A 115343-nucleotide genomic window follows, 5' to 3' on the forward strand; every position below is an offset into this window, starting at 1 on the left:
ATGGACCTTTCAGCAATCAACCCAGTCCTTCTGGTGGCATCATTAATGGTCGCTGCAACCCCCTTGCTACTGGCCGCGATCGGAGAGCTGGTCGTCGAGAAAGCCGGTGTTCTTAACCTTGGCGTCGAAGGCATGATGATCGTTGGCGCAATCAGCGGATTTGCGATCTCGGTCGAGACAGGCTCACCCTGGCTGGGCTTTATTGCGGCTGCCATTGGTGGCGCGGTGCTGTCGCTGCTGTTTGTCCTCCTGACACAGGTCGCGCTTGCCAATCAGGTCGCCAGTGGCCTTGCCCTGACGCTGTTCGGCCTCGGTTTCAGCGCTCTGCTTGGGCAAAGTTATGTGGGTATCAAGCCGCCCAGCATGGGGGACATTCACATCCCTCTGATCAGCGACATACCGGTGATCGGCCCAATCCTGTTCCAGCATGACCCGATCCTGTATGTCGGTATTGCTCTGACCGCAGCCGTCTGGGCCACGTTGAAATACACTCGTGTCGGTCTGATCCTGCGCGCAGTGGGTGAAAACCACGACGCCGCACACGCCCTGGGCTACAAGGTTATCAAGATCCGCATCCTGGCGATCTTGTTCGGTGGCGCCTGCGCTGGCCTCGGTGGAGCCTATATCAGCCTGATCCGCGTTCCGCAGTGGACCGAGGGCATGACCGCCGGTGTTGGATGGATCGCTCTTGCGCTGGTGGTCTTTGCCAGCTGGAAACCATGGCGTGCATTGCTGGGTGCTTATTTGTTTGGCGGAATCACGGTGTTGCAGCTTAATCTGCAGGCAGCGGGCGTTGCCATCCCAGTCGAGTATCTGGCAATGTCGCCCTACATCATCACGATCCTTGTGCTTGTGATCCTTTCGGCCGACAAGAGCAGCGCACCTGCCTCACTGGGCCGGACCTTCCACGCCTCGCACTAGACGGGGCCAATTGAACCAACTTGGGGAGTAACCACATGAAATTCACTTCACTTCTTGCCAGCGCCGCGATGGTGCTGGGTCTGGCGACCGGCGCGGTCGCACAGGACAAAACAAAAGTAGGCTTTGTCTATGTCGGCCCGGTGGGCGACGGCGGCTGGACCTATGAACACGACAAAGGCCGTCTGGCGGTTGAGAAAGAATTCGGCGACAAAGTCGAGACCGTGTTTGTTGAATCCGTTCCCGAAGGCCCGGACGCGGAACGTGTGATGACCCAGATGGCACTGGAGGGTGCTAACCTGATCTTTACCACCTCGTTCGGGTATATGGACCCGACCATCAACGTGGCCAAGAAATTCCCGAATGTGAAGTTCGAGCACGCGACCGGCTACAAAACCGCCCCAAACGTGTCCGTCTATTCGGCCCGCTTCTACGAAGGCCGCGCCGTTCAGGGCCACATCGCGGGTAAAATGACCGAGTCGAACATCATCGGCTACATCGGGTCCTACCCGATCCCCGAAGTGATCCGCGGCATCAACTCGGCCTACATCCACGCCAAAAAGGTGAACCCGGATGTCGAGTTCAAGATCATCTGGGCCTACACTTGGTTCGACCCGGCGAAAGAGGCTGACGCTGCTTCCGTTCTGATCGAACAGGGCGCGGACGTGATCCTTCAACACACCGACTCGACGGCGCCGCAGGCAGCTGCGCAAGAGGCAGGCAACGTGATCACCTTCGGTCAGGCCTCGGACATGAGCGAATATGCCCCCAAGCCGCGCGTATCGTCGATCATCGACAACTGGGCGCCCTACTACATCGCACGCACCCAAGCGGTCATGGATGGGTCGTGGGAAACCGTGAACACATGGGACGGCATCAAGGAAGGCATGGTTGAGATCGGTGAGATCTCGGACGCCGTTCCAGCCGACATCAAAGAAGAAGCACTGGCGATGAAAGCCGCCATGGCCGCGGGTGAATACCACCCCTTCACCGGTCCGCTGAAAAAGCAGGACGGTAGCGACTGGCTGGCTGAAGGCGAAACCGCCGATGACGGTACACTGGCAGGTATGAACTTCTATGTTGAAGGTTTGGAAGGCGAAATTCCGCAGTAAACCTTTACACGAACACGTTGAGGGGCTGGCCATTTGGCTGGCCCTTTTTCGTGTCTATGGGAGCACCTCGCCTAGCCTTAACTAAATACTGTCTTGACGATTGCAGACACGACGGACCTGATGGGGTTAATGCTTTACCTGTCTCAACACGAAACGTAAAAATCCCATGGAGATCAAAGCGCAAGACCACAGCCGCTGGTGGATACTCGGCGCGATGGGTGCCATCTTGGGTGTTATTCTGCTGGACGAAACGGTCGTCAGCGTCGCGCTTCCAACCATCCGCAATGAGCTTGGCCTGTCTCTGCTTGAAGCGCATTGGGTGGTGAATATCTATCTGCTGGTGCTGGCTTGTTTTGCGGGCGCAGCAGGACGATTGGGCGATGTACTGGGCATTCGGCTTTTGCTCAGTGCGGGTTTATTGATATTCGGCTTGTCCTCTGCACTGGGAGGGTTTGCCGAAAGCGGATTTGAACTTCTGACAGCGCGCGCCGCACAGGGCATCGGTGCAGCACTGATTTTCCCGCTGTCGCTAGTGGTTCTGATCCAGTCTTTTGACGAAAAGGAACGCGGGCTGGCACTGGGTTTATACGGCGGGATCGGGACAGTATTCCTGTCAATGGGTCCGCTGGTTGGAGGCGTTCTGACCGAATATCTGTCTTGGCGCTGGATCTTCTGGGTCAACCCCCCAATCGTGCTTGTGGTCGCTCTGGTCGCATGGGTTTTCTGGCGGGACCCGCCGCACCAACGGGAGCGCGAGTTCGACCTGAAAGGGCTAATTCTACTGGTGACGGGGTTGGCGGCTATTGTGTTCGGTGTCATGGAGGGCCCGGACAGAGGCTGGGTACAGCCCGAAGTTCTTATGGCCCTGTCAGCGGGTCTTATTTTTTTGGTGTTATTTGTCCGCGTCGAACAGAGGGCAACATCGCCTCTGATTGCCATCTCCCTTTTTGCCGGCCCCGGGTTTGCTGCTTCAAACATGATCCTGTTCACCGCACAATTCGGCAAGATTACTCTGTTCGTGTTCGGCGCATCCTACTTTCAATCAAAGCTCGGGTTTTCACCGCTGACTGCTGGTGTCGCCCTGTTGCCGATTGCTTTTCCGCAGATTTTCATTGCCCCGATGGCGGGGAAAATTGCTGATAAATTTGGCTCTCGCGGCCCTTCTCTGACAGGTACAGCGCTGGGTGCGATTGCCATACTTATTGTCGCACTGGGAATGCATTTAGACGTCGCCGCGCTGATCTATGCTGGCTACTTCCTTTGGGGTTGTTGCGTGCCGTTTCTGTTTGTCCCCCCAAGGCGGGCCATCATGTCAACGGTACCACAAGCTCTGCACGGACAGGCAAGTGGCATCTCGATGACATTTCAGCTGCTGGGCGGTACGGTCGGGATGGCCCTGGGCAGTTCGGTTTTTGCCATAACCGGCTCGTTCACTCTGGTTTTCTGTTTTGTTGCGGCGTTCGCTGTCTGCGTTCTCGCGTTTGCTTACGCGTCCCTCGCCTTAGATAACAAACCCGGCCGCCCAGCGGTTTAAACCTCACACAGGCCGGATCTGAAATCAAAACGCGTGAATGGCTCAATGCCCGGTCAGCACCAACGTATTCACCGGCATCAGGATCAGACGCAGGCGCAAGCCCGCCGCGTGGACAACACCGATCGTGTCTATCACATGCAAGGCGGCGGTGTGCCAGAATCCCAGGTCTTCATGTTCCAGCCGTTCGTGGTTGTCGGTGTAGACATTCGCCAGACAATTGCTACCGGGCGGTATGTCATCGGCCATGTTTTTGTACAACGGCTCCATATAAACCAGAATCGAACCGGGTACCTTGTTGGCCTGCACATCGCGCAACTCATCCGAAGGGCGTATCTGACCTGACGGGATGACATCCTGCACCTCAACCACAACCATCGGGATCACGGTGAAGGGCTTGGTCATGCAGCCTAGCTCTCCGATCATGCCCGGCTTGATGACCTGAGCGGCCATCTGGTTGAATGCAGCCTGAAACCGGTTATGGCCCGAGCTTGACGGAACCAGAATGCCCGCAGGCCGCAGCAAGGGGCTGACATAGTCGCCCACCTGAAGGCCGAATTGTTCAACCCGACCGGTCACACCTGCGCTTACGACTGTTTTGTCCAGCTCGGTCAGCGCGGCGTCCAACTGGGCGTTGGCGCTGGCCAGTTGGGCCGGGATCAGTTCTTCGATCTGCTGCACCACGGCGGCACGGCGGGATCGCGATGCGGTAAGCTGCGCTTCACGCTCGGCAACAAGGTTTTCCAACCGGTCGATTTCGGCCAATCGTACGGCGCTGGAGCCTTCGTCCCGCAGGGTGGTGTTACGCTCCAAATCCTCAAGCGATTGATCCAATGCAGCGCGCGCGCCTGCGATGCCTGCGTCGGCCTCGGCCAGATCAGTCTCTGCCACTTTCAGTGAGGCCTGAACTTGCGCGATCTGCGCATGCGCGGCCTCAACCTGTGCGGTTTGGGTGAAATCCTCGATCCGGAAAATCGGCTGGCCCGCAGTGACCTGCTGGTTATTGGTGACATAAACCTCGGACACGCGACCGCCGAGCTGTGGAAGGATCGTGACCGTGCGGAAATATGACGCCGCCGTTTTGCTTGCAGGATGGAAGTAGAACAGCGTGGTGATCACCGTCAGCGCAAGAATGGCACAGGTGGTCAGGCCCCAGCGCAGTTCATACCACATGGTGAACAGTGTGATTTCATGGCCTATACGTTTGCCCTGTACGTAACGGCGGAACAGGTAATCCGGCAACACGGTGACCAGCGCGCACATCAGTGTCTCAAGCATCTCTTACTGCCCCTGCTGCGCGGTCGGTTGCGATGGGGCCGCGGGGGCAGGAACATCGTTGCCTTGATCGCCCAAGGATCGGATCGCGTCAGCAATGGCGCGCAAGGGGGCGGCGACATCCGGGAATTGGAACCCGGCCACCAGAATGGCCGCCACCCAGAACAGACCATTGTGGGTAAACAGAGCCAACAGCGCCAATATCCCCACAAGCTGAAACTGAGGGTGGTTGGATTCATGCGCGATTTTTTCCGGGATGGAGTGCAGGGTGAAATAGCCAACGCCAATCAGCACGATCACCAGAACGGTAAAAATAAACATGAAGGTTAGCAAAAAGTCACTGCCATCCGCCTGCGTGACGTAAGAGGGGATATGCCCCGTGGCCATTGGGTGTAGCTCTGCCGGTGTCACGTTTTTCTCCGATTCCGATGTTGGCCGCACTAAAGACAGGCCAATCTCTATGGTTCAAGTTTACATTGCGGAAATTACGCCTCTTTTCCAATAGTGTTACGCATGCGAAGCTTTGCGCATGAATAAAAGCAGATCTCAAATCCACCCGTTTTGGGGTGATCCCAGGGCGGAGTTTCTAACATGATCGATTTCTTGGTCATCGGTGGCGGCATCGCCGGATTAAGCGCGGGCGCGCGTTTGTCCGAACATGGTCATGTCGTCGTGCTCGAAGGCGAAGACGCGCTGGGATATCACACCTCTGGCCGGTCAGCGGCGTTGTTTGAAAAGGGGTATGGACCACCTTCCGTCAAGACCCTGAATGCAGCGAGCGAAGCTTACCTCAGATCGAACGGCTATCTGTCGCCACGCGGGTTGATGCTGATTGCCGGGCATGATCAACGAGATGAGTTTTTTCAGGATCAGGCTGACCTTCGTCTGTCAGAAATCTCGGTTGACGAGGCCATTTCGCGGGTTCCGATACTGAATCCACAGACTGTTGGGTTTGCCGCCGCCAGCAACGTTGCTTTTGACATTGATACCGACCGGATGATGCAAGATTTCGCACGTGTGATCCGGGCCAACGGTGGCTTGGTTCTGACCCGTCAGAAGGTCAACGGCATCATCAAAGCCCGACACTGGCTTGTCGAAGCGGCAGAAACCTTCGAGGCCCGAGCCCTTGTGAATGCCGCAGGCGCGTGGGTGGATGAGATCGCCATGATGGCTGGCGTTACACCGATCGGCATAGAACCGCGCCGGCGATCTGTGGCCCGTATTCCCGCCCCTGCCGGTCATGACGTGACCGGTTGGCCTTTGATGTTGGGCGCTGGCGAAGGCTGGTATGCGAAACCGGATGCCGGAAAGCTGATCGTTTCCCCTTGCGAGGCTGATCCGACCTTTCCCCATGATGCCTATGCGGACGACATGGTGTTGGCCGAGGGTCTGGCGCGGTACGAAGCGATGGTGACCGAGTCGGTCACAAGGGTCGAGGCGAACTGGGCCGGGCTTCGCAGCTTTGCGCCGGATGGTACGCTGGTCTTAGGACCCGACCCTGCCGAACCCACGTTTATCTGGTCGGCAGCGCAAGGTGGTTATGGATTTCAAACGGCACCGGCGGCCTCACAGCTGGTGGCAGATTTGACGACTGGTGCTCGTTCAGAATTGGAGGCGGCGAGCGTTTCCGCCCTAAGGCCAGAAAGGTTACGTGGATGACGAAACGCAAACTTCCCGCAAATGCCAGCGTGGCGACGGTATCCGATGGGCAAAAATTGGTCGCTCCGGCGGCCAGCAGGAATGCCGACGCGCTGTGTGATTTGCTGGCTCAGTTCGCCCCTGTGTCCGGTCGCGCGCTGGAACTGGCCAGTGGTACAGGGCAGCACGTCGTGGCTTTTGCAATTCGACTGCCCGGTCTGGATTGGCAACCCAGTGAGGTTGAACCTGAACGACGCGCTTCAATCGACGCGTATGCCGAAGGCGTAGAAAACATAGCCCCGGCGATAGAGCTCGATGCGGTCCAACCCGGTTGGCATTCTGTTCACGGGGCAAATGACCTGATCCTCTTGATCAACTTGCTGCATCTGATCAGCTGGTCGGAGGTGGAAGCCTTGGTGACCGAGGCCGCGCTGGCTCTGAACCCGGGCGGTCGGCTAATCCTCTACGGGCCATTCATGCGCTCCGGCCAGTTGACCAGTAACGGAGACCAGAACTTTCATGCTGCGTTGAGCCAACAAGACCCGGACATCGGATACAAGGATGACGCCGACATTCTGGGCCTGCTGCGTCGAGTTCAACTGAGTTTAATTGGTGCTGTTGAAATGCCGGCAAACAACCTGGCATTTGTCGCTGAAAGACCTGCAGTCTGATCAAGATCAAAGTCAGGCAGCTTCCATAAACATATTCACAAGGTGATATGTTTAAAGGAAGCCCACAAATGAACTGGCAAGACAAGCTCTCGGATACGCGCAACAATCTGCGCAACCTCAACGCTGCAATCCCTGATACCGCCCGTGCCTTCGGTGCGCTGGGAAAAACCGTCAAAGAAGGCGGTTCGCTGGATTACAAAACCAAAGAGCTGATCGCTTTGGGTATGTCCATCGCTGCCCGCTGCGAACCTTGCATAACGCTACACACCGAAGCTCTGATCAATGCCGGAGCAAGCCGCGAAGAAGTGTCAGACGTTCTGGCCATGGCCATTCAAATGGGCGGAGGACCGTCGATGATGTACGCGGCCAAGGCGTTGGAATGCTTTGACGAGCTATCAGTATGAAGAAAGGCCCCGGAGATCTCCGGGGCCTTTGCTTAGTCAGCCGTCCTTGCGGATGGTTTCGTTTTTCGGATCATAGGGGCTGTCGCATGTTACGACCGCATCCCACAATTTGTCCTGAAGCTTGACCTTCAGCTTGGTGCCTTCGACCGCCAGATCGGGCTTCACATAGCCCATGCCGATGGATTTCTCGAAGGCCACCGAATAACCGCCCGAGGTCAGACGACCGACGCGTTCACCTTCCGGCGTATACAGCACTTCACGGCCCCACGGATCGGCATCCTCCGGTCCGTCGATCAGCAGGGTGCAGCATTTCACGCGTACGCCAGTCTCTTCCAGCTTGGCCTTGCCATAGAAGTCCTTGGACAGGTCGACAAAGCGCGGCAGGTCGGCTTCCAGCGGGGTCGCGTCGCGGCCCAGCTCGGTGCCGAAGGCGCGATAGGATTTCTCCTGACGCAGCCAGTTCTGGGCGCGGGCACCGACCAGCTTCATACCGTGTTTCTCACCAGCTTTTTCCAGCAGGTCGAACAGGTAGTTCTGCATCTCGATCGGGTGGTGAAGTTCCCAACCCAGCTCACCGGTATAGGCGACGCGGATCGCGTTGACCGGGCACATGCCCAGTTCGATCTGACGGGCCGACAGCCATGGGAAGCGCTTGTTGGACAGTGCGGTTTCCGGATCGGCGTCTTTGATGACCTCTTTCAGAACGTCCCGCGATTTGGGTCCGGCGATGGCAAAAACGCCCCACTGAGTGGTCACGTCCTGGATCTCGATGTAACCGAACTCCTCCATCTTGTCCTCGGCCGCCTTGCGCAGGTAATCGGCGTCGTACTCAGTCCAGGCCCCGGCAGAGACAATGTAGTAGTTGTTCTCGCCGTTACGGACGATGGTGTATTCGGTGCGGGTGGTACCGTGCGAGGTCAGTGCGTAAGTCAGGTTGATACGACCGACCTTGGGCAGCTTGTTGCAGGTGAACCAATCCAGGAACTGGGTCGCACCGGGGCCTTTGACGACATGCTTTGTGAAGGCCGATGCGTCGATCAGGCCAACGCCTTCGCGGATCGCCTTGGCTTCGTCAACGGCATGCTGCCACCAGCCGCCGCGGCGGAACGAGCGGGCATCATGGTCGAAGTTTTCGGGTGCATCCAGCGGACCGAAATAGTTCGGACGCTCCCAGCCGTTAACCCAGCCAAACTGTGCGCCACGCGCTTTCTGACGGTCATAGGCCGGAACAGTCCGCAGCGGGCGGCAGGCAGCGCGTTCTTCATCGGGGTGGTGCAGGATATAGACGTGCTCATAGCACTCTTCATTCTTGCGTGCCGCAAACTCGGTGGTCATCCAGTTCGACGAGTAACGTTTGGGGTCCAGCGAAGCCATGTCGATCTCGGCTTCGCCGTCGACCATCATCTGCGCCAGATAATAGCCGGTGCCGCCTGCGGCGGTGATACCGAACGAAAATCCCTCGGCCAGCCACATGTTGCGCAAGCCAGGCGCGGGACCAACCAGCGGGTTGCCGTCGGGCGTGTAGCAGATCGGGCCGTTAAAATCGTCTTTCAGGCCGGATTCGGCACAGGACGGCACGCGCTCGGCCATTGCCATATACTGGTCTGCAATTCGGTCGAGATCGAGCGGGAACAGATCAGCACGGAAGCTGTCCGGTACACCATGTTCGAACTGCGCCGGCGCGCCATGTTCATAGATGCCAAGTATCCATCCGCCGCGTTCCTCGCGTGCATAAGATTCGTTGTCGGCATCACGGACAACTGGGTGTTCGGGGTTGCCCGCTTCACGCCATTTGACCAGCTCAGGGTCTTTGTCCATGACGATAAAGGTATGCTCGACTGGGATCGCGGGCATCTTGATGCCCAGCATCTTGGCCGTGCGCTGCGCGTGGTTGCCCGATGCGGTCACGACATGCTCGGCGGTAATCACAACTTGCTCGTCAGACGGGATGAGGTTACCGCCCTTCTCGACCATTTTGGTGCAGGTGACTTCCCAGTGAGTGCCGTTCCAATGGAAGGCATCGGCCTGCATTTTGCGCACGATGTCGACACCGCGCTGACGGGCGCCCTTGGCCATCGCCTGCGTTACGTCAGCGGGGTTAATATAACCGTCTTCGGTGTGATAGATCGCACCCTTCAGATCTGAAGTCTCGATCAGTGGCCAGCGTTCCTTGATTTGATCAGGGGTCAGCCATTCATATGCGACATCACAAGTCTCAGCCGTCGACGCATAGAGCATGTATTCATCCATGCGCTCTTGCGTCTGTGCCATGCGCAGATTGCCAACTACGGCAAAGCCCGCGTTCAAACCGGTTTCTTCCTCAAGCTGCTTGTAGAAGTCGACCGAGTACTTGTGGATGTGTGTCGTCGCATAGGACATGTTGAACAGCGGCAACAGCCCCGCAGCGTGCCATGTGGACCCTGAGGTCAGCTCATCCCGTTCGACCAGCATCACATCGTCCCAGCCTGCCTTGGCCAGGTGATATGCAATCGAAGTGCCGACGGCACCGCCGCCAACAACCAGTGCTTTGACTTGGGTTTTCATTACCGGGCGTCTCCCCTTGAATTCAGTTGACACCATATGGCGCATTTGAATGCCCCGGCGCGACATTCATCCGACCAGTGATATAAAGAAAACGACCCGTGCACGGCGCAGAGCGTCGATTTTTCAGGTGAACGGTTTCAGTTGCCCCCGACAGAGCACCGTTTGCTACTGCCCAACGTTGCACAGGATGATTTGCCCAAACCACCCTTCCTGACTTTGACCTCACCCGATGGAGCAACCTGAGGCTGGGGTTCATCCGCTTTTGCGTCGGCGTGGGCCACTTTGCCCATCAATCCCTTAATGAACCCGCCGATACCACCTGTGCTGGCCACTTCGGTTTCCACCTCGCTCAGCGCAGATTCAAGCAGCAAGTTCTGGGTGCGAATGTAAGATAATTGCGACAGCTCCTGATTTTCGAAGACTTCGCCGTTGGTGATGTCCATGACGCCTTCAGAGTTGAAGCCCGAACTGCTTAGCGTGTTCGCCACCAAAGCGGCCGCATCCAGATTTTCCAGCTTTTCCTGACCCAACCTTAGCTGCGCTATTTGCATCGTTTCATAAAGATCGTGCATTTCATCCGCGATCTCGGGCTGCCGGGTCAGAGGGACCTCGATTCCCTTTCCAACAACCAGCGCTGGATGCGGCAACATTGCGTTCAGGCCTGCGTAATCTACCAAGCCAAGAAACTCTCGGATCGTCGCATCGCTGGCATCTGCATGAAGGCGGATTACAACTTCTTGATCAAAGCCGATACGGCCTGTGAACGCGCGATGGTTGGTCTTTTTGGTATCATCCAGTAGATTTCCGGTTGTTTCGATGAAGGCGACGCCGTCGATCACCGCATAGCCTTGTTCGGCCTTCATCCCATCCAGAAACGCGTCCTGCGCGCTCAGCGCCAATCCGGCCAAAGTGTTTCGCGCCGCTTGTGGTTTGAGGGTGATATCAAGCCAGATCAGTTCACCTTCTTTTGCGTAAACAGTGCCTGTCTCATCCAGCTTTCGAAGCGCGCCATCTTTGCCGGCAGCGTTGAGCTGTAGCAATTCGGCTGGCCCGCTGATCGAACTGATAAGGGGCACCGGCCCAAACTCTGAAAGAACTCTGGAAACTGCCTTGATGTCAGACTCGGTCAGGGCAAATTGTGCCCAACCCTCTGGGGGGTTCGGAAGAAAGGACTTTGCACCGGCATCCCATAGCTTTTGACGTTCTCGCGCCGCTTGTTTCACTTCCCGCTCTTTTTGGCTTTGATCGAACCGAGCCGAGATAGTTTCAACATATCCGCTAAGCGAAAGCGTACCGTCAGATTTTTTGTCCTGTTGAAAATAATCTAAGCCCGCAACGACCAGACCTACTATCAACGCAAACCCAATGAACCTTAGCGCGCCCATTATGACCTCAAATTCAATTGCTGCTCATTTTCGCAATTGATAGCCGCAGAATTGGGCGCCCTTGTGGCTTTGAGGCGGAATTCCCAAGGTTGCGCCGTTTCTATGTGTTCGACAGGATCTTTCCGGGGTTCATGATGTTATTGGGGTCCAGAGCCTTTTTGATGGCAGTCATATACGTGACGGCTGGCCCAAGCTCTTTGACCAGATAGGGTTGTTTGCCCTGTCCGATCCCATGTTCGCCCGTGCATGTGCCCTCCATTGAAATGGCCAGATCATTCAGCCACCCGACGAAATCGTCGGCTTTGTTGACCTCGTCCGCGTTTTCCATGTCGATTAGTAGTAAGGAATGAAAGTTTCCATCCCCGACATGCCCAACCACGGGGGCCATAAGCCCTAGCTCACGCGCTTTGTCCTGAGTCGCTGTGACGCACTCTGCCAAACGCGAGATCGGGACGCAGACATCGGTGGAGATTCCCCGGGCGCCCGGACGCAGTTGCAAGGAAGCCCAGTACATATCATGCCGGGCCTGCCAGAGTTTATTGCGTTCCTCAGTCGTTGAGGTCGCCGCGAAATCGGTGCCACCGAACTCTTCCGCGATCTGGTTGAAGGTTTCGGACTGCTCGACCGCACCGTTTTCCGAGCCGTGGAACTCGAGCAAGAGCAATGGCGTTTCCGGCAGGCTCAGCCCGGAATAGGCATTGGCAGCCTTGACCGACATTTCATCCAGCAGCTCAATCCGCGCCACCGGAACACCGTACTGGATCGTCATCATGACAGCCTGACAGGCCGCATCCACCGATGGGAATGAACAACGGGCAGAGGTGATCGCCTCGGGGATGCCCTGCAGGCGCAAGGTAAGCTCGGTGATGATGCCCAACGTCCCTTCGGCCCCGATCAGCAGTCGGGTCAGGTCATAACCGGCCGAGGATTTCTTGGCCCGGTGCCCGGTTCGGATGATCTGCCCATCCGGCATGACCGCCTCAAGACTGAGGACATTGTCCTTCATCGTGCCATAGCGAACCGCGTTGGTCCCGGACGCCCGCGTCGCCGCCATTCCACCCAACGAGGCATTCGCGCCGGGGTCGATCGGAAAGAACAGGCCCTGATCCCGCAAATGGGTATTCAGGTCTTCGCGCGTCACACCCGGCTGTACGACGCAATCCAGATCACCCGGGTTCACAGCCAGCACCTTGTTCATCTGGGTCAGGTCAACCGAGATACCACCAGCAGGGGCGTTCACGTGACCCTCCAACGATGTACCCGTACCAAATGCAATCACCGGTACCTTGTGCGTGGCGCAGGTTTTGACGATCTCGGAGACCTCTTCCGTGGAATGCGGAAAAACCACAGCATCCGGGGATTGGTTTTCGATCCAGGTGGTCGTGTGACCATGTTGTTCCCGGATTGCCTGACCGGTTTGCAACCGGTCACCAAACTTTTGTTTCAGGATGCCGACAGCTGCCTCGATCCCCACTTCGTTTCGCGGCAAAGCAACTGCCTGCACCATGGTCTTCCCCTTTGAAACGCCGGGTTATTCGCCCAGCGCAATTCCTTCACGACGTGGATCGGCACCGCCGATCAGAACGTCCCCGATCTCAATCGCATGCAGGCCCGATGTCAGATCGCGCGGGTTCACTTCAAAACCCAGCTCAATCAACGCGTCCGAGAACCCTTCGGCCGCGGTTCCTTCTTCCACGTCATAGGTGCCAAAACGGTTGACGAGGTGCGGCAGTGACAAGGCCTGCTGCACATCCATGTCCCAATCCGCCCAGGCGATGATCGACTTGGCAACATAGCCGATGATACGGCTGCCGCCCGGTGATCCGATGGCCAGAACAGGTGCGCCGTCCTGCATAACAATTGTCGGGCTCATCGACGAGCGTGGGCGTTTGCCCGGCTCCAACCGGTTGGCAATCGGCACACCGTCACTGTGGGTCTTGAACGAGAAATCCGTCAGTTCGTTGTTTAGAAGAAACCCGTTTGTCATCAGTCGTGAACCGAACCCGTTCTCAATCGTCGTCGTCATCGACAGGACGTTTCCGTACTGATCAACAATCGAGATATGCGAGGTCGAGGGTAATTCGATCGAGACATCGTCGGCCCAATTCGACGCATGATCGAACTCGGGATTTCCCGGCGCGACCTCTGTCAAGGCGGCTTCGCCGCTTAGCAGTGCACCGCGATCCGACAGATAGGCAGGATCCACCAGTCCCTGCGTTGGCATAGGAACAAAATCATGATCGGCCATGTAGCGACCGCGGTCGGCAAAAGCCAGACGCGAGGCATCACCGATCAGGCGCCATGCATTGGTGTCTTCGGGGCCCATTTCAGCCAGATCATAGCCGTCCAGCATGCCCAGAATCTGACCGACAGTCAGCGCGCCTGACGATGGCGGGCCCATGCCGCAGACCTCATAGGCGCGATAGGTTGCGCACACTGGTTCACGCTCGATCACCTGATACAGCGCCAGATCAATTCCCGACAGAACGCCCGGGTTACCTTCGGCGTTGCGTACGGTGCTGACGATGCCAGCGGCAATCTCACCGCCGTAGAAACCGGCTGAGCCTTCCTCGGCCAAAATACTCAGAGTTTCGGCATAGGCCGGGTTGGTCAGGCGTTGCCCCTGCTCAAGCGGCTTACCATCGGGCAGGAAATATTCTGCGGTTGCAGGAAAGCGCGACAGGCGTTCGGCATCCTTTTCGACCAGGCCAGCAAGGCGCGGAGATACCAGAAAACCGTCGTCCGCCAGAGCGATGCCATCGGTAAACAGGCTTGGCCACGGACTGCGCCCCCATCGCCGGTGCGCCTCTTCCAGCAAGGCCGGTGTCCCAGGTGTACCCACTGACAATCCGCCGACAACTGCATCAAAGAACTTCAGCGGTTCGCCGTTTTCGTCGTGGAACAGCCTGTGGTTCGCCTCAAGCGGGGCCGTTTCACGCCCGTCCAGTGTGGTCAGCTTGCCCGATGCAGCGTCATACCAAACCAGAAATGCGCCGCCACCAAGGCCCGAGGATTGTGGTTCGACAAGCCCCAGCACAACCTGAACGGCGACCATTGCATCAGCCGCCGACCCGCCAGCGCGCAAAACCTTTGCGCCAGCTTCAACCGCCAATGGATTCGCGGCAATGACCATCCAGTTTTCAGATGTGACCGGCTGCCCTGCCATCTTGGCCTCAAGCGCAGCGATCACCTCTTCGGTCAGGCCTTGCACCTGCCCCTCGGACGCGCCTTCGGGCGCAACGGCGTCCGCCGTTTCCTGAGCAGTCAATGGTCCTGCCAGCACCACCGCCGACAGCAACACTCCCGAAATCAGACTTCGTTTCATCGTATCCTCCTGAAAATATGCGTGTTAAAATTTGGCACCGCCCGCATCAAAACACGGGAAACACCTGATCAAAGCATTGCGGGGACCACCTGATCCGGTGGGCGGTGACCGTCTTCGAAAGTCTTGATATTTATAATAACTTTCTCGCCCATTTCGATCCGACCCTCTAACGTGGCCGACCCCATGTGAGGCAGCAGGACAACGTTTGGTAACTGTCGCAATCTTGGGTTCACATCCGTCCCATGCTCATAGACATCCAGGCCCGCGCCGGCGATTTCGCCCGAGCGTATCCGACGTGTCAGAGCGTTTTCGTCGATCACCTCACCCCTTGATGTATTCACGATAACGGCTGTCGGCTTCATCAATTTCAGCCGCCGCGCATTCATCAAATGGAAGGTAGACGGTGTCGACGGGCAATGGACCGAAATCACATCCATCCGCGCCACCATCTGATCGAGGCTTTCCCAATAGGTCGCCTCCATCTCTTGCTCGGTTTCGGGGCGAAGTCTGCGGCGGTTATGGTAGTGCACCTGCATCCCAAAAGCACAGGCACGGCGGGCCACGGCCTGACCGATACGTCCCATGCCCAAAATGCCCAAACGCCGCCCTCCGATACGCCCGCCCAACAAGGCATTCGGCGCCCACCCGGTCCAATCGCCTTTTTGCATGACAGACAGACCCTCGGGAATTCGACGGGTCACAGCGAGAATCAGTGCCATGGTCATATCAGCGGTATCGTCGGTCAGCACGCCCGGGGTGTTCGACACCAGAATGCCCCTCTGACGCGCGGTCGAGACATCGATATTGTCGACCCCCGCCCCGTAATTCGCGATCAAGCGCAGGTTTTCACCCGCCTGCCCCAAAAGGCCACCGTCGATCGTATCGGTTACGGTTGGCACCAGAACATCGGCGGTTTTCACGGCCTCCACCAGTTCTTCACGGGTCATCGGGTTGTCATCGTCGCGCAATTGCACATCGAACAATTCGCTCAACCGGGTTTCAACCGCCTCGGGCAACCGTCGCGTAACGACAACACTCAGACGTTCTCTTGACACCTCTGCACTCCCACTGCTTTGCAAACCTTTGCGCGCCATGTCATCGTGGCGCAGGATAAGGCGGGGCACAAGAACCCCATAGGCATTGAGTCGACCTTTTTTCGAAGCAAGATCAACAGGCACAAGAGCAGACAGTAAGTGAGTGGTTTTCTACCCGTAAAACGCCTTGTTTCGGCGGCATTCGCTGTTTTCCTGACGGTGTTTGGTGGCTTGGCTGCCAGCGCGCAGGACAAGCGTGGCCAAGTCACCAACCTGCCCCTTCCACGGTTTGTCTCGATGAAAGCTGCTGAGGGCAATGTGCGCCGCGGCCCATCCCTGACTCACCGAATCGATTGGGTTTTCAAACGGCGCGGCATGCCACTGCAGATAACGGCAGAATACGGAAACTGGCGCAGAGTTCAGGACCGCGACGGAGCAGGAGGATGGGTCCACTATGCCCTGTTGTCCGGTGTTCGAACTGTGTTGGTCGACGCCGAATTGCTGACCGTTTACACAAGCCCCGATGCAAACGCGCCGATCAGCGCACAGTTTGAAACGGGCGTTGTGGCGCGCCTGGGAAGTTGTTCGCTGGACTGGTGCCAGATTTCTGCGGGCGGGTATCGCGGCTGGGCACAGAAAACGAACCTCTGGGGCGTCGACCCAGCCGAAATCCGAGAATAACCTAGTCGGATCGGGGTGTGCGCGCGATGAAATCGCAGGTCAACTTGACCAGTTCCGGACCAACGTCTTCTTGCAAAAAATGTCCCGCATTCGGCAAGATGACATGAGGCTGCCCCACAGCCCCCGGGCACATTTTCTGGAACACAGAATCAATCCCCGCCATGACCTGATCATCGGCCCCGAAAGCTGTGAGGACAGGCGTCTTTAGCCCTCGGATCACCTCCCACGCCTGCCGGTTCGGACCCGAGGACGGATCATCAGGCGTCGCTGGCACCAGCATGGGAAACTGCCGCGCCCCGGCTTTGTAGCTTTCATCTGGAAAAGGTGCATCATAGGCCGCGATAACGTCTTCTGACAGGGGCGATACAGTTCCACCTTTTAGAATTCCACCGGCCGGAAATACCGGGACCTCCTGGCTAAACCTGCGCCAGTTCTCGAACGCCTCGCCCATTGGCTGATCGCCGGTCGGCAGCGCCGTGTTGGCAATGACGATACGCGCGAACCTGTCGGGCATCTCTGCCCATAACCGCAGCCCGATCAACCCGCCCCAGTCCTGGCAAACCAGAGTGATGTTGCGCAGGTCCACCTTGCGCAGCCACTCACCCATCCAAGCCACGTGGCGTTCATAAGTGTAGTCACTTCGTTCAGTTGGTTTGTCGGATCGTCCGAATCCGATCAGGTCTGGCGCAACCGCGCGATGTCCCTGCGCGACGAATCCCGCAATCATGTGGCGGTAAAGGTAGGACCAGCTTGGCTCGCCATGCATCATCAGTACGGGATCAGCCTCGGCTGGCCCTTCATCCACATAATGCATCCGCAACTGGCCGCCTTCGGTGTCATCCACCTGCGTGTAACTCGGTGCAAACGGGTAATCTGAGAGCTCGTCAAACCGAGTATCTGGCGTACGTAGAAACTTCATTCTCTTCCCTTTCAGAGTTTCCAATCTGAGCGCCCTGCCATCAATGCGCGCATCCAGCTCTTCGCGAAACACTGGATTTCAAATCCCCGCCGTAAGATCAGGCCAATGGGCTACTCATTCCGCATACATTCTGCAGTGCTTTCAGACGACCCGATCTCAGCAAGATCGAACACCTTACCTATGAAAACAAGCCACTCTCAGATCTTCGATTAGCGCCTTCAGATTTTTTTTAATCCGCACTCATTTTTTTACCCGAAAGGTCTTGAACCCACCGATCAACAATCGTAGACAGCGCCTCACCGTTGGGGTGTAGCCAAGTGGTAAGGCAACTGTTTTTGGTACAGTGTACCGTAGGTTCGAATCCTACCACCCCAGCCACTTTCCATGAAAAATTCAATAAAATCAGTGGATCGGTTTAAAATAGATGCTGGCACGATTGCCCGGCTGTCGCGTGATTGCCAAACAGCTAACGTGAACCAAAGCCCCTTTGGGCAAACGAAAAAACAATCAAACCGGTTCTCAATCTCGTTTCTGTCTGGGCGAAGCAAGACTCACGTCCCTCCCACACCTGCATTGGGGATCCCTGCTCCAGTGCCCGGGGAAAAAGAAAAGAAAAGAAAAGAAAATTATCATCGAACCTACAACGCCAGCAACGCTGGGCGCCATCCACGCCATTTCACGAGAGATTGTTCGAAGCCAATTCGAATTGTTACTCAGCAACTTCTCTTATCCAGCCTTCGATGCTGAAGCACAAATCTCGCACCTGCGCGCCGAGCTCGAACACCTTCAAATCGAGATACGGGGCAGAGACTTATCGCGCCCTGTTCGGATCGCAAGGGAAGTTGCAGCAAAGATTGGAGGGCAGGCTGTGCATCCTATGGATGCCGAAGCAGCAAGGCAATTTGCGACAACCCTTAGCCGGCGAAAAAAGAAAGATGTGTCCGCAATTGAATAACCTGAGTGACACTAATTTAGTGTGGCATTGAGCCGTTAGAGACATATTCAGTTAAAACTGCTCGACTGCCACTCTGCCAGATCCCGGTTAGCCACCAGGCAAAGGCTTCAGAAAACTTTGTGCCGCGGCCAAATTCACCGCCATATTGGCTTTGTTCGAGCCAAAGCTGTGGGTCGGCTTTGGACGCCTGTGCGGTTTTATGTAGTTTCTCCCATTGGGGGTCATTCGGGGCGATTTCGGAGCCATCTTCACGAACACCTACGCACATCCGGCACCAGAATGCTTCGGCCAACGCGAGCCCATTTACCGAAGAGCCAGACGCAGTTGCTGCGCGCAGCGACGGTAGTAGGAACCCGGGATGTCGCGCCGACCCGTCAAATGCGACCCGACGTGTTGTATCGTGAATGGCAGTGTTGGCAAATCGCCTCTTAACCAACCCGAGGTACTCTTTTGCTGTCGTCCCGGGAACAGCTTCGACATGAGGCAAAATCTCTTCTGTCTGAACTTTTCCGAAAAACGCCACGATGTCCGGGTCCCGCATGCAGTCTGAAATCGTGGGCACATTCAGAATCTCGCCGACATTTGCGAGCAGCTGGTGACCTCCATTTAATATGCGCAGTTTCATCGCTTCGTAGCTGTGGACGTCCTGCGTCAGTGTTACTCCGACCTCTTCGAGGGGCGGTCGCCCGGCGCAGAAATCGTCCTCAATCACCCATTGGCGAAAGTTCTCATGCGTGACTGGTACGCGGTCGTCGACGCCCAGTGTGCGGCATTGCAATACGACCTGCTCGGTCGTTGCGGGCACGATGCAGTCAACCATCGAGTTTGGGAACGCGCCATTCTGATCGATCCAATCGGCCAGATCCGGGTCGGATAGACGCGCCAAACCAACAACGCAGGTTCGCAGAATTCCACCGTTGCCCTGAAGATTATCGCAGCTGAGCGCAGTAAAGGGTTTCAAGCCATTTGTACGCCGTTGCCTGAGCGCCGCGACAATAGCGCCGAAAGCTGTGCGCGGCTGGTCCGGGTTCTCGGCATCGTGACGAATGTCTGCGTGATCCGTATCGAACGCATCAGTGTTGGCGTCCGGAAAATATCCACCTTCAGTTACAGTCAGCGACACAATTCGTATGGCAGGGTCCGCCATCGTCCGGATAAGCGCGGCATTGTTGTCTTCGATTGGAAGGTAGTCGATCATCGGACCAATCACTTCGGCGGACATTCCTTTTGGGTCCAGTTCGATCAGCGTTGTCAGGCAGTCCTGGGCCAACAGTCGCTCTCGCATGTTTGTGTCATAGCTTCGGACACCTGCCCCGATGATTGCCCAGTCATGGGCCTGGCCCCGCTGCATCAACTGGTGAATATACCAGGCCTGATGTGCGCGATGAAAGTTGCCAAGTCCGATATGGACAATGCCCGGTGTCAGGTCAGAGCGCGCATAGACCGGAGTCCTGACGATCTCCGGCAGGTCTGAAAGACTGTCACGCCGTAGCCGTACCGAAGGTTTTGCATTCGCCACAGGGTCCATCAGCTCATCCAGTTTCCGCCATCGACATTGTAGGTTTGTGCGACGATGTACTTGGCATCATCAGAAGCCAGAAATACGGCCATCCCGGTCAGATCTTCGGCCCGACCCATTCGGCCATAAGGAACGGCTGCAGCCACTTCGCGTTTCTTCTGGCCCAGTGGTTTGCCTTCGTGTTTTGCAAAAAACGCATCAACGCCATCCCAGTGCTCGCCATCAACAACACCAGGGGCAATGGCATTTACGTTGATTCCGTGAGAGATCAGGCTCAGCCCAGCAGATTGGGTCAAGGATATGATCGCGGCTTTGCTGGCACAGTATACGGCGACCAAGGGCTCGCCCCTACGCCCTGCCTGCGATGCCATGTTGATGATCCGACCTTTGGTTCCGTGATCAATCATGTGGCGCGCAACGGCCTGCATCGTAAACAGCGCGCCAGCAACGTTGATATCAAAAACGCGATTGTAGTCAGCGCGCTCAATTTCAACGATTGGAGCGGCGGAGAAGATCGCTGCGTTGTTGATCACAATGTCGATTGGGCCAAAATGTGCCGCCGTTCGTGCAACGGCGTCTTCTATGCTTTGTTGGCTGGTCACATCCATCTCGACGGCCAACGCCGCCGCGCCGATCTCAGTTGCTGCGTCCTGCGCACGCTGCCCGTCTATGTCCGCGATGGCGACCCGCGCGCCCTCGGCCACATAAGCCTTGGCAAACGCCAGTCCGATGCCTCGCGCGGCCCCGGTGATCAGGGCAGTTTTGCCGGTCAGACGCGTCATTCGAACCGCAGACCTTTCGCGTCAAACCGGTGGATGGCATCCGAGCGTGGCGTCAGATGGATACGGTCGCCGTGGCGAAAGCTGACCTCGCCATCTGCACGGACGGTGATTGTCTCGGCCAACCCTGTTTCGTGGACGTGGAAGAAAGTGTCCGAGCCGAGGTGCTCAGAAACGCTTACGACGCCGGACCAGTCTCCCTCAGATTCAGACACCGCAATGTGTTCAGGGCGAATTCCGATGGTCTGGGCACCGAGCTTTTCTGCCTCGGGGCCTTCGATGAAGTTCATCTTGGGTGAACCGATGAAGCCTGCAACAAACAGGTTGCGCGGCGTACGGTACAGCTCCAACGGGCTGCCAACCTGTTCGATCACACCTGCCTGAAGCACAACGATCTTGTCGGCCATAGTCATGGCCTCGACCTGATCGTGGGTGACGTAGATCATCGTGGTCGCCAGACGTTCGTGCAGTTCGCTGATTTCCAGCCGCATGCCAACGCGCAAGGCGGCGTCTAGGTTCGACAGCGGCTCATCAAACAGGAACGCAGCCGGTTCGCGTACAATGGCCCGACCGATGGCCACCCTTTGACGTTGCCCGCCAGACAGTTGGCCGGGACGGCGATCCAGGTAGTCAGTCAGGTTCAGAACGCTCGCCGCACCTTCGACCCGTTTGTCGATCTCGGCCTGGTCCAGTTTCGCCATGCGCAGCGGAAATGCGATGTTTTTGCGAACGGTCATGTGCGGGTACAAGGCGTAGGATTGGAACACCATCGCCAGCCCGCGTTTGGCAGGCGGCACGTCTGTTGCGTCGGCGCCGTCAATGTCGATGGAGCCAGAGGTCATGTCTTCCAGTCCCGCAATCAGTCGCAGCAGAGTGGACTTGCCGCAACCCGAGGGGCCGACAAATACGGTGAACTCGCCATCTTCGATGGTCAGATCCAGCGGGGGAATGACCTCTACGTCGCCGAAGCTTTTGGTCACGGACTTGAGTTGAATACGTCCCATACGAAGTCTTCCTTATTTCACAGCGCCGAAAGTCAGGCCGCGGACAAGTTGTTTCTGGCTGAACCAGCCAAGGATCAGGATGGGTGCAATCGCCATGGTCGAGGCCGCGCTGAGCTTGGCAAAGAACAAGCCTTCGGGGCTGGAATAGCTGGCGATAAATGCAGTAAGTGGGGCCGCATCGACGGCCGTCAGGTTTAGGGTCCAGAACGCCTCGTTCCAGGCCAGGATGAAGTTCAGTAGAACGGTCGATGCGATGCCGGGGATGGCCATGGGTGTCAGGATATAAAGGATTTCCTCTTTCAGCGTCGCACCATCCATCCGTGCCGCTTCGAGGATTTCCCCCGGAATTTCGCGGAAATAGGTGTAGAGCATCCAGACGATGATCGGCAGATTGATCAGCATCAGCACCACGACCAGCCCACCGCGACTGTCCAGCAAACCCAACTGAATGAACAGCAAGTAAATTGGGTACAGAACACCAACTGCGGGCAACATCTTTGTGGACAGCATCCACAACAGAATGTCCTTGGTGCGTTTGGACGGAACAAACGCCATCGCCCAGGCTGCGGGTATCGCGACGATCACACCCAGAACGGTCGATCCGCCTGCGATGATGACCGAATTCCACAGGAACCGCATATAGTCAGAGCGTTCCTGCACGATGGCGTAGTTTTCGAGCGTCCAGTCGAAGTTGAGGAAGATCGGTGGGCTTGCAATCGCCTGTGCCTCGGTCTTGAAGCTGGTCAGGATCGTCCAGAGGATTGGGAAAAAGATCAGCAGACCTACGGCCCAGGCAAGGGCAGTGTTTAGTGTTTTGCGTTGTGTCGTGACGGTGCGGGCCATGGTTTTGTCTCCTCACGCGTCCAGGTTTTTGCCGACGATGCGCATCAGGAAGATGGCAACGATATTGGCAAGGATGATTGCATAGACACCACCGGCTGATCCGAGGCCAACGTTCTGGCTTTCCAACACGCGCTGGAAGATCATGTAGGTCAGTGTACGGGTGCCGAAGGCGCCGCCGGTGGTCACGAAAATCTCGGCGAAAATCGACAGTAGAAAAATCGTCTGAATCAGGATCACAATCGTAATGGCGCGACCAAGATGCGGCAGAATGATGTGATAGAAGCGTTTTAGCACCGGCGCGCCGTCCATCTCGGCCGCTTCCAGCTGTTCACTGTCCAGAGACTGGATAGCCGTCAGCAGGATCAGCGTCGCAAAGGGAAGCCACTGCCAGGAAACGATCATAACGATCGAGGTCATCGAAGCCTCGGACAGCCACGAAATCGGCTCGGCCCCGAAAAAGCGCCATAGATGGGCCAGCAAACCGTTCACCGGGTCCATGAACATGTTCTTCCAGACCAGCGCTGATACGGTCGGCATGACAAAGAATGGCGCGATCACAAGGATGCGGACAACGCCCTGCCCCCACATGGGCTGATCCAGCAGCATGGCCAGCAGAATGCCCAGAATGACCGTAATCACCAGCACGCCGCCAACGATTACTAATGTTGCTTGGACCGCGGGCCAGAAGGAACTGGAGGATACGAAACGAACGTAGTTGTCGAACCCGACCCAACCCAGATCGCCTCCACGCAGCGGAAGGTACTTCTTGAAAGAAAAATACAGCGTCATCGTCAGAGGCACGAGCATCCAGCCAAGCAGCAGGACCACTGCGGGTGCCATCATCAGGCGGGCAACTGATCGAGAATGTTGAGTAGCCATAACGCAAACCCTCTCTGTTCAGGCGTAACTCAGCCTGCGAGAAAAACGCGAATTGTGGAAGGGTTGAACGGGGGGGCAGACCTCTGCCCACCCGTTGGGAGGATGCCTCAGTAACCGGCGGCTTCCATTTCTTCAGCTGTGAAAGCCTGCGCTTTGGCAAGTGCCTCCTCAACCGTTTGCTGTCCGGCATATACCGCCGAGAACTCCTGGCTCACCTGTGTGGCGATGCCTGCGAATTCCGGGATTGCGGCGAACTGGATGCCAACGTACGGGACGGGTTTCACCGTCGGGCTGTTCGGATCAGCTGACAGGATTGAGTCCAGTGTCATCTTGGCGAACGGAACCTTTTGGTATTCCGGATTCTCGTACAGAGACGTACGTGCACCCGGGGGAACGTTTGCCCATCCTTCGCTTTCGGCCACTAGCTCAATGTAGTCCTTTGAGGTCGCCCATTCGATGAATTGCTTGGCAGCATCTTCTTGCTGTGTGCCAGCAGGAATAGCCAGTGCCCACGCCCAAAGCCAGTTGGACCGCTTGCCCAATCCTGTGTCAGGTGCCAGCGCAAATCCTACGTGATCCGCGACCGTAGAGTCGTCAGGGTTGGTTACGAAAGACGCCGCAACTGTCGCGTCGATCCACATGCCGCATTTGCCCTGCTGGAACAGCGACAGGTTTTCGTTAAACCCATTGGTGGCATAGCCGGCAGGACCGGATTCGTTCATCATTTCAACGTAGAAATTCAGTGTATCTGCCCACTCGGGCTGATCGAACTGAGGCTTCCATTCTTCGTCGAACCAGCGGGCACCGAATGAATTGGACATCGCAGTGATAAAGGCTCCACCTTCACCCCAACCGGCTTTGCCGCGAAGGCAGATGCCGTTGATCTCGGCGTCGCGGTCGGTCATCGCGGCGGCGGCCTCTTTGATGAACTGCCAGGACGGCGCCTCAGGCATTTCCATGCCCGCCTTTTCCATGAGGTCAGTGCGGTACATGATCATCGAGCTTTCACCATAGAACGGCGCCGCGAAAAGCGTTCCGTCATGGCTCAAGCCACCTGCCATCGCGGGCAGAATGTCACCAACGTCATATTCTTCGGACAGGCCATCCAGCGGTACCAGCCAGCCATTCGCGCCCCAGATCGGCGTCTCATACATGCCGATTGTCATGATGTCGAACGTACCGCCCTTGGTCGTGATGTCGGTAGTTACGCGCTGACGCAGCACGTTTTCTTCCAACGTCACCCATTCGACGTCAATGCCGGTCGCCTCGGTGAATTTATCGGTATAGCCCTGCATCCGGATCATGTCGCCGTTGTTCACGGTCGCTATTGTTAAGGTGTCCGCATGAGCTGCTGCCGTCGCGACGAGTGTCATTGCAGTCGCCGCACGAAGTGCGTTTCTCAAATACATCCCTGTCCTCCCTGAGCTTGGATGTCGTACAGAGAACGTAATGCAAAAATTGTCGCGGCGTCAATGAAAACTTTACGCGCGTTAAATTTTAGGATTACGCGGAATCCCTCAAAACCAGCCTTGCAGGGAACAATGTTTCTGACCGCGTTTCAAATTTCCCTCCACTTTCAATGAGTTCGAACAGAGTTTCAACGCTACGCCCGGCCACGTTGTCATAGTCATGCGCAGCCGTGGTCAGAGAGGGGCACGTAAATTTTGCGAAGGGATGATCGTCATTTGAAGCCAGACGCAGCGCGCAATCGTCCCGTCGACCGACCCGAATCCCTTGTTCGTAACAGGCCGCCAGAAAGCCGATTGCCAGCCGGTCATTGCTGCACAGGACCGAGTTTGTTCGCAGCTCATTTTCCGCCAGAACTTTCAGCGCACCCTTGTGACCGATCTCTTCAAACGCCCAGCCCTTACCGTCGACTTTGATGATATGCGGCTCGAACCCGAGACGCTCCATGACTTCAATATAGGCTTTTCGGCGTTTATTGGCGTTCGGGTTTGCAGGTGTTCGCATTTCGAAGAATGACGGGGGCTCGCCCGTCCGGATCATGTATTCCACGGTTTGCGACACAAAGCTGAAATTGTCCGACCCGATAAACGCGGCACCCAGACCTTCTAGGTTACTGTCGAACAATACAGTCGGCACATTCGCGCAGAACCTTTCGATCACTGATTGATCTGAGGTCCGTCCCAATGGCGCCAACAAAACCCCGGCAGGCTTCATGGATTGCAGCCCGTCCAGAATGTCGTTTTCCAGTTTTTGCTCACCATGAGAGCTGAAAAGGGACGGACGATACCCCGCCGCGATACAGCTTTGTTCCAAATAGCGCGCGATTTCGGCAAAGAACGGATCAGCCAGATAGGGCACGACGATGCCGATATTCTTGGTCAGCTTCCGGTTCTGGTTCACCGCATAAATATTGGGGCGATAGTCGAACCGCTCCAACGCCTCTTCGATACGGGCCCGTGTTGTCGGGCGAACGCTGTCGGGATCGTGAAAGTACTTGGATACCGTAGGCCGCGAGATGCCACTGAGGGCTGCGAACTCTTCCATATTTTTTATTTTGGTCATGTCAGTCTGCCTGCGGATCTGAGCCGCCTTGATCTTATCATATTTTTACATATTCTTTGCGCGCGCTAAAAAATCAATAGCCATGCAAGGTCCGGGCGTTTCTGCGGGCAAGGGGATTGAATGTTTCTCGGGATTGATATCGGAACGTCAGCGGTCAAACTTGTCTGTGCGGTTACCGATCGAATTCTTGCAACGTCTTCAGTAGACATAAAAACTTCCTCGCCGCAGCCTGGTTGGTCAGAGCAGCACCCAGATATTTGGTGGCAGGTGACGCGCGATGCATTGAGCCAACTTGCAAAACAAGTCACGCTGTCTGAGGTGCAGGCCATCGGGTTGTCCGGTCAGATGCATGGGGCAGTTTTGCTGGATCGCGATCTGCGCCCGATCCGCCCGGCGATCCTGTGGAATGACAGCAGAGCGGTACGTGAATGCGATGAACTGCGCGAAGCCCAGCCGCAGATTGGTCATATCTCTGGCGTCCTCCCTTTGCCGGGTTTCACGGCACCCAAAATCGCCTGGTTGAAACAACATGAGCCGGCACACTATGCTCGACTTGCTCATATCCTGCTGCCCAAGGATTACATCGGGTTATGCCTGCATGGAGAGTTGGCAACCGACACATCCGATGCAGCCGGTACAATGTGGCTCGATCAGGCATCGCGAAAATGGCATGCCGGAGTTGCCGAAGCCACAGATGTAGCGCTCGATTGGCTGCCGCAGGTTTTCGACGGTCACGTCGTCGTCGGAACCGTGACGGCGCAAGCCGCAGCTGAAACCGGGTTGAAACCAGGCGTGCCCGTAGTTGCGGGAGGCGGAGACGCGGCAACCGGGGCGATATCTCTGGGCGCGACCGAACCGGGACGTGGCTTTATTTCCCTCGGGACGTCCGGCCAGCTGTTCGTGGCGGACCGTCGGTACAAGCCTAATCCTGAACGCTATGTGCATGCGTTCGCACACACTTTGCCCGACCGTTGGTATCAAATGGCGGCGATGTTGAACGGCGCAAGGCCAATTTCTTGGATTGGCGGCCAACTGGCGCTGTCCGCTGCCGAAGTTGTTGCGCTTGCTGAAACGGTCAGCGGTGATCGCGGGCCGATTTTCCTGCCGTATTTGACAGGTGAACGCAGTCCCCTCGGGGATCCGCATATTCGCGCCTGTTTCTTTGGTCTTGAGGATTCGACAACGCGCGCGGATCTCTGCCGTTCCGTAGTCGAAGCAATTGCTTTTTGTTTTGCCGATGCCGCGCAGAGCTTTGGAGACACGATAGACAACCTTCCGGAACTGGCAGCTATTGGAGGAGGCAGTCAATCGGATCTCCTGCTGGGCCTGATCGCTACGGTGACGGGCAAGCCCATTTTGCGTTCGGAAGGCGCGAGTTCCGGTCCGGCCTATGGCGCTGCCCGTCTGGCAGCCTGTGGAAATGGTGCTTTGGGCAAAGCCGATCTAGCGCTTCAGCCACCAACAACGGATCGGTTCGAGCCCGCTGACATGGCCACGCTCTTCCAGCGGTTGAGGCGATTTCGCAGGCTCTATTCTGCAGTGAGCACTATCTATTAGGCGCAGGACCCATTGATTTCCATTGGGCTTCGTGTGTCCCGGTTCGAACACCGAGCGGTGAACATGTCTGATCTTTTCTCTCTAACGGATGCGCAGATGGTGCGTCTTGTGCCCCTCTTCCCTAAGTCCCAAGGTAGGTCGCACGTCGATAACCCGCCTGTGCTGATTGGATTCCCGGACCGGACAGGCGTGACACTGGAACGGGCGATGCTGCTACTCGGAGGGATGCCTTGCGCTATTCGGACGCTGCTAGCCGCTGTGCATCTCTAGCGAGCAAAGGTGGAATTGAGCATTTTGCCGTCGGGTCTAAGCCGGGGACACGCGTAGCCGCAGGTTGCTGGCGTCTGAAGAGACCAACGTTGACCCCGTAGAGTTCGGCAACCTGTCTCATGCTGTTGTTATGCCAAAGTTGAAAATACCAAGAAATGTTCTGTGGTTGATGAGTACCCTCTCGATTACTTTCACGCCTATCATATCTGATTTTTTTCGCGACTTCATAAACCTCTGAATACTCAGGGTTTGCGGTCGCATTCATTGTTTGTCGATCCATGCGATCTCGTTGATTTCCTGAGAGATTTTCAAATCATTCGAACAGCCGCATCACGGCTCAACATCAGCGAGAACGCCGTACCGACCATAATTTCAAAAAGGGAGAAATGCGCCTGCCACCGAGGGTGGCGAAATGCCGCTTTACCGCAGGGTCCAAACTCTCGCTATGCAGCGCAATTTCCTCGGCTGAACTTCTGGTTTATTCCGCCAGAGCTTGGCATGCGCACCAAACTGGCAAATTTGAGCGACACAAAACTAACGATGTGCAGTGATAGACACCAACTGTGCACCTTTGAGCCTAACGGTACGAGTTTTCCACACACATGTTTGCGGAAAGGAGTAAGCGCATGCTTGATACATACAACATTCGCACCGCTGATATGCCGGGCGAGATGCAGATCTTGCTCGATCAATATCCACGCGACAGCTGGGAAGCACACCCTGGCTTCACCGAGAAAACCCGCCACTGGCTGGGTGCCCATCTGATGTTTCGGCGCCTTGCCCGGCTGGTTCGCTCCGATGCAGAAAGCTATCTTGAAAAGGACCTTTCCCCCGAAGAGTATGCCGCGCGCCTGTCCTATTACGGAAACGCGCTTGTTGGAAACTTGCACGGCCATCACGGTTGGGAAGATCATAGCTACTTCCCCGAGCTTTCTGCTGCGGATGCCCGTTTTGACGCCGGGCTAGAGGTTTTGGAAAAAGACCATGCCGATCTCGATCTGGTTCTTGACCAATACACAAGGACGGCCAATCGTGTGATCAAGCTCATTCAATTGGATGAGGCTCAGGCCCGATCCGAAGTCGGATCTCTGCGCGACACCTCAGAGGCCATCGAGGCCTTTCTGAAACGGCACCTGAGCGATGAGGAAGACCTTGCCGTCCCAATCATCCTTCACCACCGGCTAAGAGGTTAAAGCCAAGCATGACCGATCAATCCAAACAGGAAGATCAGGCCAATGCCGCAGAGCGCCGCGCACGAGGAGAGTTCGTGCGCGGCGTCAGTGGCTTCCGACATGCTATCGGCGATCCAGAGTTCCCGGCTGAACCAGGGCGCTATCACCTGTTTGTTGCGCTGAATTGCCCATGGTGTCATCGGGTGACGCTGGCGCGCAATGTGTTGGGTTTGCAGGACAGCATTTCGATGGATGTGGCCTTTCCCAATCGCACCACAGAAGACGACCCAGAGGGTCCGAACAACTGGCAGTTCGCCCCCGAGCTTGTTGCTTCAGCAACTGGGGCAACGTTGCCTGAATGCACCTTGGAAACCGCAACGGGACAAGGTTTCAGGTTGGTTCGCGAAATTTACCGGGCTGAAGGCTCAGAAGAACGTTCAGTCCCAATCCTGTATGACAAAATAGCCGGCCGTATCGTGAACAATGAAAGCGCCGAGATCATTCGAATGCTGAATGGCAATGCAGCGCTGCTGGGCAGCTACTGCAATGAAGCCAACCGGCCCAACCTCTACCCGGATGATCCTGCGATCCGGGCTGAAATTGACGAACTGAACGTGCAAATCTACGTCGCCATCAACAACGGGGCATACAAGGCCGGGTTCTCGTCTGATCAAAACGTCTATGTCGCCAGTTTCGGGACATACTTCAAAACATTGGCGCAGTTGGAAGACCGCTTGGCCAGCGATGGCAGACCTTTTCTGACCGGGGACCGATATACAGAAGCCGATCTGCGCCTTTTCCCGACGCTCTACCGCCACGACCCGGTTTACTACCTGCGCATGAAGCTGAATGGCGCCAAGATCCTTGACTACCCGTTTCTCTGGCGCTGGCTTTGTCGCGTCCATGATCTGCCCGGGGTGGCAACCAGCAGTTCGCTGGATCACTGTCGGCAAGGGTACTTTGGTCGAAGCTGGAATGGTGTCATTCCCGCAGGCCCATTCGTGCCGATGACGTACCCAAAAGCTTATGGGCATCCTGAACTGGCGGTTCAGTACGGGACTTCGTCGGTCACCTCCAAGACAAATGTTTAAAGCGCCGAAGCAGCGAAATTGGTATAAACTGGCACGGATTTTGCCAACCAAAAGAGGGACCCCGCCATGGGAATTCGACAGACTGAGGGACGCAAACGGCTTTATGACAGCGTTCTCGACACCGTAGGTGACACGCCCTGCATACGCATCAACAAGATCGCGCCGTCGCATGTGACGGTCTATGTGAAATTCGAGGCTTTCAATCCTGCAGCTTCGGTCAAGGATCGTCTCGCGCTGAACATTATCGAGGCGGCGGAACGTGACGGGCGGCTGAAGCCCGGCCAGACTGTGGTCGAGGCCACATCCGGCAACACCGGGATCGGCCTTGCGATGGTGTGTGCTGCCAAAGGGTATCCCCTGGTCCTGACCATGGCCGACAGCTTTTCGGTCGAGCGCCGCAAGCTGATGCGCTTTCTGGGGGCAAAGGTCGTGCTGACGCCGCGCGCTCAAAAGGGCTTTGGCATGTATGTCAAAGCCAAGGAACTTGCCGAACAGAATGGATGGTTTCTGGCCAGCCAGTTCGAGACGTCGGCAAATGCCGATATTCACGAGAACACCACTGCCCGAGAAATCATGGCAGATTTCGAAGGTGAGCGGCTGGACTACTGGGTCACCGGCTATGGCACCGGCGGGACCGTTTCCGGTGTCGCACGCGTTCTTCGCGCAGAGCGCCCCGGCACGAAAATCATCCTAACAGAACCCGCCAACGCGGCGATTGTGTCATCGGGTTATACAAACACCCGCAACGAGGGCCACCAACCCACGGAAAGCCATCCGAATTTTGAACCTCACCCCATTCAGGGCTGGACCCCAGACTTTATCCCATGGGTTCTGCAAGAGGCGATCGACAAGGATTACTATGATGAATTGATCCCTGTCCCCGGTGCCGAGGGGATTGAATGGTCCAGACGGCTGGCGTCGGAAGAAGGGATTTTTACGGGAATATCTGGTGGCTCGACGCTTGCTGTTGCTATGAAAGTGGCCGAGCAAGCCCCGCAGGGATCCGTTTTTCTGGTGATGTTGCCAGACACGGGCGAGCGCTATCTCTCCACACCACTTTTCGACGGGATCGAAGAAGATATGACCGAAGACGAGCGCGTGATTTCGATGTCGACACCTTCGGCACAGATGGCCGCTGAATAGGCAAAGCACACTTCATCTGGACGCTTCTATGACTATGGCATTCGGGACGGTCTGTGCCCCGAATGCGCTTTTCGCAGCGCGCTTACAACCTTCGGAACACGCAGGTCAGTCTGTAGTTGAAGCCGCGCAAAAAGTCGTCACCCGAATGAATTCTTATCGCTAAATCAATTGTATATGTCCGGGCGTTTCGCCGATTTTCGGGTTTGAAGCTTGACTCGACAACCCTCCCTTCGTGCATGATGAAAGAATAAGCATAGTATTTTAGCTGCTTTTTCGAACGGTTTGAGTTCTCAGGAGGCGGACGGTGGAAGCAATTGTTAACGGCATTAACACTATTCTTTGGAACTACGTCCTGATCTACGGGTTGCTCGGCGTCGGCATATTTTTTACCATTCGTCTGGGCGCGCTGCAGTTTCTACATTTCGGCGAGATGATCAGTGTTCTGACCTCGTCCAAATCCACTGACAAACGCGGAATTACACCGTTTCAGGCACTGACCGTTAGTCTGGCGTCACGCGTTGGCACTGGGAATCTGGCCGGTGTCGCGGTGGCTTTAACCTTGGGTGGCCCTGGCGCAATCTTCTGGATGTGGATCGTGGCCCTGGTCGGTATGGCCACGGCTTATTCCGAAAGCACACTGGCGCAGCTTTACAAGGTCACGTCTTCAAACGGACGGTTCCGTGGCGGTCCTGCTTTTTATATGGCCAATGCCCTGAACGCGCCCTGGGCCGGGGTGATCTTTTCGATCTGCCTGATCGTCAGTTTCGGCCTGGTTTTTGTCGCCGTCCAATCCAACTCAATCGCTGAGGCGTTCGAAGGCGCGTTTGGGCTGAACAAATTGATTGCCGGTCTGGCGTTGGCAGCGGCGGCGGCTGTGGTCATCTTTGGCGGCATCCGAACCATTGCGCGATTTGCCGAAATCGTCGTCCCACTCATGGCCGGGCTGTACCTGTTGCTGGCCTGTGTCGTCGTTGTCCTGAACCTGCCACAGGTGCCTGCAATGCTGTGGTCCATCGTTGCAGGGGCCTTTGGCCTTCAGGAGGCCGCAGGCGGCGTCACGGGTGGCGTAATGGCCGCAGCGCTCAATGGCATCAAGCGCGGATTGTTTTCAAACGAGGCCGGCATGGGTTCGGCCCCCAACATCGCAGCCGTTGCTACCCCGGAACCGCACCACCCTTCGAGCCAGGGTTTGGTTCAGGCGTTTGGCTGTTTCGTGGATACGATACTGGTCGCCACCGCGACCGCATTGCTGATCCTGCTGTCTGGCGCTATCGAACCGGACGGGGCCACCGGCATGCGGCTAACTCAGGATGCGGCAGCGGTCCATCTGGGTGAGATCGGCCGCCATTTTATCGCAATCGCAATCGTGTTTTTTGGCTTTACGTCGATATTGGGCAATTACTCATACGCAGAAAACGCCATGACGTTTCTGAAGCTGGAAGGCAAAGTGCCCATCTACATTTTGCGCCTGGGTTGTCTTGCCATGGTCGTCTGGGGCGCTGTGCAAGCGGTCAGCACAGTGTTCAATTTTGCAGACGCAGCCATGGGTGTAATGGCAACCATCAACCTGGTCGCCATCGTGCTGCTGTCGGGCACGGTGTACAAACTGACCGTGGACTATTTCGCACAGCGCAGACAGAATCTTGAGCCCCGCTTTGTGGCAAGCAAATTCCCTGAATTTGACAAGGGCGTTGATCACTCGGTCTGGACGGAGGAGGCATATGCCGAGACCCAGCGTGATTGAAACCGGTGAGTTGCAGGTCATTCTGGATGACATTGCCGACCGCGTCGCAGGTATGTCTGACCGCGGGAAGGTTGCCCAGTACATTCCCGAGCTTGCCACGGTTGACCTGAACCAGTTCGGCATCGCCGTCGCGCCCATTGACGGCGTGCCTGTATCGGCCGGAAACGCGGACACGCTGTTTTCGATACAAAGCATCTCAAAGGTCTTTTCGCTGACGGAAGCCCTTCAACGTGTAGGCGCGACCCTTTGGCAGCGGGTAGGCCGAGAGCCTTCAGGCGATCCGTTCAATTCCATCGTCCAGCTCGAACATGAACGCGGAATTCCCAGAAACCCGTTTATTAACCCCGGCGCCATTGTCGTGGCCGACGTTCTGCTTGAAGACCGAAGTTCTGATGAGGCGGTCAACGACGTACTGAATCTGTGCCGAACGCTCGCAGAGGATCAGTCCATTCAAGTGGACAAGGCCGTTGCAGAATCTGAGATGCGGACAGGGTCCAGAAACCGGGCACTTGCGCATTTCATGAAGGCCGAGGGAAACCTAAAAGCGCCAGTCGAAGATGTTCTGTCGCTGTATTTCCGCCAATGCAGCATCGCCATGTCATGCCGTCAATTGGCGGTGGCTGGCCGTTATTTGGCCGCCGCAGGCCAGAACCCGGCCGACGGGTCAACCGTGTTGTCCGCACAACGCGCACGGAGAGTAACCGCATTGATGATGATGTGCGGATCTTATGACGCCTCGGGCGAGTTTGCATTCCGCGTCGGGCTTCCCGCCAAAAGCGGTGTGGGAGGCGGTATCCTGTGTATTGTACCAGGCATCGCAGCCGTTACAGCCTGGAGCCCAGGACTAGACGCAAAAGGCAACTCGCATCTGGCCAGCATTGCATATCAGGAGCTGGTTCGCGCGACCGGATGGTCGGTGTTCGGGCCAAGTGTTTGACGAACCGAAACACGCAGTTCATCCACGTCGCTTCGCTCGTACATTTCGCGTGGTCTTGCGCAACCTTCCGGGGTCCCCCCTGTTAGCCCCTAAGACACGTGGCATACGGTCGGCGTGTGACGGACTTTCCTAAGAAATTGAGAGGTTACCTCCACCCGGCTTTTGCGGCGTAGCGTTTCAACAGCAAATATAATAATGTTTCAATATGACAAACAGCCTGCGCTGTGGAGTCGGCATTCTGAAGGGGAGATTGGAATGAAGTTGCAGTGTGTTTTTGTGTTGTCGATGGGTTTTGCGGCCCTTTCAGCTGAAGCGCAGGAAAACCCGATTCAACACGATGCGGAATTCTACATCCTTCAAGCACAGCTTGGATCGCAATGGGCCCAAGATGACGCGGCCGTTGACCAAGCACTGGCTGCGTTTCGGGAAAGCAACGGGGGAACGCCCCCAAACATCATCAGTGTCTTGATCGATGATATGGGCTTTGGCGACATGGGAATTCCCGAGCTTAACGCCGTTCGGGGATATGAGACTCCGAACATCAACGATTTCTCAGATCAGGCACTGCGGATGGTACGGATGTACACTGAGCCTTCGTGTACGCCGACCCGCGTGGCGCAAATGACCGGGCGTTTGCCTGTGCGAATGGGCATGGGCGATACGACTGTGGATATCGCTGGCTTTGGTTTGCCCGGCGATGAGGTGACGCTGGCTGAGGTGTTGAGACAGGCGGGCTATGCTACCAGTCATGTCGGAAAATGGCACATGGGCGATATCGCTGAAAGCTGGGCGATGAATCAGGGTTTTGATTATGCCCAACACGCCATCCATCAGCAGGGCCAGTTGACCATCTTCAACGACGACGCGATCAAAGAGCAGGTCTCAGTCGCGATCCAGGACTATGACGACAAGTACACGCTGGACGGTTGGTTCAGACCGGACTCTGCCGCGATGATGACAGTTATCGAGGGGGAAACCGGCGGTCCGATCCGCGAAATCCGTATGGAAACCGGTGAGCGCTGGAACGCAGCCAAGTACGACGAGATGAACCAGGCGTTTCAGGACAAGACGCTGGAAGAACTGGACCGTCTTGCAGGCGGTGAAGACCCGTTTTTCCTGCAATACTGGCCGATGATCCCGCTGGACAACACCCGCGCCGGACGGTCGGGACCAGAGAGCGTGAATGGCGGTCTGTATGTGGACAAAATGCAGTTGCTCGATCAGTGGCTGGGCGACTTGTTCGCACGGCTGGATGAGCTGGGCCTGACAGAAAACACTGTGGTTGTGGTCATGGGCGACAATGGCCATTTCACCAAGTACGCGCCGCAATCCGGGTTCACCCCGCTGATCTATGCTGGCGGCAAGGGTGACACGACCGAGGGCGGAATCCGTGTCGATGCTTTCATCCGCTGGCCGGGCATGATTGAGGCGGACGGATTGCTCAACAGCATCATCCATGTCTCGGACCTCTATACGACATTGTCGCGCTTTGCCGGGGCAGATCAGTACATTCCGCGGGATAGGCTGGTGGATGGAGTGGACCAGTCTGCCGCCCTACTGTTTGCCGACGAAACCAAGGCCCGCCGCGATCACGTGATCGTCTATTCGGTGAACAAGCCCGAGGCGGTTGTGAAAGACCAGTTAAAGCTGAAACTGCCGGGACCGGGGGAAAGCGCTATTCTGGCAAAATTCTTTGATCTCTACCGGGACACACGTGAAGAATACTCTGTCTCGACAGAGGTTGGCGCCTGGGGCGGGCAGGAATTCGCACGCATCCTTGGCCGCCACATGGCCCGCAAAGAGAAATTCCCCGACACCGCACCCGCCTATGGCGTGCCATACGAAGGGATCGAGAATATTCGCCCAGAAACCCAACTCGCCGTCGACGCGTTTCTCATAAAACGCGCGTCACCGCAGCAATAATTCCTGACCGCCCGCGGTTTTCCTGCAGGCGGTCTATTGGAACCCGAAATCAGGATAAACATATGGCAGGAAACTTCATTTTCGCTCTGGGTTTAGTCGTTTCACTGGGTATCGGGTTCGTCTATTTCCGCGATCTTGGCGACATTTCGCAAATGGTGCTTAAGGTTAAACGCAAAAACATGATCCGGTTTATCCGGCACGAGTACCGCCTGATTGCTGTCGGTTTGGGCGGGTTCGCCGTCGCAACACTTGCGCATTTCATTCTGGGCGGTGGCCCGTTCTGGCTGTGGCTGATTGCGGCGCTTCTGGTTTTGGTATTGTATGGCTTTCCCTATGTGTGGGTCCATCTGGGGCTGAGGAATCAACTCAACACTGCGGCCTTCTTTCCCATTTCCGAGGCGCGAAAATTCATCGGCCCGACCGCGCCAGTCATCGTTATTGAAAACAACGGCCATGCCCGGGCGCATCCCGATGCGCAAATCATGCGGCCCCATTTGGCCGGCAATGCCGACGGGCTGGGTGGCGAAGATATCGTAATGACCTTTTGCGCGATGGCCAACCTTGGGCAAGGGTATGCCCCACGCATCGAGGGTAACCGCCTGGATCTTGAGGTTCTGGCCCAACATGGCAACAACCTGATCCTGCGGGACAACGAAACCGGGGAACCCATCCAGCAGATCTATGGATTTCGCGAGGCGGATCGCGATACTGGCGCGGACGGACCTGCCTGCCCTGTGCGCCCTGACGCAAAGATGCAGCCCTGGCCCACGTATCGGATGACGTTCCGCGGATTTCAAAAAGCGTTTCCCGATGGCGAGGTGTATCTGAACAAGCCCTCGCCGAACCCGTTTTTGCGGCTGCTGGATATGGTGACGGAGATAACATTTGGCTGGGGGATCGCGCGCCAGCATCAGGAAGATGCGCCCGTCATGGACAACATGGACAGTTCGGACAATCGGCTTCCGAACAAGACCTATGTCTGGGGCATCACGATCGGCAACGACGCTGCCTGCTGGATCGATGATTTCGTGGTCGAGAATGACTGGATCGTAAACGCAAATGTCGGTGGGCGTGACGTGGTTGTCAGTTTGGACCCAAAGTATGAAAGCCTTGGCGTTTGGTATAATGACAAAGGCCAGCCCATCACCCGCTGCGATTTCTGGGGAATGTCGGATCAGGGAAAACTGCAACGCGTCGAGACCCTGCGAGCCGGTGTATTCTGGCATGTCTGGTCCGAGTTCTTTCCGGAAACCGATATCAACCGTGTCGGACCGCGCGTTCAACAGTCTGGCGAAGCCGCTGAATGAGTGAGCAATCAGATCAGATTGCCAAATTGGAACAAACGGAGGATCAAAATGGTCTTTAAGAGGGAAATAGCAACCGCTGCGTGGGCCGTGGCGGTCTGGATACCAATGACAACTGCCGCTATGGCGCAGCAATCCGATTGGTCCTATGAGGCAACAATATACCTGTTCATGCCTGAAACAGAGGTTACGCAAGAAACGGCCCGCGGCACTGTTGATGGAACGCTGAGTTTCTCTGACGCGCTAGAAAATCTCGATCTGGCCTTCATGGGCGTCTTTGGTGCATCGAACGGGCGATGGTCACTATTGGCCGACTACAACTATGTGGACGTCTCTTTCAGCAATGGTACGCCTGGTCCGGCAAGTTCTGGTCTTGAAACCTCTCTCACAACGCAATTTTTCAGCGGCTATGTCGGGTACCGGGCTTATACTACAGATACGTCCTATGTGGACTTGGTCGGCGGTTTCCGCTGGTTTCGCACACAGACGGATTTCACCGTCCTTCCCGGAGCAGCCCCGGGCCGGTCTGTCAGTGTCGATGAAAGCTGGACAGACCCGGTCATCGGCGTCCGAGCCCGCGTTGCATTCAACGACAGGTGGTCTGGCACTGGCTTTTTTGATTACGGCGGCTTCAGCAGCGACAGCGAAACATGGCAGGTCTTGCTGACTGCGGATTATGAAATCAACGACAGATGGGTGATCCGCGGCGGTTATCGCTATATCTCTTTCGATCACGAGATTGATGGCAACGATTTCACGTTTGACCAGTCCGGCCCGTTGATCGGCGCGACCTATCGGTTCTAAGGGGCTTGCACGATCCGAATTCACCGAAACATCGGGGTCATCATGGTTGCGTAATTGTCGGCCAGCATGGCGGAGTCTTCGCGGTTGAACTTGACCGATGAGAGCTTTTGCAGGTCAATTTGCGAAGGCCCGTCAAAAAGCTTTGCAACATCTACGTTCACGTGCAGGTCGACATTGCCATCAGAACCGAAATCCGGTGGCAACTGAATATCGACCTCGCGCGCGTTTTCCGAAAACCCAACGTGGTAGACCAGCGGAGCGACCTCTTCCCCGATCCGCAACGTTCCTTCCATCACGACGAATTTGTAGCCGACCTCCCAGTTCCAGGCCATTTGGCTGTTCGGGTCCAGGTCCCCGCGCGCTTGGATCGAGCCATTGGCTTCTGGGTCTACGCCGATCATGAAACGGACGTGCGCAATGCTGCTCAGGGGAATGTCGTTCAGTCTGAGCGAATGGGTTGTTTCCGGGTTGTCGAACCGGAGCAGATGATAGCTGTCAGGCTCAGCAAACAGTGCCCCATCTTGCGAGAGGGTCAGGTTGCTGAGGTAGAGCCGAAAGTCACGAACCCTGAACGTGCCGGGCCCGCCGGGGTTTTCGTACACGAACTCATCAAATACCAACGGATCGTCACCCATCTTCGCGTGAAAGGTCAATGTGATCGACGTGGTGCGCTGCGGACCAAGAGCAAAGAACAGCGCTCCGCCAACGACCAACAGCGTCGCAAGCCCCGTCATCCAAATACGCATCAGCCGTCTCCTCCGAAAGGATTGGATAACTGTGTGTTTGTCAAAAAACCCTCATCCGTCAGCGTGTGCAGGAACGCGATGATGGACTGCACTTCGTCGGGCGTCATACGCAGGCCCACAGTGCCTTGCCCGGCCTCTGGTGCATTGTCGGCCTCAAGGATCAAAGGGCTGAGCGTATCGCTGACGACAATCCCGTCATTGTAGTGATCCATGACCTCTTCTAACGTCTCGAACCGACCATCATGCATGTAGGGCGCAGTTACTGCGATGTTGCGCAGTGTCGGCACTTTGAAGAAGCCCTTGTGCGCCGGATTGCCGGTCACGGCCATCAGGCCATCCGGCAGGTCGTCATCGGAATCCAGCCCATTGTTTGAAAACCCATCCAATGCGTCCCGAAACCCGGAAGTCAAAAACTGGCTGTGGCAGTCGATGCAGTTCCCGCCACGCAGCGAAACCTTGGTGTCCGGATGCGCCATGAATAGTTTGCGGCCATGTTCTTCCTGCGCGGTCAAACGCACTTCGCCACGCAGAAACCTGTCGTATTTTGAATCCGACGAAATCAGCGCTCGCATGAAGGTCGACAACGCCCGGGCCACGTTTTCGACGCTTACTTCCCCGTATGCCTTGCGGAACATCCGTCGATAATCGCGGGATGCTTGCAGTTCGGTGATCAGCGCATCCAAGTCCTGATCCATCTCGTCCGGGTGTTGAATCGGCATCAACGCCTGCGCTTCCAACGACGTTGCGCGACCGTCCCAGAAGAGCCGCTCTTGCCCCCAAAGAAGGTTGGTCAAACTCATGGAGCTGAACTCCAGCTCTCCGCCCGACAATGCGGGCGACTTTGCCAATCCATCGGTAAACGCAAGGGCCTGCACGTGGCATGTCGCGCAGGACACCTGATTGTTGCCGGACAGGATGGGGTCATAAAACAGGTGCCGCCCAAGAGCAAAGGCCTCTTCCGTCAGCGGGTTGTCCGCGGGCACAGCAAAGCGTCCAAATACGAAGGGCGCCGAGAAGCCAGCAATCGGCGTTGCCGTCGGCCCGCGTGCACGGTCCCAGAAGACCCACGCCGTCGCCGCGATCACCACAGCGACGGCCGCTGTCAAAAACACCCGAAGCATAGCGCCCCCAGAGCATTAGTGGTGGTGCACAAAACCCGAACCGAACAGCCCTTCAACGTTGTCCACGCCTTTGTTGTAGCGCTCCTTGAAATTGACCTCGGCGATACGTTCGCCGGTCTCAAGATCATGGATCGTGATCGTGTGTGCGTTCAGGTCGGCAATAAAATCCACATCCGTTGGGTCGTCATCAGCGGCGTTGCCCAGATTGAGCAGGTTATTTTGAACGGCGATCAGGTCTCGGCCCGAAGCGGACGTGAAAAAGATCATGTGATGTGCACCCGGATCAGCAACTATGTCCGGCCCGCTGGACACAAGCTCGGGCAGTGCGGCCATTTCATAGCGCTTCACAACACCCGGTAATCCATGAGAGATGAACAGTTCATCTTCAGTGCCATAGAACTCGAGCGGAACAGCGGTTTCATTGGCCACGCCACTATATATGACTTCGGCTTCTCCAAAGGTTTTGGAACCGGCGTCATAGGGGATTTTCCAGGTCTCGAATCCGAACATCGTATTGGCCAGAATGGCTGGTTCAATGTCAGCATGCATGTCAGGTCGTGCGAACAGCACCTCGACAGGTGAAGACGGAAAATCCAACGGCTTTTCGTTTTCCACCACGATGTTTTGGATGGGTTCAAGCGTGTTGAGGTCTATGATCGTCAACACATTTCCAACGCCAGTCGTCATATCGGGATGTATCGTCGAGGTGACCACCATGCGGTCGTCGAACGCAGATATCCCGTGCGGGTACATGATATATGGCTCACCCTCGCCGACTTGGCTTTTGCGTGCTTCGATAATTTTGACCACCTCGTTGGTCTGAGTGTCGAAAACACCGACCGAGCCGCCATCATCGCCTCCAGTGCCACCCATGAAGGTCACGAACATATACTCCTGCCCCTTCGACGTGGCCCACATGATGTCCTCGCCAACGATCTGCCCTTGGGTATCCAGACAGGTAAAGCCCTCAATCACCGGCGTTCCGCTGGAATCGCGGGATAGTCCAATTTCAGCCAGGCTGCAGGACGGGTCCAACCCGGTCGAATAGAGACGCCCGTTTGGGCTGTAGTAGAGGTGATGCAATGGATGCTGAATATCCGGCTGTTCAACTTCGCTCAGTAGCTCTCCGAACTGGTCGGATTCCGGATCCAGCTCGACAATCGCGATGCTGTGATTTGTATCCAACGTCGGCAAACCGCGCAGCAGAACCATGCCCTGACTTTCCTCGCGGGTCTGAGACTGCGCCGGCGTTAGGCCAACCATCAACAGCCCGGCACCGAAAAGTACGCTTTGCGCAAGCAACTTGAATTTCATAATTTCCCCCCTTGCGATGAAACTTCTAAAAATGTTTTTGAAATTCACTTTACGTAGCGTCATATCACATTCAGGAAACTGCATCAAATTGGGGTGCAATCGACCAAAGAAACGCCGCCCCGAACGGGACGGCATAAGCTGAATACCTGCAGGTCGACTTCTTTAGGACGCTTGGACGGCCTTCATAAAGCGGTCGCGGATCACAACCGGGTCCATCGTGATTACCGGCATCTTGGCATTGCCGCTTTCGCACTTGCTGACGATGATTGTCATTTGGCCGCTGTCGAGCGCTGCCTGCAATGCGGCCCCAGTGTCTTCGGCCTGGCACTCGACCACATTCTCGCAGCCACATGCCTGCGCTACGGCTGCAAGCGACGTCTTCTTGCCTGCGTAAGTCGGCTGATCCCCGGTCGACCCATAAGATCCGTTATCGACGATCAGCAGAATGTAGTTGTCAGCCACGTTATTGGCGATGGTCGGCAAGGTGCCGAGGTTGGTCAGGATGGATCCGTCACCGTCGATTGTGATGACCGGCTTTGGCTGAGACAAGGCAAGACCCAGGCCGATGCTTGAGGCCAACCCCATAGTGCCCAGCATGTAGAAATTGGTGGGCTGGTCGTCGATGGCGTGCAACTCCTGGCTGGGAATGCCAATGTTGCAGACAACCAGTTGATCCCGCAGGATCGGCGCGATTTCTTTCAGGATTTCAGAACGGATCATTGGTCGCCATAGCCTCCCCAGAAATTGGCGTCGGTCAGAATGGCGACCGGCTTGTTGCTCATGAACGTGTATTTTAGGATCGCATCCAGTTCCTCGACATCCGATTGATGATGGAAATGGTAGGTCGGGATGTTCATCTGGGCCAGAAGCGCCTTGGTATGGACCGCCATTTCAACCTGGCAGGCGACGGGTTCGCGCAGCTCTCCACGATATGAAATCAGCATGGGCAAAGGCATCCGGTAATACTGGATCAGCGTCGCCAACGTGTTGATGGTTACGCCGATGGCAGTGTTCTGCATGATTATCGCGGGGCGTTTGCCACCCATCCAGGCACCGGCACACAGGCCCATGCCTTCATCCTCTTTGTTCGATGGGATATGATAGATGCCGTCACGCGCGTCGATTTCGTCGATGACGCCGGCCAATTGCTTGCACGGAACCGTGGTGACGAATGAGATGTCGTTGGCCACCAAATCGTCGGTGATCTTTTTGTCTATGTTCATGTCCGATATGTTAGTCCTGTATGGGGCGCAGTTAGCGCGATTGACGGTTTACAGCCCGCGGTGCACGTGCACGGCGCAAGGCGCATGACGGACGACGCGTGAGGCGGTCGATCCCAGAAAATAATCGCTGACACCCGGTTCATGCGAACCGATGACGATGCAGTCAAATTTGTTTTGTGTCGCAAAGTCGATCACCGTGCGGGCCGTGTGACCTTTGACAATCTCGGCCTGAACGCCCTCAAGCCCCGAAACTTTTTCCCGCAACAAGGTGCGTGCCGCGCGAAAGCCTTCGGCGACGACATCCTTGTCGAGATAGGCACTGACAGAGCCCTGAGGCATCTCGTAGACATGCAGGGCCACAATCTCGGCCCTTTCAGCCGATAAGGCCTTGGCGATTTCCAAAGTGTGCGGTGAAATCCCATGATCCAACGCCATTGGGACGAGAATTTTTTTGTACATGAATACCTCCGTTTCTGCCTGGACTAGATCCAGGGTGCGAGGATGATTTTGGGTGCGGCCACGGCACCTTTCCGCAAATCGCGAAAGGCGTCAGCAGCTTCAGACAAGGTCCGTTCCTCTATCCAGTCCAACGAACCCAAACGGCCATCGAATATCGCCTGCGCGGTCTTTCGGAAATCATCGGCAGTATAAGTATAGGTGCCGATAAACGTGATCTCCTGCAACGTCATACGACGTATATCCAAACCGCCCGTATCCTCACCCAACCCAACATGCACGATAACGCCGCCCGGTTGAACCTTTTCGGAAGCGGCCGCGCGGGTTGCAGAATACCCCACTGCGTCAACAACCAATGAGAACGTATCATCCGTGGCTTCGACCACATTAAAAGAACCCAAACTTTGCAGATAGGCGCGCCGCACGTCATTCGGCTCAACGATGACAACATCATCGAAGTCAGCTGCCGCCAGTGCCAAAGCTGCGGCCACACCAATCGCGCCGCCGCCTATCACCAACGCATCACGCGCCATTCCCTGATGCAGTGCCTCAAGCCCCAACCGAACCGCGTGCCAGCTAACGGCCAATGGCTCTGCCAGGGCGGCCTGCTGAAAGGATACGTGGTCCGGCACCTCAACCAGATTTGCATCCGGCATTGCAATATATTGAGCAAAAGCCCCTTCACGCGGTGGCATCGAGATGATCTGCCGGCTGGGACACAGGTTTTCCCGCCTTGCCTCACACGCCGGGCAGACACCGCAGTTGACCAAAGGATTGATCGTAACGCGCGTACCGTCGCGTGGACCTCCAACAATCGTCCCTGCGGCCTCGTGGCCCAGAATAAGTGGTGCAGGTCGGCGCGCGTCGTGACCCAAATAGGCGTGCATATCCGAGCCGCAAATCCCGACAGCCTCGACCCGGATCAATTGCTCACCTATGTCGGGCGCAGCATCTGGTACGTCCTCATAGGTCAAATGCTCAACACCCTGATAAACAAGCGCTTTCATTTCGCTGTAAACCCTCCGTCGACCATCAAAACTTGCCCTGTGACGTAGTTGGACGCCGGTGAGCACAAGAAAAGGATCGGCCCATCGATATCCTCCATCTGCCCGTTTCGGTTCATGCAGGTTTGCGCCGCGTTACGGGTTGCCCGGTCGGGGTCATTGAACACAGCCTGCGTCAGTTCGGTCGGGAAAAACCCCGGCCCGATGGCATTTGCAGTGATGCCGTCAGCGGACCAAGCCTCGGCCATGGCCCGCGTCAGTTGCCCGACCCCGGCCTTGCTGGCCCCATAAGCAATACCGCCCGGAAAAGCACGCGTGGTCTGAAGCGAGGCGAAATTCACGATCCGCCCCCACCCCCGAGCTTTCATCGCAGGAACCATTGCCTGGCTTAGGAAGAACGGCGCGCTCAGGTTCAGCTCAAGCGTCTTGTCCCAGCCTTCGGTGGTCACGTCATCTGCCACTTCGCGCGTGTTGATACCCGCCGCATGCACGATGATGTCCGGCGCGCCAAAACTGGCTGCGACTTCCTCGGCGAGCGATGCCACGCGCGACCGATCGGCCACGTCGGCAACAACTGTGGCCACGTTGTCGCCCCCTTCAGCTTGCAATTCTGCCAATGCTTCCGGTCGACGGGCGACGCCGACGACGCACGCACCCGCTGAGGCCAACACAAGCGCTGCACGACGCCCAAGGCCCGAGCTTGCGCCGGTCACGCAAGCGACACGCCCGGTCAGATCGAACAACGCGCGCGGATTATTCATCGGCGGTCAGGTTGAACTGTTCGTCAGGGAAGTATTTGGCAAGGCGCACGTCCGCAGCCCGCGCATGCCCTTCCATACCCTCCAACCGGGAAATGCGAGCGGTCGCCTCGGCAATGGATTTCGAGCCTTCGCGTGTAGCGCGCTGCCATGTGACGATCTTCATGTACTTATGGACGCTCAAGCCGCCGGTATAGCTGGCCGCGCCGGATGTCGGCAGAACGTGGTTCGTACCAGTCGCCTTGTCACCGTAGGACACTGTTGTTTCTTCACCCAGAAACAGCGATCCATAGCAGGTCAACCGACCCAGCCACCAATCCAGGTCCTCGGCCTGAACGGTCAGGTGTTCGGGCGCGTAATCGTCCGAACAGGCCGCCATTTCTTCACGATCTGAACAGACGATGACCTCGGCATAGTCACGCCACGCAGCAAAAGCGTTTTCTCGGTTGAGTTCAGGCAGATCCTCGATCAACGCTGGCACCAGCTCCATGACTTTTTGCGCAAGGTCCCGGTCATCCGTCACCAGCCAAACCGGAGAGTTATAGCCGTGTTCCGCCTGGCTCACCAAATCGGTGGCAACTACATGCGCATCTGCGGAACCGTCCGCAAGGATCAGGCTGTCCGTCGGCCCGGCAATCATGTCGATGCCAACTTTGCCATAGAGAATACGTTTAGCCTCGGCCACAAACTGATTGCCTGGGCCCACAAGAATATTTGCGCTCGGCAGGCCGAACAAACCATAGGTCATGGCGGCCACGCCCTGAACGCCGCCCATGGCCAGAATGCTGTCCGCACCGCAGATATGCGCTGCATACACAATCGCAGGCGCAACGCCTTCTCCTGGACGCGGAGGCGAGCAGGCCGTGATGTGGCGGCACCCGGCAACCTTGGCCGTAGTGACCGTCATGATCGCGCTGGCAATATGGCTATAGCGCCCGCCGGGCACATAGCAGCCAGCCGCGTCCACAGGGATGGCCTTTTGGCCGGCGATAAAGCCCGGGACAATTTCCATCTCAACGTCAGACACCGTGGACTTCTGCGTTTCGGCGAATCGGCGAACATTGTCGTGAGCAAACCGAATATCCGCCTTGAGCCTTTCGGGGACAAGCGCGCAGGCGGCCTCGATCTCTTCGGCAGTCATCAAAACGTTGCCGTCAAACTTGTCGAATTTGACCGCATATTCCAGCGCTTTGGCATCCCCGCCAGCCTCAATGTCGGCAAGGATTGTCTTCACGGTGTCATGCACTTCCGTGGCATGAGATTGAGCCGTCAGGGTCGCCTTTTTCAGATAGTCGCGAGGCATATTCAGTAGGTCCTATTGGTAGATTTCAGGAAGCAAGGTGGTCGAAACCGCCGGAACGTAAGCAATCAGAAGAACTACGATCAGCATTGTTAATACGAATGGTATAGCACGGGCCGCAATCTTCAGAATGGACTCACCCGTAATGCCAGATACGACGAACAGGTTCAGACCAAGCGGCGGCGTGATAAACCCGACACCCAGCGCGGTAATCATCATGATGCAGAACTGGATTTCGTTCATGCCGATATTGTCGGCCAGCGGTTTCAGGATAGGAGCTAGGATTACGATATTGGGCGTCGTTTCCATAACGCAGCCCGCAGCAATCAGGATACCGATCATCAGCAGGATCAGCAGGTACGGATCGTCGGTCAGCGAAGTGATCGAGGCGACGAACCCTTGCGGCACGCCCATGATCGCCAGCGCCTCGGCCAAGGGGGCCGAAAAGGCAATGATCGGCAGGATCACCCCGTTCACCTTGGCTGAGCTGACCAGCATCGAAGGAAAGTCGGCCAATGTCAGCGTGCGCAGGATGAAACCCATGATGATGGTGACAACCACGGCGGTGGCACCCGCCTCGGTCGGGGTCAGGCGACCCGAGAAGATGCCATAGAAGATAATCCCCGGCACGATAAACGCGTACCAGCCGGATTTCAGGGCCTTGCCCAAATTGGCCAGCCACTCGCCCATCGTCATCATGCCGCCACCCTCATAAGCGTAGAGACGGTTCATGATGATGTTGGTGATCAGGATCGAAACCAGAATGGCGAGCCCCGGGATCAGGGCTGCTAGAAAAAGGGTCGACGCAGAAATCCCCAGCACAAGACCGATGATGATGTAGGCAATCGACGGTGGGATCAGGATGCCGGTACAGGCCCCGGCCGCGACCAACGCGCAGGCGTAGGGGCGCGGATACCCGCTTTCGACCAGCCGGTTGATGGTCATGCGACCGACAGCGGCCGCGCCAGCGGCATCCGACCCCGAAATGGCGGCGAACATGCCGCAAACCAAAACGGTGGCCGAGCCAAACCCGCCTTTGGCGAAGCAAGTCAGCGCCTCAGCCACATCCAGGAATTTACGTGACAAACCGGTACGGACCAGCACGTCACCCGTCAGGATAAACAGCGGCACAGCCGTTAGGGCAAAGGCGTCGATCCCGGTAAACAGACTCTCACCCACCAGGCTCAGCGGTAGATCGCCCGACATGACTAACATTACGATCGCGGCAGAACCAATCGCTGCCCAAACCGGAACAGCCATGGCGATCAGAACAACGAACAGAATGACGGGCAGGTAGAAATCCCAGCCCAGTTCTACGGTTTGATTGAGAGTATTCCAGAGCATCTCAAATCCCCTCAGTCAAACAGCTTGTCACCTTCGAAGACGGGCGTGCCGTCGCGAAGGGATTTGAAGTCACGCATAAACGATTGGATCAGGCGCCAGATCATCAGCGCGAATCCGGTCGGCACTGCCATCAGGAACCAGACTTTCGACACCCGGAGGCCGTCAGTCACTGATCCAAACTTGGCCGAGACGTGAACCGCCTCGTACGACCAGTAAAGCGCGATCACAGCGACTGCGAACATCACCAGATCGCCGAAGATGTACAGTAGGGCCTTGGGACGCGGCCCGAGGTAATGCATGACCACATCAATCCGGATGTGCGCCCGCTCTTTGACCGCCGCCGCAGCGCCGATCCAGGCCAAATAGATGAAGGAATACCGGACGATTTCTTCCCCCCAGATTGAGGAATAGGCGAATATCTCGCGTCGCAGAACCTCGATGGCCATGGTGATGACCAGCATCACGTAGAACACCAGCAGCAGCCAGCGCTCGGCGTTGCGATCTATGTTTTGGAGTAAGGTCATCGGTTCCCTCGGCGACAGAACAGTCAGGCGCGGCCTTCTGTTTTGGGCCCTTTCAGGCCTGACTGCTGTTGAGTGATTGCGGACGCCAAAAAGACGTCCGCCGGTTTAGGTCATGCGTCGTGGACGTAGTATTTTCCTTGTGTCCCGGCCGCTTCGACCAGTTTCTCAAAGGCGTCCATCGACCCGGCCAGCTCTGTCTTGAACGGATCCCAATCGGCGTTTTGGTAGCCCCCAACGCTTTCCCACTCGGCCAGTTGATCCGCGTTGAGCGAGTGGAATTCCACTCCGGCCTTGTTCAGCTCGGCCATGGCAAAGGCACGGGCCGAGGGAACTTTGGAAAGGTTCTGATGACTGGTCATTTCCGAACCCCACATGATGCCTTCCTGAACGTCCGGCGGCATCGAATTGAACCATTCGAGGTTACACGAATAAACTTGGCTGTCCGGAACGGCCTGCGTAAAGGTCACGTGGCTGAGGATGTCCTTGAAGCCAAACACATACAGCGCTCCGACCGACGGATCGAGCGCATCCGCAACACCCTGCTTGATCGCTGAGGGGGTTTCACCCCAAGCAACAGGCGTCGGGTTTGCACCGACCATGCGGTAGTACTGCTGCAGCATTTTCGAGCCGGGTACGCGGAACTTCACACCGCTCATGTCACCGGGCGTGATGATTGCATTACCACCCTGACGTACGGCAACGACGCGCGGGTCGATCACCACATAGAACAGTGCCTTGAACCCGGCTGCTTCGACTTTCGGGTGAACTTCGTTCTGCCATGTGTCGGAATGCACAAGGTTGGTGAACCGCTGGTTCGAACCGCACAGATACGGCATGTTGATAAGGTCAACGGTCGACGCGAACGGTGCGAAGTTGGACAGCGAATGCTGCGCCGCCTGAATGGTTCCGCCCTGCACCTTCTGTACCAAAGCACCACCGGCACCCAGTTGGCCACCAGGCGCAAGCTTGACGTACACTTTCCCGTTTGTTGCGTTCTGGATGTTTTCTTTCAGGTCAAGCTGCATGATCGGATAGCTGCGCGAAGCGCCCAATACATATGCGGTTGCGACCGTCATGACGTGGTCCGCTGCCTTTTCACGCTCATTTTCTTCTTTGGCTGTCTGCGCCACAGCTTCGGACGACCACAGAACGCCACCGGCACCTGCAACCAGCGCAGCAGTAAATGAACCACTGGCGCTGAGCTTCAGGAAATTACGACGTTCGACGGACGCCAGTTCATTTCTATCGTTTTTCATTATGTGCCCTCCCAAGCAAAAAATCAGCCATCGCTTTTTGCGTCGCGAGCGGCTTCCTTTTTTAGAATCGCGACAACGAACAGAATCGACGCCGCGAACAGAACCAACATCTCTCCGACGTCACCAAGAAAGGCGCTGTTTGCAAAAGCCCCCAGCGCCACGTTCGCAAAATAGATGGCAAACACGAGTGCGGACGCAGCCAGAAACATCTCTTGGACTCCCCTTTCAGATTCGGCCCAATGCCCTTTGTAAGCGCTTACATGCAAAATGCAAGCGCTTACATATCCACTTCCCTCTGGCGTCAGTTGAGTTTAGAGTTATTGGCAAAAGCAAATTGTGAGTTTGGAAATGGAGAAACCTCGGTCGGCGCCGACACTGGATGATGTGGCAAAAATGGCTGACGTTTCGACGGCTACAGTGTCGCGTTGCCTCAACAGCCCGGACCGAGTTGTCGAAGCGACCCGCAAACGCGTCCTGTCTGCAGTTGAAACGTTAGGGTACACTCCAAACTTTGCGGCGCGCGTCATGGCCGCCAAGCGGTCGTTCACCATCGGGGCGATCATACCGACCATGGAAAACGCGATCTTCGCGCGTGGCCTTCAGGCCTTTCAGGAAGAGCTGCACCAGCGCGGGTATACGCTGCTGGTCTCAAGTTCAGCTTACAAACCTGAAATCGAAGAAGAGCAAATCAGGACCCTGATTGCACGTGGGGCCGACGGGCTGCTGCTGATCGGACATGACCGCGATCCCAAGATCTACGACTTTCTGAGCCAGCGGAAAATTCCGGCATTGGTCGCATGGTCCTATTTGCCGGACTCCAAGTTGCCTTCCGTCGGATTTGACAATCGCGCGGCTATGTTCAACCTCGCCAGCCATGTTATTGAATTGGGGCATACACAGATCGGCGTGATCTCGGGTCTCGTAGACGGGAATGATCGCGCCCGGCTCAGGGTTCAGGGCATCCGGGATGCGATATCTGATAGCGGGCTCGCGGCCAACAATCTGACTCTTGTCGAAACATCCTATGAGATCGAAAACGGTGCCAAAGCCTTCCGCGACCTGATGAACGCTGACCCGCCGCCGACTGCATTTTTGTGTGGAAACGATGTGTTGGCCGCAGGTGCCTTGCGACAGGCCCAAGAGATGGGGTTGGACGTACCTGGCGATGTGTCGATCACGGGTTTTGACGATATCGAACTGGCCAGAATTGTTTCCCCGGCCCTAACGACCGTGCATGTGCCACATCGTGAAATGGGGCGCAAAGCGGCCCTGCAACTGGTGGAGATGGTCGAGAACCAAACCGCCGGGACTAGCGAACAACTGGCGACGAGAATTGTAAATCGACCGTCGCTTGGTAAGCCTGCGCCGGGCTAAGCCGCCTCCCCCTCCATCGTGCGGAAGTCGTTTTTTAGCCAAGGATGCTTGGCGCACATTGGGCGAGTAAAATGTTGCCGGATCAGTTTCACCATAACTTTCTGGATCAGTTCCGAGGTCGTCACGGGATACACTTCGGTCGTGAACAGCGACACGGTTCGCACGAAGTTTCTACCGGGAAACGGCATGGCTTTGACACTGTTATGGAACCGCTGGGTCCGATGAAAACAGGCGGCCGTCGTGATCGCCCAACCGCTACCCTGGGCCACCAAACCGATGATCGACTGGTTGCATTCCAGTTCGAACCTGTTCGGCAGGCTAAACTTGCTGCGTGCCAATTGAATCTCGATCTGCTTCCCGATCACATAGTCCCGCGAATACCGTAATAGGGGTAAGTCCGCGTCCGGGTGAAACAACTCTTCTGGCGACCCTTCAAAACTGTTGGGAAGCACGACCAAAAACGGGTCGCGCATCAACGGGTACTCGATCAACCCTTCGGTTCGTCCCGGTGGTCGGGTGGCAACACCCACATCCAATTTATGTTCCTGTAGCTTGGAGAGGATTTCGTGGCTGGGACGCGTATAGTGACGAAAATTGCAACGCGGCAATGCCTGCGCCAGAAACCGGACCATATCAGGCGCGATCTGGTTGTCGAAATCGTCAATAAGCGCCAATCGCAGGTCGGTCGCATGTTGCCAATTGCCCGTTCGGATTTCGGCCTCGCCGCGTTTCAGAACAGTCAAACCGTCGCGGACATATCGCGCAAAGACTTCGCCCGCGGGCGTCAGGCCCATGGGTCTGCGCCCATGATCGACCAGCTCGATACCAAGCGTGTTTTCCAAGCTGCGCAGGTGGTTCGAGACCGTGCTGATCGACAAACCCGTTTCGGACGCGACCTGTTGGATCGATCCGGATTTGGCGATCAATTGGAAGATTTCCAACCATCTCAGGCTCAGCGATTTGGACATGGGTGCCAATCATTGTTTCGATTTGCTCGAAACTAGCCAAGCAAAGATTTACTCTTGCGGCAATGCCAAAGTTCCAGTTACGCCTTCATCCGGTCAAAGCCCGGGTCATATGGGCACGACGGAATGACCGTTGCGCGCGCACCCTGACCGCAACTGTCCAGATCCATTTCACATCCGATATCCGCGTAGGCGGGATCGACAAATGCATGCGCCAGATTCAACCCGGTGCGATGTCCCCAATCACCCGATGTGACGGTTCCAACCACCTTATCCCCCTGCATCAATGACGCTCCAGGATGTGCAGGACCGAAGGTTGAGGAAACCTGAAGCACGACAAGCTTCTTACGAAGCCCCTCTGATTGTCGATTTAACAAAGCGTTCCGCCCGACAAAATCTCCCTTATTCAATCGGACGAACCTGTCCAATCCTGTTTCATAGGGATCGAACTCGGTGATCAGGTCTGCTTTCCAATGAAGAAAGCTCTTCTCCATCCGCATCGATTCAACAGCCCGTGCCCCGAACACCTTCAACCCGTGTGCCTCACCTGCTTGCCGTAACGCCAAATAGGCCGCGTAAAGCGAGGCGTTGGGTACGTGGATTTCATAGGCCAATTCACCCGAAAAGCTGAGGTTCATGACCGTAGCCGGAGCGATGCCAACGAAGCACTCGCGCACATTGAGCCACGGGAAAGCCTCAGCCGACCAATCCCCTCGGGCGCAGACCGACAAGACGTCTCGCGCCTTCGGGCCAGCGAGCACCAATATGGTTTGGTCATTTGTCAAACTGCGCAGATGAACGTCTTCATCGCGTCGCATGTGCTGGCGTAGCCAATCCATGTCATGAAATTCGCTTGCTGCGGCTGAGCCATACCAGACGCGCGCCTCCCCCCGGTCGCTGGCCGGTAGATTGGCGACAGTAGCCTCTGCTTTGATCATACCATGATGGTTCAGAAGGTATCCTAGCCCAACACGCCCCTCGCGCCGGGTCACAAGCCCGCAGAACATCCGGTCCAGAAAAGCATGCCGGTCGTTTCCAGTGATTTCGATCCGATTGAACCCGTTCACCTCGGCCAGTCCAACACCCGATTGCACATTCCGAACCTCAGCGGCGACCACATCAAATGTTTCGTCAAAACCGAAACTATGCGTCGGCGTAAACTCCGGCGAGGGTTTGATATAATCCACCCTCTCCCACCCATTGACCACGGTGAACTCGGCCCCTCCCGCCGCCAGCACCGGCGTCAGAGGTGTAGTCTTGGCGGGACGTCCTGCAGGGCGATGTTCATGCGGAAAGTGGAACCGGAATTCGTTTTGATAATCTTCGATGGCCTTGAGCGCGGTCAATTCGACGTTTGCATGACCCGTGAACCGCCGGGGATCGAGGCACCACGTATCGTAACAAGCCTCACCATGCACAATCTGTTGGGCTAGCAGCCACCCATGCCCACCCCCTTCGCCCAGCCCTGCGCGCAGACCGATGATACAAAAGGCGTTGCGTTTGCCTGGGATTGGCCCCACCAGCGGAGCCCCGTCGATCGTATAAGTAATCGGCCCATTGACCACGGTGTGAATACCAACCTCCATCAGCGCGGGCATCCGCGCGAATGCGCCCTCCAACACATCCGTCACGCGATCCAGATCATCGGGACAAAGAGCGTTCACAAAGTTCGGCTCAATCCCGTCCATACCCCAGGTCTTGCAGTCCTGTTCGTAAAACCCGAGCAACAGGCCGTTTTTATCCTGCCGGCAATAATAGTCGCTGATCGGACAACGCAGTAGCGGCATCCGGTGACCCGCGTCGCGTATCGCTTGTATCTCTTCGGTCAGGAAGTACTGGTGCTCCATCGACGAAACAGGATGATGAACGCCCATCATTGCGCCGACTTCGTTGACGCGATATCCGCAGGCGTTGACCACGATGTCGCAATCGATGTCACCATGCTCGGTCTGCACAGTCCAGGTGTCGTCGGCGTGCTGCACCAGACCAGTCACTGGTGTATTCCGATAAACCTCTGCCCCTGCCTTGCGCGCCCGGCGCGCCAATGCCTGACACAACTGAGCGGGGTCAATATCGCCGTCCAAGGGGTCCCACAGCCCGCCGATCAGGTTGTCGGTTGAAATCAGAGGGTGGCGGCGGGCGCATTCGTCCGCGTCAATCACCTCGAAGTGCACATCCATACCCCGCGCCATGGATGCAAAGTGGCGATAGCCCTGCATCTGGCCTTCGGTGTTGGCGAGGCGTATCCCCCCATCCCCGTGGTGGTAGTTGATCGGATAATCCGGATCGTCGGCTAACTCCTTGTACAATTGGATCGAGTGCGTTTTCAGGCCTACCATCGTCTGGTTCATGCCAAAGTTCGTCACCTGCGCGGCCGAATGCCACGTCGTGCCCGAGGTCAATTCGTTCCGTTCGACCAGCACCACATCGGTCCACCCCTCTTGCGTCAAATGATAGAGGGTCGAACATCCGGCGATGCCGCCGCCGATCACAACGACTTTGGTACGCGACTTCATTGGCTTTGCTCCGTAAGATTTCGTCCAAGTCTTGCGGAAGAAAAGGCTGGGGCGACAACTGCGCAAATGCGGGTGCAGGAAAATCGAAACTGCGATTTCGGATTCTGAAAAAGGCAATTCGCCTTTGTTGCCGGGATGTTCCGCCCCTTACGGTGCAGGAAAGTGATAAAAAGGAATTGGACCGGATGTCATCAGAGGGTTCTAAACGCAGCGGCCGAAAAGCGCGGCATGCCCAGCGAGCAGCCAAACCGGTCGTAGACCCCTGCCCACCCGGCCAGAAGGGCGGCGCTTATAAACCTCTGAGCCAACGCGAGATCGAACAGATATACGATACAGCACTGCAGCTGTTGGAACGTTTGGGCATGGGAAACGTGCCAGACAGATTAGCGGCAGACCTCAAAGCCGCAGGTGTGCAGGTCGGTCAACAAGACCGGTTGTTGTTCCCACGTGTATTAGTTCAGCGCGCAATCGATACGGCCCCCAAGAGTTTCGTGTTTCATGGCCGGGACGAAAACCGCTCCATCGAGGTTGGCGGCGACCGCGTGTTTTTCGGCACGGGTGGCGCGGCCGTTCAAACGCTGGACATCAATAGCGGTTTCTATCGCCCTTCTACGCTCGAGGACCTGCACGACTTCACGCGATTGCAGGACACGCTGGCCAATGTCAGTTGGTTCACCCGATGCTGCGTGGCCACAGATGTACCTGATGTATTCGATCTGGACGTCAACACCGCCTATGCGTTAGTGCGCAATACGACCAAACCAGTGGCAACATCATTTACCCTGGCCGAACATGTCGGCCCCATTGTCGAGTTGCTGGATATCGTCGCCGGAGGGCCGGGTGAATTCGCCAAACGCCCCTTTCTGAAGGCTCATATCAGCCCGGTGATTTCGCCACTGCGGTATGGGGAGGATGCGGTTGAAGTCGTCTATGAATGCGTCGCCCACAATATTCCCATGTCGTGCATCACGGCCGCGCAGGCCGGCGCCACGGCACCGGCAACTTTGGCCGGGTTTTTGGCGCAATCGCTGGCCGAGACATTGGCCAGCCTTGTCATGGTCCACGCAATCAGGCCCGGATTTCCGATGGTGTTTTCCAATTGGCCTTTCATCGTAGACCTGAGAACCGGGTCTTTTGCTGGCGGCAGCGGAGAGACGGCCGTTTTGAACGCGGCCTCAGCTCAGCTCACAAACTGGCTGGGCCTGCCCTCGGGCGTGGCCGCATCGATGACCGACGCAAAGGCTATCGACGCGCAGTACGGCGTTGAAAAAGGCATGACATCGCTTGCCGCGGCACTGGCTGGGGGGAACCTGATCTATGAAAGCTCGGGAATGACCGCATCCTTGTTAGGCGCAAGTTTCGAGGGGTTTGTTCTGGACAACGAAATGCACTCACACACTTATCGGGCGCTGCGCGGGATTGAGGTGAGCGAGGAAAACCTGGGTTTTGACGCCATCTGCCATTCTGTTCTGGGGGACGGGCATTTCTTGGGAAGCGCGCAGACCTATGCGGCGATGGAGCGGGATTACTTTTACCCTGAACTCGCCGATCGACAGGAGCCCCGCACGTGGCAAAACGATGGTGCGAAAGACGCATGGTCATCTGCCCGGCATCACGCCAAAGAAGTTCTGGCCAGCCATCACCCAGAATATTTGAGCGCCGAACAGGATGCCGAAATCCGGAAACGTTTCCGCATTCTGACATAAAAACCACAGAGCATTCCCAACACTTCATTGGGCCGCTAGGGTCCAATGGGAATTGCGCGAAGGATAAGGCCATGACCGATTCATTTTTTCAGCCGGTATCGGCGATGGAGCTGGCCCGGTTTGCCGGCATCCCCTCGTTCATGCGTTTGCCCAGCCTGGACCTGGATCACGAACGGATTTTGGATGTTCAGGTCGGTCTCATCGGCATCCCGTGGGATGGCGGCACCACCAATCGCCCCGGCGCGCGGCATGGTCCGCGACAATTGCGGGACTATTCCACGATGATCCGCGCGATGAACCCGGTCACAGGCGTCGCGCCGTTCTCAATGGTCAATTGCGCCGATCTTGGCGACGTTGCGCCCAATCCGGTTGATATCGAAGATACTCTGAACCGGGTTACGGATTTCTACTCGACCCTACAGGCAAAAGGCATTGTTCCGCTCACCGCTGGCGGGGACCACCTGACCACCCTGCCCGTTTTGCGTGCGCTTGCCGCCGCAGGCCCCATTGGCCTGATCCAGTTCGATAGTCACACAGACCTGTTCGACAGCTATTTTGGGGGCCATAAGTTCACCCACGGCACTCCGTTTCGGCGCGCGGTAGAAGAAGGACTGGTCGACCCCAAACGCTTTGTTCAGGTTGGCATCCGGGGCACCGCCTACAACACCGAAGACATCGAATGGGGCGAGGCACAGGGTATTCGCATCATCCGTATCGAGGAACTGTTTGATCGGGGCATCGACGACGTGATGGCCGAGGTGCGCGGTATCGTTGGGCAAGCACCAACCTATTGCACCTATGACATTGATTTTGTTGACCCAACCTACGCCCCTGGCACCGGAACGCCCGAGATCGGGGGACCAAACAGTTTTCAGGCGCAGCAGGTCATCCGCCAGATGTCTGGCGTGAACCTGATTGGCGCTGATCTGGTCGAAGTATCGCCCCCATTCGATCCGAACGGAGGCACCGCGTGGCTGGGCATTTCGCTGATGTTCGAACTGCTCTGCGTTTTGGCCCAGGCTGTTGACGCACGGCGCTAGCTGGCGTTTTCGGCGATCATCGAGATCATTTCGAACATCACCGCAGCTGCCGTTAGCGCGGTGATGTTGTTCGGGCTGTCCTTGGTTGGCATCATGCAAACGACGTCCCCGCCCACAATGTTCAACCCGCGCGCGGCACGCAGAATGCCGACAGCCTCGTCAATATCGAAACCCTTCTCGCCCGGTTCCAGATTGGACACGGCAGGCGCGACAGTGGGATCAAGGCAATCCAGATCGAACGTGATATAGACTGGGCGGTCCCCCAGCACTTCTTTGGTCTGAGCCACGACGTCTTCCAACCCTCGTTGACGGAATTCGCGCATAGTGACGATGTTGTAGCCATAGTCGTAGGACGGCTGCAGCCAGTCCAAGCTTCGTGGATGGCCCCTAAGTCCGATTTGCATGGATCGCGTGGGGTCGACCTGCCCCTGATCCGCCAGATACGCGCCCCAATGGGCCGCTGATTTCTTCGCCCCCAGGAAATGATCGACCTTGGTGAAGACGTCAGTATGCGCGTCCAAATGCAGAAAGCTGACAGGCTCTCCACCAGCCAGTTTACCGCAACCCAGCGCTTGCACTATCCCGCCAGTGATGGAGTGGTCGCCGCCAATCGACACCGGGCGCGCACCGGCTGCATCGATGTCTTTGTAAAAAGCCGTAATCCGTTCGATGCAGTCTTCGTTATCGTTTGCCCGCGGAAATGGAACGTCGCCCACATCTGCAATCTTTGCGCTATTCCACGGATCAATTTCAAACACCGAATGTACCCGCCGCTGTACGGCCGAGACATGCCGCAAAGCACGCGGGCCCAAATGCTGATCCCGCTCGGTTGTGCCGTTGCCTGCCGAATGCGGCACTCCGACCAAAGCGATGTCCTGCCCTTCGGGACCTTGATTGGGGCACCGAAATAGGGTCGGTATCCCCCACCAATATAGATTGTCCATCATAGACTGTTCGTAACGGTCGGTCATCTGCGTCTCCGGTGAAAGAAAAACACCCCCGATGTGAACCGGGGGCGTTTGCGTTCAGAGTTTCTCGTCTTCTCGGCGGAAGGCACCTTGAACGATACGGTCCATGACCATGGCCAGGAACAGGATGGCGAACCCACCCAGCAGGCCCGGACCTTTGGCAGCGTATTGCAGCGCCTCAAGGATTTCCTTGCCCAGACCTCCACCGCCGATCAGCGAGATAATCACCACCATCGACAAGCACATCAGAATGGTCTGGTTCACGCCGGTCATGATCGACGGCAGGGCAAGCGGGATCTCAACATCCTTGAGCAACTGCCATTTCGACGCCCCAAAAGCCACGGCAGCCTCTTTGATGCTTTCCGGAACCCCGCGCATCCCCAGCGCAGTCAGGCGAATAACTGGCGGCATACCAAAGATGATCGTCGCCAAAATGCCCGGCGGGTTGCCTGTGCCAAAGAAAGCGATGATTGGGATCAAGTAGACAAACGCCGGCAATGTCTGCATCAGGTCCAACACCGGCTCGGCCGCCCGGTAGGCGCGCTTGGATTTGCCGAACCAGATGCCCAGCGGAATGCCAAAAACCACGCATAACAGCACCGCCGCGCCCACCAAGGCCACGGTTTCCATCGCCACATCCCAATACCCCAGAAGCGCGATATAGGCCAACGAAGACGCGGTGAAGATTGCCACCCTTGGCCCTGCCGCGCGCCACGCGGTCACACAGATCACCAACATCACAACCGGCCACGGGGAACCGATCAATGCCACCGTCAACGCGTCCAGAACAGATCGCACACCCGCCACGATACCGTCGAATACATCCCCGCCGGCTGCGGCGGCTGCATCTATTTGCGCCTCCATCCAGCTTGCCAGATTTGAGAACAACGTTCCGTTGCCTTCGCCCAATATCATCGCGGAGACTTCCTGCTCGGGGAATGCATCCAACAATGGAAGTGAAGCGTTTACAGTGAATTTGTACACGATCAGCGGACCAATTGCGGCCACCAGAACAGCGCCCAAAACAGTGTTCCGGGTCGAGCGGCCGCTTTCGGTGCTGGCAGGATCCGTCCGCCAATTGGAGTACTGCTTTTCGTACACGCGGTCCGCATAAAAGCCTTGCGCAAGCTTGAAGACCAGAAGCATCAACAGGCCCGTAACCATGATGCCTACGGCTTCGGACTGAGCGGCAGCGGCTTTTTCAAAACTGGAATCCGCCGCCTTCTGGATATTAGCCGCCAGTTTGTTGAACCGGTCTATATCTGCCTTTTCGGTCGCCGCAGCCGCGCGCTCCAACAATTCGTTCGCGCGAGTTTGCTGACGCTCGGCCCGTTCGGCCAAATCAGCGCCAGGATTGCCCCAGGCACCGCGGCCGATCTGAACCCAGGCGATGATTTCCAGGATCAGGAAAGTCCAGAACATCCCCCAAATCGCACGTGAGGCTGACCAGAACGGCCCCAGAACAGCCGCCCAGATGTTGAACGTGTTTGGAATGCCACTGGTCGCATCATGGATTTTGTGAAAAGCGTTGACGTAATAATCGCCGTTTGGTCCCGCAAACTCATGGATTGAACGGTCCAATGCGTCGCGATCGACTTCGATATCCGAGGCGGCCGTGACTTTTACTTCCGTGGTTGCATCAGTCATTTTTGCCCCCCTGAATTCCGCGCAGCAAACGCGGTTTAGTGACCACGCCTACATCAGCGCCAGCATCGGTAATGATGACCGGCAGGTCCGTATTGACGGCAAGGTCGATCAACTGGTCCAAATCCGCCCCTTCATCCGCGCGTGGTGCGCCCTCAGTCGAGCCGGAATAGCTGTCGATTGGTTCCATGATCGAATGCGCTTTGACCAGTTTGAGTTTGGAAATGCCCTGTACGAACTCACGCACATAGTCATCCGCCGGGTTCATGACGATATCTTCGGGCGTGCCAATCTGAACTATGACGCCGTCTTTCATGATGGCGATCCGGTGCCCGATACGGATGGCCTCGTCCAGGTCGTGGGTGATGAACAGCGTCGTCTTTTGCAGCTGCGCCACAAGCGCCTTGAACTGATCTTGCAGTTGCAACCGGATCAACGGATCTAACGCCGAGAACGGCTCGTCCATCAACAAAATCTCGGGGTCCGAGGCCAGCGCACGGGCGATCCCCACACGTTGCTGCATCCCACCCGACAACTCTTTGGGCAGGCGATCCTCGTAGCCTGTCAGGTCTACCAACCCCAGTGCATGATCTGAAACTGCCCAGCGTTTCGACTTGGACACTTTGCGGATTTCCAGCGGGTAGGCGACGTTATCGCGAACCGATCGGTGTGGCATCAGTGCCATGTGCTGAAACACCATCCCGATTTGCATGGCCCGAATGCGACGCAGCTCGGCCTCGGAAATCTTGGAGACATCCTGCCCCAGAATTTCGATCTTTCCGGCGGTCGGTTCGATCAGGCGATTAACGTGTCGTACCAGCGTCGATTTGCCAGAGCCTGACAGGCCCATGATGCAGAAAATCTCGCCCCTTGGCACTTCGAAGGACGCGCCCTGCACGCCAACGACACAATTGAATCTTTCCAGAACTTCAGGCTTTCCGATGCCTTCATTCCGGACGGCTTCCATGGCTTCTTCGGCTTTTGCGCCAAAGATTTTCCAGACATCCGTCAGTTTAACGACTGTTTCGGTCATTTTTGTCCCTTTGGTGCAAAACAGGCCGCCGGGGCTGTCCCGACGGCCTGCCAGAGTTTCAATTCCGGTGGGCGTCAATCAATTTGACATCCAGCCCAGAACGGCATCTTCGTTCGCACCGACCCATTCCTCGGCATAAGCCAAAGGCTCTTGGCCTTCGATCACCAATGCAAAGGTCATCGCCGAAACCGTGTCCGTATCCAGTTTCATGTTGGACAGCATGGTCGCCACTTCCGGATATTCTTCCTCAAGCGACTTTGCGAAGTGCAAATGCAGGTAGGCAAGATCCCAGGCAACGCCGGCCTCGGATTTTTCCAGCCAATCTGGGTCGTCTGTGGGCTGCAGCACGTTCCACTTGGCTGCGTCGTACGCCGGTTCTTCCAAGATCTGCATGTCATGCAGGGCAAACACATAGTGCGGCGTGTAGCAGAACCCAACCCACGGCTCGCCCGCTTTGATTGCATTGTCGAGATTCGCGTAAGCCACTGTCTCGTCAATTTCTGTCAGTTCAAAAACTTGGTCATAACCGTAGGATTTGGCCCGAATTTTTTCGACGTTGGTCGACGCCCATCCCGGCGCACCGATCCATAGCTCACCCTGCCCGTCACCGTTGCTGTCGAACAGCGCGGCGTTGTCGGGATTTGTCAGGTCTTCAATGGACGTAATGCCATGTGCTTCGGCGGTTGCCTTGTCGACGCACATACCCTGAAAGGCTTCAACGCCATTCGCGTTGAACGTAACCGTTCCCTTATCTTTTACGTAGGTATCATGCAGGTTTTGTTGGTTGGGCATCCAAACTTCGGGGTGTACGTGCATGGCACCGGAGTCCATCGCCTCGAACACAATCGGGTTGGTGCCATTCTGAAGTTCAACCTCAAGACCGAGGTTCTGTTCGATCGCAACTTTCAAAATATGTGCCGTCGCATTTACCGAAGGCCAGTTCGGCACGCCGATCACGATATCAGCAGCAAGGGCGGGTCCAGCGATCACAGCGGATGCGCCTCCCAGTAACGTGGCTAATTTTTTCATTTGTGTCTCCTTGTTGGACGTCTGCGGCGCTGTTTTTCTATGCCCGGGGGCCGTGGTGCACCTTGCAAACAAAGTCGGAAAGCCGATGCTTTCCCATTTTTGGGTCAGCCGCACGATGCGCCGACCCGGCAAGAAAAATTGAAACATGGTGACGCGTCACCCATCAAGCGTTACGTCCAAGAAGCACTCAAATTCGATATTATCATAGAAATGTTTCGGCTTTGTCGAAAATTGGCCGTGAACTCGTACTCTGCCATCAGGCAGCGCCCAGTTCCAGAATGTAAGCGACCGCCTCTTCGGTCAGATGCTTGAACCGCGCATGTTCACTGACATAGAGGCAGACCTGGCGCTGATCGGGCAAATCCGCAATTTCGCGAAACGCCGTCGCCTCGGGCATAAAACTGGCGACCGATTGCGGCAACACCGTTACCCAATCCCCGGTCTTGACCATTGTGATAAGGGAATGGGTGTTGTGAACAGTAACATCCGCCTGCGCTTCGGATGCCCGGAACTTGGGCGATTGAATCAGATCGCACAGCGCGTTTCGTATAAACGGAAGTGTCAGGACTTCGTCAATTGTTGGCATATTTGGCTGTCGTATCAAACGGTGATCAGAGGCGCATACCAGCCCAAACCTGTCTTCGAACAATGGAAGCGACCGAACTCCGTTCAGCGCGTGCTGACCTGAGGCGATGCCAATATCCGCTTTACCCTCAACCAGTGCGTCCAATACCTGCTGAGTATCTGTGTCACGCAATTCGACTTTTACGCCGGGAAAGCGCTCGGTGACATAGGCCAGAACCTTAGGAAAAATCAGCGCCGCAACCGATGGAACGGACGCGATGCGCAGCAACCCGTGCTCTGCTTTTGCTGCGGCCATGATATCCAGGACGGCTTGATCGAACTGGCGGACTTGTTTCAATGCCACCTCGAAGACCTGCAATCCCAAAGGCGACAGTTGGTTCTTTCGCTCACCTTCAAACAGCTTTTTGCCCAGTTCATCTTCAAACTGCTTGAGGGTCATAGACACCGCCGACTGGGTCCGGCCCAGCCGGTCGGCCGCCTCGATCAGGTTGCCGGTTTGGGCGACAGTGCAAAAGCATCGCAGGGTCTCGATCTTGATCGCCAAGCTTCACCTTTTCTGAAGTTTGCTCAATTTATTTGAGTTTGACTGATATCTACTCAAAAAGCCATTCTGCGCCAGACCAATTTTCATGACTCTGGGGCGCATCGTGACAAAACTGAACCTGATTGCTGGCGAATGGCTGGCGGGCGAGACCGAAATTGAAAACCGCAATCCTTCGGATCTGAGCGATCTGGTTGGCATGTTTGCTCAGGCCAGCGCCGATCAGCTTGAGGCCACATTGGATCAGGCGCGTGTTGCACAGGCAGAATGGGAAGCCTACGGTCCCGAGCGCAAGCAAGCGGTTCTGATGAACATCGGCAACGAGTTGATGTCGCGCGCCGAAGAGCTGGGCACCCTGCTGGCCCGCGAAGAAGGCAAGCCGCTGGCCGAAGGCAAGGGCGAGGTTTACCGCGCCGGTCAGTTCTTTACCTATTACGCAGCCGAATGCCTGCGCCAGATCGGTGAAAACGCCGACAGCGTCCGCCCCGGTGTTGAAATTGACGTCCGCCGCGAAGCCGTGGGCGTGGTTGCCATCATCAGCCCGTGGAACTTCCCGACTGCGACCGCGTCGTGGAAGATTGCTCCGGCGCTGTGCTATGGCAACGCAGTTGTCTGGAAACCCGCCAACATCACGCCGGCTTCTGCCGTGGCCCTGACCGAAATCATCGAACGTCAGGACATTCCAAAAGGGCTATTCAGCCTTGTCATGGGGTCGGGCCGCTCGATCGGTCAGCGTTTGGTGGAAAGCCCCAAGGTCAACGCGATTTCCTTCACCGGTTCCGTTCCAGTTGGCAAAGGTATAGCCGCCGCTGCGATCCAGAACCTGACCAAAGTTCAGATGGAGATGGGATCGAAAAACGCGCTGGCCGTCATGGACGACGCCGATCTCGATCTCGCGGTCACGCTGGCACTGGGCGGAGCCTTTGGCGGAACAGGTCAGAAATGTACCGCGTCCTCGCGTCTGGTCGTTCATGCCGGTGTGCATGATGCGTTTGTCGAAAAGCTCGTGGCCGGTGCCCAGGCGATGAAAGTTGGCCACGCTTTGGAAGAGGGCGTTCAGATGGGGCCGGTCGTCAGCGAACAGCAGCTGGGCGAAAACCTCGCCTATGTCGATCTGGGCAAATCTGAGGGCGCAGAACTGGCCTGCGGTGGTCAGCGGCTTGAGATGCCGCATGACGGGTTCTACATGTCCCCCGGCGTTTTCCTGAACACCAACAACGATATGCGGATCAACCGCGAAGAGATGTTCGCGCCGCTGACCAGCGTCATCAAGGTCGGCAGCTATGACGAAGCGCTGAGCGTAGTTAACGACACCAATTTCGGGCTGACGTCGGGGATCGTGACGCAAAGCCTCGCCCGCGCGACCCATTTCCGCCGCAACGCGCGCACTGGTGTTGTGACCGTGAACCTTCCGACTGCGGGCACCGACTATCACGTGCCCTTCGGCGGACGCGGTGACAGCTCTTACGGTCCACGCGAGCAGGGCAAGGCAGCGGCGGAGTTCTACACCACGGTCAAAACTGCATACATCAGCGCCGGGACCCCGGTCTGATGCGCATCGACGGGCTGCAATACGCCAACTGGTCGGAGAAAATCTTCCGCCAACTGCGCGAAGGGGGCGTGGATGCGATCCACGTCACCATCTCATATCACGAGAACTTTCGCGAAACGGTTCTGAACTTTGAAAAGTGGAACCGCTGGTTTGAGCAATTTCCAGACCTGATCATGAAAGGCCGTTGGGCCAGCGACATCGACATCGCCCGGGAAACCGGGCGGACGGCCGTGTTCTTTGGGTTCCAGAACCCGTCGCCCATCGAAGATGATATCGGGCTGGTGGAAATCCTGCACGATCTGGGCGCGCGGTTCATGCAGTTGACCTATAACAACCAGTCCCTGCTGGCGACCGGGTGTTACGAGGCCGAGGACACCGGCATCACCCGCATGGGCAAACAGGTCATCAAAGAGATGAACCGTGTGGGTCTGGTAGTCGACATGAGCCATTCGGCGGATCGTTCGACCATAGAAGCGGCCGAGATCTCCGAACGTCCCATCGCCATTACGCATGCCAACCCGCACGAATGGTCCCCTGCCCTGCGCAACAAGCGCGATGCGGTGATCCGCGCGGTCACGGAAAACGGTGGGATGTTGGGCTTTTCGGTCTACCCTCATCACTTGAAAGACAAGTCCGACTGCACGTTAGAGAGTTTTTGCGAAATGATTGCCCGTACGGCCGACAAATACGGTGCACAACATCTAGGGATTGGAACTGACCTGTGTCAGGATCAGCCCGACAGCATCGTCGAATGGATGCGCGTTGGTCGCTGGACCAAGGAAATCGACTACGGCGAAGGTTCAGCCAGCAATCCCGGCTTTCCTCCGATGCCCAGCTGGTTCGAGGATAATCGCGACTTCGGAAATATCGAAACCGGGCTGCGCAACGTTGGCATGAACGCCGAAGAAGTCTCGGGCATCATGGGCGGAAACTGGTACCGCTTTTTCGATCTGAACTTTGGATCAAAAACCGCATGAACCACGTCAGTACTGATATCCCGCGACGCGATCCTGCGCAGGTTATGCGCCTGTCGCGGCTGGGCTCGCTGCATCAGTGCAGACTCAGCTTTATGCGACAACTGACCCGACGTATGGCGCGCGAGAACTGGGCCTTTACGCGTCCTGTTTTTGAGATCGACGAAAACGGCGTCGGCCACGCAGTCTACACGGCGCAAGGTCCGGATCGCGCCTATTCGCTGGTTGCGTTCGCCCATGACCTGCCGCCCGAACAACGGTCGGACCGGGTGATCGCTGAGGCGTGGGACGCCACTTTCGCATTATTCGATGGCATCCCAACGAAGCAGGACATCCAACGCCTGTCAGAAAACGTTCCGTTGCAAGAGGCAGGGCGCGTAAGCGAAAGCGAGCTGTCCCTGTCTCGTGCCAACCGGTCCGTGCGTTTGTGGAAACACGTGGTTGACAGGTTGGCTGCCGGACAACAGCCCGACTTGGAGCAAATCCATAAAGTCGGCTACCTGATGCGGACGACAGCCGTTTACGGATCGGGCAAGTTCGGCGCCGCGGATCGCGAGAAGATTGCGAACCGGCCAGAACTGCACGCACCCTTTCAGGCGGAAATGCTGTCGGTCTACCTGACGCGAACATTTGTCCGCGATCTGGTGCAACATATGGCCCTCGCCAAAGGCGGCATGCGGACGGCTGAACTGAACCCCGAGATTGCACAGTGGCTGGGCATCGGAAACTCAACCGGATTGGGGATGGCTCCATTCATCGTCAATCACCCGGTATTGTTCAACAACTGGATCATGGCGCGCGAAGAGGCGTTGGCACGTGTTCGGTCTCTGCAATCAGCGTCAGAGGACGAAGCCCGACACTTTCGGGACATCTATGATCGCAGCAAGTTATCGATGTCGTGGTGGCGATCCGAGCATCCGGTCCAGATTGAAAAGATTGCCTCATTGAATGCCGATCTAACAGCCATTTCCGGCTATCTGGACGAAAATGACCTGACGCAGGACCGCCCGTGGGATCGGCTCATCCGCTGGTCAGTAACCACACTTGGCGAAGAAGGTCAGGAACTGCTCGCGTCGCTTGTTCTGGAACCCTATGGCGAGCTGGTGGATGGCCTGACCGGTTGTATGGCTGACGGGAATGCTCAGGCACAGGTTATTGATGGAGGCATGACTGTCGATCAACTCCGTGCCGCGATCCACGATCGCTTTGGCTGGGCACTGGATATGGATTGGTCGGCCGAGGCGAACTGCGCGCGCGCCTGGTACGTGTCCGAAGAAAAGCTGGAACCGCGACTTGGTGAACGGTTCGAGGAACCGATTGCCGAATATGAACAGCCCCTTGCACCGGCCAGAGACGCCGCGCTGGCTTATGCGGATCTTGAGAATTGGCAGGACGACAGGTCGATAGCCGAGTTCCTACTGCGCCATCCCGAGCACCGCCACACGGTGCGGCGCGCGCAGATCGGCGTTGTAGCCCCGTATGGCGAGCTTCGCGACAACACGATAAGCGCAGACGTCATGCCCATCGATATGCTCCGGGCCAAGCTGTCGTTTTTCGGTGCCACGCATTTTGATCCGCGCTCGGACCGCTGGGTCCGTATCTGCATGTACGCTGGCGCGCCTTACCCTGAAGACCTGAATACCAGCACAGCAGACTTGTGGGTTTACCCGGAGCTATCTTCATGAACGTCTCGCTAAATGAGATCGAAGCCACCGCAAAGCGCGCGGCGCGTGGTGCAGGATATAGCTGGGGACTGGCCGAGGAAGCCGCGAAAGCAACACGCTGGCTGTGCGCGCGGGGGCAAAACGGCACCGGTGCTTTGGCTCAGCTGCTGCAACTGGAATTGACGCGCGCACCTAAACAACACTCCCCGGCCGATCTGAGCGGAGAATGGCAGAGTGATAGCGAGCTTTGCCCTTTAGTGACTGGCGCATTGCTGTCAGATTGTGCGCACCAACTGAACTCAGCCCCGATTGAGATAAAGAACGTAGCTGTGCCTGCCTTGCTGCTTCCGTTCGCGGCAAATGCGGCGCGCGTGTTACAGACCTGCGTGAGTGTTGACTGTGACCGTGCACAGGTAGAAACCGACGGATTTGACCTGTCCCTGAACGCCCCACTTTCGGATAGGGCACAACAGGTTTCGGTGCAAATCGGTGGCCAACTGACCGCACCAGTCCCCCGTCGAACACGGGCGGAACCTGATCCAACTGATTGGAACATTCTGAACCGGTTCGCCCACCGCACATACGCCCCCGCCACCGAGGAATCCCGCCTGCGCGGGGCCGGAGCGGGCTTATCCGACAACGATTAAAGAGGCCCCAATGATCGAAACCCGTACCCTGAGCCTTGAGCAGATCGAAGATCTCGCCTTCCGCGCGCTTGTCACCGCAGGAACATCTGAAGCCAACGCCCGGCCATTGGCCGTTGCCACCGCGGCAACCGAGGCGGACGGGGTTGCCAGCCACGGGCTGGCCTACATCCCGATATATTGCGAGCACGTGCAATGTGGGAAAGTGGACGGAACAGCCCAACCGGAACTGTCGCGCCCACGCCCCGGCGCAGTGAACGTGGACGCAGCAACCGGCTTTGCCCATTCCGCGATTGATATGGGTTTTTCGGCCCTTATCCCAGCCGCGCGTGAACAGGGGATCGCGGCGCTGTCGATCCGCAACAGCTATAACTGCGGTGTCCTTGGCTACCATACGTACCGTTTGGCGCAGGCCGGATTGGTGGGATTGGGGTTCACCAACGCTCCGGCCTCGATCGCGCCCTCGGGAGGTGCGAAACCCGTCGTCGGGACCAACCCTTTCTCGATCGCGGCACCGGGTGCGGACGGCCAGCCTGCCCTGCTGATCGACCAAAGCGCCAGCACGATTGCCAAAAGCGAGGTCATGAAACACGCCCGCGAAGGCAAACCGATTCCGGTTGGCTGGGCTCTGGACGCAGATGGCAATCCGACCACGGACCCGAATGTCGGCCTTAAGGGGTCGATGGCACCGTCAGGCGGTTACAAAGGCGTCGGTGTTGCCCTGCTGACCGAGGTACTGGCCGCAGCCCTGACCGGCGCGACCCTTGGCATTAACGCCGCGCCTTTTTCCGGCACCGCCGGTGGCCCCCCCAAGACCGGGCAGTTCTTCATTGCGATCGACCCGACCGCCACCTCTGGCGATGCGTTTACTTCGGGGATCAGCGAGTTGGTCGGCGCAATCCGTGCACAGAACGGAGCGCATCTGCCCGGCGATGGACGCGGCGGCAAGCGCAGGCAGGCACAGACCGACGGCGTTGCAGTCAATGCAGCCACGCTGGATAAGATTGAGGCAATCATAGCCTAACTATTCTGCCCAGGCCTGTCAGGTCGCCAGCGAACGGGTCGTTTGTCTGGCGACACATTCCAAATCACAGCGGATGCTGAAATGCTTGGGGTCATCCGACGTAATAAAGTCGGTGAATTTCTCACCGGCCAGTGCTCCGATGGTTTCTGCGGGAATGCGGATGGTTGTAAGGCCCGGCTCGACGTCAGCTGAGCCCTTGAAATCTCCGATACCAATTATCGACAGATCATCGGGAACGCTTAAACCAAGCTTTTGGGCAGCAAACAGCGCCCCCTGCGCAATGACGTCATTGCCGCACAGCAATGCCGTCGGACGTTTCGGCGTCGTCAAAAGGGCCAAGGCCGCCTGCTTGGCCTGAGAAACACTGTACGGCGCTTGGGTTTCATGCTCATCAGGTACGGAAACCCCGTGTTCGCCCAACGCGTCGTGCACTGCGGAAAGGCGGTGCTGCGCGCGGTCGTTCCCCTGAGTTTCGGGAAAGATCAACCCGATGTCACGGTGTCCCAAATCTAGCAGGTGTTCGGCCGCCAATCGTCCGGCCAGATGGTTGTCCGCACCAACGCAAGGCAGGGGTGATTCTTCTGAGTAATTCCAGATTGCCAGCGCGGGAATCTTTTGCTGTTTAATCAAGCGGTTAGTGGCATTGGAATGTTCCAACCCGACCAGCGCCACGCCGTCCACGCGATGTTCAAGAAACTTGCGAACCATCGCGTATTCCCGATCTAGGTCATACCCATGCGACGCCAGCAACAGGCTGAATCCTGCCTGGTCGATCGAATCCGAAAAGGCCTGAATAACCTCGGAAAAAATGGCATGGTTGATTGTGGGCACCACAAGGCCAATTGTTCCCGACCGTTTTCCATGCATCGTTTGGGCGGCGCGGTTGCGGATGTATCCCAAGCGCTGCACCGCTTTGTTGATCTTTTTGCGAGTCGCCGGGTTGACCAGATCGGGGTGATTGAAGGTACGTGAAACCGTAGATGGCGACACCTTTGCAGCCTTTGCAACGGCCACAATATCCACCTTACCCTTTTGAAAGTTAGCCATAATTTTACCCTACCCGGTCAAATTTATGAAAACATTTGCAATACTATTTTCATCCCCTAACCTGATTTGTCAACAAAGGTAAAAGTGCGAACGGACGGGTTGGGAGGCCCAGGATGGAATTCATTTACTACTTCGGAGATGTGTTCACGCCGATGTCGTTCCTGCTGCTTTTGGGCGGCACGATCGGAGGGCTAATTCTGGGCGCGACCCCCGGCCTGTCACCAACGATGGCGGTGGCCCTGTTGATCCCGTTCACCTTCCAACTTGAGGCCGCGCAAGGCCTGATCCTGCTGGGGGCGGCCTATACCTCGACCGTGGCTGGCGGAGCGGTCAGTGCCATCCTGCTGAAGATCCCTGGCGCTCCGGCGAATATCGCCACCACTCTGGATGGCCACACGATGGCCAAAAAAGGCGAAGGTGCCCGCGCCTTGCAGCTGTCTTTTCTGGCATCGGCCGTGGGCGGAATCTTTGGCGTTCTGCTGCTGATCTTCCTGACGCCGGTTTTGGCGCAATGGGCGCTTGCCTTTGGCCCGTCGCACCTGTTCTGGCTGGCCATTCTAGGGGTGACGGTCATCGGAACACTTGATTCCGCCTCGGTGGTCAAAGGGCTGCTGTCCGGTTGCATCGGGTTGTGGCTGGCGACCATCGGGTTCGACGACATCATGGGTGCACAACGCTTTATCTTTCACCCCGCACTGGGCGGCGGCATAAACATTATTGCCGCGTTGATTGGCCTGTTTGCGATCCCACAGGTGCTGACCATGTTTGCCAAAGGGCGGCACAACACAGGCGCCGAAGTGATCGAAGTGCAACGCCACTCGATCCTGGCGGCGTTCAGGGAACTGTTCAGCCGCACCCGAGCGCTGAGCATCGGAACGCTGACAGGTTCGATCATCGGCCTGATTCCAGGTGTTGGTGGGCAAATCGCGGGCCTTGTCGCTTATGATCAGACCAAGAAGTTCTCGTCGGAAAAAGAAAAGTTCGGCACCGGCCATTCCGAGGGTGTCATCGCCGCGGAATCCGCAAACAACGCGATGGTCGGCCCCTCGCTGGTCCCGCTGCTGACGCTGTCCATCCCCGGCAGCCCGACCGCCGCCGTGCTGTTGGGCGGGTTGCTGATCCACGGGATTTTCCCGGGCTCGGACCTGTTTGATAATCACCCCGACGTCGCCTGGACCTTCATCAACTCGATGCTGATCGGGCAGGTGCTGATGTGTATCTTCGGCCTCTATGTCGCGGGTCTTGCCGCACGCGTCGCACAGGTTCCGCAATCGGTTATGGCCGCCATCGTTCTGGCCCTTTCGGTCTTTGGCGCATACTCGGTTCAGGGTTCGATGGGCGACGTCTACGTGATGGCGTGCCTCGGCATCGGCATGTTCTTTTTGGAACGCTTCGGTTTCTCGGCTGCACCGTTGGTACTGGGCCTGATCCTCGGGCCAATCGCCGAGGCCAACTTCATCCAGGGTGGAATGATCGCCGACGCGACGGTCGGCAAGGCTTCGTACTTCATGACCGGTGGATTGAACCTGTTCCTGATCGCCGTCGTACTGGCCTCGATCGCCTATTCGGTTTGGATGGAACTGCGCAGCCGCCGCTACACCACCAAAGAGGAGGCACAGGCATGAACCGCTCACAGCACGTATTCGGGTCAGGTCTGGTCTTTGCAGTTGGCCTGTGGGTCGCATGGGTTAGTTACACGCAACAACCCGCCGAGGCATTCCTGTTCCCACGCCTGATCGCAACGGTCTTTGTGGTTCTGGCCGGATGGACATTTGGCAAAGCGGTTATGGGTCTGTCCAAGGTCGGAAACGGCGTGACGCGGACGATGTTCCTGAACATGCTGCCGGGTCTGATCATCACGCTGATCTATGTTTTCTGGGCGGCGAAGACGCTGGGGTTCTACACCGCGACAACCATCGCCTTTTTTACCCTTCTGTCGATCTATGACCCCGCGCCCCATAACGAGGCCAAAACCTGGATCAAACGTGGGATTATCACAGCGGTCTTTGTGGCGGTGATGTACGGGCTCTTTGCCATGCTTTTGAACGTCTACACACCAAGAGAAATTCTGTTCTGAACACGCAAATGCGCGGATGAACCAACTTAGGGAGGAAACGCAAAATGAAACGATTGATTGCAGGGGCAGCAATGGCTCTGACGGGCCTGACGGGCGCGGCAATGGCCGAGGAATATCCCGAACGACCGATCATGATGATGGTCAGTTACGGGGCCGGAGGCGCGACCGATTTCCAGGCACGGATCGTCACCATGACCTCGGGCAACGAGGATGCGCTGGGGATGCCCATCGCCATCATCAACAAGCCTGGTGCCGGTGGGCGCGTTGGCTGGAACTGGTTCGCAACTCAAGCCGATCCAGATGGCTATACGCTGGGTGCGTACAACGTTCCTCATTTCATCGCCCAGTCGATTAAGGGTGGCGTCGAATACTCGACCGACAGCTTTGAACCCATCGCGAACTGGGGCGCAGACCCGGCCGTGTTCGTGGTTGGTACCGACAGTGAGTTCAACTCGATGGATGATGTTGTCGCCTATGCCAAGGAAAACCCGGGCAAGCTGACGGTATCCGGCGCGGGCCTTTTTGTGGGCCACCACATCGCGGCGCTGCAGATCGACAAAGCGGCCGGCACAAAGATGGCCTACATCCCGACCAAAGGTGGGGGAGCGGCAGCGATGAAAGCCGTCATCGCCGGTGAGGTCATGGGCGGCATCAACAACCTGTCCGATGCATTCCGCGCGCAAGAGGCGGGCAACGTAAAGATCCTTGGCGTCGCCGATCTGGAGCGCAACGCGTTCCTGCCTGACGTCCCAACGATGATGGAACAAGGCCTGGAGGTAGACAACTCTTCGGTCAATTTCCGGGGTGTGATGGTGCCCAAGGGAACACCTCCTGAAGTGATTGAAAAGCTGGCCGCAACCGTGCCCGAGATGTTCGCCAATTCACGCGTCGCCAAGAAGATGGAGGCGGGCGGCTCGCCCATGCACATCATGACACGTGACGAAGTGATCGAGATGTGGGCGCAGCGCCAACAGACACTGAATGAACTGCTGGCTGGTCTCTGACCGCCCCCAATCGGGGCGGGTCAGGCCCGCCCCGGACAACACATTGAGGATAAACATGAACGCTCCGAACGACATAGCCCCCGAGATCGCCGAAGTGGACCGGATCGTGGCGCGGGCACGCAAGGCCCAGATCGCCTATGAAGCACGGGGCAGTCAGGCGCTCTATGACAAGGCGGCGCTGGCGGCAGGTTGGGCGATCATGGAGCCTGCACGCAATCAGGCACTGGCAGAACTGGCCGTCGAAACCACCGGGCTTGGCAATGTGCCCGACAAAATCACCAAAAACCACCGCAAGACGCTGGGTCTGCTGCGCGACATTGCCGAAGCAAAGACATATGGCGTCACAAGCGACGATCCGGAAACAGGCATCACTGAAATTGCCCGTGCGATCGGCGTCGTTGGTGCGGTCGTCCCCTCGACCAATCCGGCCGCGACACCGGCCAACAACATCATTAATGCCCTGAAGGGTGGCAATGCTATCGTCGTCGCCCCCTCGCCCAAGGGCGTGGCATCCTGTGAGAAGCTGCTAAGCTTCATCCACGCGGAGTTTGACAAGCTGGGTCTGGATCGGGATCTGGTTCAGATGATCCCCGCACCGGGATCAAAATCCAAAACCCAACGGCTGATGGAGACCTCGGATCGGGTGATCTGCACCGGCAGTCAGAACAACGTCCACCGCGCTCAGTCCTGCGGCACACCGGCTGTCGCGGTTGGTGCAGGCAATGTCATCGTGATTGTCGATGAAACCGCCGATCTGTCGGCGGCGGCAGCCAAGATCACGGCGTCAAAGTGTTTTGATAATGCGACTTCGTGCTCGTCCGAAAACGCAGTTGTGGTGGTAGACGCGGTCTATGATGACTTTGTCGCAGCAATGGCCGCCGAAGGTGGCGCGCTGGTCCCCGCATCCGATGCCGCAGGTATCATTGCGCGTCTCTGGCCGGACGGGCACCTCAACCGATCCGCGATCGCTCAGGACGCCGACAAGATGCTTGATGCGTTGGGGATGGCAGACAAAGCACCCGAAGGCACAAAGTTTCTGGCGGTAGAGACCGATGGGATCGGTCCCGATCATCCCCTGTCCGGAGAAAAGCTGAGCCGCGTTCTGGCGCTGTACCGGACGTCGGACTATGCGGCTGCCAAGGCCACAGCAGCGCGCGTCCTGGCCTATCAGGGAGCCGGACATTCGGTCGGCATTCACACCAGCGACGACGCACGCGCCATTGAGCTGGGTCGAGAGTTGCCCACCTGCCGAGTTATCGTGAACCAAGCCCATACCTTTGCCACGGGCGGCAGCTTCACCAACGGAATGCCTTTCTCTCTATCTATGGGATGCGGCAGTTGGGGCGGAAACTCTATCGATACCAACCTGCATTGGCGGCACTTCGTCCAGACCACCAAAATTGTGCGTGAAATAGCCCCACGCGAACCCGCGCTCGAGGACGTATTCGGCGCGTATTGGAGGGAGGCTGACCAATGATGGAACCGCCCAAAGGAACGGTCCGCGATTGGCTCGACCTAAGAGCCGATCAGGGCGGAACCGGGTTTGTTTTTCCCGATGGCGCACAGGATCTGAGCTGGGCTGAATTGCACGGCTCGGCCAAAAACGTCGCAAGCATGTTGACCAGCCTTGGGGCGCAAAAAGGCGAAAGCGTCGCCCTTGTCTATCCTAATTGCCGCGAGGCCCTTATCGCCTTGTTCGGCGTTCTCTATGGCGGATTCCGGGCAACCATGATCAATCTCGTCGCTGGCGACAGTGCCGTGGCCTACGCCCTTGAACACAGCGTCGCACGCTTTGCCTTCGTGCACCCGGATCAATCAGAGTTGTTTGGCCGAACAGCCGACCCTGCCGTGACCAAGCCTTTGCAGGTCGCCGGTGCTGGTGACGCAGATACCCAGCTTTACGACCTGACGCCCGATGATCATGCCCTTCTCATGTACACCTCAGGCACAACCGGCAGACCAAAGGGCGTTGTTCATACCCATTCCAGCCTTTTGGCAGGCGGCTGGACCACCGCTGTCGCACATGAGCTGACCGACACGGATCGCGGTTTCTGCGTCCTGCCGATCTATCACATCAACGGTCTGTGCGTGACTGTGATGGGAACCCTCGTTTCGGGCGGGTCCCTGGCTATGTGCGAACGGTTTTCGGCCAGCCGGTTCTGGGACAATCTTGGAAAGACTGAGGCAACTTGGTTTTCGGTAGTCCCGACCATCATCTCTCATCTGCTGCAATCCGACACCAATCCGGACATCCAAACCCGCCAGCGGTTGCGGTTCGGGCGCTCTGCCTCTTCCGCGCTGGCACCGGACGTACAACGGGCTTTCGAAGAACGATTCGACGTTCCTATCGTCGAAACCATGGGGCTTACCGAAACCGCCGCGCAGATCCTGTCGAACCCACTTCCGCCGGGTGTGCGCAAAATCGGCTCACCGGGCGTCGCCTATGGAAACGACGCCGCGATCCGGGATGCGAACCAACAGCCCGTCCCGCACGGAACCGAGGGAGAGCTGGTCATACGCGGCCCGAACGTGATGCTTGAATACCTCAAGGACCCAGATGCGACTGCGGGCACATTTACGGCCGATGGATGGCTGCGCACCGGCGATCTGGCGCGTATGGATGAGGATGGATACGTCTATGTCACCGGCCGCCTGAAGGAGCTGATCATCAAGGGCGGCGAAAACATCGCACCGCGTGAGATTGACGAGGCGCTTTATTCCCACCCCGACGTTGTCGAAGCCGCAGCCTTTGCACGCCCCTGTCGCAGCTATGGCGAAACCGTCGAGGCCGCTGTCAAAATCAGGGAAGGGTCCGAGCTGACGCCGCTGACCCTATTGGAGATTTGTGAGACCAAGCTGGGTCGGTTCAAATCCCCTGACGAGGTTCACATCCTGCGTGATCTGCCAAAAGGGCCATCGGGTAAGATTCAGCGTAACCGGATACTCGAAATCGTCGACGCTCGGACCTGAGCGTCGACGGGAATATGACCGCTGGCGCGTTGCTGCGGCCACATTGAGCGGTGCTAAGTCTTGCGCCGTTTCGGCACAGCATCTCCGCCCTTGCCCGCTTTCGCGGCTGAAACGCGGGCGCGGTTTTTCTTGCTGCTGGGTTTTCCCTTGGGCGGCGGCGGGCCTTTGGTGGGTTTACCGCCGGGCTTTACGCTTCCGTCTTTGCTCTTGTTAGCGGGCGTTTTGTGGGTTTTCTTCTTTGCGCTCGTTGCCGTGAATTTAACATCCGGCTCGCTCAGTGACGAGTCGCGGTGCGGTGTCGAGCCATGTTCTTTTGATCGGGTCTGTTTGAAACCGCGTTCCGCTGCTTTACTGGGCTTGCGATCTTCGGGCTTGGGTTTGCGGTTACGGGGCGTCGGGGCATCGTTCCAATCAACGGGGGTGGTGTCCCCTTTGCGCGGGCGCGGTTTACCCTTGGGTGGGCGGTTGGACCTTGGACGCTCAAACGCTGGCACGTCAGGCGCGCCATCCAAGCGCACAACGTCTTTCGAACCTTCGATTTTCATACCCGGTCCAACAGCCGCCAGAAAGCCCGCAACACTGGCTTCGCGGATCTCGACGTAAGACACATCATCGGCAATCCGGATCGCACCGATATCGTCTTTGGTCAGATCACCGGCCTTGCAGATCATCGGCAGCAAATGGCGCGGCGAAGCATTTTGGTTGCGACCTTCCGACAAGGAAAACCAAACGCTCGGACCAAAGGCGGCGCGGGGTTTGGGGCGGTCCGCCGTAACCGGGGCCAACTCTTCCGGTGCTGAATGGCGCAATTTATACTGACGTAGATACGCTGCCGCTATTTGTTCAGGGGTAAATTTTTCAACCAGGTGCTGAACCGCGTCATGTTCGCTTTCGGTAACCTCAACCTGCCAGTCATCCGAGGCGAGCATCCGCGCCTGATCCCGCTCGTTCACCTCATCCGAAGACGGGGCGACGCCCCAATCCGCCGTGAGCTTTGCGAATTTCAGAATGCGCTCGGCCTTTTTCCGCGATGACGGTTCGACCACCAGGGCGCTGACGCCCTTTCGCCCTGCCCGGCCCGTGCGCCCAGAGCGATGCAAAAGCGTCTCGTGACTGTTGGGCAGCTCGGCGTGGATCACCAGATCGAGGTTCGGCAAATCAATCCCGCGCGCCGCGACATCTGTCGCCACACATACCCTCGCACGCCCATCACGCATCGACTGCAACGCGTTAGAGCGTTCACTCTGCGTCAGCTCACCAGACAGTGCCACCACAGAAAACCCGCGGTTGGAAAGCCGCGTGGTCAATCGTGACACCATCGCACGCGTGTTACAAAAAACGATGGCGTTGGGGGCTTCGTAGTACCGCAACGCATTGATGATCGCGTTATCCCCGTCCCGCGGCGCCACCATCATTGCACGATATTCGATATCGGCATGTTGGGTTTTCTCGCTGACAGTGCTCACCCGTTCGGCATCGCGCTGATAGCTGGTTGCCAGGCTAGCAATGGCGCGTGGGACCGTAGCTGAGAACAGCAACGTTTGCCGCTCCGCCGGGGTTTCATCCAGGATGAACTCAAGATCCTCGCGAAATCCAAGGTCAAGCATTTCATCCGCTTCGTCCAGAACCACGGCCCGGATCGCGGTCAGATCAATGGAACCACGCATGATATGATCGCGCAGTCGCCCCGGCGTTGCGACAACAATATGCGCCCCCCGCGCCAAAGCCCGGCGTTCATCACGCATATCCATGCCACCGACGCACGAGGCCAGAAACGCGCCGGCATCAGAGAAAAGCCAGCTCAGTTCACGCTTGACCTGCATGGCCAGTTCCCGCGTAGGCGCAACCACCAAAGCCAACGGCGCACCGGACGCCCCGAACGTCTCATCTTCGCCCAGCAACTGTGGTGCAATCGCCAACCCGAACCCGATGGTTTTTCCCGATCCGGTTTGCGCCGAAACCAACATATCGCGCCCTTCCAGCTCAGGCTGTGTCACGGCCTGTTGGACTTGTGTCAAAGTATCGTAACCCTTGCGGGCAAGCGCATCTGCGATGGTCTGTTTCACGGTGGTGTTCTTTGTATCAGCCGGGGGATACGTGCCTTGCGGTATTGCAATCAGCGCATCTTCCAAGGTTAAAGACCGCCTCTTAACGGGAGTCGCTGGCAATGTATAGCCGTGTCTTTTGTGGTGACCGAAGTAAAAAACCGCCGGTCACGTAGGTATCTTTTGATGAACTTGTCTGCAGTTTCAGCCAACTGTCAAAAGCCGATGCGAAACCAATACTTTACCAGATAAAGTGGTGCCGGGGGCGGAATTTATCTAGGCCACCAATATATTGTTAATATTAATATTTTCCTTTTCTTTCTTCTTTCGTACCCCCAATGATACCCCCATCCAATCTCACATTGCCAAAAGTGCGCAAACCACCTCAGAACTAGTGTCATGGGTTACGTAAGCTCCCAAAACAGGCGTCGGTTGCCCTGAATCAGCTAGCAAGCAGTTGGCGGTTATCAATTTAGACCACCAGATTTTATGCGGTAGAAAGCTGTAGCAAAAAATGCGGTTCGCCGTCACCCTACGATCAGCCTTGGTCAAATAATTAGTTCAGCGCCTATGAAATGCCACGTGCTGTCAGCGCCAAATGCGATCCATGTCAAAAGCACCAAAATATTGAAATCACTACAAATACATATTCATCGCTTGACCCCCGACGCTCTCAAAAATAGCGTTGCCCCAGAAATGTATTCTGACCTACTGTTGTGGACCTGATCGCGAAAACGCCAACCGCACGCACACGGAAGGGCCCTTTCGACGCAGAGGACGCGTAAAAACGGATTTTGAATTATTTCGGAAGCTAAAACGCAGGTTGAGTGGATCCCAACTGTTCATAGGGTTCTTTTCTAGCCAAACCATGACCTACTGCAAGGAGCGCTGCGTGGTAAATGAAATTGAAGTAAGGCACTTCAAGCGTGTCGAAAAAGCGATCGTGCCGCTGGAGCCGATAACCATTCTGGTCGGCGCCAACAATTCTGGAAAGACGACTGTCTTGCAGGCGGCACATTTTGGGGTTTCGCTCTTGCAAACGTCAGTTCTTCATGGACCTCGCTTCGGTGGAAGAGAATTGCTCTATAACCCAACCGATGACGTCCAAGATCTCGCCCACGGGGAACGATTGTTTGAATCACCAGTGGAGATTGTTTACTCAGACGTCGAAGGCGAAAAGAAGGAAAGCCTGACCGTTAAGCTAACGGCGAGCACAGACGGTGCCGCAATTGTTGATTACGACGGTTCAGACGCCCTATTCGCCAAGCTCTCGGATATCGATGAGGTGTTCTCTGTTTATGTTCCAGGTCTCGCTGGCATTCCACCGAACGAAGAATTTCGGTCAGATGGTGTTGTACGTATTGGGATTGCCAGAGGCGACGCCAACCTGTTTTTGAGAAATGTTCTAATGAGAATACTAAAAGACGAAAACAAGAAATCTGAACTTCAAGAATTGCTCGACGAAATTTTTCCTGGAGCCAGAATTTCATATAGTTTTGACGCAAAGCACGACACCAACATCGACGTTCGTGTAGAAGAAAATGGATCGGCCTTTCCTATCGACTTAAGCGGAACGGGTCTTCTTCAGTTCCTACAGATTGCAGCTTATACCGTTAACTTTAGGCCCTCCCTACTATTGCTAGACGAACCGGACGCTCACTTGCACCCGAGCAACCAAAGACTAATCGCTGCTGCACTCTTGAAAATTGCCGAACAAAGTCAAACCCGCGTTGTCATCGCTACGCATTCTAGGACCATCTTGGATGCCTTCGCCGACGAGGACAAAGCTAATATTTTTTGGCTCGAAGGTGGCGAGGTACAAAGTGAAACCGACAAAGAGAAAATATCAATGCTCTTGTCCTTGGGTGCGCTTGACCTGTCAGAGAGAGCCTTTCACGGCGACGTCAAAGTCATCGTTTTCACGGAAGATACCAAACTCAAAAAGGGCTTTCTAAATGCAATCCTAGAGGCCAATGGCTTCGATTTAAACGATGTTCTCATTCGGTCATATAAAGGCAGCAGTGAGTTCAAAGCGGCCAGCTTATTGGCGGAATTTGTAAAGGACATGAGAAAGGGGGTCGAAATCATAGTGCACCGAGATCGGGACTTCATGACCGATGAGGAAGTGAAGGAGCTTACCACAAAGTTTGCAACTACTGGCGCCACACTTTTCGTGACTAACGGATCAGACATTGAAGCCAGCTTCGCGGATCCGTTGCATTTGGAAGCTTGCACAGACCTATCATCAAAAGATGCTGATGATCTGATCAACGATGTGATAACAAAAAATAATACAGAAATAGTTATGCGGTTTGGAAAAAAGCGCATGGAGATCAAGAACCAGCACTACCCAGGGCGACAAGAAGACTGCCCATCTAGCGAAAAACTCATAAAAGGAGGTCCAACAGCTGAACATGTGATTGGCAAAGACCTGTTGGGCTGGGTAAACCATGAGCTTGAAACTCGAAGGATTGCTAAATCAAGCCAGTTAGTTGCTCCAAGCCAGGCGCTTGAACATCCCACATTGGGGGAAGTAGCATCCCGAGTCTACAGCACTGCCGATACCAGGCAAATGATCGACAGTGTTGCACCGGAAAGTGCTGCGGCGGAGAACGGGTGTGTCTAATAGCAAAGCAAACTCCGACGCAGGCCTCGAAGTCTTACTCGAAGCAAAATCAAATCAACAGGCAGACGTCAGTGATCAACTTTTGATCGAAATTTACGCTGCCGAGGTTCGCCTTCAGTACGAAGAGGAAAGACATGCAGCGTTAGCTGCAATCCGTACCGCGGTTGAGGCAGAAGTGGATCGTGACTTGGCGGACAAGGACCACATAGAATGAAGCTACACAGCCTGACCTTATACAACTTTATGCCGTACAAGGGAGAGCAAAGGATCGATTTTCCGGTCCGGGAGAACTGCGGCATAGTCGTGATTTACGGCGATAATATGCGCGGAAAGACTAGCTTATTGAATGCCATACGGTGGGTTTTCTTTGGCAAGGCAGTTGCACGGCACGGAAGAGTCGTACCGGCGAAAGACATTGTGAACATCGAAGCCGTAACCGAGAGTGCGGATTGGTCATCGTGGGTCGAAGTCGAGTTCGAATCAGGTGGTTCGAACTATGAGCTTCGCCGCTCGCTAAAATTGACCAAATCGGTTGCTCATCCTACAAAGGACGACGATTTTCAAACCGATCTCCAAATGTTCAAAGACAACGTGAAATTGAATCACGACGAGACCGGTGACGAAATAAACCAACTCCTTCCCGAGCAGATTTCCCGCTTTTTTCTTTTTGACGGTGAGCTTCTCCAAGACTACGAAACGTTAGTTAGGGACCCTAGCCCGTCACAGGGAATTAAGGCAGCGATTGAGCGCATATTGGGTGTGCCCGCGCTAATCAACGGCCGAGACGAATTGGGGACTCTACTTCAAAGAGCGCAAACTGCTCAAGCGAAGGATTTAAAGCAAGTTAAGTCGATGAGAAGCCAAGCCGAGCAACAACTCAGGCTTCAAACAGATGTAGATGAGATATCTAACCGTCTGGCGAGCTTCCGCATGCGAAAAAAACAGTTAGAACAAAGCATTACCGAAACCGATGAGAAACTTGAACAACTCGCGGAACAAATGGATCGTTTGGATGACTATTTTGAAGCAAAGGCAAGGAAACGCGAGATTTCAACAGGTATAGAAAACCTCTTTAGTCGGCGAGCAACTTGGCTTCAAGAAGCTTGGCGAGACCTGATGTACCCGCAGCTGGAGCCCCAACTTGATGGGTTGCGCCTCCAACAAAGGAAATTGCTTGAGGATTATACTACCAAGGCCAAGCGACTTGCTGAGTTAGACTTTCTCGAAGCGTCTTACAATCAAGGGTCTTGCGACATTTGCAAACAAGAGATCCCCAGAGGAAAAAAAAGGAATATATCTCAAAGACTAGGAGCCCTGCAGGGTGAATTGAAAGCGACCGATCTCGACATCTCTCAGTTGTCTTCTATTTCTGCTCAGATCGAAAGAGTGTCCCAGATAAAGGGCATGAATGCTCACGAAAGTATTGTCGAGATTGAAAATGAACTGGACAATTTTGGCGTTGAACTCACCAGAGTAGAGAACGTTTTAGAGACTTTGGGCAAAGAGGTTGACCCAAATGCCCAAGATGAGATCCTCCGTCTGACAAATGGTCGAGTGCCATTGCAAGTAGAAATCGGGAAGATTGAGCAAGAAATCGGCGTTGCGGAAAGTGAGATAGATGAATTGATGCGCAAGCAGGCGCAAATTGCGCGTCTATTAGCTAGGAACCCAGAAGCTCGTCGCCAAAGAAGTAGCGCGCTAGTTGATAAATACGGAGCACTTTTCCGCATCTTTACCTCCAGCGTTGACAAGCTTAGATCGAAGCAGCGCGATCGAGTGGCGAACTATGCTGCTAAAGCCTTCTCCAAACTGACGACGGAAACTCAATATAAACGCCTTGAGATTAACGAAAACTATGGTTTAAGCATCATAGACGATGAAGATAGGCCAGTTGCTGAGCGAAGTGCTGGAGCCGAGCAAGTAATCGCCCTTTCACTCATTAACGGGCTAAATAAGGTGGCACGTCGAAATGATCCGATCGTCATGGACACACCATTTGGTCGCTTAGACAAGAAACACCGCATGAACATTCTGAGCTTTTTGCCTGAGATGGCCGATCAAGTTATCCTCTTGGTTCACGAAGGGGAAATGAGTCGCGATAGTGACCTGCAAATCATTTCCGACCACGTTTCAGCGCTATACAATATTGAAAGAGTAAGTGCTCGGCAATCGAAACTGAGCGAGGGTCAGCTTTGATGTCACAAGTGGTGGAACCAACAACCGTCGGCCTAAGTGCTTCGGGAAAAAAAGCACTTACCAACCTGGTTGAAGCGGGCGTTTTTTCTCATCGCATCGACGCCTACCGGTTCGGCGTGGCTCTCGCCGTGGCGCACGGCGCCTATGACTCAGCCAGTGCAAATCGCGAAACAATGTTTAATGTAGGCACCTTGGATCCGGATAGATCATTGCATACAGCGGTCGGCTTAGTTCGCGGAGACATTGATGAACCTGTCTATCGCACCATTGAAAAATATGCAGAGTGGGGCATTAGGGAAATGGCTGAAGCCTTTGCGAAAGACAAAATTCGCTTCAGTCAATGGATGTCAGAGTCCGTAGAACGAGCAAGAAAGCCGAAAAAGTAATCTCCTTCAAAACCCCCGTGCTATTGCAAAAAACAATGCTTGTTTCGTCCGCCCGGCACAGATTCCAGCAAAACATGTGACTGGCATCCAACCCGGCACCCTCTTCATTTGTCTAAAAATCACGCACCAGAGATCTGAAATTGCACGATCAAAACGCTTCTTAGATTGACCGAAACCAAAGCAATCACCTGATTGGGATCGTGTTTCGTATTACATTTTAACTCTTTTGGTTCTTGTCTTACATAAAAACCTCAGCTAATCAGGTTTTGAGGTGACAAGGAGCAGACACATATGGCGCGCCCGCGAGCAGAAAACCCGCGTTCAAAAGTAACCAATCTCAGACTAACAGAGCAAGAAAGAAGCGACTTCGAGGCTCAGGCCTCCGAGCTTGGTTTCAAGAATCTAAGCCAATATATCCGTTTCTTGCATACCAACTTCGCAGGAACTCCTCAGGCCGAAGATCCTGTGGTGGCAAACTACCGCAAGGAGTTCCCTGCCTCGATGCTGAGAAGCTTCCACAAGACCAAGCACGGCGAAATACTCTGGGGGGATTCCAGAGCTTTTCTGTTCAACAAAGCAAAGCCCGACAGTGTCGATCTCATCATGACCTCGCCGCCCTTTGGTCTGGTGCGCAAGAAGAGCTATGGCAACGAAGATGCTGACGTGTATTGCGACTGGTTCCGTCCCTTTGCTGAAGGCTTCAAGCGCGTCTTGAAGGATAGCGGCTCTCTTGTGATCGACATTGGCGGGGCATGGGTTCCTGGCCAGCCCACGCGGAGCCTGTATCACTTCAAGCTTCTTATCATGCTGGTCGAAGAATACGGCTTTCATTTGTGTCAGGAGCATTATTGGTGGAACCCGTCAAAGCTTCCCACACCTGCTGAATGGGTGAATGTGCGCCGAGTTCGAGTCAAAGACGCTGTTAACTGTGTTTGGTGGCTGTCCAAAACGCCCTATCCAAAGGCCAATAACAAGCGGGTTTTGCAGCCTTACAGCAAGTCGATGAAGCATTTGCTCAAGAACGGATACACCGCGAAACTGCGCCCCTCTGGTCATGATATTTCGGAGAAATTTTCGAAGGATAATGGCGGCTCTGTACCTCCAAACTTGCTTGCTGTTGCCAATACAGAGTCAAACGGGCGCTATCAGGAGCATTGCCGCAACGAAAACATTGCAATTCATCCGGCTCGCTTTCCCGCAGCTTTGCCCGAGTATTTTTTGCGTTTCCTGACTGATCCTGGTGATACCGTTGTTGATCCTTTTGGAGGTTCTTGCGTGACTGGCGCTGTGGCAGAAGCCTTGAAGCGCAAGTGGATATGCTGCGAGCTTTCCGAAGAGTATTTGATGGGCGGCAAAGCACGCTTTGTTCCGCAAGTGCAGCCGCTCGGCAAACAGCGTGATGTGATCTACCAAGTCGCGCCGCCTTGCGCCCAGCCAATCAAAGAAGAAGATGTGCCATTGTTTGAAGATGGCGGGGCAAAACGCCCGCCCAGTCTTACTAAGAAGCCAAAAGCCGGGAGCGCACCCAAGGCAAAAGCCGGTCTTTCTGCATAGTAGGAAAATCCGTTGCCATAGGCGCTGGAGCCTTGTCATCGAGCAGTTCCGGCGCATCTCGGCTCACCGCAATCAATGAGCGACTGATAACCATATCGGTATCAGCCGCGCCACCATAACCACGTGCGTAGCGTACAATCTGACCCATTGCTTCTCGGAAACGAGCGCCCGCCGTATCGCCCTCTAGATACTTTACTTCCACAATCGCAAGCGCGCGGTTAGCGTGTTCATCCACCACAACCAAATCAGGCCGGTCGATGGATTGTCCTTTGCCGTAGGCAGCTAGAGCCTTCTCTGTTTTGATTTCTGAGAGTTCAGGATTCGGGCGCTTGTAATGCCTGGTTACATTTTGCCAGTAGATGGCATAGCGCCCGCATTCCACGATTGGTTTGGCGTTCCCGTCAGCAACAATGTTGAGTTGCATCGGGGCTTTAGTTTCTTCCGCCAAGGCTTGCCCAATGCCAACTGCCACAGCCAGTTCGAAGCGTCGCCAGACATCAAATGGCGCAATCAGTGTATCTTGAATAAGCTGCAAAAGAGTATCTTCATCACCGGCTTCCAGATCACATAGCACCCGGTAGGCCGCGACAGCATGCCTATAGAGCGGGCGGCGTGATCTCGATGCATCGCGAATAGCGCCGACGCCAGGACGCCGAGCAGCCGAAGCTGACTTTAACGGTTCGCGCAACGCATCGAGACGCTTAACTGTCGCCAAATCCGCCATGGCAGGCTCTACCAAGGAACGATAGCCCGAGACCGCCGGTTGTTCATCCAACAGCCTCGATGCGTGCAGTGTGGCGTGACGAACAACCCATGCTACTAGCTGATTGGGACCGGTATCGAATGATCGAACAGGCTCATCGGCAACCACAGCAGATGGTAAGCCGCTGGTTAGGCGCAGCATGGCTGTGGCACGAGCATCAATCCTACCGCGTGCAACCGCATCATCAATGCGCCGCCTATATGTTAGAAGGCTTTGTGCCTCGTGCGGATGGGTGAGCATGTAGCTCAAGAAATCTCGCACCGGTGTTGAGACCGCCCATTGGCTACGTAGCAAATCAAGATCACGCCGAAGATCGATGGCAGGTGAAGCTGCACCTGCCAATTCGCCGCCACGGAAGTATCTCAGGAATAGGCTCGCGGCATAATCAGTGATAGCGCGCGCATCATCGGCCATTACACCGCGACCGATTTCATGCGCTCAGTAATGCGTTTCTCTTCATCCCCATCCAGCTGGAAGGCCTTGATCGCTGCCTCAGTGAGATCATCAGCATCACGCACAATGATACCGTCCAACATAGGCAACAGAACCATATCGACCGCATCCAAAAGCGCGGTACGCATCGTTTCGTTCGGTGCGGAAAAGAAATCTGCTGTATCATCCATCGCGCGGATGGCATTAATAGCATCTATGATCGGTGCGGGGCCGATTTCTCGTACTTTGTTGATTGCAGCCCAAAACTCTCCAAGAGGACATGGCGCACCAGCCGCTGGTGGTGTCCAGTTTGTATCTTCTTTTTGGAAGAACTCTTGGACAAATCCTGTCGTATCCTGCGGTACGTCTACATAGACCCAGCCAAAGCGCCGTGAGAGCGCGTAGGACATTTGATATAGCGAAGCTTTATCGATGGAGTTGATGGTAGCGATCAAGCGCCAAGCCCGACCCGGCGCAAATTCGTGCTCCTGCGGTTTTGCTTTTGGTTGCGGCAAAATCGAGTACTGTGCGCTCTCAGGATCTTCCGCATCAAACCGATAAGGCAGGGAAGTTTCCTGTCCGCTCAGAACAGTAAAGAGCGGACCAATAACCTTATCAATGTCGCAGCGGTTTAACTCGTCTATGATTAGCGGACGGTCATAGTCCCTGAGCAATACGCCGGGGAAAAACTTGATTTTACCATCCCCAATCGGTTGATAGCCGCCAATGATATCCTGGCTGCTCCAATCGGCAGAGCCTGTGATCATCGTCCACTTTGTGCTGGTAAGGGTGGTCGCCACCCATCTCGCCAACGTGGTTTTGCCAGTTCCGGGCGGCCCATAAAACATGATGTGCTGCTTGCCAGAGTGAAGGGCGGCATTGATCTGACGATAAACCGCCGGATCAATGCCAAAAAGTTCCGGGTGCTCTGCTATCTCGATATCTGCCGGATCAACATACTCTGGTTCATCGTCATCATCATCGGCCGTGGAAGCAGTTCCTGCTGTTACGGGCGTTGCGACGGGTTTGGGAACCGAAGGACCAGCCTTCTTATAGGCCGCCTCAACATCCTTGCGCAGCCTCTCCAACTCCGTCGCCAGACTCAGGTCATAGGTTGGAATCTGTGAAGGCGTAGCGCCATCAGGATCGACGCGAATGGCGTTTTGCAACGCATCAACAACTTCACCATAGCTCACGGTTTTTGTTTGACCACTAAGTGTAACTGAAGCCGAGAAGCTGCGCGGCTCAATTCCGAGCAATCCCGCAAAAATATAAGGCTGATGTACCAGCGCCTTCTTCTCCGGCCGGTGCTGCATTTCACCTGTGGCCGGATCAAACGCCGTTTGGTCGGCACCGCCACCTGCTTCTAACGAGTCTCGATGAGCAAAGACCGCATTGACCTCTAGATCGTTCTCTTCGGCGTAGTGACCAGGATTGGTTTCAAAAACCGGCAGAATACGCACGAGCAACGCGGCTTTATTTCCCGCAGCTGTTTGCTGGAAAGCGATGTTGTTCATGCCCGAAGACGCGGGTTCCGCCACTAGCTTACCGGCTGCATCCAGCGTGAAATGAAAAAGCCAGCGCTTCGGTTTGCTGTTGTCGCTGGAGTGTTTCCAGTAACCCGTGCCTGGGTCGATTGGCTCCTGCCTCTTCGCCTTAAAACCGCACTCGGTCGGTTGGAGCCCCTTAGGCTTCAGGTGTGCCTTCAGCCAAGTTCTGAAATCATCAATGTAAGTCTTGCTACCGCTTGCCATAACCGCTCGTCTTTTTTTGCTGGCGCTTTTAGGGAATCACCTTTCGCGCAAGCCAACAATATCGCAATCAATTCAGAAATATGGAACACTATCTCGCAAACCGCAGTGCAAGTTTCTGGTAGTTTCCTTGGATTGATGTAATGCGGCTTTTTGCCTAACAGGCATGCTTTTTTGCTTCAGCTTTCTTCTTACTTTTCGGACCAGTACTGAGACCTCCGTGTAACCTACATCTACGTTTTCCGGGGACTACACGCTCCTGGCAATTACCGCCTGCTCTTGTCTTAGCCCCGCATATAGGGCGCGCAGACTTCGGCAACGGTTCGGCAATATCATTTAAGCCTAACTCCGCCATCCGCTTGCAGTTCGCACCGCAGCACTGTGAGCAATCCCTTTGGGAGTTTCTGTGTTTGTGGGCCTCTGCAGGACACAGCCGCCAATGTGATCGAAGTGCCCACCAATCAATCGGATCACTTCTATAGGTCAATCGTAATTGGACTTCTTGTTTCGTCGGTCTGCTCAACTTAAAAAACCTTATCATTTGTTAACACATTGGAATAACCCCATGACGAAGGTTGTACTTCGGGGTTTGTGTGTTTATTGCCGTCCAGAAGCTCTGCTGTTACCACCACTTTGGTTGGAGACACCTAAGGCTTTTTGAACACCCCATTCGACTGCCGCGGGAAGTTTTCGTCCACGAGCTTTTGAATGGCCGCTTTTTCCTCATCTGTTGGCGACTTTCGAGTTGGGGCTGGATCCGGCTGCGGTCGCGAAAGCTCTCCTATCATAAGCAAGCGGGGCGAGCTTTTGGCTTTGCAAACTTGTTCAAGTTCCTCCCAAGTTGGGAACCATTTCCAAGTTTTTGTCACCAGAGCGTAGCGGACAACGTCCGCGGGAAATTCCGAAAGGCGTCTCGTGTAAGTCGAAACCATGAGCTCAGCTTCAAAACCGTTGCGCCCTGTTCCAGCCGTAATCACCGACAATTCCGCAATCCATTCTTCAATTTGTTCCTGGCAAGCCGGCGTAAAGAACTTCAAAAGATCTTGCCTTGCTTTTGCGCGCTGTTCATTTGTACCGACAGCCGTGCAGGAGGTTGCCACTGAGTACGAGCCCAGGCTTTCGCCATTTTGGCCTCTAGGGTAACGGCCTTCATACACTACGTTCAACTCGACGCCGCGCGACAACGCTCGCGACACCGCTGCCGTGTCGACGTCGTGAGGTGTCTGGCGTGAAAGCCAAGCGCTGATTTCCAAATTTTCTTGAATTGCTGAGCCATGTTCTCCAGCCAGCATCCCAGTCTTTGAACTTGGTTCCCTTTGCGAGGTGGTAATCACGGAAACGATCGGCTTCATACTCAATCTCCTTCTTCGTGAAATTGCGATCTACTGCGTCTTGAACGTTTTTCTCAGAGGGCGACCAACTGTCCGGCAGCGAGGTAGCCCGGTTCTGTTTTCGACCTTGGGGGACTAAAGGGGGTTCTTCTAACGGTTCACTTACGTTTCCAGGGAGATTTGGGTGTACCTCCTGCACTTCTTGGCCGGCATCTCTTGCACTTGTCAGATGTCCTTTTTTCATCCGTGCAGCAAATGCACGGGTCGGCTCCAAGGTGGAGATTGCCTTCAAGTTCAGGCGATACTCGATTGTGAAACCATTGGCGCAAGGCCGCCTTCCAACTTCCGAGATAAGCCCAGAACGGACTAAATCTTCAACGCATTTTTGTACTGTCCGCTTCCCCAATTCCAGGTCAGCAGCGATGGTAGCTTTACTTGCCCAAACACCCGAACCGTCGTCGCTCGCGCAGCCCGCCATATACATCAACACTGCTTTTCGAGTTGGCGAACCTATTTTCTTTTTTTGAACCGCTCCTGTCGCAACGTAGCTCATTTGCAGCCGCCATTAGAGATAAAACGTGACGAATTTCCCGGCAGCAGATTGCAAAAATTCAGACGCAAAGACTGAATACTAAGCAGTATACTTTTTTTCCTCTGGGTCATGGTTCGATCTCGGCAAAACGACGAGCATCAAGCCACGACTTTAGGCTCGTCTCCGTCCAACCCACAGCTCGCTTGCCAAGTTTGATGGGTTGCGGGAACTCACCCTCCGCGATCATCGCATAAATTGTTGAACGAGAGAGACCTGTAACCGCCTCAACTTCCTTTCGCCTCAAAACACGCTCGATAGTTTTGTTCATAGCGTTTCCTTTCAAGTCTTGTGCAATCATAAGGCGCTCAAAAGTTGCAGCACCCTTATCGTTAACGGCCTACGAATTGGTGAATCAACTAGGCCACAAAAAGACTTTGCCAGATTTTCAATGCTAGCTAAAAATGTTTTTTTTCAATATTTTACCTCATTTCTGGCTGCTATATCTTAGGTAGAAAATCGCCATGTGTCAGGTTGTTGCAACTTGTTGCACGCTGTTGCAAATAGACTCACCAGGAAATCGGAGAAACTATACTATAGGTTGTGCAAAAATTGATCATTTCACACGCAAGCGGCTACCCAACGTAAAACACTGCGCGAATCAAAAAGAAAACTCCGCTTCCAGGGTCAGGATCACAATCAATGGGTGACGGTTGTTATGAGTGTGATTGCTGACAGGAATACTGTAGGACAGCGGTCGCAAAAGACTCCGACGCGCATCGCGCAACCTTGTACCATCGCGGTTGATGAAAGTAATCCCACTCAAAGCCCGCTTGCCGTTACCACGAGGTTTACCATGCGACTAGGGAAGGAAGGGTTTAACGTAGACCATCTGAGGTTCGGTTAGACAGAAAAGATCGCTTATGCACTGCTCCATTTTCGGAGCCGTGAATTATGCGGCTTGAAGGAAATCAATTCATCCTGACCTTAATGAGCACTTCCTACGTTGCGCTTGTACCCTACCTGCAATACCCCGCCCGTCTCAACCGAGATTTAGCCGCAGATGTTTCTAAATGCCTATAGCGACCGCCCGAGTACCTCGCGCAATCCAGTGCATGCCCAGCAGCAATCGCTGCACCACCAATGTCTTGTCCGTTCGCGTAGCAAACACCATCCCAGCGATCATAGGTGCGCTCACCATTAAGTTTGCACTCGATGCTCTTGCCCCGCAGGAAGTTCACCATCCAGCGTTTAGCATCCTGACCAGAGCGAGTACCAAGTTCCGGCGCATCCACACCGTTCAGACGGACGGGAGTGCCATCGACAACGATCGTGTCTGCGTCGCGTACTTGAAGGCCACCAGCAGCGGCTGTCGTGGCGAAAAATGCCAAGGCAATGGTCAGCTTCTTGAACAAGGCGAAGTCCTCGGTGTTTGGTGTTAATCGACTATTTGAGTTGCTATGCGGGTATCAACGAGTTCTTCCTCGATAAGCGCATAGATTTCCTCGGGTGGAGTGTTCAGTGAGTACAACATCAGCGACGGGTCCACACCCATGTCGATCAGATGTTGCATCGTTTCTCCTTGCCCCTTCTGGATGCCCTCTACTGCGAAGACGACAGGTATTAAGCGAGGCTGGTCGTAGTAGTGCTGATGCATACCTACAATGCCGCGAAGTGAAACTATGCGTTCCTCGCCGCCTGCTAGGATGTACGGACATGACGACACACACATCGCACCAGCCAGAACGCCAGAAGACAGCTCAGCTTCTCTCACCCGCTTGCCAATGGCCAGCGCCTCAGTGACGACGCCCCCAGGACTGTGAAGAGCTATAAGGTCTGGTTTGTCTTGCATGTGCGATAGGAAGGAGGCGAAGCGAGAAGAGTCATCCACCTCTATCTGACCGCTCAGTAAGAGAACTCGCCCCAACCCCTCGACATCCTGCACAGTAAAGTCCAATCGGTTTGGAAAAGTCTCTGGCACGGGTACATCCAGAGGACCATCCTGAGGCAAAAGCGACGGATCGCTACGATCAGTGCGATACTCTCGACGTTGATCTCCAGGGGATATTGGACCAGTCGGTAGTTCAACACGCTCCTTGAACGGGCTAGGAACGACGCCGAAAACATCCGACGCTATTAGAACGCCCGCGATTGCGAGCTGTAGTATCAGTACGTAGCGCAGCCCAGAACGAGGATCGAGACGACTTAGTAGGTTCATCACGTTTCATCTTTTTGTGGAGTGGCGCGGTTGAGGATTGCTGCGTCTGCCACGCCCATTGTAGCCTCTACGTCCTTCATGGCGTTCATTGCGGCTCTGAGGTCTGCAAGTGTCAGAGTATCCTCGATGCTCATGCCGTCCTTACCGCTGCGGATTGCGGCTTGTGTGATAGCCAGCACAAACACTAACACGGCGGGCAGCAAATCAATGGCTATGGCTCCTGCCCAGGAAGGTAAGAAGTTGTGGGCGTATTTGATCACTGCATCGGCGCTGGAAATCGGGTTGTATGCCGTTTCGATGGGTGGCTCCATGTCCAACACCTCGTCAGCAGCGTTCTTGAGTGTCTTGCTGCGTTGGTCCAAGGCATTCAAAACAGAGTTGATTGTGGATGATTGGGCGTCTCGTACGTCGGAGCTGCGTCCATCAAGCTCTGGAAGTACGACCGATGATGGCAAGTCCTCAGCAGCGCGGGCAACAAGTGGTGCGACGCTGTATTGGTTGAGGCGCGAGATTACACCTGCCAACTTCACGCTTTCCTCAGAAAACTGAACGGAGCGGCGATCTACCGGACCGGGCGCGACGGTTAGCTCACGCATTTTCGCGAGGATTTCGTTGCCTTGTTGGAAGGCTTCCTCGATAGGTTCTTGCTGTGCTGCGATCTGCTGTTCTAGGTTGCGTAACTCTTCAGCCTTTTGGGTCAGCACACGAAACACTGCACCTCGACCGGCCGTGCCCGAGAGGTCTCCAGATTGCTCAAGTTCCGCGAGTTCTTCAAAACTCTGGCGGGCGCGTTCCACCTCGCGCCCCAACGCTTGACCACTCAGAGCTATATCGTGAGCTTGCTCGAGAGCAGCTTGGTAGTCACGGACGGTGTTTTCCAAGTGTTGTTCTACTGCTGCCGAACCTGCCAGTGCGGCTGCGTTCAGCCAGCTAGACATGGCGATAATGGCGACAGAGCCAACAATCGTGGAGATCGTCAAACCAATGAAGCCACTAGCCGTACGCATTGAAGGAAGCAGGCGGAGCATGTAGCTCCAAAAGACGAAGATACCGACAGAGACGGCGATTGAATACGCAACGGCTGCAAAGAATGAGACTGCGCCGTTATCTTCGAGCAATGAGGACACGCCGAGATAGGTGTAGATGCCAGATGCAATCGCCAGAACACCCAAAGCTGCGGGCGTAAACGTGTCTAACCACGCTAGATGACCTTCTAGTTCTTTAGCGGTCCGAAGTCCCTTGGCTTCCTCAGCCGTCAAGCGATCCTTGTTTTCCGTCATATTACACCTTGCTCCACACTCATCACGCGATGGTTCGTCACTTGATCGTTCATTGAGGTTTTTCACCCTGGGTTGCACATCTGGACGTTATGAATTGATTGCTTGCGCGAAGCTGCCAGTCTTCTGTGAATTTCCGCCAACTTGCGCCACCAGTCCTAGTAGACGTGAATAATAGGAACTAACTGAAATTCCGGTTGTTATTCTGGGAGTTTCAGTGCGTAGAGATCGGTCGCCTGGTTGACCCGCGCGTGAATGCGCTCAGCGAGGTAAGTCCATCACATCTCTCTAAGTGAATGTGAAGTGCCCCTAGCGTATCAACCCGAACGTGTACTTGGGTCGATCATGATCCAGTATGACAATTTTGATTGACCTAACTTTTGGGGGCTGTCTCGTGGAAATCTTGATAGTTTTGGGTTTGGTTTTGGCTGGCGCGGTGTATCTGGCAGTTCGCAGCAACAGACCTGGCGACACAACTACTCCGCCAAGCCAATCTGGTGCGCACGAAAAACCTAGATTAACCACGAACCAACGACAGCGCACATCGCAGCCGCCGCAGCGTTTCGATCCTGACCATAGGCTACCAAAACCCGACGTCACGATTCTAACGGGTTCAGCGTACGTTGTAGATGGCGACACACTGGTTATTAAGAAAACACAGGTTCGTCTGTTCGGCGTCGATGCTCCCGAGATGAGCCACCCCTATGGAAAAAAGGCAAAATGGGCGCTCGTTTCGCTCTGCAAAGGTCAAAAAATTAAGGCGGAAGTGACCGAGCAAGACAGCCACGGACGGACTGTTGCAAAGTGCTACCTTGAGGATGGCCGTGATCTATCCGCTGAAATGGTCAAACTTGGCCTCGCGATAGATTGGCCAAAATTCTCAGGTGGACAGTACAAATCGATGGAAATGCCTGATGCGCGAAAGAAGCTGTGGCTGGCAAGCGCACGACAAAATGGACATATGGGGTTGTGGAAGAAGTATGAAGAAAAGCAAGCCGCTCGGAAACTGAACGACTAAGAGACGTCCGAAACGAAAACCTAGCACAGCAAGTAACCAAAGGCGGCATAGTTGAGCGTCGGCCCAACGAAGACAATCATTGGGCTTTGCGTTCTGGCTCTTCCGCGGACAAAATGTGGAAAGTTAATCCGACCATGTTGGCGTAAAACTGGTTAGTACAATAGTGATCTCGTTAAACCTAACTCAATTGGCTTAATTGGAACCTAGACTACTTCTCGGCCGCTCTAAGCTGGTCCAAATAGTCGGCCCACCACTGAGACAGCCGAGTTCTCTCATCCCAGTACTGTCCGCGAGCGTAAGCTCGGCGAATCTCGTTACCTTCGACGTGTGCAAGTGCTCTCTCAATAGCGTCGGAGTGCCAGCGCGTTGCCTCATTGGATAACGTAGAGAATATCGCACGAAAACCGTGTGCCGACATGTCTTCCTTGCCATAACCCATTCTGCGAAGAGCAGCGTTAAGAGTGTTGTCGCTCATACATCGTTTGGACGACCGAATAGACGGAAAAAGGTAAGTTCCCCAACCAGTCAAACTCTTCAATTCAGCAAGTTTGGATTGCGCCTGGTTTGAAAGTGGCACCGCGTGAGGGCGGCGCATTTTTGCGCGATGTTCCGGGACTATCCAGACAGCGCCGCTTTCATCGATTTCAGACCATTCAGCCATGCGAAGCTCCCCGGGTCTTAGAGCAGTTAGCGCCAAAAGTTGGAGCGCAATCCTAGTAGTTGGCTGACCTTCAAATCCATCGATGGCGTTCAATAAAGCCCCTACGCCCTCTGGGTCAAGGATTGCTGCACGGTGATTTGGTTTGGGTCGCACGAGGGCGTCCTTCAGACCAAAGGTGGGATCATTGTCAATAAGGCCCTGCGAAATCGCAAATCTAAACACCGCTCCAGCAGCTGATCGCATACGTAATGCTGTTTCGTAAGTACCTTTAGCTTCAGCTTTCTTTAGCGGTACTAGCACATCGCGAGCAGTAATCTGCGCGATAGGCATTGATCCAATTTCTGCGCACAGCATATCGTGAAGCCAACTTGTCTTAGCGAGGGTTGCCGGCGCCCTCCCTTCTTTGCGCTTTTTCTCTAAAAGATCCGATGCTAACCGCGCAAAGGTAGCATAATGCTCAGCTTCCTGTTCTGCCTTCTTCCTTTTAAATACTGCCGATGGGTCCTGGTTGTCCGCTAGCACTGATCGAGCCTCATCGCGCTTAGATCTGGCCTGCTTCAAAGAGACATCCGGGTATTTACCCAAAGCCAGCAGTTTCTCCTTGCCCAACCAGCGATACTTGAAGCGCCACAGTTTAGATCCATTAGGCTTTGTGAGTAGGAATAACCCGTCAAAGTCGGCTGTCTTGAAAGGTTTGTCCTTCGGCTTCAGCGCTCGAATCTTTGCGTCACTTAGAACCGACATGGGGGTACCTCTTTTTTCGATCGAAACGGTACCCCAGATTGATACCCCCTGTCGGGGTACATTAAGCTGGACCACCTAGGACGACGCCAGACATAGTTCACGGCAATACCCAGCAAAAACAAGCTAGTATCAAACGATTTCGGAAACAACAGGAAGATATTGTGGTGCCCGGGGGCGGAATCGAACCACCGACACGAGGATTTTCAATCCACTGCTCTACCCCTGAGCTACCCGGGCACGGGAACGGCGTTTGCCGTTGGGTGGAGGCCTTCTATGACTTGCTACAGGCAGTGTCCAGAGGCTTTTTCACATTTTTTCAATGTGGACGTTGTTGCTCTGCTTCGGGATCGGAAACTTCGGTTTCAACGTCCTCTTCCCGCTGCGATGGAACCGCGTAGGACCCGTTCAGCCACTTGGCCAGATCAATATCAGCACACCGTTTCGAACAGAATGGCCGAAACTCGGTTACAGACTTTTCTGCGCAGATCGGGCAGCTCATTTCAACACTTCCGACAACGGGATACGGCCGCGTTTGCGCTGTAGTTCGTAGTGGCCAAGAGGGGTCCAGCCTGCCAGCGTGGTTTCGATCGAATCTGCCTTCAACGCAGCGCGCAGAGAGGCCTCGAATCCACGGCGATCCTTTTTGGGCATTGGTGCTAGGTCCAGAGTGATTTGCCCCCCTAAACCGCGAACGCGCAATGCACGGGCAAGCCCTTTGGCACAGGCGAAATTGGCCTTGGTTCCGGCCGCCATCGACGTGTCGGACCCAGTGTTGACATCCACAGCGACCAAGGCCCGGGTGGGCTGAATATATAGATACCCGCCTCCGGGCAGTGGCTCGGAAATACCACGCGCCACGTCCAATGCATCCAATACGCCATGCGTTTCGAAACTGCCCAGCTGTGTCACAACCTCAGCTGGGTCAGTCCAGTCGCGCCAGGCCAGAACATGGGGTCCGTCACCTTCCAGCAGCAGCTCGGGCTCAGTTCCCGGATCGTTCAAAACCTGATCCGCATGGGCCAGCATTGCGCCGATATCTCCGGCGATTTCAGCCGCACCTTCGCCCTCACAACAGGACCGCAGGATCAGGCCATGGCTGCTGCCCTCCATGCTCTCATGAGCGATTTCAAGAAGGCGGTCACGCTCATCTTCGTCGTGGATGGAACGTGAGATATTCAAACCGGGCGCATCAGGCGTGACGATCGCATAGCGGCTTTTAAACAGAACCCGATCGGTCACTGGCAGCGCCTTACCGGGTTCGGCATAGCCCGTCACCTGAACTAACATCAGGGCACCGGGTGCGAGCCCTTTGACCTGTCGTAAAAAGGCCGGACCATCTGGCGTGGTCAGGAACATGCCACCCTGCCCTTTGACCGGTCGGTCGGCACGGGCACGGTAAATCGTACCCGGCGCGGGCGCGTCAGCTGCAATCAGGAAATCGTCCAGCTGGCCGTCGACCATAAGGGCGGCAGCTTCGCGGTTTTCGATGTGATCCAGAACGATGGTTCGACCCTTCATGACACCTCACGATACAGGGGATAGCCGATGCCTTGCAAAAGCGCGGCGGTCTCGGACAAAGGTAGACCCACAATGCCGGTAAACGAACCGGAAATCCACGGGATGAAAGCCCCGGCGGGGCCTTGAATGGCGTAAGCGCCTGCTTTGCCCTGCCAGTCTCCGGTCGCCAGGTAAGCGTTGATTTCAACGTCTGACAGGCGTTTGACCTTGACCTGAGACACCACATCACGTTGCAGAACGCGGTCCCCGCACCGTACGGCGACCGAGGTGATTACGCGGTGCCGTCGACCGGACAAAGCATGCAGGAACTCAGCCGCCTGGCTCGCGTCTTCTGGTTTTCCTAGAATACGGCGCCCCAGTGCGACCGTGGTGTCCGCGCAAAGAGTTACATCGTCGCCATCGGCCTGTACCGCCTGCACTTTTGCCCGCGTAATGCGATTGCAATAGGGCACCGGCAGCTCACCTTTCAGCGGCGTTTCATCAATGTCGGGTGCTCGGATGGCATCGGGCTGCACGCCAAGCTGGGCCAACAGGTCCAGCCGCCTTGGGCTGCCCGATCCTAAGATAAACGCCATTGCGGCAGGCGTTACTTGAAGCGGTAGTTGATCCGACCCTTGGTCAGATCATAGGGGGTCATCTCGACCTGAACTTTGTCGCCGGCCAGAACACGGATGCGGTTCTTGCGCATCTTGCCTGCCGTATGTGCGATGATCTCATGGCCGTTTTCCAGCTCGACCCGAAACGTCGCATTAGGCAGGAGTTCCTTCACGACACCGGGAAATTCGAGCGTATCTTCCTTGGCCATGTTGTCTCCACATTTAAGTTGCACTCGCAGAATCTGCGAGGATGTGCGCTTAAATGAGCCCATTTGGGGCTTATTTCAAGGGCGGAATCACCTAAAGGGCGGATAATGTGACCGATTCGACTCGGGGGGCTTGTTCTTCCCAGTGCGTTCGGTTCAGCACCTGGCCGTCGGCACGCACTTCCGCGATGGCGGACAGATCGATGTCTGCATAGGTCCAACCGGGGTGGTTAAGTGTGCCTTCGGCCAGTACGCCGGTGGCCGGAAAGCCCTTGTCTGGCGGGCCGAAAATGCCACCCGTTCCGGTATTCATATCTACAGCCTCGGACCAGTCGTTGTTCCCGACCAATGACGCCATAACCGTAACGCACTGATTTTCCAACGCTCTTGACATAGCACCAATCCGAACGCGCCAGTAACCCGAAAGCGCTTCGGTACACGAGGGGACAAGGATAAGGTCTGCCTCGCTGAGAGCACGACCCAGCAACGGAAATTCGCTATCATAACAGATCAACACCCCGATCTTGCCCAGCGCCGTATCGAACAGTTTCAATGGGCCGCCAGGGGCGATATCCCACGACTCGCGTTCGAACCGGGTCATAATCTGTTTGTCCTGGTGGTCCTGTTTGCCATCTGGGGCATAGAATGCAGCCCGGTTCACAGGTCGACCAGGGCCATCCAGAACCGGGGCCGATGCGCCCAAAATGTACGTCTTGTACTCCTGCGCGAGGCGCCGGTGCAGATTTCGCACATCCGCCATCCGATCCGAGACCGCGTGGATCGACCGCTCCAGATCACCCGCCACCTCGGCCCCGTCGAGCGTAGACAGCTCCATCGCGCCATATTCAGGAAAAACCAGCAGGTCCGCCCCCTGCCCCGCGGCGTCTGAGACCCAGCGGTCCAGCTTATCTTCATACTGCGCCCAGCTGTCGAGCCAATCGAGGTTATAGGCGGCAGTAGCGACTTTCATGGGCTATCCTTGCGGTCCAAACTCGGGCGAATTTAAGTGTGAGTTCGCGGGCTGTATAGCCCCATCCTGACACCTTGGGTTTTGAGTGACCATTTCCGCTATGACCCCGAACTGTCAAATGCCGCAGGATGCATGAATGACTGCCAATCCTTGCTCTTGTCGGAAATGAGCGGCCAACGAAACCGTCATTGTTGACCGGTGAACCAGCACACAATTCATTTTAAAGTGCTGGTATGTCAGCATACAACCATCTGTCAGTCTGCAAGAGACAGATTCAGTTGATGTCTTGGCAATGATGAGAGAGCCTGAGGGTCGGTTCCGAGGGGCCATCAAACACGCACCCAATAATCCAGTTCAGCTTAGGGAGAATGAAAGTGACGAATGCAACTTACAAGAAAATCGATGTCGTCGGCACGTCAACGGAATCTGTTGATGCAGCTATCAGGTCGGGTATCTCAAAGGCGGCTGAGACAGTTAAAAACCTTGATTGGTTCGAAGTTTCGGATATCCGAGGTCACATAACGGATGGCGAAGTTGGTCACTTCCAGGTCGCTATGAAAATCGGGTTCAGGCTCGACTAAGACAAGGCACAAGAACAGCAAAAGACCGATTTGTCCGCAGAGCAGACGAAAACTATCTACAGATCCCGCATCCAAAACTGCAGTCGCTTTGCTGTCTCGCCCTCTTCGCCAACATCCTTCCACGAAAACTGCGCGATCACACCGGGCAGCGGCTCATATCCCCGCGCGCGCCAGACGGTATCCAAGGGGCGATAATTATTGGACCGCATGGGGTGGTCTGGGGCGCGCTGTACACTGCAAAAGGCGCATTTTCTGTAGCCCAGCTTGCGCGCGTGTGCCTCGCGAAGGTCAAAAAACTTATGCCCAACCCCCTGCCCCCGATAGTCCGGCAAAAGGACAGATTCGGCGCAGTAGAAGATGTCGGTCAGGTCCAGGCCCGAGCCTTCAAAGGCGGCGGCGAAATCATCAGCGTGATCGGTCAGAGGGGCACCGGTTGAAGTGCCTATCAGGCGGTCACCATCGAACGCTCCAACAACGACCGCTTTGTCGCTGTCACGGTAAGATTGCAGGTACTTCCGCTCGTAATCGATGTCGCCGTCATACAGATACGGCCATGCCCGAAACACTAGAATCCGCAAACGCGCCACATCGTCCAAAGCATTTGTCAGCGCCGCGCCAGTCAGGGGGCGGACAGCTGTAACCTCAGCCATTCGAAACCTGCTTTGTCCAGTCAGCGAGGTTGTAGAACGTGGTAACGCGGGTGATCTTGCCGTCTTTCAAGTCAAAGAACGACCCAGCGGGCAAGCGATAGGTCTGGCCGTGGGCTTCGGGCAAACCCTCATCCGTTTGCAGATAGGTGCCGTTCACAGTGAACTCGGCCGAAGCGCGGGTGCCGCCTTCGGCCTCAAACACCACGATGTCCGTCAGGTGTTCCTTGTAGCAGCGGTTCATATGGGCGCAGAAGGCTGCAAATTTTTCCTTGCCAGTGCGGATCTGGCCTTCGTTCACGTGATGAGCCACGTCATCTGACAGGCAAGCCAGCATGCCGTCGACGTCACCGGCATTGAAAGCGTCGAAATAGGTTTTGACGGTCTGGTTCATGGTCACTCCGTAGGTTCGCCCCAGCGACCTTTGAGATGCTGAATGATCTGGTCGCGGGTCTGTCGGTAGTGAATTAACTTGTCTGCGCGGCTTTCGCCCAGTCCGGTAGGGTCCATTATTGGCCAATAATCGACATCCAAGTGAAAAATGCGCGTCAATTCCAGAGCCTGGCGCTGACTGGCTGGAGACAACGCAACGATCAAGTCGAACGAGCTGAGGTCGTCACCCCATTCCTGCATCTCATCAAACGAGCGGGACCGATGGCGGGACAGTTCAACGCCGACTTCCTGACAGACAGCAATGCAAAATCCGTCAATCTCAAGGTCATTTCGCACACCGGCGGACTGCACATAAGTGCCCGTACCATAGAACTTTTTCATGAGCCCTTCGGCCATAGGGGACCGAACCGCGTTATGGTCGCAACAAAACAGGACCGACTGCGGTAAAGGCTTCACGCGTCAGCCCCCGAAATGCAGCACGCAGATCAGCGTGAAAAGGCGACGCGCGGTATCGGTATCTATGTCGGCCTTACCTTCAAGTCGCTCCTGCAAGACGCGGCTGCCTTCGTTGTGGATGCCGCGACGGGCCATGTCGATGGTTTCGATCTGGCTGGGCGGCAGGGTTTTTACCGCGTTGAAATAGCTTTCGCAGATCTGAAAATAATCTTTGACCACTTGCCGGAACGGCCCCAGCGACAGGTGAAACTCAGCTGCCTTTTCCTCGGCCTCGGTGGCTATGTCAAAGACCAGCCGCTTATCGCGGATCGACAGCTGCACACGGTATGGTCCATCAGGCGTGACACGGTCATCGCGCACCGGCAGCGCAAAGCTGTTTTCTTCCAGCAAATCATAGATCGCAACCTTACGCTCCTGCTCAATCTCGGGGGTCGGCGGAGGCAGGTTTCGGTCGTCAAGTTCGATGTGCGAGATACGAGTCATAAGGCGTGGTCCGTTCAGGTCGGGACAGACTTATAGCAACAAAATTAAATGGGCAACGCACACAGACCATTTCCTGACAAACTCGCTACAACGGGTGATCCGAAGGGTCGATTCCGTGCTTCCGCAGCAGGGTGTCGACAAGCGAGCCCTTGGCGATTTCACGACCCTGAAAAATCTTCCGAAACCAAGATCCAAAGAAATGCACGGACATTTTGTTCTGCCAGTCCAGAAACTCGAGCGCCGACATATCCGGATCGTTCCAGTGCTTTCTGTACCTAAGAGGAATCGCGTAAAGCTCGGCGCGGGCAGAACACATATCATGTTCCGGCGTGTCATAAATGTAGTGAAAGAACAAAGGTGGCCCAAAGGTCGAAAGCGGCAAACTCCAGACAGTTGATCTGCCGAATATGTCGATGTAGCTCTTTCGCCGATCCTCTGCCCACCAGGGCGGAACAAGGTCACTGTCAAAAGCAAAATCACACATTTTTTTCAATGCCGGGCTGTCGCTTGGCAAGGCAACAACACCATTCATCATACGTCGACGTTTCATATTCGCCTTAGGAAACAAGTAACCCTGTTTGGTCTCGAACGGTCTGTTCGCGTAGGCATCGGCATCCACCCAGATATAGTCGGTATCCTGCATAAGCTTCAGGCGGAACAGATCCGCATGAACGGCAACGGATCGGGTGATCGGGTCGCAGTAAATCTCGGACGTATCAAATACTTCACGTGCGTCACGCGCCTCGATGTAATCCGGAATATCCTCGAGGTCGCCATAGTGGTAGACGATCGGCTTCTGGTCCACATCCGCGAAGGATTTCAGGCACAAATGCTCTAGAAAACTAAACCGTTTGCCGATCCAGAGTGTTGCCACGCGTTCCAAGTCTGGCTCCTTTGTACCGGGTCGTCTTGCGGCTAGGGCGCCGTTGAACACCCATATGTTTCAAGCCCAATCCATGAAAACCAATACAGGTTCACAGCAGGTGTGACCCCATAGCCATAAACCTTCAGCCATTCAGGCGCTTCAGCCGCGCCGTGACAGACAGCCCATGCGCCTCTAGGCTTTCGGATTGTGCCAGTTGCTCAGCTGCTGGTCCGATTGCACGCAGGGCTTCTGGTGTCATTTGGCTGAGTGTGGTGCGCTTGAGAAAATCCATCACGCTGAGACCCGAGGAGAAGCGGGCCGAACGGGCCGTCGGCAGTACGTGGTTGGGGCCGCCAACATAGTCTCCAATGGCCTCGGGCGTGTACTGGCCCAGGAAGATAGCGCCAGCGTGGACAGTCTTGGCGCTCAGCGCGACCGGGTCGGCCACGCACAACTCAAGGTGTTCGGGCGCGATGCGGTTCGACAATGCCGCCGCCTCGTCCAAATTACGCACGGTGATGATCGCGCCGAAATCACGCCAGCTGGCCCCCGCGATTGCGCGGCGTTGCAGGGTTTCAAGGATTTTATCGACGGCTTTGGCGACAGCCTGCCCAAACCCGGCGTCATCTGTAATCAGAATCGACTGCGCGCTTTCGTCATGTTCTGCTTGGCTAAGCAGATCCAACGCGATCCAGTCGGGGTCGTTGTCCTTGTCGGCAATCACCAGAATCTCGGACGGGCCGGCAATCATGTCTATGCCAACCTTTCCAAAAACGCGGCGCTTGGCGGCGGCGACAAAGGCGTTGCCCGGCCCGGTGATCTTGTCGACGGGCGCGATACTGTCGGTGCCATAGGCCAGTGCGGCAATCGCCTGTGCACCGCCTACACGATAGACTGTATCCACACCGGAAAGCTGCGCCGCCAGCAGGACCAACGGGTTCACCTGCCCGTCCGGCGTTGGCACCGCGATGGCCAAACGCTCGACCCCCGCAACCTTGGCCGGGATTGCGTTCATCAGCACTGATGACGGATAAGATGCCAGCCCGCCGGGCACATAAAGACCAGCAGCCGACACTGCAGACCAGCGCCACCCCAGCGTTGCGCCTGCTTCATCGGTCCACGCGTGATCCTCAGGCATCTGCCTTTCGTGATAGGTCCGGATACGGTCGGCAGCCAATTCCAGCGCGGCCCGATCTTCGGCCGAGACCTGATCCACAGCCTCAGTGATCTGTTCAGCGCTGAAGGCCAATGTTTCGGGGGTCAGCTCCAGCCGGTCAAACTTGGCGGTCAGTTCGATCACCGCCGCATCGCCGCGTTTCCGCACGTCATCGATAATCTCAGCGACAACGGCGTCCACATCCGGGCTGTCCTCGCGCTTGGCGGACAATAGTGTTTTGAAGGCGGTCTCGAATTCAGACGACGTCGTGTCGAGGAAAACAGGCATGTTCTGGCACTCCGGAGCGTTTGATCGGGACATACCGCCCAGATGGGCCGGCCTCAACCCTCAGTCCTGTAGGTGCAGCGATTTGCGCATACTCAGACAGGATAAGTCACAGCGCTGACTGCATCCTCCGGTGGCTTTCCAGCCGTGTCGCGCATAGAAACCCTGTGCCGTTCGGGTGGCTTCAAGCTGCCCCTCGGTACAGCCAAGAGCGATTAGTTCCTGCTCTAGCGTCTTCAACAAAGCACCGCCAATACCGCAACCAATGTGACCTGGATCGATATACAAAAGCGTGATTTCTCCGGCTTCGGTCAGCCCACCAACTGCCGCAGGCTGCCCGTTATGTTCGGCAAGCCAGATTTGTGCGCCGTTTCTGATCCAACCCCTGATCGTCGCCGGATCCTTGTTTGCGGTCCATTGCGCGATCAACTCAGGATCATCCTGATGGTCCGCCTTACAAAGTTCGGTAATTGACCGGATCAGAACATGGCTCAGATCGAACACATCGAAAACGGTCGCACGGCGCAGCACCAGACCCTGTGGGGGTCCGGTGAATGCCTGTGCTATGCCGCGCTTATTCCGGATGGTGCGGTGCCTGACCGGATGGGGCCTGATACGGCCGGGTCACGTCCTTGAGGGTGACATCCAGCGCCTCGACCGACAAACGGATTGCACCGTCGCCTGCCAGCGTCAGCGTAATCTGCCCGGCGCCATCTTCTCCGGCTTCGAAATCGATCGACAGCAGAGACATCACCATGTCCTTATCGCTGCGGTCGACACCCTGACTGGCCACTGACAGGACCGAGCCGACAACCAAAACCGCCTGCACCCGTTCGAATGGCCGATCCCGGCGCGCGGCAGCGTCCTTGTCTTCCCAGCGGAAGCGATTCAGCAGTAAACCGAAGCGGCGTTCAGAGGGTCGCCACGTCATTTCGGTGATTGGGAAAATCGCATCCTGCGCCAGGGTCGAGATCACCTGAAGGTCATCGGCGTCCTCGGCCCCCAGATTCAGTGGGGCTTCGCGTCCGTCTTCGAAACTTGCATCTGTCATTGGCCTTTGATCCGTTCAATCTTTGCGCCCACGCCTTCCAGCTTACGCACCACATGTTCATATCCGCGGTCCAGATGATAGACCCGACTGACGGTCGTTTCCCCCTCAGCTGCCATTCCGGCCAGAATCAACGAGACTGAGGCCCGCAAATCCGTCGCCATCACGGGCGCTCCCTTCAGGCGTTCAACTCCGGTCACGGTCGCTGTACCGCCATGCACTTCGATATTTGCGCCCATGCGCACCAATTCGGGGGCATGCATGAAGCGGTTCTCAAAGATACGTTCTTCCAGAACCGAAGTTCCCTCGGCCGTGCACATCAGTGCCATCATCTGCGCCTGCAGGTCGGTCGGAAAGCCGGGGAATGGCTCGGTCACCACATCCACGGCGCTGACACGACCGTTTTTGCGGACAACCTTCAGGCCATTTTGAGTTTCTTCGACATGCACGCCTGCCGCATCCAGCTTGGCCGCAAAGGATTCGACCAAAGCCATACGACCTCCCAACAGCTCAACCTCGCCGCCGCACATCGCAGGGGCCAGCATATAGGTACCCAATTCAATCCGGTCGGTCACCACCTGATGTGTTGCACCATGCAGCCGATCTACGCCCTGAATCTCGATGGTCGAGGTCCCCTCACCCGAAATCTGTGCACCCATCTTGCGCAGACATTCGACCAGATCGACGATCTCAGGTTCTCGTGCAGCGTTCTTCAGAACGGTCGTGCCTTTGGCCAGCGTCGCAGCCATGACGATGTTCTCGGTCGCGCCCACCGAGGCAAAGCGCATTTCATGCACCGCGCCTTTCAACCCTCCGGGGGCTTTGGCGTGCAAGTAACCGTCTTTCAGTTTAATTTCTGCGCCCAGCGCTTCAAGTCCTTCGACGTGCAGATCCATCGGACGCGCGCCGATGGCACACCCACCGGGCAGCGACACGACGGCCTGCCCGAAACGCGCCAGCAACGGACCCAGCACCAGATTGGACGCCCGCATCTTTCGCACGATCTCATAATCCGCCGTCTGACTGGTCAGGTCATGGCTGGACATCGCCAGCACCTGCCCATCCTGCAACGAGGACACTTCGGCCCCCAGCGATTGCAACAGCGCAGTCATTGTCTTGATGTCACTCAGCCGTGGCGCATTGGTCAACGTCAGCGGTTCTTCGCTGAGCAACGTTGCGGGCATCAGCGTCAGACATGCGTTCTTGGCCCCCGCAATCGGTATCTGTCCGTTCAGCGGCCCGTTGCCCGTTACCAAAATCGAATCCATCTGCTCTTATCCCTCGTCCTTGCCGGCCTTGCCTCCGGAAGCCGCTCGTGCCTTGGCCTGCGCCTTGCGCCGCGCCATATTTGCCTTGAGCGCGGCCTTAAGCCGTTCTTCGCGCGCGTCCCCGGATTTACCGTCTTTTTTGGGTGAATTTTTGTCTGCCATTGTCTTTCTCTACAGGAGACAAAAAAAACCGTCCAGACACCCTTGCGCCGCGTTTCGTTTGAGTCTAATCACCCGCCCACAGCGCTGCTGTAGCTCAGAGGTAGAGCACTCCCTTGGTAAGGGAGAGGTCGAGAGTTCAATTCTCTCCAGCAGCACCATCAAATCAAAAACTTAGAGGATTGTCGACGTGGCCCCACAGGGGACTGGCGACCACATGGCGACCATCGCACAGGATCCCTAAGCCGGTGGCTACGTTGCGCCGATTGGCCTGAGCATTCGATAATCGGCTGCACCTATCTGACGAACCCGCCCCCCGGCCTACCCCCTCAGTCAACCGTGCGCATGCCAGTGAGGCTCGCCGATTTTGCGAGGCATGATTTTCAAAGGCCCATCCTCTCTGAGGTAAGGTTCTAACTGTTCTTTGAAGGCTGTCGAAATGGGGGCTCGGGACGAATGCCCGCTTCTGCCCGACAGGGGGCGTTCACACAAGACGGAGCTACGTCCTAGGTGCGGACAAAACCGACATTAGCTCTACTTGCCTGAATGACCATTTAAAGCCCCGCCGCAGACATTCATATTTCTGTAGATTGTGCGGAAAGTGAATCCTCAGGCTGTTTTGGCGGTTTAACCGCTAGCCGCGCGTACCATCAGCATCGCGCTTGCCGCGTTGATGGCCAAGGCAACAAATACCAGCAAGATGAGCAGAGTCGCTTTTTCTGCGCGAAAGAGATTTGTTGAGGGGGTGATCATGGTGGTCTCCTACCTTACCGTTTCTGGGTGGGGACGGATTTGAGGCTAGTGGTTTCGGTCGCCTTAAAGCGGGTTTGTTCCGCTCTGGCTGCCGGGGCTACTGTTTTGATCCTGAAAGCGGTGAAGCCCGCGAAGGCGGCCATCGCAAGTACAAGCGTCCAGCCCATGACCGCATCGCCAAATACCGCCGAAAGCGCGCTGGTCATGAGAGGGCCTGCAATGCCGCCGATGGTGAAGACAAACAGCATTGTGACAGCACTGGACGCGACATAGACGGGCACAGTGCGGTCCATCGCGTGAGCCAAAAGCAGCGAGTAGAGGGTGAGCATTGATCCGCCCAGGAGGATCAATCCGGCGAGCATTGCAATGTAAAGTGGTGTGCCCACGATGGCTGAGTAGCGCGCACCGTCGCCAGTGGCGAAAGTGGCGAAGGCCGCAAGGGCGCCGGTTGCGACTGTCGCCGTCACTACAATGACGCGGCGCCGATCCATGCGGTCTGACACAAATCCAAGCGGATAGAGAAACAGGATACGCCCGACGTAAATAGCAGCGATGCCAATAGCCACATCCGTGGCATCAATGCCAATGACAGCCGCCCGATACGGCACAACATTCATGAACACTGTGGACACGATACCAACGGTGAGCGCGCCGAGAGCGGCAGTGGGCGCGTCTTGAAACAGCGCCTTGAAGCGTACATTCGCCCGTTCTTTGCCCTCGGGCGGCGTGCTGGGCGTCGCGGCGATCACCACAATTGCCAGACAGTAGAGCAAGGACATCAGCACAAAAGACTGGTTCAGGTCGTCGGGTGTAACGATGACGAGAACCTGACTGAGAACCGACATCAACCCGAGGACAATGGCAAACACGGCAAGCAATCGGCCCCGCGATTTTTCGTCGACGGTTTCGCTGATCCAGGCGTCACCGATGGCAAAAAGGCCCGCGGTTGCAACGCCGGTCATCAGGCGCACGATTAGCAGCGTGGGCTCGTTCTCAGTCACGGAAAAAAGCAGGGCGGCAGCGGTGCATATGGCCGCCCCCGCAGAAAATGCACGAATATGTCCAATGCTGGTGATCCAGCCTGCAATGTAGAAACAGCCGATCAGGAATCCCAACGAGTAAGCAGCGGGCGCCAGCGCAGCGATTTCCTGAGACGCGCCGGTTTGGGCAAAATAGAGCGCGACGATGGTACCCGATGCCGCAGTCACCAGCTGTATCGCCGCGACCGCGATAAACAGGTATTTCAGGGTGTGGATTTGATCGCTGAATCGGGCCATGGAACTGCTCCAGGAAAGAGAGGAAAAGTGGGGCGCGCCTGACGCGCGACCTGCTTTAGTTTGGAAAGCTGACTTTGACTTCGACGTTCAAGCCGGGAATAAGGCCGCGCTCAAGATTTGGGATTTCCGCCCAGATGCGCAGGGTTTCGTTCGCGGCCAGCACGCTTTCAGCAAAAAGCACGCGGCCACCCTGTGCCAGTGGCTGAACGTCACCTGGCAAATGCAAGTCGACCTGAAAGCGCTCTATCAGAGCACTCAGGCCCTCTGGCGTCGGCTGGTCCAGCGCGATCAGGGATTTGTACGGCATTCCGTACACAACTCGGACCGTGTCTGTGTGCACAATCTGCGCCAGCGCCTGACCGTTTTCTGTGTCCAGATAAGTGCCCACCTGTTTTTGGGCGAGCCCAATTTGCCCCGAAATCGGCGCCCTGATCTGTGTCGAAGCCAGCTCAAGCTCTGCCAATGCACGGTGCGCCTGCGCCTCTTGCAACGCCACCTTGGCCAGTATCAGCCGGTCCGTAGCGTTTTGAACGGCCAGTTCGGAAACCGCATCGCGCGCGCCAAGTTTCGCCTGCCGTTGCGCCTCGGCCTCCGCTGTTGCCAATTCGGCCTCACGACGGTTTTCGATCGCACGGCTGGCGGCGAGCTTTTGTTCGTAAGCCGGGGCCGCAATTTCAAACAGCAATTGGCCTTTCTCAACCGTATCGCCCGGCTTGAAATGCACCGCCGCGAGGATGCCGCGCACCGAATTGGCCACCAGGGCGCTCTCACTGGCCTCTATCCGTCCGGTAAATGTCTCTGCGGCGAGCATGTTGGTGAAGTCTTTAACAGGCTCTGCATGGGCACTGTGTGTCATTAGAAGACCCAACAGCAGAAGCGGGAGTTTTGCAAAAACGGTCATTGTTGGTCACTCCAGATGCAGGTCAAAGAAGGTGTTGAGCTCACGCCAAGCGTCATGAGTCTCCGGCGCGTTCACGAAGAAACCTGCCATGTAGTCGCCGTGTGACTGGCCGTCGTAGACATGTAGATCGGCGGCAACTCCGGCGGCGCGCAGGGCGCGGTGCATGCGCACCGTGTCGCTCAGCAACAGGTCGCGTGTGCCGGTCAGAAGAACCGCCGGCGGCAGGTTGTCCAGATTGGCGTAGATCGGGGACAGTCGCGGATCGGTGCGGTCGGTACCGTCCGCATGAATGTCAAACGTGCCTTCAATCACACCCTCGCGGGCGCCAAGCGGATCAAGACCCTGCAACGTGATCCAGCTGTCCGACGTCTGCGCCAGATCCACAGCAGGCGTGCCTGCCATAATGGCCCCAGGCAAAGGGGTGCCCATGTCGCGCAGTTGTAAAACCGTCGACAACACCAGGTTGCCCCCCGCAGATGTGCCAAACATCGCAACTTTGGCTGGATCATAGTCCTTGATAACTTGCTGCCACACGGCGATCACATCATCTGTTGCGGCAGGAAACGGATGCAGCGGTGGGCGGCGATAGTCGACAGACACCACCTCAACACCCAAACCATGCGCCATCCAGATCGCTTCGGCCATGGCGGCCTCACCACCATTAAAAACGAAGGCCCCGCCGTGCACATGCACAAAAACGGTGTCCGCCCATCGGGGATCAATGGTGATTGGCGTGACACGGTAGGTGGTCACCCCCGCCACGTTCTCGATGGCGAATTGAGCGCCGGTCATCTCAAGCAAACGTGCGACCCCTTGCAGGGAGGCAGCGTCAAACTCGGCTTGCAACGTAAGCCATTGCTCGGTGGAGGATGGCGTTTCGGCATGCGTTCCAACTTGACGGCTTTCGATGAGCCCGGCCAGTTCCGGGGACACGCCCGCAGGAACCGGTGCGGTCCGCGCCGCCATTGGCAGACCTTCAATCACGGGCTTTGCGCTGTCTGCGGTGGCGACTGCAGGCACCGAAAGAGCCGCAATCAGTGCGCTTGTCAGAACAACTTTCAGGACGGAACGGCGTTTCATGTTTGGTCTCCAACTTTCAGTTTGGGTCATTCGTTTTGCTAAACTGGAGGTAATTTGTGGGGGGAGGCCGCGCCACTTCCAAAAGTGATCATTTCACGACAAACTGTCCGTCATGGACACGGTTTTGCAAAGCACCTTGGCGTTTCGCCCCGCGCTACAAGGGCTTGACCAAATTGCATCGCCGCGGGTGTCCGAACATGCCCTGAAAGAAGCTGGACTGTCGCGAGCGGTAATGGAAGACCCGACGGTGTTCCTCCCCTATCGGCTTCAGGCGCGATTCATGCAATCCGCCAGCCTGAAGATCTCCGAAAAACACATCGGTGCCTATATCACGCAAGACTTCCATTACGCCTCCTTTGGGGCCTACGCAGACTATGTGCTCGGCGCGCCGAAACTTGATGTGGCCCTGGCGCGGGCCGAAAAAATCTTGCCGTTCCTGCAACGGGGGTCAGTTATGCGCACCCGCGTGGTTGGCGATCATTTTGTGCTTGGGTTTGATGCCATGCTCGGCGGAATCGCCGGGGCAAATTTGATCGATCAGGACCTTCCGTTTGTGCTGCAGTCTGTGGTGCGCGAGTTCTGTGGACGCCGCTGGCGGCCGAGCTGGGTGGAGATGCCAGAGGTGCACCGAGGCACCGAAACCGCGCTGCAGTACATCTACAATGCAGAGGTGCGCGTGGGGGGATCCGCCGCCAGCATTGCGATCCCTTTGTCAGAAATCGAAACCCCTAATCCGCGGACAACCGATGAGAGGCTGGCGATGACCCTGGCAGGCATCCGCGATGTGCGGTCGGGGCAAACGCCCTCAACCACCAAAGAGGTGGTTGGGAACGCCTTGCGCGCGCAACTCGCCATGGGGCACGCCGACATCGAAACGGTGGCGGCCACATTGGGTGTCAGCGTACGCAAGCTGCAACGGCAGCTCACTGCAGAGAACACCAGTTTCAAAGAGATCCGTGTGGCTGAACAGACAGATCGAGCCAGGTCGCTGTTGTCGGGCACTGACCTTTCTGTCGCGGAGGTTGCCTTCAATCTTGGGTTCAGCGAGGTCAACAGCTTCCGCCGCACATTTGCCAGCTGGTTTGGAATTTCACCATCTAAGTTTCGCAAATTGAGCGGTACGTAGGTAGTAAGGCCTCAATGGAGCGACCAATGGCGCAATGTGCAGCGAAGGTTCAGTTTCCGCCCAAATTGATGAATGCTGCGTAGCGAACCAGTGTCCACTTTGGGCTCGAAGCAGACGTTCGCTGCGCTGCTCACGAACGTCCACTTTGCGGACAAAGCTGCCGTCCACTCAGCGCAAGGCAATGCCCGCACCCGGCCCAAAGCGGACATTTCAGATCTGCGGTTCGAATGGAGAGCCGAACTTTGTTGCGCGCAGACCAAATTGAACGCCGGCAAGTAAGCCGACATTCAAAGGGTCGGTGTCTCAGGATCTTAGCTGCGCTAACGCAAGTCGGTTCTACATCCAATCCAAACAGAAATTAGAGAACTATCGATCGGGAGATTCATCGCGGAGAAGATTGTAGACTCTAGTAACTCAAGGTTTATGGAGCCAATATTGGCACCTGAAGCAAGCGAGAAGACTATGTGGTTGCCTAGTCTTCGCTTGGCCTACAGTGTTGTTGGGAAACTCTCCCACCGAAAAAGGAGCACCTATGCCTCGACTTTCAGAACGCAGAGACTTTGCCACCGAAGTCTGCGAGGAGGCTGGGCTACTTGCCAAAAAGTTCTTTGCAGATCGGGTCAATCTTATAGTTGATCAAAAAGGCGCTCAGGACTGGGTGAGCGAGGCGGACAAGAACGTCGAGACTTTCATTCGTCAAAGGGTCGCGGAGGCGTGGCCCAACGATGGCGTATACGGTGAAGAGCATGGCGCGGCAGCGGGAGAGAGTGGCTTTGACTGGGTTATTGATCCGATTGATGGGACCACGAATTTCGTGAACGGTATTCCTGCATGGACCATTGTTCTGGCTGGTGTCACTGAGGGCCAAACGGAAATTGGTGTGATCCACGATCCAAACGTGGATGAAACTTTTGTCGCAACTCGCGGAGAAACTGCGACACTTAACGGATCACCGATAAGCGTCGCGCTAGGAGTGCCGTTGCAAGATGGAACAGTGGCTGTGGGATACTCGAACCGGATTGAGAGCCATCATGTCTTACCTGTTATCGAGGATCTGATCGAGCACGGGGCGATGTTTCACAGAAACGCCAGCGGAGCGCTTTCATTGGCTTACGTCGCTGCCGGGCGCCTGTTGGGTTACGTGGAGGAGCACATGAATGCATGGGATTGTCTTGCTGGGCAATTGCTGGTCTCGGAAGCGGGTGGCGTTGTCGAGGATCAGGACGCCGATGAGATGATCCGAGACGGCGGGCGCGTGATCGTGGGGACACCAGATGTGTTCGAGACGTTGCGTGAGATCGCAGAGAACGCTTGGAACGGATAGCACCTACGTCAAAGAGACCCAACATGAATCAGGCTTGAGCGTAACTAAATCTGCCTGCCAGAAATGGCCTTGTGAGGGTTGGTCGTGCTTGCGGTCTATCGAACAATTCGAGAGTGCGCACCAAAGCAATTTGCCCACTGCTCCGTGCGTTACAATTGCAAGATCCCCGGCATTATGCGACCGGATAATCTTAGTGACTGTCCGAAGAATGCGTATCTGTGCTTCGATCGCTGGTTCCCAACCGCGATAGCTACTTTCCGGCTGAGCAAAGAAAGCATCGGCCGCGGCTTCGAAATCTTTCAGCGGCAAGTAACCGGTTGCGCTGCGGTCATTCTCACCAAGATCCAAATTGCATTTCACTGACAGCTTTCGTGGTGCAGCAAGAATCTCGCCTGTTTCGCGGGCCTTCCGCTCGTCGCTGGTCCATATCTGAGTGACGTTGGACAAGATTCCACTGGATGCAAATTCAGTAGCGCGCTTACGGCCCACAGCATTCAAGCCCCACTCAGTTATCGGGACGGTCGGATCGATAGAGACCTCGGGGTGAGTGATGATAATGAGTTTCGGCATTTAATCCGGCAGAAGAACGGGTCCTTTGTCAGCAAAACCCATTCTGATTTCGGTGCCGGGATCAAGCGGCGCATCGACGTCATCGTGTACGGCAAATACCTGACCGAATGCACCGATCAGCGTATATTCCATCCGAACGCCAACATAGGTCGCCTTCGCCACCTTGGCTGGTATGCCTTGGTCTGAGCCGATCACCAGACGTGAAGGTCGCACTGCAATCGTTGCGTTTCCTTCGGACAAACCGCGACGTGGCAGCGTGTGGCGGTAGCCTTCTATTTCTATCGTTGCTACGTCGCCACTGATATCGACGATTTGGCAATCCAAAAGGTTTGCCTCACCTATGAAATCGGCAACAAATCGGTCGTCCGGGGCATCGTAAAGCTGGCGTGGAGTGCCCATTTGGGCGATCGCTGCGTTTCGCATGACGACAATTTCGTCCGAGACCGCCAGTGCCTCCTCCTGATCATGGGTCACGTAAACAACCGTCAAACCAAGATCTTGCTGGATTGCCCGAATATCCTCTCGCACCTGACGGCGAAGCTTGGCATCGAGATTGGACAGCGGCTCGTCGAACAGCAGAACCTGAGGCTCAAGAACCAGCGCGCGGGCGACGGCAACACGTTGTTGTTGGCCCCCTGACAGTTCAGAGGGAAGACGGTTGCCGAACCCCTGAAGACCGACCAGTTCCAATCCATACATAGCGCGGCCGCGGGCTTCATCCTTTGCAAAGCCCGAGAATGTGAGGCCATACATCACGTTTTCCAACACGCTCATATGAGGGAACAATGCGTATGATTGAAACACCATGGAAACATCGCGGTCGGTGGCCGGCAGTTTGGTCACGTCTCGGTCACCAATCAGGATTTTGCCTGAGCTTGCCATCTCCAACCCGGCAATCATGCGCAACGTAGTTGTTTTTCCGCAGCCTGACGGACCAAGCAACGTGACGAGTTTTCCTGCGTCTACTTGAAGATTGATGCTGTCGACGGCGACGACATCCTTGCCGAACACTTTCGACACGTTCTCAAAGCATACCGGCGCGGCCTTGGAACCGATTTTGGTGTCGGTCATGGCGATCTCTCCGTTCCGTGCTGCGTACGTCGGCCAATTTGGACCCGACCGACGAGAAGTTGCAATAAGCCGACTGCCGCGAGCATTACGAAAATCAGCGTTGTCGAATAGGCGATAGCAAGGCCATAATCGTTATTCTCGACCCGACCGATAATATAGCTGGTTGCCATGTCATACTCAGCGCTAACCAGAAAGATGACTGCCGAGATCGCCGTCATGGCACGGACAAAGCTGTAAACAAGCGCGGCAAGTATCGCGGGGCGCAGCAGCGGTAAGATGACGTTTCGAAAAGTCTGCCAAGAGTTTGCACCAAGAGTCAGCGAGGATTCATCCAGGCTGCGGTCAAGTTGCGACATGCTCGCGATGCCCGCGCGAACACCAACCGGCATATTGCGGAAGATGAAGCTGACAACCAGGATAACGCCAGTCCCAGTTATTTCGATTGGCGGAACGTTGAAGGCAAGGATGTAGCTGACGCCGATCACTGTTCCGGGAATTGCGAACGACAGCATGGTGCCGAACTCAAATGCGTTCTTGCCTGCAAAACTCTGCCGGGTCAGCAGGTAGGCTGTCACCAATCCAACGGCCGCAGTCAATGGTGCTGCAATGGCCGCAATGGTTATGGTGGTCCAGAAACTGTCCCAAGCCGCCCCGGTCCAGCGAATACCCTCTTCTTCGAAGCGAACCGAGAATGCAGTGATGTAGTGTTTGATCGTCAGCGAGTTATCAACGCCCCATAACTCGACTACACTGCCGTAGATGATCATCGCGTATACAATTATGGTAAACAGCGCCCAGCCCAAAGCAATGAGCAGCACTGGAACCGAAAGGCCGGTTGGCATAAGCGGGTGAACCCCTGCATCGCCTTTGCCGGTAACAGTTGTATAGCTCTTTTTTCCCAACCAGACACGCTGCGCGTAAAAGGCTGAAAGTGTAAAGAACAGCAGAACCATGGCTAGAACTGCCGCCCGACCTTGATCGTATTGAGCGCCGACGATAGCAAAGAATATTTCGGTCGAAAGCACGTCGAAATTGCCGCCCAATACAAGCGGGTTGCCAAAATCGGCCATGCTTTCAATGAAGCCCAGAAGAAACGCATTAGCCAGACCAGGGCGCATCAGGGGTAAGGATACGGTCTTGAAGGTCTGCCATCTGCTGGCCCGGAGGGTCTGGGCAGCTTCCTCCATCGAAGGAGAGACGCCTTCAACCACGCCGATCAGTACGAGGAACGCAATTGGTGTGAACGCAAGTGTCTGCGCAATCAGGATGCCCGGCATTCCGTAAAGCCACCGTGTCGGTTGCGTGCCGAATAGTTCAGCAACGAACCGGGTGACAGACCCGGACAGGCCAAAAAGCAGGATTAGCGCCAGGCCGATCACGAACGGCGGGGTGATTATTGGCAGAACGGTCAGAGCTCGCAGCGCACGCTTGTAACGAAAGCCTGAACGCGTCACGACCAGTGCAAAGCAAAGACCTAGGGCGGTGGTGATGACGCCAACTAGGATGGCAAGGAACAGTGAATTCCAGGCCGCGCCACAACGCGCACCCTGAAAACACCCCAGACCCCACAGTCGATCATCGAAAAACTTCGAGAAGAATACCGCAATGGAATACGCACCATCTTCGGTGATAAAGGCGGCGAAAAGCATTTTGGCAATTGGGAAAAAGACAAACGCGGTAACAATTGTAATCACGCCGCCGATGGCGCTCACAACAAAGACGTCACCGTTAATGGCACCTCTTGCTGCGATCCCCTGAGTGAGCAGGAACAGAAAGCTCGAGGCAC

Annotated in this window: 107 protein-coding genes, 3 tRNA genes and 3 pseudogenes (1 of these 113 running past the window's edge); 42 read left to right on the forward strand and 71 right to left on the reverse strand. The window is 56.0% G+C overall.

Annotation, left to right across the window (positions count from 1 at the left end):
• The 3 genes from AC2FGC_RS06190 to AC2FGC_RS06200 all read left to right on the forward strand — a co-directional run bounded on the left by AC2FGC_RS06190 (position 1) and on the right by AC2FGC_RS06200 (position 3564).
• Entirely contained in the window at positions 1 to 921 is a 921-nt protein-coding gene (locus AC2FGC_RS06190) for an ABC transporter permease (RefSeq protein WP_496725548.1), read from the forward strand.
• 35 nt (positions 922 to 956) lie between these two features.
• Positions 957 to 2030, forward strand: a complete 1074-nt coding sequence (locus AC2FGC_RS06195; RefSeq protein ID WP_496781673.1) for a BMP family ABC transporter substrate-binding protein — start codon at positions 957 to 959, stop codon at positions 2028 to 2030.
• 166 nt (positions 2031 to 2196) lie between these two features.
• The gene (locus AC2FGC_RS06200; protein WP_496781675.1) at positions 2197 to 3564 is read left to right on the forward strand and encodes an MFS transporter; all 1368 of its coding nucleotides are present in this window, start codon (positions 2197 to 2199) and stop codon (positions 3562 to 3564) included.
• Positions 3565 to 3606: 42 nt separating this feature from the next.
• On the opposite strand, the gene AC2FGC_RS06205 is transcribed toward AC2FGC_RS06200, so the two are convergent.
• Together AC2FGC_RS06205 and AC2FGC_RS06210 are read right to left on the reverse strand one after the other, a co-directional pair.
• On the reverse strand, positions 3607 to 4839 hold the full coding sequence (locus AC2FGC_RS06205) for an HlyD family secretion protein (protein ID WP_496770364.1): 1233 nt from the start codon (positions 4837 to 4839) through the stop codon (positions 3607 to 3609).
• A 3-nt stretch (positions 4840 to 4842) separates the two neighbouring features.
• A complete protein-coding gene (locus AC2FGC_RS06210) occupies positions 4843 to 5223 on the reverse strand; it encodes a hypothetical protein (RefSeq protein ID WP_496770422.1) in 381 nt (126 codons plus the stop codon).
• A gap of 204 nt (positions 5224 to 5427) precedes the next feature.
• Here AC2FGC_RS06210 and AC2FGC_RS06215 point away from each other — a divergent pair, with 204 nt between their 5' ends.
• The 3 genes from AC2FGC_RS06215 (at position 5428) to AC2FGC_RS06225 (ending at position 7549) form a co-directional block, all read left to right on the forward strand.
• A complete protein-coding gene (locus AC2FGC_RS06215) occupies positions 5428 to 6495 on the forward strand; it encodes an NAD(P)/FAD-dependent oxidoreductase (RefSeq protein WP_496725543.1) in 1068 nt (355 codons plus the stop codon).
• A complete protein-coding gene (locus tag AC2FGC_RS06220; RefSeq protein WP_496725542.1) occupies positions 6492 to 7145 on the forward strand; it encodes a DUF938 domain-containing protein in 654 nt (217 codons plus the stop codon). Before AC2FGC_RS06215 ends, AC2FGC_RS06220 begins: the two co-directional genes overlap by 4 nt.
• 68 nt (positions 7146 to 7213) lie before the next feature.
• Positions 7214 to 7549: a carboxymuconolactone decarboxylase family protein gene (locus tag AC2FGC_RS06225; RefSeq protein ID WP_058275472.1), complete on the forward strand. Its 336-nt coding sequence runs from the start codon at positions 7214 to 7216 to the stop codon at positions 7547 to 7549.
• Between the two features lie 36 nt (positions 7550 to 7585).
• On the opposite strand, the gene AC2FGC_RS06230 is transcribed toward AC2FGC_RS06225, so the two are convergent.
• The 5 genes from AC2FGC_RS06230 to AC2FGC_RS06250 form a co-directional block, all read right to left on the reverse strand.
• A complete protein-coding gene (locus tag AC2FGC_RS06230; protein ID WP_108859216.1) occupies positions 7586 to 10093 on the reverse strand; it encodes a GcvT family protein in 2508 nt (835 codons plus the stop codon).
• A gap of 137 nt (positions 10094 to 10230) precedes the next feature.
• A complete protein-coding gene (locus tag AC2FGC_RS06235; RefSeq protein WP_496725541.1) occupies positions 10231 to 11478 on the reverse strand; it encodes a hypothetical protein in 1248 nt (415 codons plus the stop codon).
• A gap of 100 nt (positions 11479 to 11578) precedes the next feature.
• Complete coding sequence (locus tag AC2FGC_RS06240; protein ID WP_496781680.1) at positions 11579 to 12985, reverse strand: FAD-binding oxidoreductase; 1407 nt, start codon at positions 12983 to 12985, stop codon at positions 11579 to 11581.
• A 24-nt stretch (positions 12986 to 13009) separates the two neighbouring features.
• Complete coding sequence (gene ggt / locus AC2FGC_RS06245) at positions 13010 to 14803, reverse strand: gamma-glutamyltransferase (RefSeq protein WP_496781683.1); 1794 nt, start codon at positions 14801 to 14803, stop codon at positions 13010 to 13012.
• A 68-nt stretch (positions 14804 to 14871) separates the two neighbouring features.
• Positions 14872 to 15858, reverse strand: coding sequence for a 2-hydroxyacid dehydrogenase (locus tag AC2FGC_RS06250; protein WP_496725538.1), 987 nt, complete (start codon positions 15856 to 15858; stop codon positions 14872 to 14874).
• Between the two features lie 138 nt (positions 15859 to 15996).
• On the opposite strand from AC2FGC_RS06250, the gene AC2FGC_RS06255 reads away from it, so the two are divergent.
• A complete protein-coding gene (locus tag AC2FGC_RS06255) occupies positions 15997 to 16518 on the forward strand; it encodes an SH3 domain-containing protein (RefSeq protein ID WP_496725537.1) in 522 nt (173 codons plus the stop codon).
• Position 16519: 1 nt separating this feature from the next.
• On the opposite strand, the gene AC2FGC_RS06260 is transcribed toward AC2FGC_RS06255, so the two are convergent.
• Positions 16520 to 17437: a haloalkane dehalogenase gene (locus AC2FGC_RS06260; protein WP_496781685.1), complete on the reverse strand. Its 918-nt coding sequence runs from the start codon at positions 17435 to 17437 to the stop codon at positions 16520 to 16522.
• Between the two features lie 303 nt (positions 17438 to 17740).
• On the opposite strand from AC2FGC_RS06260, the gene AC2FGC_RS06265 reads away from it, so the two are divergent.
• Together AC2FGC_RS06265 and AC2FGC_RS06270 are read left to right on the forward strand one after the other, a co-directional pair.
• Positions 17741 to 17815: transfer RNA gene (locus AC2FGC_RS06265), tRNA-Gln, on the forward strand.
• Positions 17816 to 17924: 109 nt separating this feature from the next.
• Positions 17925 to 18392 carry a hypothetical protein gene (locus tag AC2FGC_RS06270; protein WP_496781687.1) on the forward strand — a complete coding sequence of 156 codons (468 nt, stop codon included), beginning with the start codon at positions 17925 to 17927 and terminating at the stop codon, positions 18390 to 18392.
• A gap of 16 nt (positions 18393 to 18408) precedes the next feature.
• Here AC2FGC_RS06270 and AC2FGC_RS06275 read toward each other — a convergent pair whose 3' ends face one another.
• The 7 genes from AC2FGC_RS06275 to AC2FGC_RS06305 all read right to left on the reverse strand — a co-directional run bounded on the left by AC2FGC_RS06275 (position 18409) and on the right by AC2FGC_RS06305 (position 25945).
• Positions 18409 to 19920 (reverse strand): mannitol dehydrogenase family protein, encoded by a 1512-nt coding sequence (locus AC2FGC_RS06275; RefSeq protein ID WP_496781689.1) that lies wholly within the window; start codon positions 19918 to 19920, stop codon positions 18409 to 18411.
• Entirely contained in the window at positions 19920 to 20693 is a 774-nt protein-coding gene (locus AC2FGC_RS06280; protein ID WP_496781690.1) for an L-iditol 2-dehydrogenase, read from the reverse strand. Before AC2FGC_RS06280 ends, AC2FGC_RS06275 begins: the two co-directional genes overlap by 1 nt.
• The gene (locus AC2FGC_RS06285; RefSeq protein ID WP_108859808.1) at positions 20690 to 21694 is read right to left on the reverse strand and encodes an ABC transporter ATP-binding protein; all 1005 of its coding nucleotides are present in this window, start codon (positions 21692 to 21694) and stop codon (positions 20690 to 20692) included. Before AC2FGC_RS06285 ends, AC2FGC_RS06280 begins: the two co-directional genes overlap by 4 nt.
• A 12-nt stretch (positions 21695 to 21706) precedes the next feature.
• A complete protein-coding gene (locus tag AC2FGC_RS06290) occupies positions 21707 to 22537 on the reverse strand; it encodes a carbohydrate ABC transporter permease (protein ID WP_113791433.1) in 831 nt (276 codons plus the stop codon).
• 12 nt (positions 22538 to 22549) lie between these two features.
• Positions 22550 to 23416 carry a carbohydrate ABC transporter permease gene (locus AC2FGC_RS06295; RefSeq protein WP_108859810.1) on the reverse strand — a complete coding sequence of 289 codons (867 nt, stop codon included), beginning with the start codon at positions 23414 to 23416 and terminating at the stop codon, positions 22550 to 22552.
• Between the two features lie 107 nt (positions 23417 to 23523).
• Positions 23524 to 24825: an ABC transporter substrate-binding protein gene (locus tag AC2FGC_RS06300; RefSeq protein WP_058284088.1), complete on the reverse strand. Its 1302-nt coding sequence runs from the start codon at positions 24823 to 24825 to the stop codon at positions 23524 to 23526.
• A 94-nt stretch (positions 24826 to 24919) separates the two neighbouring features.
• Positions 24920 to 25945, reverse strand: coding sequence for a LacI family DNA-binding transcriptional regulator (locus tag AC2FGC_RS06305; RefSeq protein WP_496768716.1), 1026 nt, complete (start codon positions 25943 to 25945; stop codon positions 24920 to 24922).
• 120 nt (positions 25946 to 26065) lie between these two features.
• On the opposite strand from AC2FGC_RS06305, the gene xylB reads away from it, so the two are divergent.
• The 10 genes and pseudogenes from xylB to AC2FGC_RS06355 all read left to right on the forward strand — a co-directional run bounded on the left by xylB (position 26066) and on the right by AC2FGC_RS06355 (position 37890).
• Complete coding sequence (gene xylB / locus AC2FGC_RS06310) at positions 26066 to 27502, forward strand: xylulokinase (protein ID WP_496781692.1); 1437 nt, start codon at positions 26066 to 26068, stop codon at positions 27500 to 27502.
• A gap of 63 nt (positions 27503 to 27565) precedes the next feature.
• Positions 27566 to 27694: pseudogene (locus AC2FGC_RS06315) on the forward strand (IS5/IS1182 family transposase); the annotation flags it as partial.
• A 704-nt stretch (positions 27695 to 28398) separates the two neighbouring features.
• The gene (locus tag AC2FGC_RS06320) at positions 28399 to 28965 is read left to right on the forward strand and encodes a hemerythrin domain-containing protein (RefSeq protein ID WP_496725530.1); all 567 of its coding nucleotides are present in this window, start codon (positions 28399 to 28401) and stop codon (positions 28963 to 28965) included.
• Between the two features lie 8 nt (positions 28966 to 28973).
• Entirely contained in the window at positions 28974 to 30035 is a 1062-nt protein-coding gene (locus tag AC2FGC_RS06325; protein ID WP_496725529.1) for a glutathione S-transferase C-terminal domain-containing protein, read from the forward strand.
• Between the two features lie 66 nt (positions 30036 to 30101).
• Complete coding sequence (locus tag AC2FGC_RS06330) at positions 30102 to 31178, forward strand: PLP-dependent cysteine synthase family protein (RefSeq protein ID WP_496725528.1); 1077 nt, start codon at positions 30102 to 30104, stop codon at positions 31176 to 31178.
• A gap of 304 nt (positions 31179 to 31482) precedes the next feature.
• Complete coding sequence (locus AC2FGC_RS06335) at positions 31483 to 32922, forward strand: alanine/glycine:cation symporter family protein (RefSeq protein WP_496725527.1); 1440 nt, start codon at positions 31483 to 31485, stop codon at positions 32920 to 32922.
• On the forward strand, positions 32900 to 33859 hold the full coding sequence (locus AC2FGC_RS06340) for a glutaminase (protein ID WP_496725526.1): 960 nt from the start codon (positions 32900 to 32902) through the stop codon (positions 33857 to 33859). The genes AC2FGC_RS06335 and AC2FGC_RS06340 overlap by 23 nt, the downstream gene beginning before the upstream one ends.
• Before the next feature lie 255 nt (positions 33860 to 34114).
• Complete coding sequence (locus AC2FGC_RS06345; RefSeq protein WP_496781695.1) at positions 34115 to 35782, forward strand: sulfatase-like hydrolase/transferase; 1668 nt, start codon at positions 34115 to 34117, stop codon at positions 35780 to 35782.
• Positions 35783 to 35844: 62 nt separating this feature from the next.
• On the forward strand, positions 35845 to 37089 hold the full coding sequence (locus AC2FGC_RS06350; protein ID WP_496781696.1) for a DUF3179 domain-containing (seleno)protein: 1245 nt from the start codon (positions 35845 to 35847) through the stop codon (positions 37087 to 37089).
• Between the two features lie 48 nt (positions 37090 to 37137).
• A complete protein-coding gene (locus AC2FGC_RS06355) occupies positions 37138 to 37890 on the forward strand; it encodes an outer membrane protein (protein WP_496781698.1) in 753 nt (250 codons plus the stop codon).
• A 20-nt stretch (positions 37891 to 37910) separates the two neighbouring features.
• Here AC2FGC_RS06355 and AC2FGC_RS06360 read toward each other — a convergent pair whose 3' ends face one another.
• From AC2FGC_RS06360 to AC2FGC_RS06420, 13 genes are all read right to left on the reverse strand, one after another.
• Complete coding sequence (locus tag AC2FGC_RS06360; protein ID WP_496725523.1) at positions 37911 to 38636, reverse strand: MbnP family protein; 726 nt, start codon at positions 38634 to 38636, stop codon at positions 37911 to 37913.
• Positions 38636 to 39757: a cytochrome-c peroxidase gene (locus AC2FGC_RS06365; protein WP_496781700.1), complete on the reverse strand. Its 1122-nt coding sequence runs from the start codon at positions 39755 to 39757 to the stop codon at positions 38636 to 38638. Before AC2FGC_RS06365 ends, AC2FGC_RS06360 begins: the two co-directional genes overlap by 1 nt.
• A gap of 15 nt (positions 39758 to 39772) precedes the next feature.
• Entirely contained in the window at positions 39773 to 41071 is a 1299-nt protein-coding gene (locus tag AC2FGC_RS06370) for a hypothetical protein (RefSeq protein ID WP_496725521.1), read from the reverse strand.
• Positions 41072 to 41233: 162 nt separating this feature from the next.
• Positions 41234 to 41791: a sulfopyruvate decarboxylase subunit beta gene (gene comE / locus AC2FGC_RS06375; protein ID WP_109312501.1), complete on the reverse strand. Its 558-nt coding sequence runs from the start codon at positions 41789 to 41791 to the stop codon at positions 41234 to 41236.
• Complete coding sequence (gene comD / locus AC2FGC_RS06380; protein ID WP_496725520.1) at positions 41788 to 42294, reverse strand: sulfopyruvate decarboxylase subunit alpha; 507 nt, start codon at positions 42292 to 42294, stop codon at positions 41788 to 41790. Before comD ends, comE begins: the two co-directional genes overlap by 4 nt.
• Before the next feature lie 48 nt (positions 42295 to 42342).
• On the reverse strand, positions 42343 to 42753 hold the full coding sequence (locus tag AC2FGC_RS06385) for a universal stress protein (RefSeq protein ID WP_496725519.1): 411 nt from the start codon (positions 42751 to 42753) through the stop codon (positions 42343 to 42345).
• A gap of 23 nt (positions 42754 to 42776) precedes the next feature.
• A complete protein-coding gene (locus AC2FGC_RS06390; RefSeq protein ID WP_496781702.1) occupies positions 42777 to 43757 on the reverse strand; it encodes an alcohol dehydrogenase catalytic domain-containing protein in 981 nt (326 codons plus the stop codon).
• Positions 43754 to 44515, reverse strand: a complete 762-nt coding sequence (locus AC2FGC_RS06395) for an SDR family NAD(P)-dependent oxidoreductase (RefSeq protein ID WP_496725517.1) — start codon at positions 44513 to 44515, stop codon at positions 43754 to 43756. Before AC2FGC_RS06395 ends, AC2FGC_RS06390 begins: the two co-directional genes overlap by 4 nt.
• Positions 44508 to 45815 carry a histidinol dehydrogenase gene (gene hisD, locus AC2FGC_RS06400; RefSeq protein WP_496725516.1) on the reverse strand — a complete coding sequence of 436 codons (1308 nt, stop codon included), beginning with the start codon at positions 45813 to 45815 and terminating at the stop codon, positions 44508 to 44510. The genes AC2FGC_RS06395 and hisD (AC2FGC_RS06400) overlap by 8 nt, the downstream gene beginning before the upstream one ends.
• A 12-nt stretch (positions 45816 to 45827) precedes the next feature.
• Positions 45828 to 47156, reverse strand: a complete 1329-nt coding sequence (locus AC2FGC_RS06405) for a TRAP transporter large permease (protein WP_496725515.1) — start codon at positions 47154 to 47156, stop codon at positions 45828 to 45830.
• Positions 47157 to 47167: 11 nt separating this feature from the next.
• Positions 47168 to 47680, reverse strand: coding sequence for a TRAP transporter small permease (locus AC2FGC_RS06410; RefSeq protein ID WP_496725514.1), 513 nt, complete (start codon positions 47678 to 47680; stop codon positions 47168 to 47170).
• A gap of 110 nt (positions 47681 to 47790) precedes the next feature.
• Positions 47791 to 48936, reverse strand: coding sequence for a TRAP transporter substrate-binding protein (locus AC2FGC_RS06415; protein WP_496725513.1), 1146 nt, complete (start codon positions 48934 to 48936; stop codon positions 47791 to 47793).
• Between the two features lie 23 nt (positions 48937 to 48959).
• Complete coding sequence (locus AC2FGC_RS06420; RefSeq protein WP_480794296.1) at positions 48960 to 49145, reverse strand: hypothetical protein; 186 nt, start codon at positions 49143 to 49145, stop codon at positions 48960 to 48962.
• Positions 49146 to 49284: 139 nt separating this feature from the next.
• On the opposite strand from AC2FGC_RS06420, the gene AC2FGC_RS06425 reads away from it, so the two are divergent.
• On the forward strand, positions 49285 to 50310 hold the full coding sequence (locus tag AC2FGC_RS06425) for a LacI family DNA-binding transcriptional regulator (RefSeq protein ID WP_496781704.1): 1026 nt from the start codon (positions 49285 to 49287) through the stop codon (positions 50308 to 50310).
• Here the strand turns inward: AC2FGC_RS06425 and AC2FGC_RS06430 are convergent.
• Both AC2FGC_RS06430 and AC2FGC_RS06435 read right to left on the reverse strand, forming a co-directional pair.
• On the reverse strand, positions 50307 to 51278 hold the full coding sequence (locus AC2FGC_RS06430; RefSeq protein ID WP_496707022.1) for a LysR family transcriptional regulator: 972 nt from the start codon (positions 51276 to 51278) through the stop codon (positions 50307 to 50309). The two genes, AC2FGC_RS06425 and AC2FGC_RS06430, sit on opposite strands and share 4 nt — an antisense overlap.
• A 77-nt stretch (positions 51279 to 51355) precedes the next feature.
• Positions 51356 to 53791: a GcvT family protein gene (locus AC2FGC_RS06435; RefSeq protein WP_496781706.1), complete on the reverse strand. Its 2436-nt coding sequence runs from the start codon at positions 53789 to 53791 to the stop codon at positions 51356 to 51358.
• 185 nt (positions 53792 to 53976) lie between these two features.
• Between AC2FGC_RS06435 and AC2FGC_RS06440 the strand changes: the two genes are divergently transcribed.
• Both AC2FGC_RS06440 and AC2FGC_RS06445 read left to right on the forward strand, forming a co-directional pair.
• Entirely contained in the window at positions 53977 to 55497 is a 1521-nt protein-coding gene (locus AC2FGC_RS06440) for a trimethylamine methyltransferase family protein (RefSeq protein WP_496725510.1), read from the forward strand.
• A 71-nt stretch (positions 55498 to 55568) separates the two neighbouring features.
• On the forward strand, positions 55569 to 56537 hold the full coding sequence (locus tag AC2FGC_RS06445) for an agmatinase (protein WP_496725509.1): 969 nt from the start codon (positions 55569 to 55571) through the stop codon (positions 56535 to 56537).
• On the opposite strand, the gene AC2FGC_RS06450 is transcribed toward AC2FGC_RS06445, so the two are convergent.
• The 5 genes from AC2FGC_RS06450 to AC2FGC_RS06470 form a co-directional block, all read right to left on the reverse strand.
• Positions 56534 to 57508, reverse strand: coding sequence for an arginase family protein (locus AC2FGC_RS06450; protein WP_496781708.1), 975 nt, complete (start codon positions 57506 to 57508; stop codon positions 56534 to 56536). The two genes, AC2FGC_RS06445 and AC2FGC_RS06450, sit on opposite strands and share 4 nt — an antisense overlap.
• A 54-nt stretch (positions 57509 to 57562) precedes the next feature.
• Positions 57563 to 59152 carry an ABC transporter permease gene (locus tag AC2FGC_RS06455; protein ID WP_496725507.1) on the reverse strand — a complete coding sequence of 530 codons (1590 nt, stop codon included), beginning with the start codon at positions 59150 to 59152 and terminating at the stop codon, positions 57563 to 57565.
• On the reverse strand, positions 59145 to 60182 hold the full coding sequence (locus AC2FGC_RS06460; protein ID WP_113790018.1) for a quaternary amine ABC transporter ATP-binding protein: 1038 nt from the start codon (positions 60180 to 60182) through the stop codon (positions 59145 to 59147). The genes AC2FGC_RS06455 and AC2FGC_RS06460 overlap by 8 nt, the downstream gene beginning before the upstream one ends.
• A gap of 78 nt (positions 60183 to 60260) precedes the next feature.
• Complete coding sequence (locus tag AC2FGC_RS06465) at positions 60261 to 61211, reverse strand: ABC transporter substrate-binding protein (RefSeq protein ID WP_058279528.1); 951 nt, start codon at positions 61209 to 61211, stop codon at positions 60261 to 60263.
• A 256-nt stretch (positions 61212 to 61467) separates the two neighbouring features.
• The gene (locus AC2FGC_RS06470; protein WP_496725506.1) at positions 61468 to 62340 is read right to left on the reverse strand and encodes a LysR family transcriptional regulator; all 873 of its coding nucleotides are present in this window, start codon (positions 62338 to 62340) and stop codon (positions 61468 to 61470) included.
• Positions 62341 to 62425: 85 nt separating this feature from the next.
• On the opposite strand from AC2FGC_RS06470, the gene AC2FGC_RS06475 reads away from it, so the two are divergent.
• Genes AC2FGC_RS06475 through AC2FGC_RS06495 form a run of 5 tightly spaced genes read left to right on the forward strand, consistent with a single transcriptional unit; the run spans position 62426 to position 68195 of the window.
• Positions 62426 to 63889: an aldehyde dehydrogenase family protein gene (locus AC2FGC_RS06475; protein ID WP_496725505.1), complete on the forward strand. Its 1464-nt coding sequence runs from the start codon at positions 62426 to 62428 to the stop codon at positions 63887 to 63889.
• Positions 63889 to 64866, forward strand: coding sequence for a membrane dipeptidase (locus tag AC2FGC_RS06480; protein WP_496725504.1), 978 nt, complete (start codon positions 63889 to 63891; stop codon positions 64864 to 64866). The genes AC2FGC_RS06475 and AC2FGC_RS06480 overlap by 1 nt, the downstream gene beginning before the upstream one ends.
• Positions 64863 to 66548 (forward strand): hypothetical protein, encoded by a 1686-nt coding sequence (locus AC2FGC_RS06485; RefSeq protein ID WP_496725503.1) that lies wholly within the window; start codon positions 64863 to 64865, stop codon positions 66546 to 66548. The genes AC2FGC_RS06480 and AC2FGC_RS06485 overlap by 4 nt, the downstream gene beginning before the upstream one ends.
• Entirely contained in the window at positions 66545 to 67174 is a 630-nt protein-coding gene (locus AC2FGC_RS06490; protein ID WP_496725502.1) for a DUF3726 domain-containing protein, read from the forward strand. Before AC2FGC_RS06485 ends, AC2FGC_RS06490 begins: the two co-directional genes overlap by 4 nt.
• Before the next feature lie 10 nt (positions 67175 to 67184).
• Positions 67185 to 68195 carry an Ldh family oxidoreductase gene (locus AC2FGC_RS06495; protein ID WP_496725501.1) on the forward strand — a complete coding sequence of 337 codons (1011 nt, stop codon included), beginning with the start codon at positions 67185 to 67187 and terminating at the stop codon, positions 68193 to 68195.
• Between the two features lie 18 nt (positions 68196 to 68213).
• Here the strand turns inward: AC2FGC_RS06495 and AC2FGC_RS06500 are convergent, their stop codons facing one another.
• Positions 68214 to 69242, reverse strand: coding sequence for a LacI family DNA-binding transcriptional regulator (locus tag AC2FGC_RS06500; protein ID WP_496725500.1), 1029 nt, complete (start codon positions 69240 to 69242; stop codon positions 68214 to 68216).
• Between the two features lie 113 nt (positions 69243 to 69355).
• Between AC2FGC_RS06500 and AC2FGC_RS06505 the strand changes: the two genes are divergently transcribed.
• From AC2FGC_RS06505 to AC2FGC_RS06525, 5 genes are read left to right on the forward strand one after another with little or no spacing between them, the layout of a single operon-like run.
• Positions 69356 to 70867 carry a tripartite tricarboxylate transporter permease gene (locus AC2FGC_RS06505; RefSeq protein ID WP_496781710.1) on the forward strand — a complete coding sequence of 504 codons (1512 nt, stop codon included), beginning with the start codon at positions 69356 to 69358 and terminating at the stop codon, positions 70865 to 70867.
• Positions 70864 to 71319 (forward strand): tripartite tricarboxylate transporter TctB family protein, encoded by a 456-nt coding sequence (locus AC2FGC_RS06510; protein ID WP_496781712.1) that lies wholly within the window; start codon positions 70864 to 70866, stop codon positions 71317 to 71319. The genes AC2FGC_RS06505 and AC2FGC_RS06510 overlap by 4 nt, the downstream gene beginning before the upstream one ends.
• 44 nt (positions 71320 to 71363) lie before the next feature.
• Entirely contained in the window at positions 71364 to 72323 is a 960-nt protein-coding gene (locus AC2FGC_RS06515) for a Bug family tripartite tricarboxylate transporter substrate binding protein (RefSeq protein WP_496781714.1), read from the forward strand.
• A gap of 55 nt (positions 72324 to 72378) precedes the next feature.
• The gene (sauS, locus tag AC2FGC_RS06520; RefSeq protein ID WP_496781716.1) at positions 72379 to 73800 is read left to right on the forward strand and encodes an acylating sulfoacetaldehyde dehydrogenase; all 1422 of its coding nucleotides are present in this window, start codon (positions 72379 to 72381) and stop codon (positions 73798 to 73800) included.
• On the forward strand, positions 73797 to 75293 hold the full coding sequence (locus AC2FGC_RS06525; protein ID WP_496725496.1) for an AMP-binding protein: 1497 nt from the start codon (positions 73797 to 73799) through the stop codon (positions 75291 to 75293). Before sauS ends, AC2FGC_RS06525 begins: the two co-directional genes overlap by 4 nt.
• A 53-nt stretch (positions 75294 to 75346) precedes the next feature.
• On the opposite strand, the gene AC2FGC_RS06530 is transcribed toward AC2FGC_RS06525, so the two are convergent.
• Positions 75347 to 77359: a DEAD/DEAH box helicase gene (locus AC2FGC_RS06530; RefSeq protein WP_496725495.1), complete on the reverse strand. Its 2013-nt coding sequence runs from the start codon at positions 77357 to 77359 to the stop codon at positions 75347 to 75349.
• Positions 77360 to 78230: 871 nt separating this feature from the next.
• On the opposite strand from AC2FGC_RS06530, the gene AC2FGC_RS06535 reads away from it, so the two are divergent.
• The 5 genes from AC2FGC_RS06535 (at position 78231) to AC2FGC_RS06555 (ending at position 84100) form a co-directional block, all read left to right on the forward strand.
• Entirely contained in the window at positions 78231 to 79964 is a 1734-nt protein-coding gene (locus AC2FGC_RS06535) for an AAA family ATPase (protein WP_496781718.1), read from the forward strand.
• Positions 79957 to 80178, forward strand: coding sequence for a hypothetical protein (locus AC2FGC_RS06540; protein WP_496781720.1), 222 nt, complete (start codon positions 79957 to 79959; stop codon positions 80176 to 80178). Before AC2FGC_RS06535 ends, AC2FGC_RS06540 begins: the two co-directional genes overlap by 8 nt.
• A complete protein-coding gene (locus tag AC2FGC_RS06545; RefSeq protein WP_496781722.1) occupies positions 80175 to 82160 on the forward strand; it encodes an AAA family ATPase in 1986 nt (661 codons plus the stop codon). The genes AC2FGC_RS06540 and AC2FGC_RS06545 overlap by 4 nt, the downstream gene beginning before the upstream one ends.
• Positions 82160 to 82546, forward strand: coding sequence for a hypothetical protein (locus AC2FGC_RS06550; protein ID WP_496781724.1), 387 nt, complete (start codon positions 82160 to 82162; stop codon positions 82544 to 82546). The genes AC2FGC_RS06545 and AC2FGC_RS06550 overlap by 1 nt, the downstream gene beginning before the upstream one ends.
• A gap of 291 nt (positions 82547 to 82837) precedes the next feature.
• Positions 82838 to 84100: a DNA-methyltransferase gene (locus AC2FGC_RS06555; RefSeq protein ID WP_496781726.1), complete on the forward strand. Its 1263-nt coding sequence runs from the start codon at positions 82838 to 82840 to the stop codon at positions 84098 to 84100.
• Here the strand turns inward: AC2FGC_RS06555 and AC2FGC_RS06560 are convergent.
• The 10 genes and pseudogenes from AC2FGC_RS06560 to AC2FGC_RS06605 form a co-directional block, all read right to left on the reverse strand.
• Complete coding sequence (locus tag AC2FGC_RS06560) at positions 84045 to 85277, reverse strand: hypothetical protein (protein ID WP_496781728.1); 1233 nt, start codon at positions 85275 to 85277, stop codon at positions 84045 to 84047. The two genes, AC2FGC_RS06555 and AC2FGC_RS06560, sit on opposite strands and share 56 nt — an antisense overlap.
• Entirely contained in the window at positions 85277 to 87049 is a 1773-nt protein-coding gene (locus AC2FGC_RS06565) for an AAA family ATPase (protein ID WP_496781730.1), read from the reverse strand. Before AC2FGC_RS06565 ends, AC2FGC_RS06560 begins: the two co-directional genes overlap by 1 nt.
• Positions 87050 to 87203: 154 nt before the next feature.
• Positions 87204 to 87587, reverse strand: coding sequence for an HGGxSTG domain-containing protein (locus tag AC2FGC_RS06570; RefSeq protein WP_496781733.1), 384 nt, complete (start codon positions 87585 to 87587; stop codon positions 87204 to 87206).
• Between the two features lie 106 nt (positions 87588 to 87693).
• Positions 87694 to 88398, reverse strand: a complete 705-nt coding sequence (locus tag AC2FGC_RS06575; RefSeq protein WP_496781735.1) for a hypothetical protein — start codon at positions 88396 to 88398, stop codon at positions 87694 to 87696.
• A 340-nt stretch (positions 88399 to 88738) separates the two neighbouring features.
• Positions 88739 to 88930: pseudogene (locus tag AC2FGC_RS06580) on the reverse strand (helix-turn-helix domain-containing protein); the annotation flags it as partial.
• Between the two features lie 106 nt (positions 88931 to 89036).
• Positions 89037 to 89237, reverse strand: a complete 201-nt coding sequence (locus AC2FGC_RS06585) for a helix-turn-helix transcriptional regulator (RefSeq protein WP_496781737.1) — start codon at positions 89235 to 89237, stop codon at positions 89037 to 89039.
• A gap of 444 nt (positions 89238 to 89681) precedes the next feature.
• Positions 89682 to 89831: pseudogene (locus AC2FGC_RS06590) on the reverse strand (IS5/IS1182 family transposase); the annotation flags it as partial.
• Between the two features lie 94 nt (positions 89832 to 89925).
• Positions 89926 to 90321 carry a thermonuclease family protein gene (locus AC2FGC_RS06595; protein WP_496781739.1) on the reverse strand — a complete coding sequence of 132 codons (396 nt, stop codon included), beginning with the start codon at positions 90319 to 90321 and terminating at the stop codon, positions 89926 to 89928.
• Between the two features lie 23 nt (positions 90322 to 90344).
• Positions 90345 to 90479, reverse strand: coding sequence for a hypothetical protein (locus tag AC2FGC_RS06600; RefSeq protein ID WP_496781741.1), 135 nt, complete (start codon positions 90477 to 90479; stop codon positions 90345 to 90347).
• Between the two features lie 644 nt (positions 90480 to 91123).
• Positions 91124 to 92404, reverse strand: coding sequence for a hypothetical protein (locus AC2FGC_RS06605; protein ID WP_496781743.1), 1281 nt, complete (start codon positions 92402 to 92404; stop codon positions 91124 to 91126).
• Positions 92405 to 92756: 352 nt separating this feature from the next.
• Between AC2FGC_RS06605 and AC2FGC_RS06610 the strand changes: the two genes are divergently transcribed.
• Complete coding sequence (locus AC2FGC_RS06610; protein ID WP_496781745.1) at positions 92757 to 93419, forward strand: thermonuclease family protein; 663 nt, start codon at positions 92757 to 92759, stop codon at positions 93417 to 93419.
• A gap of 208 nt (positions 93420 to 93627) precedes the next feature.
• Here the strand turns inward: AC2FGC_RS06610 and AC2FGC_RS06615 are convergent, their stop codons facing one another.
• From AC2FGC_RS06615 to AC2FGC_RS06645, 7 genes are all read right to left on the reverse strand, one after another.
• Positions 93628 to 94824: a tyrosine-type recombinase/integrase gene (locus AC2FGC_RS06615; RefSeq protein WP_496781747.1), complete on the reverse strand. Its 1197-nt coding sequence runs from the start codon at positions 94822 to 94824 to the stop codon at positions 93628 to 93630.
• A gap of 162 nt (positions 94825 to 94986) precedes the next feature.
• A tRNA-Phe gene (locus AC2FGC_RS06620) sits at positions 94987 to 95061 on the reverse strand.
• Between the two features lie 79 nt (positions 95062 to 95140).
• Positions 95141 to 95323, reverse strand: coding sequence for a DNA gyrase inhibitor YacG (locus tag AC2FGC_RS06625; protein ID WP_109312468.1), 183 nt, complete (start codon positions 95321 to 95323; stop codon positions 95141 to 95143).
• Positions 95320 to 96342, reverse strand: a complete 1023-nt coding sequence (locus tag AC2FGC_RS06630) for a ribonuclease E/G (protein ID WP_496725494.1) — start codon at positions 96340 to 96342, stop codon at positions 95320 to 95322. The genes AC2FGC_RS06625 and AC2FGC_RS06630 overlap by 4 nt, the downstream gene beginning before the upstream one ends.
• Positions 96339 to 96917 (reverse strand): Maf family protein, encoded by a 579-nt coding sequence (locus AC2FGC_RS06635; RefSeq protein WP_496725493.1) that lies wholly within the window; start codon positions 96915 to 96917, stop codon positions 96339 to 96341. The genes AC2FGC_RS06630 and AC2FGC_RS06635 overlap by 4 nt, the downstream gene beginning before the upstream one ends.
• 11 nt (positions 96918 to 96928) lie before the next feature.
• Positions 96929 to 97147, reverse strand: a complete 219-nt coding sequence (gene infA, locus AC2FGC_RS06640; RefSeq protein WP_005978431.1) for a translation initiation factor IF-1 — start codon at positions 97145 to 97147, stop codon at positions 96929 to 96931.
• Between the two features lie 91 nt (positions 97148 to 97238).
• Positions 97239 to 98114, reverse strand: coding sequence for a carbon-nitrogen hydrolase family protein (locus AC2FGC_RS06645; protein WP_496725492.1), 876 nt, complete (start codon positions 98112 to 98114; stop codon positions 97239 to 97241).
• Positions 98115 to 98482: 368 nt separating this feature from the next.
• On the opposite strand from AC2FGC_RS06645, the gene AC2FGC_RS06650 reads away from it, so the two are divergent.
• Positions 98483 to 98695 carry a dodecin gene (locus tag AC2FGC_RS06650; RefSeq protein ID WP_496781749.1) on the forward strand — a complete coding sequence of 71 codons (213 nt, stop codon included), beginning with the start codon at positions 98483 to 98485 and terminating at the stop codon, positions 98693 to 98695.
• A 56-nt stretch (positions 98696 to 98751) separates the two neighbouring features.
• Here AC2FGC_RS06650 and AC2FGC_RS06655 read toward each other — a convergent pair whose 3' ends face one another.
• From AC2FGC_RS06655 to AC2FGC_RS06700, 10 genes are all read right to left on the reverse strand, one after another.
• Positions 98752 to 99345 (reverse strand): GNAT family N-acetyltransferase, encoded by a 594-nt coding sequence (locus tag AC2FGC_RS06655; protein WP_496781751.1) that lies wholly within the window; start codon positions 99343 to 99345, stop codon positions 98752 to 98754.
• Complete coding sequence (locus AC2FGC_RS06660; RefSeq protein ID WP_496725489.1) at positions 99338 to 99736, reverse strand: ketosteroid isomerase-related protein; 399 nt, start codon at positions 99734 to 99736, stop codon at positions 99338 to 99340. The genes AC2FGC_RS06655 and AC2FGC_RS06660 overlap by 8 nt, the downstream gene beginning before the upstream one ends.
• A gap of 2 nt (positions 99737 to 99738) precedes the next feature.
• On the reverse strand, positions 99739 to 100191 hold the full coding sequence (locus AC2FGC_RS06665; RefSeq protein WP_058275393.1) for an arsenate-mycothiol transferase ArsC: 453 nt from the start codon (positions 100189 to 100191) through the stop codon (positions 99739 to 99741).
• Positions 100192 to 100194: 3 nt separating this feature from the next.
• Entirely contained in the window at positions 100195 to 100674 is a 480-nt protein-coding gene (locus AC2FGC_RS06670; RefSeq protein ID WP_496696377.1) for a UPF0262 family protein, read from the reverse strand.
• An 85-nt stretch (positions 100675 to 100759) separates the two neighbouring features.
• Positions 100760 to 101557, reverse strand: a complete 798-nt coding sequence (locus AC2FGC_RS06675) for a hypothetical protein (RefSeq protein ID WP_496725488.1) — start codon at positions 101555 to 101557, stop codon at positions 100760 to 100762.
• Between the two features lie 124 nt (positions 101558 to 101681).
• Positions 101682 to 102983 (reverse strand): histidinol dehydrogenase, encoded by a 1302-nt coding sequence (hisD, locus tag AC2FGC_RS06680; protein ID WP_496725487.1) that lies wholly within the window; start codon positions 102981 to 102983, stop codon positions 101682 to 101684.
• Between the two features lie 60 nt (positions 102984 to 103043).
• The gene (locus AC2FGC_RS06685) at positions 103044 to 103511 is read right to left on the reverse strand and encodes a GNAT family N-acetyltransferase (RefSeq protein WP_496725486.1); all 468 of its coding nucleotides are present in this window, start codon (positions 103509 to 103511) and stop codon (positions 103044 to 103046) included.
• Between the two features lie 43 nt (positions 103512 to 103554).
• On the reverse strand, positions 103555 to 104031 hold the full coding sequence (locus tag AC2FGC_RS06690; protein ID WP_496725485.1) for a DUF2948 family protein: 477 nt from the start codon (positions 104029 to 104031) through the stop codon (positions 103555 to 103557).
• The gene (gene murA, locus AC2FGC_RS06695) at positions 104028 to 105296 is read right to left on the reverse strand and encodes a UDP-N-acetylglucosamine 1-carboxyvinyltransferase (RefSeq protein WP_496725484.1); all 1269 of its coding nucleotides are present in this window, start codon (positions 105294 to 105296) and stop codon (positions 104028 to 104030) included. The genes AC2FGC_RS06690 and murA overlap by 4 nt, the downstream gene beginning before the upstream one ends.
• Positions 105297 to 105302: 6 nt before the next feature.
• Entirely contained in the window at positions 105303 to 105458 is a 156-nt protein-coding gene (locus AC2FGC_RS06700; RefSeq protein WP_496781753.1) for a hypothetical protein, read from the reverse strand.
• An 83-nt stretch (positions 105459 to 105541) separates the two neighbouring features.
• Between AC2FGC_RS06700 and AC2FGC_RS06705 the strand changes: the two genes are divergently transcribed.
• Positions 105542 to 105616 (forward strand) — tRNA-Thr (locus AC2FGC_RS06705).
• A gap of 466 nt (positions 105617 to 106082) precedes the next feature.
• Here AC2FGC_RS06705 and AC2FGC_RS06710 read toward each other — a convergent pair.
• Genes AC2FGC_RS06710 through AC2FGC_RS06725 form a run of 4 tightly spaced genes read right to left on the reverse strand, consistent with a single transcriptional unit; the run spans position 106083 to position 109466 of the window.
• The gene (locus tag AC2FGC_RS06710; protein ID WP_496781755.1) at positions 106083 to 106208 is read right to left on the reverse strand and encodes a hypothetical protein; all 126 of its coding nucleotides are present in this window, start codon (positions 106206 to 106208) and stop codon (positions 106083 to 106085) included.
• 14 nt (positions 106209 to 106222) lie between these two features.
• Complete coding sequence (locus AC2FGC_RS06715; protein ID WP_496781756.1) at positions 106223 to 107485, reverse strand: MFS transporter; 1263 nt, start codon at positions 107483 to 107485, stop codon at positions 106223 to 106225.
• A 55-nt stretch (positions 107486 to 107540) separates the two neighbouring features.
• The gene (locus AC2FGC_RS06720) at positions 107541 to 108386 is read right to left on the reverse strand and encodes an efflux RND transporter periplasmic adaptor subunit (protein ID WP_496781758.1); all 846 of its coding nucleotides are present in this window, start codon (positions 108384 to 108386) and stop codon (positions 107541 to 107543) included.
• Between the two features lie 6 nt (positions 108387 to 108392).
• Positions 108393 to 109466 (reverse strand): alpha/beta hydrolase, encoded by a 1074-nt coding sequence (locus AC2FGC_RS06725; RefSeq protein ID WP_496781760.1) that lies wholly within the window; start codon positions 109464 to 109466, stop codon positions 108393 to 108395.
• Between the two features lie 112 nt (positions 109467 to 109578).
• Here AC2FGC_RS06725 and AC2FGC_RS06730 point away from each other — a divergent pair, with 112 nt between their 5' ends.
• A complete protein-coding gene (locus AC2FGC_RS06730; RefSeq protein ID WP_496781762.1) occupies positions 109579 to 110592 on the forward strand; it encodes a helix-turn-helix transcriptional regulator in 1014 nt (337 codons plus the stop codon).
• Between the two features lie 532 nt (positions 110593 to 111124).
• A complete protein-coding gene (locus AC2FGC_RS06735) occupies positions 111125 to 111916 on the forward strand; it encodes an inositol monophosphatase family protein (RefSeq protein WP_496781764.1) in 792 nt (263 codons plus the stop codon).
• 3 nt (positions 111917 to 111919) lie between these two features.
• Here AC2FGC_RS06735 and AC2FGC_RS06740 read toward each other — a convergent pair whose 3' ends face one another.
• The 3 genes in view from AC2FGC_RS06740 to AC2FGC_RS06750 are tightly spaced (each overlapping or abutting the next) and all read right to left on the reverse strand, a layout consistent with a single transcriptional unit that may run on beyond the window.
• Positions 111920 to 112486 (reverse strand): histidine phosphatase family protein, encoded by a 567-nt coding sequence (locus AC2FGC_RS06740; protein WP_496781766.1) that lies wholly within the window; start codon positions 112484 to 112486, stop codon positions 111920 to 111922.
• Positions 112487 to 113557, reverse strand: a complete 1071-nt coding sequence (locus AC2FGC_RS06745) for an ABC transporter ATP-binding protein (RefSeq protein WP_496741254.1) — start codon at positions 113555 to 113557, stop codon at positions 112487 to 112489.
• Positions 113554 to 115343, reverse strand: partial view of an ABC transporter permease gene (locus tag AC2FGC_RS06750; RefSeq protein ID WP_496781767.1) — the 3' portion only. It continues 427 nt past the right edge of the window; the window shows 1790 of its 2217 coding nt (coding positions 428-2217); its start codon lies beyond the right edge, outside the window — the gene reads right to left on this strand; it ends in the stop codon at positions 113554 to 113556. The genes AC2FGC_RS06745 and AC2FGC_RS06750 overlap by 4 nt, the downstream gene beginning before the upstream one ends.

The sequence above is a fragment of the Ruegeria sp. CDSC054 genome (assembly GCF_059610645.1).

Coding starts and splice junctions, on each gene's coding strand:
- AC2FGC_RS06190 (WP_496725548.1), top strand. CDS start 1: ATGGACCTTTCAGCAATCAACCCAGTCCTTCTGGTGGCATCATTAATG.
- AC2FGC_RS06195 (WP_496781673.1), top strand. CDS start 957: ATGAAATTCACTTCACTTCTTGCCAGCGCCGCGATGGTGCTGGGTCTG.
- AC2FGC_RS06200 (WP_496781675.1), top strand. CDS start 2,197: ATGGAGATCAAAGCGCAAGACCACAGCCGCTGGTGGATACTCGGCGCG.
- AC2FGC_RS06205 (WP_496770364.1), bottom strand. CDS start 4,839: ATGCTTGAGACACTGATGTGCGCGCTGGTCACCGTGTTGCCGGATTAC.
- AC2FGC_RS06210 (WP_496770422.1), bottom strand. CDS start 5,223: ATGGCCACGGGGCATATCCCCTCTTACGTCACGCAGGCGGATGGCAGT.
- AC2FGC_RS06215 (WP_496725543.1), top strand. CDS start 5,428: ATGATCGATTTCTTGGTCATCGGTGGCGGCATCGCCGGATTAAGCGCG.
- AC2FGC_RS06220 (WP_496725542.1), top strand. CDS start 6,492: ATGACGAAACGCAAACTTCCCGCAAATGCCAGCGTGGCGACGGTATCC.
- AC2FGC_RS06225 (WP_058275472.1), top strand. CDS start 7,214: ATGAACTGGCAAGACAAGCTCTCGGATACGCGCAACAATCTGCGCAAC.
- AC2FGC_RS06230 (WP_108859216.1), bottom strand. CDS start 10,093: ATGAAAACCCAAGTCAAAGCACTGGTTGTTGGCGGCGGTGCCGTCGGC.
- AC2FGC_RS06235 (WP_496725541.1), bottom strand. CDS start 11,478: ATGGGCGCGCTAAGGTTCATTGGGTTTGCGTTGATAGTAGGTCTGGTC.
- AC2FGC_RS06240 (WP_496781680.1), bottom strand. CDS start 12,985: ATGGTGCAGGCAGTTGCTTTGCCGCGAAACGAAGTGGGGATCGAGGCA.
- ggt (WP_496781683.1), bottom strand. CDS start 14,803: ATGAAACGAAGTCTGATTTCGGGAGTGTTGCTGTCGGCGGTGGTGCTG.
- AC2FGC_RS06260 (WP_496781685.1), bottom strand. CDS start 17,437: ATGAAGTTTCTACGTACGCCAGATACTCGGTTTGACGAGCTCTCAGAT.
- AC2FGC_RS06275 (WP_496781689.1), bottom strand. CDS start 19,920: ATGGACCCTGTGGCGAATGCAAAACCTTCGGTACGGCTACGGCGTGAC.
- AC2FGC_RS06280 (WP_496781690.1), bottom strand. CDS start 20,693: ATGACGCGTCTGACCGGCAAAACTGCCCTGATCACCGGGGCCGCGCGA.
- AC2FGC_RS06285 (WP_108859808.1), bottom strand. CDS start 21,694: ATGGGACGTATTCAACTCAAGTCCGTGACCAAAAGCTTCGGCGACGTA.
- AC2FGC_RS06290 (WP_113791433.1), bottom strand. CDS start 22,537: ATGGCCCGCACCGTCACGACACAACGCAAAACACTAAACACTGCCCTT.
- AC2FGC_RS06295 (WP_108859810.1), bottom strand. CDS start 23,416: ATGGCTACTCAACATTCTCGATCAGTTGCCCGCCTGATGATGGCACCC.
- AC2FGC_RS06300 (WP_058284088.1), bottom strand. CDS start 24,825: ATGTATTTGAGAAACGCACTTCGTGCGGCGACTGCAATGACACTCGTC.
- AC2FGC_RS06305 (WP_496768716.1), bottom strand. CDS start 25,945: ATGACCAAAATAAAAAATATGGAAGAGTTCGCAGCCCTCAGTGGCATC.
- xylB (WP_496781692.1), top strand. CDS start 26,066: ATGTTTCTCGGGATTGATATCGGAACGTCAGCGGTCAAACTTGTCTGT.
- AC2FGC_RS06320 (WP_496725530.1), top strand. CDS start 28,399: ATGCTTGATACATACAACATTCGCACCGCTGATATGCCGGGCGAGATG.
- AC2FGC_RS06325 (WP_496725529.1), top strand. CDS start 28,974: ATGACCGATCAATCCAAACAGGAAGATCAGGCCAATGCCGCAGAGCGC.
- AC2FGC_RS06330 (WP_496725528.1), top strand. CDS start 30,102: ATGGGAATTCGACAGACTGAGGGACGCAAACGGCTTTATGACAGCGTT.
- AC2FGC_RS06340 (WP_496725526.1), top strand. CDS start 32,900: ATGCCGAGACCCAGCGTGATTGAAACCGGTGAGTTGCAGGTCATTCTG.
- AC2FGC_RS06345 (WP_496781695.1), top strand. CDS start 34,115: ATGAAGTTGCAGTGTGTTTTTGTGTTGTCGATGGGTTTTGCGGCCCTT.
- AC2FGC_RS06350 (WP_496781696.1), top strand. CDS start 35,845: ATGGCAGGAAACTTCATTTTCGCTCTGGGTTTAGTCGTTTCACTGGGT.
- AC2FGC_RS06355 (WP_496781698.1), top strand. CDS start 37,138: ATGGTCTTTAAGAGGGAAATAGCAACCGCTGCGTGGGCCGTGGCGGTC.
- AC2FGC_RS06360 (WP_496725523.1), bottom strand. CDS start 38,636: ATGCGTATTTGGATGACGGGGCTTGCGACGCTGTTGGTCGTTGGCGGA.
- AC2FGC_RS06365 (WP_496781700.1), bottom strand. CDS start 39,757: ATGCTTCGGGTGTTTTTGACAGCGGCCGTCGCTGTGGTGATCGCGGCG.
- AC2FGC_RS06370 (WP_496725521.1), bottom strand. CDS start 41,071: ATGAAATTCAAGTTGCTTGCGCAAAGCGTACTTTTCGGTGCCGGGCTG.
- comE (WP_109312501.1), bottom strand. CDS start 41,791: ATGATCCGTTCTGAAATCCTGAAAGAAATCGCGCCGATCCTGCGGGAT.
- comD (WP_496725520.1), bottom strand. CDS start 42,294: ATGAACATAGACAAAAAGATCACCGACGATTTGGTGGCCAACGACATC.
- AC2FGC_RS06385 (WP_496725519.1), bottom strand. CDS start 42,753: ATGTACAAAAAAATTCTCGTCCCAATGGCGTTGGATCATGGGATTTCA.
- AC2FGC_RS06390 (WP_496781702.1), bottom strand. CDS start 43,757: ATGAAAGCGCTTGTTTATCAGGGTGTTGAGCATTTGACCTATGAGGAC.
- AC2FGC_RS06395 (WP_496725517.1), bottom strand. CDS start 44,515: ATGAATAATCCGCGCGCGTTGTTCGATCTGACCGGGCGTGTCGCTTGC.
- hisD (WP_496725516.1), bottom strand. CDS start 45,815: ATGCCTCGCGACTATCTGAAAAAGGCGACCCTGACGGCTCAATCTCAT.
- AC2FGC_RS06405 (WP_496725515.1), bottom strand. CDS start 47,156: ATGCTCTGGAATACTCTCAATCAAACCGTAGAACTGGGCTGGGATTTC.
- AC2FGC_RS06410 (WP_496725514.1), bottom strand. CDS start 47,680: ATGACCTTACTCCAAAACATAGATCGCAACGCCGAGCGCTGGCTGCTG.
- AC2FGC_RS06415 (WP_496725513.1), bottom strand. CDS start 48,936: ATGAAAAACGATAGAAATGAACTGGCGTCCGTCGAACGTCGTAATTTC.
- AC2FGC_RS06420 (WP_480794296.1), bottom strand. CDS start 49,145: ATGTTTCTGGCTGCGTCCGCACTCGTGTTTGCCATCTATTTTGCGAAC.
- AC2FGC_RS06425 (WP_496781704.1), top strand. CDS start 49,285: ATGGAGAAACCTCGGTCGGCGCCGACACTGGATGATGTGGCAAAAATG.
- AC2FGC_RS06430 (WP_496707022.1), bottom strand. CDS start 51,278: ATGTCCAAATCGCTGAGCCTGAGATGGTTGGAAATCTTCCAATTGATC.
- AC2FGC_RS06435 (WP_496781706.1), bottom strand. CDS start 53,791: ATGAAGTCGCGTACCAAAGTCGTTGTGATCGGCGGCGGCATCGCCGGA.
- AC2FGC_RS06440 (WP_496725510.1), top strand. CDS start 53,977: ATGTCATCAGAGGGTTCTAAACGCAGCGGCCGAAAAGCGCGGCATGCC.
- AC2FGC_RS06445 (WP_496725509.1), top strand. CDS start 55,569: ATGACCGATTCATTTTTTCAGCCGGTATCGGCGATGGAGCTGGCCCGG.
- AC2FGC_RS06450 (WP_496781708.1), bottom strand. CDS start 57,508: ATGACCGACCGTTACGAACAGTCTATGATGGACAATCTATATTGGTGG.
- AC2FGC_RS06455 (WP_496725507.1), bottom strand. CDS start 59,152: ATGACTGATGCAACCACGGAAGTAAAAGTCACGGCCGCCTCGGATATC.
- AC2FGC_RS06460 (WP_113790018.1), bottom strand. CDS start 60,182: ATGACCGAAACAGTCGTTAAACTGACGGATGTCTGGAAAATCTTTGGC.
- AC2FGC_RS06465 (WP_058279528.1), bottom strand. CDS start 61,211: ATGAAAAAATTAGCCACGTTACTGGGAGGCGCATCCGCTGTGATCGCT.
- AC2FGC_RS06475 (WP_496725505.1), top strand. CDS start 62,426: ATGACTCTGGGGCGCATCGTGACAAAACTGAACCTGATTGCTGGCGAA.
- AC2FGC_RS06480 (WP_496725504.1), top strand. CDS start 63,889: ATGCGCATCGACGGGCTGCAATACGCCAACTGGTCGGAGAAAATCTTC.
- AC2FGC_RS06485 (WP_496725503.1), top strand. CDS start 64,863: ATGAACCACGTCAGTACTGATATCCCGCGACGCGATCCTGCGCAGGTT.
- AC2FGC_RS06490 (WP_496725502.1), top strand. CDS start 66,545: ATGAACGTCTCGCTAAATGAGATCGAAGCCACCGCAAAGCGCGCGGCG.
- AC2FGC_RS06495 (WP_496725501.1), top strand. CDS start 67,185: ATGATCGAAACCCGTACCCTGAGCCTTGAGCAGATCGAAGATCTCGCC.
- AC2FGC_RS06500 (WP_496725500.1), bottom strand. CDS start 69,242: ATGGCTAACTTTCAAAAGGGTAAGGTGGATATTGTGGCCGTTGCAAAG.
- AC2FGC_RS06505 (WP_496781710.1), top strand. CDS start 69,356: ATGGAATTCATTTACTACTTCGGAGATGTGTTCACGCCGATGTCGTTC.
- AC2FGC_RS06510 (WP_496781712.1), top strand. CDS start 70,864: ATGAACCGCTCACAGCACGTATTCGGGTCAGGTCTGGTCTTTGCAGTT.
- AC2FGC_RS06515 (WP_496781714.1), top strand. CDS start 71,364: ATGAAACGATTGATTGCAGGGGCAGCAATGGCTCTGACGGGCCTGACG.
- sauS (WP_496781716.1), top strand. CDS start 72,379: ATGAACGCTCCGAACGACATAGCCCCCGAGATCGCCGAAGTGGACCGG.
- AC2FGC_RS06525 (WP_496725496.1), top strand. CDS start 73,797: ATGATGGAACCGCCCAAAGGAACGGTCCGCGATTGGCTCGACCTAAGA.
- AC2FGC_RS06545 (WP_496781722.1), top strand. CDS start 80,175: ATGAAGCTACACAGCCTGACCTTATACAACTTTATGCCGTACAAGGGA.
- AC2FGC_RS06550 (WP_496781724.1), top strand. CDS start 82,160: ATGTCACAAGTGGTGGAACCAACAACCGTCGGCCTAAGTGCTTCGGGA.
- AC2FGC_RS06555 (WP_496781726.1), top strand. CDS start 82,838: ATGGCGCGCCCGCGAGCAGAAAACCCGCGTTCAAAAGTAACCAATCTC.
- AC2FGC_RS06560 (WP_496781728.1), bottom strand. CDS start 85,277: ATGGCCGATGATGCGCGCGCTATCACTGATTATGCCGCGAGCCTATTC.
- AC2FGC_RS06565 (WP_496781730.1), bottom strand. CDS start 87,049: ATGGCAAGCGGTAGCAAGACTTACATTGATGATTTCAGAACTTGGCTG.
- AC2FGC_RS06570 (WP_496781733.1), bottom strand. CDS start 87,587: ATGATAAGGTTTTTTAAGTTGAGCAGACCGACGAAACAAGAAGTCCAA.
- AC2FGC_RS06575 (WP_496781735.1), bottom strand. CDS start 88,398: ATGAAGCCGATCGTTTCCGTGATTACCACCTCGCAAAGGGAACCAAGT.
- AC2FGC_RS06585 (WP_496781737.1), bottom strand. CDS start 89,237: ATGAACAAAACTATCGAGCGTGTTTTGAGGCGAAAGGAAGTTGAGGCG.
- AC2FGC_RS06600 (WP_496781741.1), bottom strand. CDS start 90,479: ATGCAACATCTGATCGACATGGGTGTGGACCCGTCGCTGATGTTGTAC.
- AC2FGC_RS06605 (WP_496781743.1), bottom strand. CDS start 92,404: ATGACGGAAAACAAGGATCGCTTGACGGCTGAGGAAGCCAAGGGACTT.
- AC2FGC_RS06610 (WP_496781745.1), top strand. CDS start 92,757: ATGACAATTTTGATTGACCTAACTTTTGGGGGCTGTCTCGTGGAAATC.
- AC2FGC_RS06615 (WP_496781747.1), bottom strand. CDS start 94,824: ATGTCGGTTCTAAGTGACGCAAAGATTCGAGCGCTGAAGCCGAAGGAC.
- AC2FGC_RS06625 (WP_109312468.1), bottom strand. CDS start 95,323: ATGAGCTGCCCGATCTGCGCAGAAAAGTCTGTAACCGAGTTTCGGCCA.
- AC2FGC_RS06630 (WP_496725494.1), bottom strand. CDS start 96,342: ATGAAGGGTCGAACCATCGTTCTGGATCACATCGAAAACCGCGAAGCT.
- AC2FGC_RS06635 (WP_496725493.1), bottom strand. CDS start 96,917: ATGGCGTTTATCTTAGGATCGGGCAGCCCAAGGCGGCTGGACCTGTTG.
- infA (WP_005978431.1), bottom strand. CDS start 97,147: ATGGCCAAGGAAGATACGCTCGAATTTCCCGGTGTCGTGAAGGAACTC.
- AC2FGC_RS06645 (WP_496725492.1), bottom strand. CDS start 98,114: ATGAAAGTCGCTACTGCCGCCTATAACCTCGATTGGCTCGACAGCTGG.
- AC2FGC_RS06650 (WP_496781749.1), top strand. CDS start 98,483: ATGAAAGTGACGAATGCAACTTACAAGAAAATCGATGTCGTCGGCACG.
- AC2FGC_RS06655 (WP_496781751.1), bottom strand. CDS start 99,345: ATGGCTGAGGTTACAGCTGTCCGCCCCCTGACTGGCGCGGCGCTGACA.
- AC2FGC_RS06660 (WP_496725489.1), bottom strand. CDS start 99,736: ATGAACCAGACCGTCAAAACCTATTTCGACGCTTTCAATGCCGGTGAC.
- AC2FGC_RS06670 (WP_496696377.1), bottom strand. CDS start 100,674: ATGACTCGTATCTCGCACATCGAACTTGACGACCGAAACCTGCCTCCG.
- hisD (WP_496725487.1), bottom strand. CDS start 102,983: ATGCCTGTTTTCCTCGACACGACGTCGTCTGAATTCGAGACCGCCTTC.
- AC2FGC_RS06690 (WP_496725485.1), bottom strand. CDS start 104,031: ATGACAGATGCAAGTTTCGAAGACGGACGCGAAGCCCCACTGAATCTG.
- murA (WP_496725484.1), bottom strand. CDS start 105,296: ATGGATTCGATTTTGGTAACGGGCAACGGGCCGCTGAACGGACAGATA.
- AC2FGC_RS06700 (WP_496781753.1), bottom strand. CDS start 105,458: ATGGCAGACAAAAATTCACCCAAAAAAGACGGTAAATCCGGGGACGCG.
- AC2FGC_RS06710 (WP_496781755.1), bottom strand. CDS start 106,208: ATGATCACCCCCTCAACAAATCTCTTTCGCGCAGAAAAAGCGACTCTG.
- AC2FGC_RS06715 (WP_496781756.1), bottom strand. CDS start 107,485: ATGGCCCGATTCAGCGATCAAATCCACACCCTGAAATACCTGTTTATC.
- AC2FGC_RS06720 (WP_496781758.1), bottom strand. CDS start 108,386: ATGACCGTTTTTGCAAAACTCCCGCTTCTGCTGTTGGGTCTTCTAATG.
- AC2FGC_RS06725 (WP_496781760.1), bottom strand. CDS start 109,466: ATGAAACGCCGTTCCGTCCTGAAAGTTGTTCTGACAAGCGCACTGATT.
- AC2FGC_RS06730 (WP_496781762.1), top strand. CDS start 109,579: ATGGACACGGTTTTGCAAAGCACCTTGGCGTTTCGCCCCGCGCTACAA.
- AC2FGC_RS06735 (WP_496781764.1), top strand. CDS start 111,125: ATGCCTCGACTTTCAGAACGCAGAGACTTTGCCACCGAAGTCTGCGAG.
- AC2FGC_RS06740 (WP_496781766.1), bottom strand. CDS start 112,486: ATGCCGAAACTCATTATCATCACTCACCCCGAGGTCTCTATCGATCCG.
- AC2FGC_RS06745 (WP_496741254.1), bottom strand. CDS start 113,557: ATGACCGACACCAAAATCGGTTCCAAGGCCGCGCCGGTATGCTTTGAG.